This is a genomic window from Acinetobacter sp. ME22 (assembly GCF_022012315.1).
Taxonomy (GTDB): domain Bacteria; phylum Pseudomonadota; class Gammaproteobacteria; order Pseudomonadales; family Moraxellaceae; genus Acinetobacter; species Acinetobacter brisouii_A.
Window position 1 is genome coordinate 346,030 of sequence record NZ_JAKLTL010000003.1, and the last position, 83,496, is coordinate 429,525.

Sequence of the window (83,496 nt, forward strand, 5' to 3'; positions counted from 1 at the left end):
AGAATGATTTAAATATAACATGAGTTGTTTAATTCTTCAGCGAAGTTAATTTTTTTGAATTTTTTTTGCTTTTTTTCATTTTTCTTGTCAACCATTGCCAAACTGATGACGTTATATAGGGTACAAGGTCAGTAGCAACCGAAGTTTTTTGCACGGCATCCGCAAAAGTTAAACTTCGGTGACCTTAAACTCCAACATTTGTTCCTCGGGTAAATTAAAACAAAAACCCGTTGTACGAAGTACTTTAGACCAACGATTTATCATCACTCGAATCGTTGGTCTTATTTTTTTCTAGATCTCTTTTTTTCATCATATTCCATCTCTGATGTATTGTATATGGAGATCAGTCGCACAAAAAACAATATACGTGATTATATAAAATATCTGATTTCTTATGGCTTAAATCAGGAAAATTCTTCTTTAAAATAAACCTTTGAAACATACTTACAATAAAGATTTAAACACAAGTTTGATGCTTTAATGAACGGAGCATCATTCAAAAAATATATCTCCGATCTGATTTTAACTCAGCATATCTAGCGGATAAAAATTTTCAAATTAAGACCCTATGATGCCGATTTCTTCGTTCTCCTATAAAGGCTTTATGCTACCTTAGGAACATTCATCGGCAGGACTTTTCACTTTATGAGCGTGCATTTTCTTCATACCTCAGACTGGCATTTGGGACAGTTTTTTTATAACCACTCGCGCCACTATGAACATGAACAATTTCTGGTATGGCTCATTCAGCAGATCAAAATTAAACAACCACATGCCCTACTGATCGCAGGCGATATTTTCGATGTCATCAACCCCAGCTCTCAGGCACAAAAGCAGCTTTATCAATTCCTTGCCGATGCACATGACGCTGCACCACACATGCAAACCCTGATGATTGCAGGTAACCATGACTCAGGCTATCGGATTGAACAGGTTGAGCCGCTGCTCGAAAAATACAATGCCAAAGCGGTCGGTGTCATTCGATGGAATGATGATAAAAGCCTGAATACCGAACGGCTAATTTTGCCAATTTACGATGCTCAGCAAAACATTGTGGCGTGGTGTGTAGCACTGCCGTTTTTACGTTCTGCAGAAATTACAGGGTTCAATGATCAGACCAGTACCAGCCAATCCGCAATTGAATATCTGCACCACACCTTAATTGAAGAAGCCAAACGTAAAAAAACACCTGAACAAGCGCTGATTTTAATGTCACATGCCCACATGCAAGGCGCAGAAACTTCAGATTCAGAACGCCCGATTATTATTGGCAATGAAGAAGCCTTATCGACCACATTATTTGACGATGCGATTGATTATGTCGCACTGGGACATTTGCACAAACCGCAAAAAGTCGGGCAAGCGCATATCCGCTATAGTGGTTCACCGATTCCCCTGTCCTTTAGTGAAATTCGCTATAAACACCAGATTGTCGAAGTACAGCTTGACCCACAAAATACCGAGCAGTCGTATCAATTTGATGCCGTTGCCGTACCGCGCAGCATTCAACTGATCGCCATTCGTGGCAGTCTGGAAGATGTCTTTGCTCAGTTACAGGCACTGCCACACGGCGAAATTGACGAAATCGAACAACGCGAATATGTCGATATTGAATACCACACTACTCAGCCGCCTGCCCTGAATTTACGCCAGCAGTTTGAAGATGCTTTACCGAAAAACCGCTACCGACTGGTGCGGATTTCACGCCAGTATTTGCCTAATGAGCAGCAACCTGAGCAGGCAGCACATTTAAGTTTAGAACCGCCAACGCCTGAAAAACTGTTTCAAACCTTGTGGCAAAAACAGGGCTATGAAGCGGATGACAGTGTCCTCAAAGATTTTCAGCTTCTCATTGAACAAGCCCAACATGCCCTCGACGATGAACCCTCTGCTTAAGGATTGACCATGAAAATTTTATCTATTCGTATAAAAAATCTGGCATCTCTTGCAGGCGAACAGTGCATTGATTTTGAATCTCAACCGTTGGCCAATGCAGGGCTGATCGCGATTACAGGCAAAACAGGCGCAGGAAAATCTACCATTTTAGATGCGATGTGCCTTGCCCTGTTTAATAAAATACCACGTCTCAAAGAAAGCGATGGCAAACTGCAAGATGTCGATGGTTCAGAGTTACTCACCAACTCTCCACTCACCGTATTAAGACGTGGAACGGGACACGGTTTTGCCGAAGTCAGTTTTATTGCACCCAACCAAAAGCGTTATCTGGCACGTTGGGAACTGAAACGCGCCCGTGAAAACCCGACTGCGAAACTGCAAAGTGTGCAACGCTCTCTAACTTGCCTAACCGATGGGGTGGTGATTGCCGATAAAACCAAAGCAGTCGATGAAAATATTAAAAATATTACCCAGTTATCCTTTGAACAATTTACTCGTGCAGTTCTCCTTGCACAGTCAGAAGTCACGGCATTTTTAAAAGCGCGTGACAGTGAACGAGGTGAACTACTGGAGTACCTGACCAACTCAGCAATTTTTGCAAAAATCGGGCAACTGGCATTTGAAAAAACCCGTGAAATCAGCAAACAGCGCAAAGAACTGGAAAATGTGCTCGGACATATTGAAATTTTGTCCGATGAAGCCGTGGCTGAACTCAACGAGCAACTGCAACAGCGCAATGAAAAGCTAAGAACACTGGACACTGAAAAAACCTTACTTGAGCAATATCAACGCTGGTTTACCCAGCAGCAAAAATTGGAAAATGATGTTCAGCAACGTCAGCAACATCAGCTTGAGCAGCAACAGAAAGTCGAGCAACTCAGCACTGAACGTGAGCAACTCAAGCAACTTGAAACTTTTGCGTCCATCCGCTCAAGCGTGATTCAACAGCAAAAAACGCAGGCAGAACTGAATCAGTTACAACCCAAAATTCAATCTGCTGAATTGTTATTTTCTGAGGTTGAAAAAAGTTTTAGCCAAGAAAAAAATACGTTTCAAACCGTTGATGCTCAGCTTAAAACTCAACTACATTTTGAGCAAATGTATAAAGTACAACTGGATCAGGTACGCGACTGTATTCGAGATCGTAAGCTGATAGGTGAACAATTTAAAAAGGCTGAAGCAAAGTTTAATCAATTAAAACAAGATTTGGAGCCTCTCTTACAACAGCAGAACCAATTACAAACGGAATGCGATCAACTCAATAACCAACAAGAAAAAATCACGCAACAGCTTGAACAAACTGCACAATTCACCCGTTTAGACCAAGGGATTGCAGCACATCTTTCGCCGCTGCAACGCTTTATTCAGCAACTCACCAACTTCGAACAGCAGTACGGTGAGTTCAAAACGGCGCAAATGCAGTTAAGTGACAAACAGCAACAACTTGCTCTGCTAAAACAGCACGCTGGCGATGAACAAAGCATTGATCAGCAGTTGATACAACTCCGCGAAAAACATGGGGAAAATGTAGATAAAAACTATCGACTCAATGCAATCACAACCCAATTTCAACAGTATCTACAGCTTGATTTAGAGACCGACAAGGTTCAAGCAACGTACGAGGAACTGACGCAAAAGATTCAGCATAGCATCCAACAACTTGAGAAAAGTGAGCAACAATATCACACCCAGAAACAACAACGTGAGCAGTTGCAACAGATGTTGCAGCAACAACGTTTACTACATACTGAACATATTGAAAAGCTACGTGAACAATTGATCGATGGTGAAGCCTGTTTAGTCTGTGGCAGTACCCATCATCCTTTTAAAACGGATCATTCTGCGCTCTCAAATGAACTGTTTAACTTACATCAACAGCAAGAACAACATGCATTGCAACTTGAGCAAGAACTCTTTCAAACGTGGCAACAGACACAGCAAACGCATACCCAAGACAGCGCGGCACTTACTCAACAGCAAGCACAACTGAATCGCTTAACGACTGAACGAGAAAAGCAAGAACAAGCCATTCGGCATGCCTGTACCGAAGCGCAGATCCAACTCGATCTTGCTCAATCACCTGAGTCAAATCAGCAACGACTTGCGCAAACAGTACAAAATCTTCAGCTCGACCAACAAAAAATTGAGCAAACGATTCAACAACTGAATGATATTCAAAAACAGCAACGCACCCTTGCTCAAAGCATTCAACAGCTCTCGCAACAGATGTCTGTCATTCAACAGTCCGAGCAAGCCCTTGATGATCTGCTTGAGTTACTCAATGATGAACAACGTGAGACTTGGCAAAAATACACGTTAACAACTGCTCAAAACATCATGCAACTGCTCCATCAGCGTCATCAGCATTTACAGTACATTGACTCACTGATGCAGCAGCTCAATGCAAAAGTGCAGGATCTAAAGCAAAAGTCGTTGGAACTGCAACATCAACAGGCAAAAATTCAGCAAGCAGAAACCGAACAAGCGGAATGGAAACGAAAAGGCAAAGAAAATAGTGATGCTGCGATTCAACTGATTTTGGACATGACACAAACACAGGTTGAAAAGCCACATGAATGGCTGATTCAATATGATGAGCAACGTCAAAAGTTACAGCTTGAATTTAATCAAGTGCGTGAACGATTTGAACAGGCGCGTGATCATTTTGATGTACAGCAACGCCTACTCGATCAGCTCAAAACACAACAGCAACAAGTCACTGCACAACATCAAAATGCTGCCCTTGAAATTGAACAGTGGCTCAAACAGCATTCCGATTTTGACTCATCACAGCTTGTGCAATTACAAAGCATTGCACCTGAACAGATTCAGCAGATGCGCCAACACGTACAGATGGCTGAACGAGAGTTAGCAGATGCATTCGCTGCACTCAAAGCTATTCGGGAGCAATTACAGCAACATTTAACCCAACAACCTGCCATCGAGTTTGCACAACTCCAAACCGAACTCACCGCTCTGCTTGAAACACTGCAACGCACTCAAGTACAACGAGATGAGGTCAGACTCAAACTGGAATTGCATCAGCGCAATCTGGAAAAGCAGCAGCAATTTGCCAAACAGATTCAAAACATCCAGCAGGAGGAACATCGCTGGGGCAAAATTTCAAATTTGATAGGAACTAGAGAAGGTAAAAAATTCCGCGACTTTGCCCAGCAGTACAATCTAGACATTCTCCTCGAATATGCCAATCAGCAACTGGCTATGCTTTCGCAGCGCTATACCCTGAAACGCCTAGACAACTCGCTGAGCCTTGCGATTATCGACCATGACATGGATGGTGAAGTCCGTTCAGTTGCTTCGCTGTCGGGTGGTGAATCTTTCCTAACTGCCCTCGCCTTGTCACTGGCAATTGCCAACATGGCATCGGGTTCCATGAAAATTGAGTCACTGTTTATTGATGAAGGCTTTGGCACGCTCGATGCTTCGTCACTGCACATGGTGATGAATGCACTCGATCAATTGCAAAATCAGGGACGTAAAGTGGTGCTAATCTCGCATATTCAAGACATGCATGAACGCATTCCTGTTCAGATTCAGGTACAACCACTGGGTTCAGGTGCTAGTCAGATCGAAATTGTGGGATAAATGATCTGAAATTTGCAATATTTTTATATTAGGCTTCTTCCATTCGTCCTTTTTATTTATCCCTATGGGATAAAAATAAATAGGGTGTAAATAATTATGAAAGAAGTCTATTAAAAAATGAACATAAATACCATTTCAAAGAACAATATAGAACAGCTGAGGTAAAACATAAAACTATGCTATTTATAGTTAAATAGCTCAAAAACATTATCAAATTAAATACAAATTCAGGAACATAAAATAAAAGATTGATCAATTAGACATATAGAGTTTTTAGAGCGTCATTTACTTACTATTATTTTATATAATTAAAAATTAATTTATAAAAAATAAATACTTATTTTTACTTTAACTCAAAAAACAAAATCCATAGATTTTTTTGTTTATAAGTAAATGTTTTTATTAAAAAAATCTATTTTTAATCAAAATAAAATCTACCTATCATGTGCAGCATATTGCGTTTGATTATGAAGTACTTATCATGAAAAATTTATTTCTCGCTGCTATCACTCTCACTATGAGTAGTTTAGTTTTAGCAGGTGAGGCAACCACTATCCACTGGGGCTATGATCAAGAGATTGGCGCGGCACATTGGGGAGAATTAAGCGAGCAATATAAAACCTGTAGCACAGGTAAAAATCAAACACCGATTAATATTCATCATACCTACCGTATTCGTGACCAGCATCCTATTGAAATTAATTATCAGGCTGCACCAAAAACAATTATTTTTAATGGGCATACGGTTCAAGTCAACACTGAAAGTGAGCGTGATTACCTCCAAATTGAACATGAAAAATTTAATCTAAAGCAATTTCATTTTCACACGCCAAGTGAAAATCAAATCAACGGTAAAAACTTCCCCCTAGAACTCCACTTTGTGAACCAAAATGCACAAGGTGAATTAACCGTTTTAGCTGTCATGTTTAAACTTGGCAAAGAAAATTCTGAAATTTCAAAAATGTGGGCAGACATTTCTACTGAAGAAAATCATCCTCAACCGTTACGCACTCAAGTTAATCTGACTAAACTTTTACCGACTCAGCGTAACTATTATCGTTTTTCAGGCTCACTTACTACACCGCCATGCTCTGAAGGTGTTACTTGGATTGTACTCAAACAGCCGCTGACATTATCAGAAAAACAGCTTGAGCAATTTAAAGACGTTCTAAAACAACACTCAAATAATCGTCCAATTCAGCCATTAAATGGACGCCTTATTATTGAAGACTAAAAAGTAATTTTAATTAAATCTTTTAAAATCCTCGGGCTATCCTCGAGGATTTCTATATCAATACCAAAGAAGATTCAATCTAAATAGACGATTGTCGGTCGCCATAATCCCGCGCTCCAAACAGTGCCGTACCGATGCGTACCATAGTTGAACCTGCGGCAATAGCAGCTTCAAGATCTCCCGACATGCCCATGCTTAAGGTATCCCAATCTTCAGGATGTGTATGTTGTACTTTAACTTTTTCAAACAAGGCTTGGGCATCGCTAAAAGCTTGCTGATTATTTGGTGCGGGAATCACCATCAAGCCACGCAAACGTAAATTTGCAAGCTGACTGATCTGTTCGACTAAACTTGCGACTTCTTCAGGCGCACAGCCGTCTTTCGTATCCTGTCCATCAATATTGACCTGTAAGCAGATATTAAGCGGCTGAGCCGTCTCTGCTCGCTGGCTCGACAAGCGCTCAGCAATAATTAAACGGTCAACCCCATGAACCCAGTCAAATTTCTCAGCCAAATGCTTGGTTTTATTGCGCTGTACATGCCCAATAAAATGCCACTCGATTGCGAGGTCTTGTAATGCTTCAATTTTATCAAGCGCTTCTTGTAAATAGTTTTCCCCAAATGCGCGTTGCCCCGTTGCATACATGGCACGCAACGCTTCACTCGGATGGGTTTTCGACACCGCAAGCAACTGGACTTGATCAGCAGAACGACCAGATTGTGTACATGCATGCTGGATTTGATGCAATACAGCATCACGCGATTCTTGGTAATGATTCATAAACAGGCATCTCTCAAGATTTTTCATGATTTGCAGTGGAAAGTATTGGTTAGATGTTTTGAAAGTCGTTATTATTTTACAAAAATAACGAACACTTTGGGGCAAGAATGGATATTACAGAATTACTGGCTTTTTCTGCAAAAAATGGGGCGTCAGATTTACACCTTTCAGCAGGTCTCCCACCCATGATTCGTATCGACGGTGAAGTACGTCGCATCAATCTTCCTGCACTAGAGCATAAAGATGTCCATCGTCTCATTTACGATATCATGAACGATAAACAACGCCACGATTATGAAGAAAAGCTCGAAACTGACTTTTCTTTTGAAGTCCCTGGAGTTGCACGTTTCCGTGTCAACGCATTTAACCAAAACCGTGGCGCAGGCGCTGTATTTCGTACCATTCCATCTAAAATTTTGACGATGGATGATTTGGGTTTGGGCAATATTTTTAAAGAAATTTGCGAATTCCCTCGGGGTATTGTGTTAGTAACAGGACCAACAGGTTCGGGGAAATCTACAACGCTCGCAGCCATGCTCGATTATATTAATGACAATCGTTATGACCACATCCTAACCGTCGAAGACCCAATCGAATTTGTACATCCTTCTAAAAAATGTCTGATCAATCAGCGTGAAGTTCACCGTGACACGCATGGCTTTAACGAAGCACTGCGTTCGGCACTGCGTGAAGACCCTGACATTATTTTGGTGGGTGAGATGCGTGACTTGGAAACCATTCGTTTGGCACTGACTGCGGCAGAAACAGGTCACTTGGTCTTTGGAACACTACATACCACCTCAGCCGCAAAAACCATTGACCGTGTGATTGACGTGTTCCCTGCTGAAGAAAAAGACATGGTTCGTGCGATGTTGTCTGAGTCTTTACAAGCTGTAATTTCACAAACCCTGCTGAAAAAGACAGGTGGTGGTCGTGTCGCAGCCCATGAAATCATGCTGGGTGTGCCTGCAATTCGTAACCTGATTCGTGAAAACAAAGTCGCGCAAATGTACTCAGCCATTCAAACAGGTGCAAACCAAGGTATGACCACACTCGATCAAAGTTTAAAAACATTGGTGAGCAAAGGTGTGATTACCAAAGATGTCGCACGGACTGCTGCAAAACAACCAGAAACATTTATGTAGTTTAAGGAATAAGAATTTTTCATGGCTATGGATTTTAATGACTTACTCAACTTAATGAGTGAGAAAAAAGCATCGGACTTATTTATTACTGCCGATGTTGAACCATCAATGAAAATTAATGGGCAACTCACGCCCATTTCATCGACCAAACTCACAGGCGAAATTGTTGACCAACTCATTTACTCGATCATGAGTGAAAAACAGCGTCAGGAATTTCGTGAAACCCGTGAATGCAACTTTGCCATTACCAACCGCGAACAAAGCCGCCGTTACCGTGTAAGTGCCTTTTACCAACGTGATTTACCAGGCATGGTATTACGTCGTATTGAACATCACATCCCAACGGTAGATGATCTACGACTTCCGCCTGTACTCAAAGATCTCGTGATGTCTAAACGCGGTATTATTATCTTTGTCGGGGCAACAGGTACAGGTAAATCGACCTCTTTGGCTGCACTTTTGGGTTATCGAAACCACAACTCAAAAGGGCATATTATTACCATTGAAGACCCAATTGAGTTCGTGCATCAGCATGCAGGTTGTATCATGACTCAACGTGAAGTCGGAATTGATACCAACTCATTTGAAGTCGCACTGAAAAATACTTTACGTCAAGCACCTGATGTCATCTTGATTGGTGAGATTCGTACCAAAGAAGTGATGGACTATGCTGTTGCCTTTGCGGAAACAGGTCACTTGGTATTGGCAACCTTGCACGCCAACAACGCCAACCAAGCCTTAGAGCGGATTATTCACTTCTTTGAAACAGAACGTCATGAGCAGATTTATCTGGATTTATCGCTCAACTTACGTGCTGTGGTTGCCCAGCAACTAGTACCAACTGTTGATGGTAATTCACGTCGTGCAGCGATTGAAGTCATGATCAATAGTCCATTGATGTCCGATTACATTCGTAAAGGTGAAACACACGAATTAAAAGCACTAATGACTCGTTCACGGGAACTGGGAATGCAGACCTTTGACCAAGCCTTGTTTGACCTTTATAAAGCCAAAGAGATTACTTACAAAGATGCACTTCGCCATGCTGACTCACCAAATGATCTACGCTTACAGATCAAACTATCGGAAGATGGTGCTGATGAACTGATGAATGCAACCAGTAAAATCACCTTTGACGGTCAGTAAGCCATCAATAAAAAAGGCATTTCTTCAAGAAATGCCTTTTTTATTTGTTATATTTATGTAGGAATTACTTCTTACGTGAAGCCTCTTGGCATTCTGTCGCATCGCAATAACCATATAAATTTAACGAGTGACCTGTTAAGGTAAACCCATATTTTTTTGCAACTTCATGTTGCTCGTGTTCAATCACTTCGTTTGTAAATTCAAGCACTTTGTTGCAGTTTTGGCACACAAGATGATCATGATGATCTTCTTGCATAATTTCAAAAACTGAGTGATTATTTTCAAAATGATGACGCTGAATAATACCTGCCGCTTCAAATTGTGTTAACACGCGATATACGGTTGCTAGGCCAACATCTTCACCTTGATCAAGTAATGTTTTATAAATGTCTTCAGCGCTCAAATGATGTTGTTTTGAGTTTTCAAGTAATTCCAATATCTTAATTCTTGGAAGGGTTACTTTAAGTCCTGCTTTACGTAAATCTTGATTCGAAATGGGCATGAAAAAGTCTCTCAACAATTTTTAAGTTGGAATATGCAACAGAGTTTAGATGCAGTATGATCTATCCCTAGATTAAATGCATCACAATTGATTTGGATAGTGTAGCAAAAATGCAAAAAATTATGTTGACGACCTTACTCGTCAGTTCATTGCTTGCCGGCTGTGTCTATAAAATAGATATTCCTCAAGGGACACCTTTAACTAAAGCCCAAGCTTCACAAGTACACGTTGGAATGAATTACCAACAGGTTCGTTTCTTGCTTGGCAGTCCGACCATTACTGATCCACTGAATCCAGAACGTTGGGATTATGTTTACAATTATATCCCAGGAACTTATGCGAAAAAAGCCAAGATTCCTGCCGCACATGGACAGCATTTAAGTATCTATTTTGACAAAGCTGGTGTGGTCAACAAAATTGAAGGTTTAGACAGCTTGCCAGATGCTCAGCCAGGATTACCCCCTTCTAAAGATGCAATCCTTTCAGCGCAGCCATTATAATCGATCTATGGCATGCTTAAAAGAAAACCTCAATCAAATGATTGAGGTTTTCTTTAATTATGAAGATCGTTTAAACCGATTTCCTTTGCCATAACGCCCGACTGGATGATTTGCAGCTCGATTTCGCCGAATCTCTTTGGGATTAATGGTTAATGCCCGATAAATCTCAACCCGATCACCCACCTGTAATAAATGATCCTGACTAATTTTAGTCCCAAAAATTCCCAGTTGTAGTGGTGTTTCAAATACTTCTCGCTCTGCCAAACCACTTTTTGCAATCGCATCTTGTGCTGTCATGCCTTCTTCAAATTCAACAGCCAAATAATATTGCTGCTGTGCAGTTGCATAAGCCACCCAAACCTGCTGCATTAAATTGCTCCTAATACAACCGCCACCATCGCAATAACAATCGCAAGAGGCGAAAGAATGCGTACTGCAATCCGCCACAGGTTATATGTTGTTTCTTGAGCAAAGTTTAAAGATTTACGTAAATGACTGATTTTCATCAACCAACCGACAAAAATGGCATACAACAAACAGATCAACAATCCCCAAAGCATCAAAACTGTGTTGAGCACCAGTACGATTGCCATACATGCCCATGTGAAAAGTGGTAATAGTAAAATAACCCACTGCATAACTACGGCAATTTGGCGCTGTTGTAATTGTTCGCGTGCCAGTTGCAACAAACTTGCAGCAGCAGCCACACTACCTAGCAATACGGTTATCGCAGGGATCTGTGCTTGTACCGCAAAAAATCCAAATAAAACCACCGCCAGCACTTGTGCTATCCATACGGGCACGGCGCTTGGAGTCGCTTGTTCTGTATTTTTAATCTGCAATAAACTCGTTTGGGCATAAATACCCAAACCTAAACCTGTTGAAACAAGTGCTAAAACAACGGCATATCCCCATTCTGAGAACTGAAATGCGGTCATGTGCCATGCGGATAAACTGATCGGAAAGATATGACTGCAGACCAATGAGATCAATACCATCACAACTGCAACCACAGCTAAAATCAAACGCGGTAAAAATGAAGCAGCAACCGCAATAACAGCCACAGCAGCCACTAAAATATTATCAGGCATCGGCAAGGCAAGATAATGTGCAGCCGTATAACCTGCATTTGCAACTAATGCACCTGCCAAAAATGGCATAAACACCACAGCCAGCCAACCCGCAATACGCCAACGTGCAGATACATCAGCTTCACGCGTTAAACTCATTAAAGCCTGTAAAGCTGTCGTTTTGGCACGCTTCACCAAAGCCACTTCCAAATAGGCAAATGGCAATGCCAAAACCACCATTAATACGAGCCATAATGCCCAAAAATCGAGCTGGCGATCCTTTTGGATCCCCACCACTGGCGCAAGCGTGGTGATCAACAAAAATGATAAACAAAACGCCATCAGTGGCGACAACCATCGTGACATAGGTCTGTCCTGCATCCGAAGTTTAAAAATAATGAGCTATTTTGCCTTTGTCATGGCTGAAAATCAAAGTTTGTAGAAAAAAGAAATCATTGCCGAAGCAATGATTTGTGGCGTAAGTTTCAAGCTATAGTTTTTTATGATTATTCTTTTTTATTATTTTCAATTTTTATGAGAAGAATCGAGAAAACCAGTTCTTGCCTTTTTTCTTTTCATGCTCACGAATGATGCCTTTCATGTTTTCTTTGACTGCACCAACATAGTCAGCATCATCGTGTTGAATGTGATTAATCAACCATTTTGTTAGAATTTGATGTAACTCATCTTCAATGGCTTGTCCCATCACAAAACGATCACGATAGTCTTCGATTTTTTTAATAAACAAGTCATGTACACGCTTATGAGGCACACGGTACTTATAACCCGCTTCATCTTGAAGGCTTTCTTCAAAGGTGAAGTGTGACTGGGTGTAATCAATAATATTGTCTAATACTTCTTTGATTTGATTACGATCACGAGTAAAACGCACATCTTCGATTTGATTGATATAATCGAGAATACGTTTATGTTGATCGTCAATCACGTCAATACCCGTATTGTATTCAGAGCGCCAATTCATTTTCATAGTGGGGGCTGCCTAATGCATCTATGTTTCATTTTTGCGGCATAATAAACAAAAAATGATCAATAAAAAACCAAGTAAAACCCTCAGAATTAAAGTAATTTTCACTAATTATTTGATAAAAATAAGAAAACACTTTATAACCAACCAAAAGAGTCAAGTATTTTTTAATCAATTCAATTACTTATATATTGATTCTTTACCAAATATAAAAATATTGTCTATATTTTTAATATAAATCTGCTTTGGTGACACGGCGTAAAGAGGGATCTTGAGCCTCACGAATCAAGCGCTGAACTTCAGTCATGGCATGTAAAACTGGACGTCCATGCTGAAACAAAATCATTTCCCCTGCCTGAAAAGCTGTCCACTGTTCATTTTGAGTCAAAGGCTCTGTGGTAATGACTGCAACACGGTCATCAGGCGTGGTGACTTCACTAAAATCAACTTCAACATCCAGATCAATCAGATGCGCATGCTGAAACGGATATTCACGTACAATCCAATGCAGCTTGGTTGTCGCATAACTCCATAAGGCTTGACCATTGGATAAGCAAAAGTTGAATGTACCATGCTCAGCAATTTGTGGCGCAATTTCTTGTAAAACCTGAAAAATATCTTGAATCGATGGCTCTTGATAACCAAAACGCTCAACCAATTGATCAAGCAAGAAACAAAAGGCATATTCGCTGTCGGTATTACCCACAGGCGTAAAACGCCCGCTCAGCTCAGGCTGAAAACCATGCAAGTCACCATTATGTGCAAAAATCCAGTGACGCCCCCACAATTCCCGTAAAAATGGATGTGAGTTTTCAAGGGTAATTTTGCCTTGTGTGGCTTTGCGAATATGCGCAATCACATTGCGGGATTTAATTGGATAATTGCGGATTAAGTCAGCAATCGGTGACTCAACCGCAGACTGATTATCGACAAATAAACGGCAAGCTTTGTCTTCGAAAAAAGCAATGCCAAAACCATCGCAGTGATCAGAGGTAATTCCCGCACGTTGTGAAAATCCTCGGAACGAGAAGGTAATATCGGTCGGTGTTGCACAATTCATTCCGAGTAGTTGGCACATGCTGAAATCTTCTTACAATCAAATACATCTCTAAAGAATGTAACGGATGCCGTGCAGATCTGCAAATGCGTTTTTTCGCAGTCTTTATGAAAAATAATGCTAAAAGGAATCTAATAACCACATTTATCGAATAATAATTTTTTGAGTCAAAAAAAACCGCATTACTGCGGTTTCTTGAATTTAAGCTTACAGATGTGCAGCTTTAGCACGGTTGGTAATCAGTGTTCCCACCCCATGATCGGTAAAGATCTCAAGTAAAGTCGCATGTGGTACACGTCCATCAACAATATGTGCACTCACCACACCGCCTTTCACTGCATCGAGCGCACAACTCACTTTCGGAATCATACCACCATAAATCACGCCTGTTTCGATCAGTTGATCAACTTCATGCGTAGTTAAACCAGTCAGCAGATTTTTATTTTCATCCAGTACACCACTAATGTTGGTCAACAAAATCAGTTTTTCTGCACCCAATGCTTCAGCGACTTTACCTGCCACCAAGTCTGCATTGATGTTATAGGTATTGCCCTGCTCATCGACACCGAGTGGTGCAATCACAGGAATAAAATCGCTTTGGGTAAACATTTGCAAAACGTCAGTTTTCACACCAACCACTTCACCGACCATACCCAAATCAATTTCTTTGACAGAACCATCTTCATTCTGTTTTTTCATCAAGAGTTTACGGGCGCGAAGTAAGTTACCGTCTTTACCTGTCAAACCGATGGCACGACCACCATGTTTGTTAATCAGATTGACGATCGATTTGTTGACGCTACCGCCAAGTACCATTTCCACCACTTCCATAGTGGCTTCATCGGTCACACGCATCCCATCAATACGGTCAGACTCTTGCCCTAAGCGTTTGAGTAATGAATCGACTTGAGGGCCGCCACCATGTACCACGATCGGGTTAAGACCTACGGTTTTGAGCAACACAATGTCTCGCGCAAAAGAACTTTCAAGTTCAGGATCGGTCATGGCATTGCCGCCGTATTTCACCACAAGGGTTTTTCCTGAGAAACGTTGAATGTACGGCAAAGCTTCTGTTAAAACCTGTGCTTTGTCGAGGCCAGTGTGTTGGTGTGGCATGTGCCTCTCCTTATTGCGCGTTACAAATATCGTGCGCGATTTCTGGATATTTTTCGCTGAGCAGATATGCAAAGTTTTGGCGAATTTCATTTAAACGCGATGCACTACTGGCATCGAAACGTACTGTTAAATATTCGCCAGTATTGGATGCTCGAATAATGCCAAAACCGTCATCAAAATCAAGCCTAACCCCGTCAATTTTGGTTAAATGCGCTGCAATTTTATGACTTTGTTGCTCAATATCTTGCAATACCTGAGCGGGATGATGCTGATAAGTTCGAATATAGGTGTCTTCTGTCGCGTAGCGTTCAGGAATTTGTCGCATTAATCCTGAAAAATGAGCTTCGGAACTTTGCGAAAAATATTCAATGGCACGCAGCGCAGCATATAAACCATCGTCATAGCCTTTACCGCGCCCATCATTAAAGACATAGTGCCCTGCGTATTCACCACCAAAAACCGCCTGCCCTTTTGAATGGGCGATATATTTACGTAAAAAAGTACTGCCTGTGCGAAGCATGTGAGGAATGCCAGCATACTGCTTGATCTGCTGAGTGACTAAATTGGAGCATTTCACATCAAAGACCACTTCACGCTGTGGCTGTTGTTCAAGACACATTTTGGCAAATAAACACAGTAAACGGTCGGCACGTAAAATCTCACCCATTTCATCGACCATCACCACACGGTCACCATCTCCATCGAGGGCAAAACCAACATCTGCCTGTTGTTCACGTACCGTTTGGCAGAGTTTGAGCAAATGCTGTGCGGTTGAAGGATCGGGGGCATGCTCAGGAAATTCGCCATTGGCTTCACAGCGCAGTGCAATCACCTGACAACCCAGACGCTGCAAAATCGCCACAGCGTATTGACCTGCCGAGCCATATAAACCATCCACCACCACCTTGAGCGGTCGTGCCAAATGAATATCCTGTTGTAAGTGCTGTAAATATTCAGCTTTAAACGATTCAATAAATTGATGTTTTTGCTCTGTAGATCGAATCGGTTCAGGATGTTGCGCGGCAAAGTGTTGTGCTGCTACAGCAACTTGCTGAATTTGCTCAGGAGATGATGGCTCACCCTGACACATCCATTTAATGCCATTATCACTTTTCGGGTTGTGACTGGCAGTGACCATCACACCATTGCCACCATGTTGCATGGCAAAGAAATATAGACATGGCGTGGAGCAGCAACCCAGTTCAATCACCTCTAAACCATTTTTTTTAAAAATTTGCTGCAAAATCGTCGTGTAGCTCGGACTGGTTAAGCGAGCATCATAACCAAGAACCACCGTAGCGACCTGATGTTGTAAGAATTGTTGAGAGAGCGCTTCAGCAATCGCTTGAATCACGTTTGGCGTCAAATTATTCAACTTGCCCCGAATATCGTAGGCACGGAAGATATGCGCAGGAAAATCATTTTTGTTTAACTGCATAAAATACTTTTTTCAGATCAATCATGAATAAATTGTGGGTGACAACGCTAGGCTTTGTAAATATGGCACTCAGGCTATTTTGTAAGAAATAGCCCAGTTTTAGACTAAAAAATCAAAAAAACTCCAACAGTGTGGAGTTTTTTTAGTCAGCATAAATCAGTCGATTTTAGTGTTGACCAGTATGACCAAAGCCACCTGTACCACGTTCAGTTGCAGCAAACTCATCGACCTGTTCAAATTCTGCCTGAATCACAGGCACTAATACGTACTGTGCCAAACGCTCGCCTGGTTCAAGCGTAAATGTTTGCTGTCCACGGTTCCACACTGAAATCATCAACTCACCTTGATAATCCGAGTCAATTAAACCGACCAAGTTCCCCAAAACGATGCCATGTTTATGACCTAAACCTGAACGCGGCAAAATCAGACCTGCAAAGTTAGTATCTTCGATATAAATCGCCAAACCTGTTTTTACCAATACAGTTTGACCTGGTTCAATCTGGATGGCTTCATCTAGACAGGCACGTAAATCAAGACCTGCCGAACCCGCTGTCGCATAGCTTGGCATTGCCCACTGTTGGCCTAAACGTTTGTCTAAAACTTTAACCTGAACTTTCATACACTTTCCTAAACAATTAAAACATTAGTGCTTATGCTTGAGCATGGCACGTAAATTTTCCAAATACACTTTTGCCTGTTCTTTCGGGTCGACATGAACCTGTTGCGTTTTTTTCTTACGCCCAAGCCAGTCGAGTTCGTCTTGTGGCAGTTCATCCAAGAAACGGCTCGGGGTCATCTGCTTCATTTGCCCACCCGCTTTACGTTGCTCAGCCAAAGTGAGCGTTAAACCCTGGCGCGCACGGGTAATGCCCACGTACATTAAGCGGCGTTCTTCTTCAACCGTTTCAGCCGCAATCGAGTTTTTATGCGGCAGCAATTCTTCTTCTAGACCCATCATATACACAAATGGGAACTCCAGACCTTTGGCGGCGTGTAGCGTTAACAGATTGACCTTGTCCGTGTCTTCTTCTTCCTGCTGTTGCTCAAGCATATCCAGCAACACCATTTTCCGAATCACACTTTCAATATTTTTTTCATCAACATCTTCAGCACGATTAATCAGACTTTGAATACTGCTATATAAAGTTTCGATGTTATCGAGCTTGGTTTTTTCCTGTGCAGGCGTTGCCGATTGCTCGCGAATATAGTCGATATAACCTGTTTCGGTGATCATCTGACGGACAATTGGTACAGGCTGATCATCATCGAGCAATTCACGGGTGTAATCTGCCATAAACTGGGCAAATTCATGCAATTGTGAACAGACTTTTTTACTTAGCACCATGCCCAAACGCTGATCTGCCGCCGCCATCAATAGCGACAAATGATTTTCTTGGGCAAATAGACCGAGCTTTTCCAAAGTCACAGGGCCAATCGCACGTTTCGGGGTATTAATGATACGTAAGAACGCGCTGTCATCTTCAGGGTTAATAATCAGGCGCAAATAACTCATGATGTCTTTGATTTCACTGCGCGCAAAGAATGAAGTCCCGCCTGAGAGTTTATACGGAATCTGCATTTGGCGAAGCTGGGTTTCCAGTACCCGCGCCTGAAAGTTACCACGATACAGTACCGCGTAATCTTTCCAGTTTTTACCGTTCATGAGCTTATGGGTCATGATGTCCTTGACCACGCGCTCAGCTTCATCATCATCATTACGGCAAGTAATAATCCGAATGACTTCGCCATGCCCTTTATCGCTCCACAATTTTTTGTCAAAAATATGCGGATTATTTTCAATAACAGCATTGGCTGCTTTAAGGATGCGACTGGTGGAACGGTAATTTTGTTCCAGTTTAATCACTTTTAAATTCGGGAAATCTTCTTTGAGCAGTGCCATATTTTCAGGCTTTGCCCCACGCCATGCATAGATCGACTGGTCATCATCGCCCACAGCGGTAAACTGCCCCATTACCCCAACCAATAATTTCACCAAAATATACTGTGCAGTGTTGGTGTCCTGATATTCATCGACCAGCAAATAGCGCACGCGGTTTTGCCATTTGTCGCGCACTTCAGCATTTTCTTGTAATAGGCGGGTTGGCAACACAATCAGGTCATCGAAATCAACCGCATTGTAGGCACGTAAGTTGCGCTCATACAGTTGGTATAAATAGGCAAAACGCACATCGTCTTCGGTTTCACAGGTACTTGGCGCTTGTTCAGGCAAAATCAGATCATTTTTCCAGTCGGAAATTTTCTTCATGGCTTTCGCCACCAATTCTTTACTTTCCGCCCCTGATAAATTGTCCTGATGCATCAAGTCAATCAGAATGCGTTTACAGTCGTCGGCATCTAAGATTGAGAAATTGGCTTTGAGTGGTAAATGTTTGAGTTCGAGTCGTAGCAGATTCAAACCAAAAGTATGGAAAGTCGAGACTGACAAGCCCTTGGCTTCTTCACGGCTGAGCAATTTACCGACACGTTCTTTCATTTCACGTGCAGCTTTATTGGTAAAGGTCATAGCGGTAATGCGATGCGCGGGAATGCGGCATTGCTGTACCAAGTAGGCAATTTTTCGGGTAATCACCGAAGTTTTGCCTGAGCCTGCACCTGCAAGTACTAACAAGGGCCCTTGAGTGTATTTCATGGCTTCAAGTTGCTTGTCATTGAGTTGACTTGCTGATGACATCTGTTGACCTCCTATGCTTGGAGCATGATTATAGTCATCTCGGTTTTAGATTCCCAATAGAACTTGCGCTGAACGCTAGAATTTTGTGTGATTAGGCGACAGGGTGTGTCGCTATAAGAAAACCAAAGCAATGGCAGATCAACTGATTGCAGAAGGGCAAAACCCCAATGCCCCTCTTTCTGCTTCTGTCCTTTAATTTTTAGACTGTAATTTTTGTTTGGCTGGCCATGTCATGATAAAACGCGCACCGCCAAGCTCAGGGCTACGGTCAACTTCAACTTTCCCGCGAAACCAAAACGCGATACGACTGACTATTGAAAGACCCAAACCATACCCCCCTGAAGCACGAGTTCGGCTGTCATCTAAACGAGCAAAGGCTTCAAAGACACGTTCACGGTCTTGTTCAGGAATCCCCTGACCATCATCTTCAACACAAACATAGGCTTGACCATCAGGGCGAACGCCACCGCTAATCCGCACACGTTCATTACAATAACGTACCGCATTACCCACCAAGTTTTGTACCACACGATGCAAATAACGGCGCTCGGCATCAGCGACTACATTAATTTCAGGAGCATTCAATTCAATAATTTTTTGAGTTTTTAAGGCTTCGGTTTCTTTTGCCACCTGTGCCAAAACATCTGCAATCGGAATACTTTGAATATCCAGAGATGGTGTACCCTGCTCCAGCTTGGCATAAGTCATGATTTCATCAATCAAGGTATTGAGTGCTTCAATATCTTTATCAATCATATCGACCTGACTGAGTCGCGAATCATAATCATCGTCTTCCGCCAGCATTTCCATACCAAAACGAATCCGTGCCACTGGAGTACGCAGTTCATGTGAAACTGCGCGCATCAGTTCACGTTGAGCTTCAATCAAACGTTGGATATGGCTCGCCATATCGTTATAGCTTGATGCCAAACTCGACATTTCATCCGTCCCTTCAACATTGAGTCGCGTAGACAGATTCCCTGTTTTCATTTGATCCAAAGCTTTAATGGTTTGTTTGGTTTTACGCTGTAACGGTAAAATTAATCCATACACACCCAAGCTCAGCAGAAACAAACTCAGTAAAGTAATTCCCGCAGCAAGCTGAAATGGCATCCAGTTAAACATCGGTACAGGGCCAATCACCAACACTTCAGCAGGGTTATTCGGCATTGGCGAAACAATCGAAATGGTTGTACCGCGAATAGTTGCACTGTCTCGATACAATAAAACACTTTGATCCTGACGTAAGCGCCCAATCTGCTCCGAATCTAATCCTAAGTTTAAAATAGAATCAATTTCAATCGGATAAGAAAAATGCTGACGAATTTTTTCCAGATATTCTTTTTCTTGTCCAGGGTAATAAATCAGATAATCTAAAATAAATATTGGCAAGGCGCGCATTTGTCGCTCACCAATTTTATTCACTTTAATATATAGATAATGTTGTTGATCGTGTGGCAAACCCAAAAATAAGGTCGCAACCATGCTTTGTGCGTCATAGCGCACCACAGCTTGCTGATTTTCAATACGTTTACTTTCAGAGCGTGATAACTCAACTTTAGAACGGTCAACCAAAGAAATCGGTAATTCCAGCAAATCTGCTGCATCGGAAATCCAGTCTTTCTTTTGCTGAGCAGTCTGTTGACGCTCAACGCCCTGACTAATCACATAAGAAATCCCATCGGTTAAGGATTCACGATATTCTTGCGCGCGCTGGTAGTTAATAATCTGTACCAACAAATAACAAAACACCGCCACCAACGCCACAAGGATGATGACACCTGCGTAAATTCGCAAAAATATACTGTGCTTAAACACGAATGATTACCCTTTGTTCAGGATGTCGAATAAAGCAAACAACCTCTTTCAGTCACTGAAAGAGGTTGTCATGAAGAAATGCTCAAATCGGATTTTATAATCCATTGGTTTCTTTAACGAATAAATAACCTTTACTACGAACGGTTTTAATACGTTTCGGGTTTTCAGGGTCATCACCGATTTTTGGACGAATACGTGAGATACGCACATCGATTGAACGGTCTTGACCATCGTATTCGATACCACGTAAACGCTCAAAAATATCTTCACGAGACAAAATGCGTCCAGCGTTTGAAGCCAACAACCAAAGCAAGTCATATTCCGCACTGGTGAAATCAACCAATTCACCATTTAAAGTCACTGAACGACCACCATTGTCGATGACGAGATCATCAAATTCGATGCGCTGTGCCACTTCATCTTCAACAGTTTTGTCAGTACGACGCAACAAAGCACGGATACGAGCCAATAGAACACGTGGTTGAACAGGTTTAGCGACATAGTCATCTGCACCCATTTCAAGACCCAAAACTTGATCCATATCTTCAGTACGGGCAGTCAGCATCAAAATCGGTTGATGGTAGTGAGGACGCACTTCACGACATACGGTTAAACCATCTGCACCTGGGAGCATGACATCTAAGACCACAAGATCTGGTTGCTCACTGATGATACGGCGAATCGCACGGTTACCATCTGGTTCTACCCCAACTTCAAGCCCATTACGAATCAAATATTCCTGAGTTAAGCGCGCCAGACGCTCATCATCTTCAACAATCAAAATCTTTGGTAACTTTTCTTCTTGGCTCATCATCTTGCCCCTTAAATTCCGTCAATATTAGCTATTGGTTATTCAAACAGATACGCTAATTCATATCCTGCAATATACACATGTTTACATTGTAAACAAGATGCCGTTCACCAAACTGATACATGTAACTGCTAAATTGTAATAAATTAGTTAATTATTGAAAAAATTAATGTTTTTCTTTTCGTAATTGCAACATTCGTGTAGCAAAGGTAAACCCTCTTTGCCAGATCACAGGCAATGCGGGGGAGTGTCTGACGTTATTTTCTGATCAATTAATTGTTTTACTGCGTTCTGTATAAGTAATTTGGAATGGACTTTGTTATGCTATGCGCCTTGAGCAAAATCACCTATGTTGTTGTATCTAAAACAGCTCAAATCCAGCCTGAAAGATTTAAAAAAAATTAAAAAAATGTCAATATTGATCTTCAAAAATTTTTCCCGTATCTTGTGCCCTAATTCTTTTTAAACCACTAAATATTGTGTTTATCCCTCAAATATCGAGGTTCATTTACCCGATTCAAATGGTCCATAGACATAACAATGACATGAGAAATGGAGCTAAGCTGACATGAGCGTAATCTCATCAACACCGGGTCAACTGCAAGTGATTAAACGCACTGGCGATGTTGTCCATTTTGATGCAGAAAAAATTTCTGTTGCGATTGGGAAAGCCTTCTTAGCTGTAGAGGGTCAACAAAGCGCAGCGTCAAGCCGCATTCATGACCGTATCGAACAGTTAACAGAAATGGTGATGAATACTTTTCAACGCCGTTTACCTTCGGGCGGTACGATTCATATTGAAGAGATTCAAGATCAGGTTGAACTTGCCTTGATGCGTACGGGTGAGCAAAAAGTTGCTCGCGCTTATGTTATTTATCGTGAACAGCGCGCTTCTGCACGTCAGCAAACCAATGCGAACCACCATCCAACACTTCAAATCACAGATGCTCAAGGTCAGTTACAGCCTCTTGATTTAGCCGAACTTACTGCCAGCATTAGCACTGCGGCGGAAGGTCTTGAAGGCATTGACGTTCAGGCAATTGTTGAAGAAACCGTTAAAAACCTCTATAACGGCGTCAAAGCAAGCGACATCGCGACCACCATGATGATGGCAACGCGTACCCGTATTGAACAAGAACCAAACTATACTTATGTGACTGCACGTTTGTTGCGTAATGAACTGGTTGCAAAGGGCTTAGAGTTCCTCGGTCTTGCGGCAGATACGCTTGAAAATGATGCGCTTGAGACTTTCCTGAAAAAAGGGATTGAGCTTGAACTGCTTGACCCTGAACTATTGAACTTTGACTTGGCAAAATTGGCTGCGGCAATTCAGCCTGAGCGTTCAAACCAGTTTACTTATTTAGGTCTACAAACATTATTTGACCGTTACTTCATTCACTCTGACGGCATCCGTTACGAACTTCCTCAATTGTTCTTCATGCGTGTGTCGATGGGTCTTGCACTCAATGAAGACAACCGTGAAGACCGTGCGATTGAATTCTATAACCTGTTGTCAAGCTTCGATTACATGGCGTCAACACCGACGTTATTTAATGCAGGAACTTTACGTCCACAGTTGTCGAGCTGCTACTTGACCACGATTTCTGATGACCTATACAGCATTTACGGTGCAATCCGTGACAATGCGATGTTGTCTAAATGGGCTGGTGGTCTAGGAAATGACTGGACACCTGTACGTGCCTTGAACTCATACATCAAAGGTACAAACGGTAAATCACAAGGTGTTGTCCCGTTCCTGAAAGTTGCGAACGATACAGCGGTTGCAGTGAACCAAGGTGGTAAGCGTAAAGGTGCAGTCTGTGCCTACCTTGAAACTTGGCACTTGGACATCGAAGAATTCCTAGAGCTTCGTAAAAACACAGGTGATGACCGTCGCCGTACTCATGACATGAACACTGCAAACTGGGTTCCTGACCTATTTATGCAACGTGTGATTGAAGATGCTGAATGGACGATGTTCACGCCATCTGATGTACCCGACTTGCATGACTTAACAGGTACAGCATTTGCTGAGCGTTATACGCACTACGAAAACATTGCCAAAGAACAAAACTTGTTGCACAAAAAAATCCGTGCAAAAGACTTGTGGCGCAAAATGTTGTCAATGTTGTTTGAAACAGGCCATCCGTGGATTACGTTCAAGGACGTATGTAACTTGCGTTCACCACAACAACACGTCGGTGTCGTGCATTCATCAAACTTGTGTACCGAAATTACGTTGAACACCAGTGAAGATGAAATTGCAGTTTGTAACTTGGGTTCAATCAACCTTGTACAACACGTTCAAGGCGGTGTATTGAATCGCGAGAAACTGGCACGTACCATCAAAACTGCCGTTCGTATGCTCGACAACGTGATCGACATCAACTACTACGCAGTACCACAAGCGAAAAACTCAAACATGAAACACCGCCCAGTGGGTATGGGAATCATGGGCTTCCAAGACGCGCTTTATGAAATGGGCATGGCTTACGGTTCACAAGAAGCGGTTGATTTTGCTGATGAATCAATGGAAGTGATCAGCTACTACGCGATTCAAACCTCAAGTGATCTTGCAGTTGAACGTGGCGTGTACTCAACCTTTAAAGGTTCGCTATGGGATCAAGGCATTTTGCCAATCGACTCTTTAGAGATCGTGGCGAAATCACGTCCTGAGCGTATGTTTGAAGTCGACCGTACTCAACGTCTGGACTGGGACAGCTTACGTGCCAAAGTTCAAAAAGACGGTATGCGTAACTCAAATGTGATGGCGATTGCACCAACCGCAACTATTTCAAACATTTGTGGCGTGTCTCAATCGATTGAACCGACCTTCCAGAACTTGTATGTGAAATCAAACTTGTCTGGTGAATTCACTGTGATCAACCCTTACCTTGTTCGTGCATTAAAAGTACGCGGTTTGTGGGATAGCGTGATGGTGAACGACCTGAAACATTTTGAAGGTTCTGTACAAAAGATTGCACGTATTCCTGAAGACTTGAAAGCGATGTTCTCAACTGCGTTTGAAGTTGAACCACGCTGGATTGTAGATGCTGCATCACGTCGTCAGAAGTGGATTGACCAAGCGCAATCATTGAACCTGTACATTGCAGGTGCAAATGGTAAAAAACTGGACATCACTTACAAAATGGCATGGTTACGTGGCTTAAAAACCACTTATTACCTCCGTGCATTGGGTGCGACTTCGGCTGAGAAATCAACCATCAATACTGGTGCGTTGAATGCAGTGAAACCAACCACTGTTGCAGCGGCTGTAGCTGCGCCTGCTCCAGTTGTAGCGGAGAAAAAAGCACAAGTAGTTGCTGAAGAAGAAGGTTTTTCTCAAGCAGCACCAGTGCCACAAGCCTGTTCAATCGACAATCCAGATTGTGAAGCTTGTCAATAATCACCTCCTCTAACCCCTCCTCAAAGGAGGGGGAAAGTCCCTCTTTTTAAAGAGGGACTTAGGGAGATTAGGCATTTAAACCACAAAGGTAGAGACAATGTTTGAACATTTATCTAAAAACTATGAATTAGGTTTGCTCGCATACGTCTTAACCTACGTGGTGTTTTGCATTCCGATTGCATACGTGATTTACAAGGTTCGTAAAGAACAGCGTAATCAAAACAAGTGATATTTTAAGCGTATTACTTCTTTTGATTGTGTAGAAATACAAAATCAAACTTAAATTGAAAGTTATGTATGTGACTGAATATTTAAGATTTTGAGAAAAAAATGTTGGGGATATTGGCGTATCCCCTACATCAATCTCAGATAACCGAGAACACGGTTGACTGAAAGCTTTCCACTAAGAAAGTAAGCGAATCTTCGTTCACTTTGGGCTATGAGTCAACCGTTAGTTTTGATTTACCAACTAACCGTATGTTTTTAGGAGCATTAAAAATGCAATCAAAAAACCCTCTCAAACAGACCAAAGTTACAGGAGATTACTATGAGCCTATTGTGCTTAAGCTACGATCTTAGAAATAAATCAAGCTCTCATTATTCCAATATATATCAAAAACTTGGAAAGTATGATTGTGAAAGATTACAGCAATCTATTTGGATAATTAGAACATCCAAATCTATTGATGAAATCGTAAGTGATTTTAGGGATTGTGTTGATCAGAATGACCGCTTAGCAGTTTTTCCAGTTGACCAAAATTTGTTAAACATTCTAAAAGAATAAACACCCCGACTATTTATTAGCCATAATAAATGGTTTTGAAATAGTGAGAGGACTATAATCTTCTCACTATTTCTGGGGTTCATTACTTTAAGGTAGGAGAATCCCATGTCTATCCTTAGTTGGGACGATTTTGAAGATGATTCACAAAAACCGACTACACCAGAGTCCAAGTCTGCGCCCGTCCAACCGCAAGAAGCGCCTGATTCGCAAGTGGTATCTGATCCACAGCCATCGTCGCCGAGTTTGGCAGCTGCTGAACCCGTTGGAACCTATTCCTCAAGCACAACAGATTCAACCGATTCGTTGGCTCGAGCATCTGAATCCCTAAAAAATCTGGATGCATCAGCAGGCGTAGAAGAACTGGAAACAGGTGCAAGCCGCGTTCAAGTTGATGATAAAGCCATGATCAACTGCCGCGCTGACTTGAATCAGCTTGTTCCATTCAAATACGAATGGGCTTGGCAAAAATACCTAGATGGTTGTGCTAACCACTGGATGCCTCAAGAAATCAACATGACGCATGACGTTTCTCTTTGGAAGTCTGAAAATGGCTTAACTGAAGATGAGCGTATTATTGTCAAACGTAATCTTGGCTTCTTCTCGACTGCGGACTCATTGGTTGCAAACAACTTGGTCTTGGCGATTTACCGTCTGATTACCAACCCTGAATGCCGCCAGTACATTTTGCGTCAAGCCTTTGAAGAAGCGATTCATACCCATGCTTATCAATACTGTATTGAATCTTTGGGTATGGATGAAGGCGAAATCTTCAACATGTATCACGAGATTCCAAGTGTGGCGCGTAAAGCTGCTTGGGGCTTGAAATATACCCAGTCTTTAAGTGATCCAACATTCCAAACAGGTACACCTGAAACTGATCAGCAATTGCTACGCAACTTGATCGCATTTTACTGTGTCCTTGAAGGAATTTTCTTCTACTGTGGCTTTACTCAAATCTTGAGTATGGGTCGCCGTAACAAAATGAACGGTGTTGCTGAGCAGTTCCAGTACATTTTGCGTGATGAATCTATGCACGTGAACTTCGGTATCGACATGATCAACCAGATCAAGATCGAAAACCCACAATTGTGGACAGCCGAGTTCCAGCAAGAAGTGACTCAAATGTTGCTTGAAGGCACGATGCTTGAAATCGAATATGCACGTGACACTATGCCACGCGGTGTATTGGGTATGAACGCAGCGATGATGGAAGAATACTTGAAATTCATCTGTAACCGCCGTTTAACTCAGCTTGGTTTATCTGAACAATTCGTTGGTGTGACTAACCCATTCCAGTGGATGTCTGAAATGATGGACTTGCGTAAAGAGAAGAATTTCTTTGAAACGCGTGTGACTGATTACCAAACTGGCGGTGCGCTAAACTGGTAAGATATTGATTATATTGACTTATTTTTAATTTTAAACATATTCTTTTAAATAAGTCAATTAATGATCAGAAATAGAGCCTCAAAGGCTCTATTTTTTTATTTCAGAAGACCACAATTTTCAATAAAAATCGGATAAATCAAACTGCTTAAATCCAGTTGATGTTCTCGCACCAACTGGCGAATGACAGGGTTTTGTCTCAAGCGTCTAGGTCTTTGCATAACGAGTTCCCAAAGGTCGATCTTTAAAATTGGCGAGAATAAAAATGCCGATGGCGATCAGCACACCACCCAACAGTTCTTGGCTGCTCGGCTGAATGTCATACAGCACAAAGGAAATCAGCCCCGAAAAAAATGGACATAAAAACAGATAGCCACTGGTATGTACTGAGCCGCCCAGTTTTAGTGCCAAAAACCATAACCCGATAGCGCCTGTTGAGGCAGGAATCACCAACCACAACAACACCCACCAGTCCTGTGCAGTCACAGGCAAGGTCAGTGGCACATGTCGACACAACGCCACAAGCGCAATCATCAAGCTGCCGATCAGCATTTGATAAAAGGTCACCAGCCAATGAGAAATGTGCAGATTAAATTTCTTACTGAGAATAGTCGACAGCGCCCAACAGGTCGATGCTAGCATCACCAGAACTTCGCCTTTACCGAGTTGTAGATGCTGAAAATTCAATCCCAGACAAATCACCACCCCGACAAACGCAAGCAATAATCCGAATAAACCCAGTGCCGAGGTTTTCTCCCGAAACAGTACAAAGACCAGAATCACCACCAGTACAGGGTTACTGGCCATGATGATGGCGGACATGGAGGCTGAGCTATAAACCAGTCCCAAATTCAGAAAGATCATCACACCTGCGGTTTGCAGTGCCCCAATCATGCTGAGCGCTTTCCACGGCAGATCTCGCAGGCGAATCTGTTGCCGATGCTGCAAATACAGTACCCACGGCAATAAGCTCAAGGCAGCGAGAAAAAAACGGATGCTGGCTAACCATAACGGTTGCATACTGTGTAGCAAGATTTTGCTACTGACGAAGGATGACCCTTGCAGCAGGGTCGATGCCAGAATAATGGCAAAATATTTGAAATCAACTTTGCTAGACATGCTCAAGACTCTGGTGATATTGAATATTCACAGCCAGTAAATGGTCGTGATCATGCACCTAAGCATAGTGATTTGAGCAATCTGGTGTTTTGTGAAACAGTCAGCTTCTATTGCAAAAGTGACATCTTGCTATACTGGGTTGGGGTCATGCCCGTAACCCGTTTAAACATGACCGAAAAAGCGGACTGGGTGGCATAACCCAAATGACTGGCGATATAACTTAAGGATTTCCCCTCCACCAGCAATTGTACTGCATGCATGACTTTGAGCTGTTCTTTCCACAAGCTAAAACCAATCCCCAACTCTTTTTTAAACAGACGCATTAAAGTACGTGGGGATGCACCGACCTGTTCACTCCATTTTTCCAGTGAGCGTTCATCTTGCGGATGTTGCAGCAAGTATTGGCAAAGCTGCTGAATCCTTGGGTCTTGTCCGATTGGCAAATTCAGTACAGGTTTTTGGCAATGTAAAATTTCTTCCAACGTCAGTTGTAACAGACGCTGTTCAAACGAATTGTCGACATAGTTCAGTGGAATACTGGCAGCCCGAATCAATAGCTCTTTGAGTAAGGGTGAAACGGCGATGCCTGTCACCTGCTGCGGCAGTGGTAACGACTGAGGTTCGACATGAATATAGAGCGTTTTTAAATGTACATCGGTTTTTGCCAACATCTGATGCTGACAATAGGCAGGAATCCATAGCCCTTTCAGGGGTGGCAACAGCCAGTAACGCCCTTGCAGATACAGTTCCATCACCCCGACATCGGCATAGACCAGTTGCGCACGGCTATGCACATGGGTGTCGACCACATGTCCTGCTGTAAAAAAGCGGGGAATCGATACAATCGCCTGCTCTGCAAAGTATTGTTCATTACTATGCAAATCGGCTTCGGATCGTGTTGTTAAGCGAGCATTTAAACTCATGCCACACCTTGTGATTTCAACTCTTGCAAAAACAGATCCAAAATAAAATTAGCACGCCGTCCCTTGCGTGTTGCAATACAAATTTTGGAAAAATAATACATTTCCTCAGGCAGCACTGCACGCATCATACCTCGTTCAACCCAGTGCTTGGCATAGTGTTCGGGCAAAAACCCAATAAACTTGCCTGTTAAAATCAGAAAGGCAATGCCTTCACGGTCACTGGCATTGGCTTTGGCATTTAAGGCTTGCTGCATCTCGATTGCATTTTGAGAGAGTCGATAATTCGGCACGACCGCATCCCAGTTTTTCAGTTGCTCAGCACTATTCACCTGCCCCACATGATGAAACAAAGCATGCCCATGACTACAGTACAAATAACTGGCTTCTTCGTATAAATCGTTATATTCCAGACCTGAAAGCGGGCTGATCATCGGCAACGCCCCGACATGTAACTGTCCGTCCATCAACCCTTTTTCAATCTCAATCGGAGTACTCATGCTCAGATGAATTTGGATATTTGGCCCTTTTTGATACAGGCGCGATAAGGCATGGGTAATCTGCATTTGTGGCAAAGTTACAAGATTATTGATGATGCCAATTTTCAGCTCACCTTTGATTTCATGATGCAAACGATTGACATGCTGGCGAAAATCTTCAATCGAGGTCAGCAAGGCTTCGCTATAACTCAAGATATGTTTACCTTCATCGGTCAAGGCAAAACCTGAACGCCCACGCTGACACAAACGCATCCCCAAACGGTTTTCCAAGGTACTCATGTGCAAGCTAATCGCTGAACGGGTAATGCCCAAAGCACTTTCAGCCGCAGAGAAACTGCCACTTTCTGCGACTGCCCGAAAAACCTTTAACAATTTGATGTCGGAGTCCGTGACTTGATTCAGGATTTTGCTTTTCATTTAGGTGAGTATTTTTGAATCTAAACGTGAGTTAGCTTAAATTTATCTCATCTATTTACTCAATGTAAGCTGTATTTCTCACGAATTTTCAAGGAAGCTCACATGTCCGACGCTCACCACACTCAAGCTCAATATTCCGACGCGCACTGGATGCCATTCAGTGCCAACCGTAATTTCAAACAAGACCCGCGTTTTGTGGTGGCAGCCGAAGGTAATTACCTGATTGATGATCAAGGTCGTCGTATTTATGACTCATTGTCAGGTTTATGGACATGTGGTGCTGGGCATACCCGCAGCCAAATTCAGGATGCCGTTGCAAAACAGCTCGGCACACTGGACTATGCGCCTGCATTCCAGTTTGCGCATCCGCTATCATTCCAACTGGCTGAGCAAATTACTGCATTAACCCCAGATCCACTCAACCATGTATTTTTTACAGGTTCAGGTTCGGAGTCTGCCGATACGGCGGTCAAAATGGCCAAAGCCTACTGGCGCATTAAAGGTCAGCCAGCCAAAACCAAATTTATTGGTCGTGCCAAAGGCTATCACGGGGTGAACATTGCAGGCACAAGCTTGGGCGGCATTGGTGGTAACCGTAAAATGTTCGGACAGTTCATGGATGTCGACCATTTGCCACACACCTTGCAAACTGACTTGCCATTTACCCAAGGCATGGCAGAAACAGGTGGCGTGGCGCTTGCCAATGAAATGCTGAAACTGATTGAACTGCATGATGCATCGAATATTGCAGCGGTGATTGTTGAACCTGTATCGGGTTCAGCAGGTGCAATTATTCCTCCACAAGGTTATTTACAACGTCTGCGTGAAATCTGTGATCAACACAATATCCTATTGATTTTTGATGAAGTGATTACAGGTTTTGGTCGTATGGGCAAATGGACTGCTGCAGAATACTTTGGCGTTACCCCAGACATTCTGAACTTTGCTAAACAAGTCACCAACGGCGCTGTACCTTTGGGTGGTGTCATTGCTTCAGATGAAATTTTCAACACCTTCATGCAACAAGGCACACCTGAGCATTTTGTGGAATTTGCCCATGGTTATACCTATTCGGGTCATCCAGTCGCATGTGCCGCAGGTTTGGCAACGTTGGAACTGTTAAAACAAGAGCAACTGATTGAGCAATCGGCTGCGCTAGCACCACATTTCCAAAGCGTGATTCATGACCTGAAAACTGCAAAACACGTGGTTGATATCCGTAACTGCGGTTTAATTGGCGCGATCCAGTTGGCAGCGCGTGATGGCGACCCAAGCATTCGTCCATTTGAAGTGGGTACTGCGCTGTGGAAAGCGGGTTTCTATGTACGTTTCGGCGGTGACTGCTTACAGTTTGGGCCAATGTTCAACAGCAAACCTGAAGACTTAAGCCGTTTATTTGCAGCAATTGGCGATCATTTACAGAAAATTGACTAAAGCCTTTCGCCTTTGAACTAGCGTGATGAATCCACTTGCGATTATGCTGTGAGGACATCACGCTTTTTTCTGTCTAGGCGAATAATAATGATTGATAAAAATATCCCGCTCACCGATTTACACCGCCACCTCGATGGCAACATCCGCCCACAAACCATTTTAGAACTCGGGCAACAATTTCAAATTCAACTGCCTGCCAATACTTTGCCCGAACTGCTGCCGCATGTTCAGGTCATGGACAATCAGCCCGACCTGCTTAGTTTCTTAAGCAAACTGGACTGGGGCGTGAAAGTCTTGGGTGATTTGGAAGCCTGCCGCCGTGTGGCTTGGGAAAATATGCAGGATGCAGCGCAGCAAGGTTTGGACTATGTCGAACTGCGTTTCTCACCATTTTATATGGCGATGACCCATCAGCTCCCACTGGCGGGCGTGGTCGAAGCCGTGATTGATGGTGTTCGGCAAGGCAGCCGCGACTTTGACCTTCCTACCAAGCTGATTGGCATTATGAGTCGTACTTTTGGTCAGGTACGTTGCCAGCAAGAACTGGATGCCTTACTGACGCATCGTGACCAGATTACTGCACTGGATTTGGCGGGTGATGAACTGGGATTTCCAGGGGAACTGTTTATCGAACACTTCAAACAAGCTCGTGATGCAGGCTGGCAGATCAGCGTGCATGCAGGTGAAGCTGCGGGTGCAAGTAGTATCTGGCAGGCGATTCAAACCCTCGGTGCAACCCGTATTGGGCATGGCGTGAAAGCCGTGGAGGATGTGAAGTTACTGGATTATTTGGCTGAGCATCAGATCGGAATTGAGTCTTGCATTACCTCAAATCTGCAAACCAGTACGGTTGCCGATATTCGTCAGCATCCACTGAAAACCTTTCTCGAACATGGCATTTTAGCCACTATTAACAGCGACGACCCTGCGGTTGAAGGAATTGATATTCAACATGAATATTTACAGGCTGCGCCACAAGTAGGCTTGTCCGAAGCACAAATCCGACAAGCACAGCAAAATGGTTTAAGCATCGCTTTTTTATCGGCACAAGAAAAACAACAACTTCAACATAAAGTAGCACAGCGCAATGCTGCAATCACTACAAATTAAGTCACGCACTCGGCTGACTCAAAATTTATTCAGCCGAGTGCTTTTTTATTTTTGACCAAGACAATCATCATCGCCCCATTCACTCATTTTTACCCTCAGACCATTTAATTCACAGTACATTGCTGTCGAATATACGGCAGCACATAGTGCTCAGTTAGCGGCGCTAAAGCCAAGTGAATTGGTTCAAAGACATTGACCCATTGAATTTCTGCTAGCTCAGCAGACACTTGAGCTTTACCTAGCAATTCAACATGAAATAAATGAGCAAACAGACGATGATTGGCTTCATTCGCTGCAACGGTTTCCACTGTACCCAAATCTTTGATAATTCGTGCAGCTACACCAATTTCTTCCTGAATTTCACGCAGTAAGCCCTGCTCAGCCGATTCGTTGGCTTCAAGCTTCCCACCAACCTGCATAAAAAATTCGGTTTGACGTTTACGTGCTAAAAGCGCCTGTCCTTGAGCGTTAAAAATAATCGCGGCGGCAACAGTAATGATGGGCTGTAGAGATGAAGACATAAGACCTAAACGAGATAGATGACGAGAAAAGATAAGTGTAATTCATTCTATTCCCCTTGTGGACAGACCAATTACCCAAGCGTGAATACTACTTGGGCAAATGCATAAATCAAAGTAAAAGTCGAGTTCCCCCATTTCTACTCATGTACTTATTCTTACTCCAATGATTCTTCCACTTCCTGTATTTTTTCGCGCATCATACTCAATAATTTTAAATCTTCCTCCGAAACCACCACATGCTTTACAGGCAATTTTCCTGTATCTGCGACATATTGTAAGACCGATTTAAATAACTCAGATGGTGTAATTCCCAACTCTTTTAATACACTATATGACTTCTTTTTTAATGCATCATCAACACGGAAGTTTACATTCGACATTCATTTTTCTCCTAGTATTTCTTTCAATCATATTTAGAAAGTTCGATAAGATTACACTTCACTGAGCATTGAATAACATTAAATGTCGATTAAATTATCAATTTTTTTATAATAAACCACATAAAAACCAATATTAATTTATACTTGCTTTACACATTAATATACAAGTGCAAAACAAAATGCTTTACATTTATCAATATTTTATAAAGATTATTTTTAACTATTTTTTTATTTTAAAAAAATACATATTATTCAAAATATTACATCAAATATTTATTAAAAAAATCAAAAAAATCATATGCTATTGCATCAAAAAAATCTGATGCTTATAATAAAAATAGAGCATAAATGAGATTTTTTATTTTTAAGATTATTGCAAATTAAATTGAAAAATATGGTTGTTTATATATGATTTTACAAAAATATAAAATTGTTTTTGGTGGTTCTATGGGTTCAGGTAAATCATCTGCAATTCAGAGCCTATCGGATATTCCTGTGATTTCTACAGAAGCAATTAACACTGATCTTAAATCTCATCAGAAAGCTTTAACCACTGTAGGTATTGATTATGGTGAAGTGATTTTAGAAGATGAATCTACCATTGGTTTATATGGAACGCCTGGACAAGAACGCTTTAATTTTATGTGGCCTATTTTATGTCGTGGCGCAATCGGTAGTATAATTTTAATTGATCACTCAAAGCCTGATCGTTTAAAAGACTTAGAATTTTATATTCAAAACTTTAAAAACTATACTAATAATTTAGTCATTGGAATTAGTCATACAGATTTATATCAAGAGCAATTACTTAAAATTTATCGTGATTATATGCAACTTCATCATTGTTACTACCCTATTTTTATTGTAGATGCTCGTGAAAAAACAGATATTCTCATGCTTGTTGAAACACTGATTGCGAATATTGAAATAGAATTAATTGCATAAGGTTGTCACACTATGAATTTCAATCAATCGACTATTTCTTCTGATTTTATTGATTTTTCTCAAAAAGAAATTTCTAATTTGTTAAACCGAGTCAATCATATTCAGTTTTGTATGCTCTGCACAACAGATGGTCTAGAAATTGCTACAGCCAGTAAAACTAACTGGAATAACATGAGTAAAATTGCAGCAGTCAGTAGTTCAATTATGGCACTAATTTCTGCCTTTATTACTGAAATGCATTTAGATGAATGTCAAACGATTATGCTCGATACTGCAAATGGAAAAGCACTATTAACTACAATTACACATCAACAATTTCCAAGTGTTCTTGTTGTTCTCACTCAGAAACAAGTATTACTGGGTGAAATGTTCTATGAATTGAAAAATACATGTGAGCACTTCCTCTCCTTTAGATCAGTGGCTGCCTGATGAAGAAGGTATTATATGAATAAAGTTCTACATGCAAGTATGGTCGGTCTCAACAATGATGCATCTATTGCACTCAAACAAGCCATTGAAAACAGTTTACCCAATGGCATTGAGTTAAAGTGGAATAGTGCTATTCAAGCTCATATTGATATTTTATTTATTAACCATTATTTCTTAGATACAAATACAATTCAAAACTATTTATTAGAACACCCAACAACACAATACTTATGTATTGAATATAATGCTGCATATTCGGGTAAAATGGTCAGCAACAAACTATTTTATCCTTTTGAAAAGTCCTATGATCTTCAACACTGGTTTAGTCTAAATTTTACACAAATAGTATTACCAACCATAGTAGCCGATAAATCAAAATTTTTGACTAAAAATATTCAAGAGATGTTTATTGCAAGAAATGGTTTTTTACGTATTTGTCATAATCATGACGATATTGCAATTATTGATACTCGTACTGAGCGTGTCTATATTAATCCTAATACAACTGATATTAACTTTTTTACACATGCTTGGTTACAGACATATGCAAAAAATTCATTAGTGAATATGATCCAAGATCAATTTAAAATTGAAGATCTGAAAATTTGGCTATGGAATCATTTATATCCTTATTATCAATATATTTCTATTGATCATATTTCTGCTCAATCATGCTATCGTTTATTGCAGTGGCCTCAAATTCAAAATAATGAGCAACAAAAAATAATGCTTAAAATTTCTGCGTTATTTTCACGTGGTGCTGAGGTGAATTATGTTGCAAATTATCTAAATTGCTCATTACAACAAATTCAGGCTTTTATTGTTTTAACGCAGTTATTAGGTATGAGTGAAGAAATATCATCTCAATCTGCACATTTTTCTGCCAAACATCAAATTATATCTTCGAAATCTACAGGGGTATTTCAAGGTTTTATTCGTAAATTACGCAATAAACTTGGGATTTAAAGCAAAGAGCATTTTGCTCATTTTTATGTATATTGGGAGTACGCCATGGCGCGTTTACAACTTGATCCTTTAGCAAGTATTGATGGCTTTTTTGCAGCGGCATTGGTCGATAGCGAAAGTGGTTTAGCCTTAGCAACACTTGGAAATGGTTTAGATTTAGAATTGGCGGCAGCAGGGAATACCGAAGTATTTCGTGCCAAACGTAAAATCGCTAAAGCACTCAATCTAAATGATACGATTGAAGATATGTTGATTACTTTGGGACGCCAATACCATTTAATTCGTCCTTTAGAAAAAAATCCAAATCTGTTCTTATATTTGGTACTTGAACGTAGTAAATCAAACTTGGCAATGGCACGTCATGAATTGCGTAGCTTTGAAAAAGAGCTTGATTTCTCATAAGGGGTTCAATGCATATTGCTCGCTGGGGGGTGGGCAATATGCATTGTCTTAAATTTAGCAATCCCAGCTTAACGCTGATCTTGTGAAACTCGTGTATAACGATCCACCACCACACTCACCATCATATCGCCCTGCACATTGACCACCGTTCTGACGGTATCCAAAATACGGTCTATGGGGAGCAAAATCGCAATCGCTTCGGCAGGCAGTCCCACCGACTGTAACACCATAATCATAGTCACCATGCCCGCACTTGGAATACCAGGCGCACCCAAAGATGCGATCATCGCGGTTAGACAGACAATAATCTGTTGCCCTAAATGCAAGTCCAAACCCATTAAATTGGCAACAAACAAGGCAGCAGCCGCTTCATACAACGCTGTACCATCCATATTCAGATGCGAACCAAGCGGAATGACAAAACCTGCGATTTGTGGACGTACCCCTAAATTTTCCTGCGCGCATTTCATACTCAGTGGCATGGTTGCAGAACTGGAACTGGTCGCAAAGGCGGTCACTAAGGCTAAACGTGTGCCCTTAAAAAATTTCCACGGTGACATTTTGCCAAAAATCCACAACAGCAAAGGTAAAACCACAATTCCATGAAATAAAGTCGTTCCTGTCACCACTGCGGCAAACTCTGCCAAACGACTGAGAACCGATAAATCTTCTTTAGCAATTAGTTTGGCAAGCAGCGCTAAAATTCCAATGGGTGCAAGTTTCATGACCCAAGTCACCAACAGCATAACCAACTCAAAGAATTCCTGACTAAGACGGCGAATACCCGAAAAGCGCTCTCCGCCATAAACCAGTGCCAGACCAATCAGCATTGAGAAAATCACCACAGACAGCACATTGCCATCACTAAAGGCTTTAAATGGATTGATCAGGGTATTTTGCACAAAGTTCATCAGGAATGATGAGGCATCTAAATTTTGTGCTGCGGGTTGATGTTGCTGCATGGCACTTTGGAACATCGCAACATCTAGACCTTTACCCACTTCAAAAAGATGTGCACCCAACAGCCCTAAAAATAATGACAGGCTCATGGTGGTTAGGCTACACAACAAAGTAACTTTCCAAACCTTACCCAATTGATGACCCGATTCCAAACTGGCAACCCCAATCACAATCGAGGAAAAAACCAAAGGCACCAGTAACATTTTTAAAAAACCAATAAAAATGCCACTTACAATACTCAGTACATACAGGCTGTCATTAAAAAAAGAGGTATTCGGATAAAGTCGCAGCAATAAGCCGTAGGCAATGCCAATCAGTGCTGCAATAAAGATTTTGGTATTTAAGCTCATCTGATCTCGATTTGTTGTTTTATGCAGTTTGCATACTATGGCATGGCAAACCAACTGAATCGAGCGCTATTTTGAATATACAAATTCAGTTAATGGCAAAAGGCTAAGACCTGCATTTGTCTTAGCCCAATCCGTTTTATTGCGCTTCAATTTCGCGTAAACGCATTAAGCCTTCTTGCACGGTGCTACACACCAACTCGCCATTTTGCCACATATAGCCATAGTTTAAACCACGTGAACCTGCACTTACGGTTGCTTCCATGTCATACAACATCCAGTCATCAGCACGCAGCGGCTTATGGAAATAAATCGCATGGTCAATGCTGGCACATTGCAAACTTGGTGATAAATAGTTCAGACCATGCGGGCGTAATGCCGTGGTCATGAGCGTAAAGTCCGAATAAAACGCCACAATCGATTGATGCAAGGCAATACTGTCCTGCTCTGCCTGAATCTGCTCATGCGTTCTAACATAGTGCGCATAATAAGGCGGCTCAGGTTGCGGGCGAAACGGATTTTGAATTTCAGCTACAGGACGCAGTTCAACATGTCGGTCACGCATAAAACTGGTGCGGACATTTTCAGGCACAAATTCGAGTAAACCTTCTTTGATCTGTTTTTCATTTTTGAGGTTTTCAGGAGCTGGGACATCTGGAGCATGACGCTGATAATTTAGCCCTTCTTCTGCTGCTGCAAAAGATACCATCGCTGTGAAAATCGTTCGCCCATGTTGAATCGCACGCACTTGACGGCTCACAAAACTTTTGCCATCTCGCAGACGATCGACTTCATAAATGATGGGTGCTGAAATATCCCCCCCAAATAAAAAGTAAGCATGTAAGGAGTGTGCAGGACGATCTGTAGTATACGATGCTGCACGCAGTGCTTGCCCTAAGACTTGCCCACCAAAAACACGCTTGCCCACTAAATTGCGGCTTTGTCCACGGTAAATATTTTCTTCCAGTTTTTCCAAACTGAGCAAGTCGATTAATTCTTGGGTGAGTGTCATCATCAATTACCTAATCTAAACGGTTTTCAAGACCATAAAACAGAAGCTTTATTGTGCCACAACATCTGATCTGGACAAAAAACCCGATGTGATTTCAAGGTTTTTTATGCCAAATGGATCAGCTAAAAACCTGTAAGATCTGATTTTTCTGATTTCAATGACTTGAAACTACGTTTTTTCAACGCAATTTGTGCGCAAAGCCCCACATTTTGGTTAAAATTGGCAAAAGCTTGGGTCTGTCATCTCTCACCTAGCTTTATCCTGTTTGTTTTTATCACTTTGCCATTGTGTTGAAGTAGGAGTTTTTATGTCCAAGAATAGTTTTGGTCAAATGTACCGTAGACTATCAAGCAAAATTCTTGACCTTGTGGTGACTCCACACGTTCTTGGCGATGTTCCACCTACTTCTGCACCCAGCACAGAAAACAGCGAAGTGGCACATCCATCACAAAAAATGATTTGTTATGTACTGCAAAATTATTCACGCAGTAATGCCTTGGTGGTCGATGGTGAAACTCGCCGTCTTAAATTGCCACCAGCATTGGAGCCTTTACAGCTCGGCAATCGCAGTGAAAAAAGTTCGGTGTTTTTTTTACAACAACCCGACCATAACTATTTATTGAATGCCAGTGCACCAACCTTACCCCCGCGTCTATTACGTTTAATCGAAATTTTACAGCAACAACCCGAACTTGACATTCAGCTTGTGCCTGTCACCATCTTGTGGGGACGTTCGCCAGACAAAGAAGATTCTTTATTTAAACTGTTGTTTACGGACACTTGGGCAACCCCAAGCACACTCAAACAGCTCATTAATATCGGGATGCATGGTCGTCAGTCATTTATTGAATTCCATCCTGAGCAGTCGTTACGTGAGTTAGTGAATTTTGCCAAAGAGCAACATCCAAACTTATCGCCTGCCACCTATATTATTAATCAGCTCAATCAATATCTGGATCGTCAGCGTGAAGCCGTCTTAGGCCCCGATTTATCGGATCGCCGTAACGTGATGCAGTCTTTGGTGAAAGCACCCGATGTGCAAGAAGCCATTCGCCGTGAAAGTATCCGTAGCAAAATCAGCCTGTTTGAAGCTGAACGCCGCGCAGTTGGCTATGTCAATGAAATCGTATCAGACTATTCTTACTCGACTGTACGCTTTGCCGATATGGCACTGACCCGCTTATGGACACAACTGTATGACGGCGTTGAAGTACATAACTTCAATACGGTTCGTGAATTGGCGAAAGACTACGAAGTGGTGTATACCCCATGTCACCGCAGTCATATCGACTATCTATTGTTGTCTTATATTATTCACCGTCGTGGTTTAATGGTGCCGTATATTGCTGCGGGCGATAACCTGAATTTGCCATTTGTCGGGCAAATGCTACGCGGTGGCGGTGCGTTCTTTATTCGCCGTTCATTCCGTGGAAATGGTTTATATACAACAGTTTTTAAAGAATATTTATACAGCATCGTGTCACGTAACACGCCATTAGAATACTTCATTGAGGGTGGTCGTTCGCGTACAGGACGCTTGCTCCCACCGAAAACAGGCATGCTTGCTATGACTGTACATAGTCATTTGCGTAGCGCCAACAACAAGCCGATTGTGTTTATTCCAACCTATATTGGTTATGAACGTCTGATGGAAGGTTCAACCTATATTGGTGAAATGCAAGGCAATCCAAAAGAAGCCGAGTCATTGTTTGGCATTGCCAAAACTTTGCGTAAAATCGAGCGTATTTTTGGCAAAGTACACGTCAACTTTGGCGAGCCTGTTTTCCTCAATGACCTGCTTAAAGCGCACCATGCTGACAACATTCGCATTGAAAAGAATGATGATCCAATTCCTTCAGTGGTTTCCGATGCAGTGACCAGCTCAGCACATGCCATCTTGGAAAAAATTAATAATGCAGTAGTCATCAACCCTGTTTCATTATTGTCACTGATCTTGTTGGCTACGGATAAACACACACTCGATGAAGAACTGTTTATTAAACAGCTCGATACCTATCGCAATTTAGCCACTTTCCTGCCATATGATACCCGTAGTGAAGTGACGGCGCTTTCAGGCAAGGAAATGATCAGCTATGGCTTGAAGCTTAAACTGCTAAAACGTGTACAACATGCACTTGGCGACATTATCACGGTTGAGGACAACCAAGCGGTATTGCTCACTTACTTCCGTAATAACATTTTACATGCGTTTGTTTTGCCATCTTTGATCGCATCTTTGGTTGAGTTAAATGGCAAAATTAGCCGTGAAGACTTGGGCAATGTGATTTGTACCCTGTACCCATTCTTAAAAGCAGAATTGTTTATGAAATGGGGTGTGTCTGAGTTGAATCAGCCGATTCAAGCCTATACCGATGCCATGATTCAAGCAGGTCTGATTTCAAGCGACAATCAAGGTGACTTACATAGCCCAACGCCAAATTCAGAAGCACATAATCAGCTCGTGCTGATGATGGCACCTGTCAAACAAAGTCTGGAACGCTATTACATCACGTTGGCGCTCATTACTCAGCGTGGTTCTGGCAATATTTCAGCCAAACAGGTGGAAGACTTGAGCCATTTACTCGGTCAGCGTTTGTCTGTGTTGTATGAATTTAATTCACCAGAATTCTTTGATAAAGCCTTGTTCCAAAGCTTCCTGAAAGTCTTAACACAGCAAAACTACATTAAGACCAACGAACATGGCTTCTTGGAATATGACGAAAACTTTAGCCGTGTTGCTCAATATGCCAACTTAGTTCTAGACGACACCACGCGTCAAATGCTGCGTCATATCACCACTTTTAGCGATGATGAGTTACAACAAGCCTTGGCAGCAATGGCAGAACACAATGCCAAACGCCGTTCAAAACGTAAGAAAAAATAAGTGATCTAAATATAAAAAACCGCATCTTTGAATGCGGTTTTTTATTTCATATCTTAAATCGACCACTTTAATCTGACTGCTGCGCCAATAACGCTACATAATCCTGAAAACAATCGGTATGCTGCAACTGGAAACCACTTTGCTGTAAATGCGTCGCATACAGACGTTTTCCCGAAACCTGTTCAGGATGTGCCACCGTTAACTGTGGTAAAGCCAATTGCTGCTGAAACCACTCAAGCACTTCATGCAGCAAGGTCGGCTGAGCATTGCTCACAATATAACTAGGCTGATGTTGTGGTAACGCTGTTAAATACGCCAGAAAACCTGCCAGATCATCGACATGAATACGGTTACTCCAGTGCGTATTGGGATAAATACTGGTGTTTTTTGCTAGCTTGCACATTCTCGCGACACTGTCGCCATAAATCCCGCTTGGACGAATGATGATACTTTGTTCAGGATAAGCCTGCTGCCAAAGTCGCTCCATTTCCCACAGCAAATGCCCCTGCTCGTCTATCGGTTGCACGGGGTGATCATCATCAATCTTCTGTCCTGCATTTTCGCCATACACCCGTGTTGACGACACGACGACGACCTTTTTCACAGGATGTGAAGCCAATGCCGCCACAATCGGGGCAACCGAATCCACATAAGTCTGCTGATAACCTTCGACACTGCTCTGATCTGGACTGAGCAAAACATAGACCCAATCAATCGGTGCAAGTTGGCTTAAATCCAAAGCATGAATATCTTGCGTATAATGCTGGGCGAAGCGATCTGTTTTCGGGCTGCGACTAATTGTGCTAATCTGGTGTCCTTGTGCAAATAGCTGTTTTGCAACACGTTGAGATGTTTTACCATAACCAATAAATACAATATGCATGACATGACCTAAGCTGGAGGGACATGGCTTTAATTCATCAATTACAAGGCGTGGGTCAAGCAACTGCCGCGCTCTTAGAAAAACTGAATCTTTTCACCACCGATGATTTGCTATTTCACTTACCACGTGACTATGAAGATCGTAGCAGCATTATTGCTATGAACCAACTGCAAGTTGGGCGCAGTTATTTGCTCGAAGGTATGGTGCAATCGGTCGATTTTCCTGCGGGAAAACGTAAATCGATGGCGGTGGCGCTGCAAGATGATTTTGGCAAAGTCACCTTGCGTTTTTACCATATCTATAAAAACCTGACCAATACCTTACAGGTCGGACATCGGGTGCGCGTGTTTGGGGAAATTCGTGTCGGTGCACGCGGCTTAGAGTTATATCACCCTGAAATTCAGGCAATTCATGCCCATACGCCCTTACCCAAAACCCAGCTGACCGCGATTTACCCCAGTACCGAGGGCTTAACCCAAGCCAAACTGCGTGAATATGTCAAGCAAGCCTTACAGCAACACAGTGATGACTTGCCTGAACTGATACCAAGCCAGTTTTGTAATGGCTATGCCCTTAAAGATGCACTGTTTTATATTCACGAGCCACCGCTCAGTGCCAACATGCTACAACTGGCACAAGGTTCACATCCTGCACAGCAACGCCTGATTTTTGAAGAACTGGTGGCGCATCAACTCAGTTTACTCACCCGTCGTGCCTATATTCAGCAAATCCAAGCTCCTGTTTTGTCCAGTAGCAAAGTGCTCGCCAAACAGCTTTTGGCTGGACTCCCCTTTAAAATGACCAACGCACAAAAACGGGTGTCCAAAGAAATCGCAGATGACCTGAAGCAGAACAAACCCATGCTGCGCTTAGTTCAGGGTGATGTCGGCGCAGGAAAAACTTTGGTTGCAGGCATTGCAGCCTGTCATGCCCTAGAAGCCGACTGGCAAGTCGCCCTGATGGCACCGACCGAGATTTTGGCAGAGCAGCATTATCTGAACTTTAAACGCTGGTTTGAGCCTTTGGGTTTAAGCGTGGCATGGCTCTCAGGCAAACAAAAAGGTAAAGCGCGTGCCGCAGCCGAGAACCTAATTGCAACAGGCGCAGCACAACTGGTGATTGGCACACATGCCTTGTTTCAGGAAAATGTGAAATTCGCCAAACTCGGTTTAGTCATCATTGATGAACAGCACCGCTTCGGGGTCGATCAACGCTTGGCACTACGCAATAAAGGTGATGCCCAATACACACCGCATCAACTGGTGATGACCGCCACCCCGATCCCTCGTACCCTCGCCATGAGTGCCTATGGGGATTTGGATACCTCAATTATTGACGAACTTCCCCCTGGACGTACACCCATTCAAACCGTTGCCATTCCGATTGACCGCCGTGAAGAAGTGCTGCAACGCATTGCCAATAACTGTACCGAAGGCAAGCAAGCCTACTGGGTCTGCACACTGGTCGAACAATCCGAAACCCTTGACGCTCAAGCCGCTGAAGCCACTTATCAGGAAATTCAACAGCGTTTCCCTGAGCTAAAAATCGGTCTAGTCCACGGTAAAATGAAAGCCGAAGACAAGCAACGTGTCATGCAGCAATTTAAAGACAATCAACTACAACTATTGATCGCCACTACGGTAATCGAGGTCGGAGTCGATGTTCCCAATGCCAGCCTGATGATTATTGAAAATGCTGAACGGCTCGGTTTATCTCAGTTACACCAGTTACGTGGGCGAGTTGGACGTGGCGCTCTCGCCAGTTTTTGCGTGTTGCTGTATAAAACCCCACTATCGCAAAATGGACATGAGCGCCTATCGATTTTAAGAGAAAGTAATGATGGCTTTGTGATTGCCGAAAAAGATTTGGAACTGCGTGGTCCTGGTGAGCTGCTCGGCACTAAACAAACGGGGGATTTGGGTTTTCGGGTGGCTAAACTGGAACGTGACGATCACTTGCTAAATCAAGCGCATTATGTGGCACAGCAAATCATGCAAAAGCATCCGCAACTGGTTGAACCGCTACTCAAACGATGGCTTCCCGAGGCACCTCGCTATGCTTATGTCTAGATTTTCGCAACTGCTACAGCCCTTACTGAGTTGTAGCCTATGCCAAAGTGATCGGGCAACCCAAGCGTCTGTGTGTCAGGATTGCTGGCAGCAATTGCCGTGGCTCAAGCAAACCATTTACCGTCAGGAAATTCCGATTCAGGTGGCGGCTTATTATCAATATCCTCTGGATCGAATGATTCAACAGTTTAAATATGAGCAGCAACTGCATTATTTGCCGCTATTTTCTCACATGCTGAACCAGTTAAAATTTCCAAAAGTTCAAGCGATTGTGCCGATGCCGATCTCACAGCAACGCCTAATTGAGCGAGGTTATAACCAAGCTCTGCTGTTGGCAGAACATTTAGCCAAACAACTCAATGTCCCGATTTGGCAGCCGATCCTTCGGCAAGAGCAACAGCATCAAAAGGGTCTGAATCGACTAGAACGCCTCAGTAATATTGAACAGCAATTTGTGGTGCAAGCGCCAAGTAAAGTGCGTTATCGACGCGTGCTGATTGTGGATGATGTGGTCACAACAGGCAGCTCCATTCAGGCGCTTTCACTCAAATTACAACAGCTTGGTTGTCAGCAGATTTATGCTGCCTGTTTAGCAAGTCCGAAAGCTTAAGGTGTAATATCGCTTGCACCCCATTTTGGCTGTGGTGGCTGATACTGTTCAAATTGCTCCAATAAAGTTTCAATCTGATCAGATACAAGCAGCGTATCGGCAAAACGAGAATGCGTAAATCCTTGACGTACAGTCATATCAATCATGCTGAGCAAGGCATCATAAAAACCTGAAACATTTAAAAAAGCACACGGTTTTAAATGAATGCCCAATTGTGCCCATGTCCACTGTTCAAAAATTTCTTCTAAAGTCCCCGCACCACCCGGTAGAGCAATAAAACCATCTGCCAGCTCAGACATTTTGGTTTTACGTTCATGCATATTTTTCACAACATATAATTCTGTCAAATTCGGATGTGCCAATTCACGGTTAACCAAAGCTTCAGGAATCACGCCTATCACTTTTCCTCCTGCCTGCAATGCACTATCGGCAACCACACCCATCAGACCTGAACGTCCACCACCATAAACCAAGGTCTTACCCTGTCGTGCGATTTTCTCACCCACCTGTTGCGCAGTATGCACAAAAATCGTGTCATTTCCTGCTTTAGAACCACAGAAGATTGCAATTGAATTCATAAAATTGGCCTGTTATTGATCTGTCATGTATTAAAAATAAACTAAAGCAACTTTTTTTGAGCAAAATAACAAAGTGATCAGTGTTTTTCCCTAAGTCCTTGTCTAAAATACACCCACCATTTCACCCCCAGTCCAACCCAAGGGAGAATGACGCCTATGCTTGAAGCTTTTTACGCCACAGAGCGTGGTAGTCTCGAAGATGCGACCATTAATGGTGGATTCGACTTACACCCAGAATTAGTGTGGATTGATCTGATTGCGCCTTCACAAGAGGAGCAACAATGGGTTACTGATGCCTATGAGCAAAATCTACCAACACTGAAATCACTAGAAGACATTTCATCCTCTGCCCGATTCTATCGCGATGACGATGGCGTTTTACATATCAGCACCTATTTTTTAACGAAAAATAAAAACTATCAGGTCGATAATGAAAATGACGAGTCAGCCAATATGCTGGCAACGGTACAAACGGTTGCATTCATTTTAAATAAAGAGCGCTTACTGACCCTGCGCGGTGAAAAACTGGTGGCGTTTCGTGCCTTTCGGGCACGTGCCCGTCGTAATGACTATGATGTCGAGTATAAAGATCCAATCTGGATTTTATTGGGTTTATTTGAAGCCAAACTTGATGAGCTTGCCGACATTTTGGAAGATATTCATAAAGATTTGGAAAAATACTCAACCGAAGTACTCAATAACCATCATCGAGAACAAGTGCTTGATTTAGATGACATGATTACGCGCTTGGCTCAGCAAGAAGATATGCTCGGAAAAGCACAATTGTGTCTGATTGATTTACGCCGTATTTTGACCTTTCTATCGCGCCCACGCGCCCTAGGGAGTCATATTTATGATGGTGAAATTCGAGAAATGAGTGAAGATGTCCGTTCCTTGGTTGAACATAATGCCTTTTTATTTCAAAAAGTCCGCTTCTTACTCGACACCACCTCTGGATTTATTAACGCCGAACAAAACGATACCATTCGTCGATTCTCGATTTTACCGAGTATGCTCACTCCCCCAATGCTCGTGACCAGCTTATATGGAATGAACACCACAGTGCTGCCTTTTGCACATGGCAGTTTTAGCTTTACTGCGGTCTCAATTATTATTGTTGGTTCATTTATTGGGCCAATTTTATTCTTCCGCTGGAAAAAATGGATATAAAAAAAGCATCCCTATGGATGCTTTCTTTATGCTGCAATTAACTCAAAAAGATCAGGTCATCTTGCAAATGGCAGGCTTCAATAATTTTCAGCATTTTAGCGGGAACAGCCTGAAAGTGCAGACCTTTTTGCTCAGGTGTCTGACGTAACCACTGTACCAAAACAGCAAGTGCCAAGGTATTACCATGTTGCAACTCTGCCAAATTCACCACAAGTGGTAAAGGCTGCTGTCGAATCAATGCCAAACCTTGTTGGTAAACTTGCTCTGCATTTTGAAAATTAATCGTTCCTGATAAGCACAATTGCTGATCTTTAAGTTCAATCACAGTACACCTATGTTATTTCTTCACTGCATTGTCAGCATCAGGTTTAAAGGTTGCAATCGCTTTATCGATATTGCCACCATTACGTTTTACTGTCGCAGCAAACTGATTACGGAATTGTAGACCTAAGTCAATCCCTGCCACATTAATGTTGCGGATTTTCCATTGGCTGTTGTTATCCGTCAACTGGAAAGAAACAGGGGTTTTCTGACCTTGGTTAATAAAGTCAATGGTTACTACAGGGAAAGCACCGCCTGTTGGTTTGTAAGGACGAAGGCTATAGCTTTGGTTACTATATTTTGCCAAAGCTGAGCCATAATTCTGAATAAGGCTTTGACGCAAGTTATGCTCAAATGCTGCACGTTGCTGTGGGGTACTGCTTTGCGGTGTCGCATATGTACCCATCACAATACGAGTAAATGATTGAGCATCAACATACGGTTCAAGGTTCTGTTTTACAATGGCATTCACTGCCGCAGGATTACCTTGTAATTTCGCATGGTCTGCTTTTAAACGACCAATTAAATTATCAGCAATACGTTTAACAAATGCAGGCGGTGCTTCAGCAGGCGCTGCAAAGGCTGTACCGACAATCATGCTTGATAAAATGCTTGCTGTAAGGGTTTGTTTAATTAAAGTATTCAACGTCTTACTCCTCTAAATTCTATTATTCAGCAAAAGATGTTTGTGGATCGGCAGTTTTACTTGGCTCAGAAGCTGCTTTTTCTTTACTGTCAGCAGTATCTGATGATTTACCTGACATGCCTGTCACAAATTTGCTGATCAGATCTTCAAGATCCATCGTACCTTGTGTATTACCAATCACACCATCACGTTTGATATAGTTCAAACCACCGCCTGGAACAATTTTGAGATATTTCTCGCCGAGTAGACCATTGGTTGCCACCATAATATAAGCATCTTCATCAATATTGGTGATGGACTTCATGTTACCCAATAGTTGTTGTTCCATTGCTTTTTGTTTGGTAGGGTTAGCTTGTTGATAGTCATCACTATAACGCAACTCTTCAAGCGCATTTTTTTCAACGGTTTGCAATTGCGCTGCATTAAAGGTGGTTTTATCTGCTTCTAGATCAAAAGTGACTTTAGCAAGACGTGTCACTGGATCAAGCTCAATCCGCTCAACTCGTCCAATCGTGACACCACTCATCGTCACTTTTGCACGGGTTTTCAAACCATTCACGTTGTCAAAAGTTGCAGACATTTCATAGCTATTACCCAAGCTACCTGTAGATAAACCACTGACTTTCATTGCCAAGAAGAATAATGCTAAGCCGAACAGAATAACAAATACACCTACGGCCAGCTCACTTGAACGGGACTTCATTACACTCCTCCAAACATGACCGCAGTCAACACAAAGTCACAACCTAAAATACATAAAGATGAGTACACCACAGTACGCGTGGTCGCAGTCGAAATACCTTCCGATGTCGGGGCACAGAAATAACCTTGATAGACAGCAATCCATGTACAAATCACAGCAAAGACCACACTTTTGATGATGCCATTAACAATATCATGTTGAAATTGCACAGAACTTTGCATACCACTCCAAAAGGAACCTTCATCTACACCTAAAAAATCGACTCCAACCATCTTGCCACCAAAGATCCCGATGGCAGAAAAAATAACGGTCAACATCGGTAGACTCACGATACCTGCCCAAAGACGTGGTGAAACAATACGTTTCAGTGGATCAACCCCGATCATCTCCATGCTAGATAGCTGCTCAGTGGCTTTCATGAGACCAATTTCAGCTGTCAATGCAGAACCTGCTCGACCTGCAAAAAGCAGAGCCGCAACAACAGGAGATAATTCACGAAGTAAGGTCAAAGCCACCATTGTGCCCAACATCGACTCACTGCCGACATTGACCAAAATATTGTAGCCTTGTAAGCCAAGAACCAAACCAATGAATAGACCTGAAACGGAAATAATCAGTAAAGACATGACCCCGACACGGTACATTTGATATATAAACAAACGTATGCCAAGTAACGTTGGCATCGATATGATGATCTGCAATAGCATCAATGTCGCAACACCAATGCCATGTATACGTTCAATCACGCGCCGACCCAATAAGGCTATAGCATTCATGAACCCACCTCTTGGCTTAAATATGCCTGATGACTAAACTGAAAATCGACAGGACCTTCAGCCTGTCCATTAAGAAACTGTTGTACAAAAGCAGAAGGATGCTGGCGTAACTCATCTGGCGTACCTTCACCCTGAATTTTGCCTTCAGCAACAATATAGATATAGTCTGCAATCGACATGGTTTCATCCACATCGTGCGACACAATAATTGTCGTTAAATCCAATGCTTCACGCAGCGAACGAATCAAACGCGTCAACACCCCCATGACAATTGGGTCTTGTCCAGCAAATGGTTCGTCATACATGATGAGTTCAGGGTCTAATGCAATTGCACGTGCCAAAGCAACACGACGATTCATCCCACCCGAAAGTTCAGATGGCATTAATTTTTCTGTACCACGCAGACCCACAGACTCAAGCTTCAGTGCAACTAGCTCTGCAATTAAATGTTCTGCTAATCGGGTATGTGCACGAATAGGAAAAGCCACATTCTCATACACGGTCATATCTGTGAACAACGCACCACTTTGAAACAGCATTCCCATACGGGCACGTGCTGCAAATAACTCTTGGCGTGACATGTTCGCTAGATCTTTACCATCAAGCAGTACATGCCCTTGATCTGGAGTTAATTGTCCACCAATCAGACGGAGTAAGGTGGTTTTACCTGTGCCCGAAGGACCCATAATGGCAGTAATTTGCCCACGGCGAATGCAAAGACTCACATTGTCATAAATGACACGCTCGCCTCGCTTAAAGCTCAGATTCTTGATCTCAATCAATGACTGCGCAGGCATAGCTAATGTATTTTTCATAATAGACCAAATTCCTGCTCGGTTTTCGCAGCAAGTGAACTCTTCCTAGAATAGAAGATTTTACAAATTTACCTATAGATTTTACGTGACGTAGCTTACCATTTTCAGGACGAAAAAAGTTGAAGATTTTATCAACGAAATATATGAAACTTGTACAAAACGCATATCTTTGTGGTGTTTATGTAGATTTTAAAAAAACATAAATACATGATAAAAAATAGTTTTATAAGAAATAAAGCAAGATCACTTCAGTTTTTTTGAATTTAAAATATTTATATCTATAGATAAAAAAAGCCAGTTAAAAAACTGGCTTTTTACAGTAAAGTTTAACGAGAATTAGTCGTTAAATTTACGGCGACGGTCACCATCTTCACGACGTGGACGGTCTGAATTGAACTCGCGGCGTGGACGGTCTTCACCACCAAAAGAACGTTTTGGACGATCATCGAAAGAACGTTGTGGACGATCACCAAAGCCACCTTCACGACGTGGGCGGTCTGAGTTGAACTCACGACGTGGACGGTCTGAATTGAACTCACGACGTGGACGATCAGCACCTTCACGAGCTGGTTTATAATCTACACGATTACCACGGTTGTCATCGTTAGAACGCGGTTTATCACCAAAGCTACGTTGCGGACGATCACCGAAATCACGTTTTGGACGATCACCAAAGCCACCTTCACGACGTGGGCGATCTGAATTAAACTCGCGACGTGGACGATCTTCACCACCAAATGCTGGACGCTCGCCACGTGGTTTATCATCAAAGCTACGGCGTGGACGGTCAGCGTTAAACTCGCGACGTGGACGGTCTTCACCACCAAATGCAGGGCGTTCACCACGTGGTTTGTCATCGAAGCTACGACGTGGACGATCTTCACTACGACCACCTTCACGACGTTTGAAGTTGCTTTCGCCTTCAAAACGACGACCACCACCAAAACCACCGCGACCACCGTCACGACGACCATTACCACCGCGACCACCACCATCACGACGACCAGTACGTGCAGGAGGTGGAGATGGCTCTAGACCTTCAATTTCAGATACGTCTAAACGCGCTTCCAAATAGTCTTCCAACGCACGGATTTTACCGCGTTCACGGTAAGTCGCTAATGTGATTGCTTGACCTGTACGACCCGCACGACCTGTACGACCAATACGGTGTACATAATCTTCGTGTTTCATTGGCAAGCCAAAGTTAATCACGTGAGAAATGGTTGGGACGTCTAGACCACGTGCTGCAACGTCAGTTGCAACCAAGATTTTTGCACGACCTTCACGGATGCTACGTAAACGACGGTTACGCACGGTTTGTGGCATCGCACCGTGTAATGCAACAACAGAATGACCTGCTTCTGCTAGCTCTTCAGCCAACATGTCAGTATCTTCTTGAGTTGAAGCAAATACAACTGCTTGGTCTAAAGACTCATCTGCTAACCAGTGGCTAAGCAATTTTTTCTTGTGCTCGAAACCATCAGTCCAGTGTAAAGTCTGAGTAATGTCTGTATTGGTTGAATGACCAGTTTCGATCGCAATACGCTCAGGGTCATTCATCATACGTTCAGCAAGGCTGATAATACGATCTGCAAATGTTGCAGAGAACATCAATGTTTGTTCGCGGTTTGCAGCCAAATCGCTGATTGCTTCTAGATCTTCAGAGAAACCTAAGTCAAGCATACGGTCAGCTTCGTCAACAATTAACGCTTCAACTTTGTCGAGTTTAATTTGACGACGGTTCACAAGGTCAAGTAAACGACCTGGAGTCGCCACAACCACTTGTGCACCTTTAAGCTGTTGAATTTGTTTACCAAAAGGCATACCACCCATGATTGCAGCAATACGAACACCTTTCATGTGACGTACAAATGCAATTGCGTCTTGGCTCACTTGTTGTGCCAATTCACGTGTTGGACATAACACTAAAATACGTGGTTGTGTAATCGCACGCATACGTTCTTTAAATGGAACGAAAACATCATTTTCTGCAAGTTTATGCAAAGTTGGCAATAAAAATGCAGCAGTCTTACCAGAACCTGTTTGGCTTGAAACCAACAAGTCTTTACCTTCCAAAGCAGCAGGAACAGCTTGCTCTTGAACAGGTGTAGGGCTTGTGAAGCCTAAATCTTCTAACGCTTGTTGAAGAGATGCGTGTAAAGAAAAATCAGCAAAAGTTTTGCTCATAGAGAGATTCACCCTGATTTGGGTGCTCCAAATAATAAAGTCTATTGGACATCGGCAAAAAGCGGCACAGCAATAATCGCTGAAAATATAGAATCAGCGGCGATCCGAAAACGACGATGCGTATGTGACGCACACATGTTTATAGCCGCAACCTGAAAGAATCGCTTAAGCGATTGGGTGGGGCGCGAAGTATTGTCCTCTCATTGGACCGAACGCGCATACACAATAATAGAAGAGAAATGTTCAGGTAATGAACGGAATGAAGTGCGTTCGGCGATTATAGCAGAAAGTTTTAGAAAGTCACCCTTTTTCATTGGTTTTTATCTTTTTTAATAAAAGTATCTGAATTTACTTAGTTTTTATTCAAAATTTAATGTCTTAAACAACAATATTCTAAGCAGAAGAATATAGCTCAATGCACATTTAAATCACTTAAGCCCATCATAATTCAAAATAATTATCCAAATTTAGTCAATACTTTCTATCCAAAGTACATCACATTTTTATACACAACATGACAAATTAAAGCTTTGTAAAGCGCTTAAACTTCTGTGCATTCAAAAAATCAACAGATATTTCTACAATAACAACGTGACCTTTTATGAACAACTCTAACAAGCAGCATTTTATGATTTGAAACATGATCAATAAAAAAGTGACTCCGAAGAGTCACTTTTCAAATTTGAATCAGAGCGAAAAGAATTATTTAGCAGCATCTGCCCAAGCAGGAACAACCGCTTGCATCAATGGTTTCAACATTTTCATTGAACATGCCAACACTTGACCATTGTCCATAGATTCTGTGCCACCACGAGCATCAACCACTGTACCGCCAGCTTCTTTCACAATCAGTTCGCCTGCAGCGATATCCCATGGTTTTAAACCAAGTTCAAAGAAACCATCAAAACGACCTGCAGCAACATAAGCTAAGTCAAGTGCAGCTGAACCTGTACGGCGGAATTGAGCGCCTGCTTCAGTCACTGCAAGCAAAGCATCAAAGTGTTGTTTTGCATAAGAAATAACTTGACCGTTACGTTTTGCACGGTAAGCATGACCAACTGAAATAAAAGTATTTTCAAGGCTATCGCGAACATTCACACGAATACGGCGTTGGTTCATCATTGCACCACGACCACGGCTTGCAGAGAATAATTCATCACGCACTGGATCGTAAATTACACCGTGTTGAGTCACGCCTTTGTGCTGTACTGCAATCGAGATACAGAAATGTGGAACACCATTAACGAAGTTTAATGTGCCATCGAGAGGATCAATCACCCAGCACCAGTCAGCATCGTGACCTTTGCCTTCTTGCATGCCAAACTCTTCGCCAAGGAAGCTGTGGTTTTTATAGCTTTTACGCAGGGTATCAATCGTGAGTTGTTCGAGGTAACGGTCAACACGTGTTACAGGACCGTCGATGCCTTTTTCTTCAACTTGTAAATCGAGTTTATGACGATTTTGATGCGCTTTTAAAAGCTCTTGACCAACTGTTTGAGCCGCACGCGCAGCCATCACCACCATAGGTTCCATTGAACACCCACTACAAATACAAATTAAAGATTTTGACAAAGAATAATGCATAAAAGCGCAGGCATTTTAACAAATCTCTGCGCTTTTTGCTAAAAAATATTTCGAAATGTGTAACCAGACAAAACTATGCGATTTGCAAGGCTTTTTTCCATGCTTGTACAATTGACTGCTCAATGCCTTCTGCATCGAGTCCACAATCATGCAACATTTGTGCGTGATCTGCCTGATGCAAGAAGCTGTCTGGCAAACCTAAATTGAGTACAGGTTTCACGATCTGTGCTTGCGCCAAATATTCATTGACTGCACTCCCCGCACCCGCCATCACCGCATGTTCTTCCACAGTCACGAATAAGCTGGTCGTTGCTGCTAACTGCTGAATGATATTTTCATCAAGCGGTTTAACAAAGCGCATGTTGACCACAGTCACGGCAACCTCAAGCTGTTTGGCTAGACTTTCAGCGACCTGCAACGCAGGCATCACACGGCTGCCAAATGCCAAAATACTGATTTTATCTTCATACTGACTATTGAGTTCCGCCACAATTTCCGCCTGACCCATCGGTAAAGCTGTAAATTGTTGTTCGATTTCAACGCCCACACCCGCGCCACGTGGATAACGTACCGCAGCAGGCCCGTTATAAGCATAAGCTGTGTGCAACATTTGACGGCATTCATTTTCGTCTTTTGGTGCCATAATCACCAAATTCGGAATGGTTCGCATATAGGCATAATCGTATGCGCCCGCATGGGTTGGGCCATCTTCACCCACCAAACCTGCACGATCGATCCCAAAAGTCACATCTAGATTTTGCAAAGCGACATCATGAACCAATTGGTCATAACCCCGTTGCAAGAATGTCGAGTAAATCGCAACCACAGGTTTTAAACCTTCACAGGCCATACCTGCGGCAAGGGTCACCGCATGTTGTTCAGCAATGGCAACATCAAAGAAACGCTCAGGATACTGTTTGGCAAATTTTACCATACCTGAGCCTTCGCACATCGCTGGGGTAATCGCAAGCAAACGTGAATCTTGTGCCGCTTGGTCACAGAGCCATTGACCAAAAACATCGGAATATTTCGGTGCTGATTTTTTCTTGACTGGTGTAGGCGCAACCATCACCGCTTGTTTTGCAATTGCATGATAGCCAATCGGATCGGCTTCCGCAGGTTTAAAACCTTTGCCTTTTTTAGTATAGACATGAATCAGACGTGGCCCTTTGCGCTGTTTGATCGCATTCAGCACATGAACGAGCTGTTTAACATCATGCCCATCGAATGGGCCAAAATATTCAAATCCAATCGCTTTAAATAAGTTATCAGCTTCTTGAGTCGCGGATTGATGCAAACGTGAGGTATACGCCCACTCAGGATGCGGTTCAATCACGGCATCGCCATCCGCATTAATATTGACGGACTGCCCTTGCTCCCAAATTGCTGCCAAATGTTTAGCAAAGCCACCTGTACTGCAAGAAATCGACATGTCATTGTCATTTAAAATGACGATTAAATCGGCCTGATGTGCCACCGCATCATTCATGGCTTCAAACGCCATCCCCGCAGTCATGGCACCATCACCAACAATCGCAACGACATCACACGGATCATTTTGATAGCGACGTGCCAAAGACATGCCTAAGCCCGCAGAAATCGCAGTTGATGAATGTCCCACACCAAAGGTATCAAACTCTGATTCTTCACGTGTCGGGAATGCTGCTAAACCATCTTTAGAGCGAATGGTTGTCAGTTGTTCACGACGACCTGTTAAGACTTTATGCGGATAAGCCTGATGACCTACATCCCAAATCAGGCGATCATGTGGCGTGTTAAAGCAATAATGTAGTGCAACGGTGAGTTCAATCACTCCAAGATTTGCACCAAAATGTCCACCACTTTGTCCTGCGGCATACAAGATATATTGACGTAACTCATCCGCCACTTGTTCGAGCTGGCTTTGATCTAGCTGACGTAATTGCTGTGGATGGTCAATCGCATCCAACAATGGCGTAACAGGACGCTGAGTTGGTATTTCTGTATACAACATATGTGGCAAAGCCTTCTAGAGCCTGGCAAATCCTAAGCTAGGTATATTGCGTTAAATCGATAATTCTACCTTATCGAACGTTGTTTTCAATGAGCCACATATCTTTTGATGTAGTCTTGCACATTGCTTTTGTCCTAGACAAGGCTGTGATTATCCTGAAAAATGATAGCGATATTCAACTATTATTATTTGCTTTCTACAAAAAAATAAATTGATTGGCGTAATTTTTGTATGCGCAAGCTATCAATAGTTGAGCATTGCGCTATACTTTGGTCGACTATTCATGACGAAAGAGCTGAACTGTGCCGATTGCTTTTGTTGCTACCTCCAAACTTCCGACCGCCTTTGGCGATTTTCATATTAGTGTTTTTCAAGATCCTGAAACAGGTGAAGAACATGTGGCCTTATGGAAAGGTTTGGACATGCCAGCAACTGCACCCGTTTTAGTGCGCATTCACTCTGAGTGCCTCACTGGCGATGCATTTTCATCCTTAAAATGTGACTGTGGCCCGCAGCTTAAAGCCACTCAAAAAATGATTAATGACGCAGGTCAAGGCGTGATTTTATACTTACGCCAAGAAGGTCGCGGCATTGGTTTAACCAATAAAATCCGTGCCTATGCCTTACAAGATCAAGGACATGATACGGTCGATGCCAATTTAATGCTCAACTTGCCTGCCGATGCACGTCGCTATGACATGTGTAAAATCATGCTCGATCATTTACAAGTTCATCAAGTTAAACTGATCACCAACAATCCACTTAAGCTGATTGCCCTGCGTGATTTAGGCATTGATGTGGTGGATCGTGTTCCTTTGACGGTCGGATTAAATCCGTTTAATCAACAATACCTAAAAACCAAACATGACCGCATGTCGCACATGTATAAGGAAGATGATTTTTAAGTCATCGTCTTCTTAATCAACCAGTTCAGGCAAATAAAAAGGGCATTTAAAATGCCCTTTTCGTTTTTTAGCAAATTAAATGTTAAATGGTCATTGAGAAAATTCGGGTTTGAGGCATTTTTCGTTTTAGATGCAAATCGAACGCCATACAGATATTGCGAATAAACGGCTTGCCCTGTTCAGTAATCTGAATGCCTTGTGGCTGAAGCACGAGTAACCCATCTTGCTGCATTTCCTCTAACTGACTCAGCACTTCAGGCAACTCAGGAAATGCCATACTTGGCTCTGCCCACGAGGTTTTAAAGGTACACATTAAGTTCAAGATATGCTGACGAATGATTAAATCTTCCTGTGACAGGATATGCCCTTTAAACACAGGAATTTCATTCTGCTCTAAGCGTGCGTAGTAATCTTCTAAAGTCTTTTCATTTTGGGCAAAGCTGTACCAGCTATCACTGATTGAAGAGAGTCCCAAACCGATCATGACTTTGGTTTTGGATGAGGTATAACCCATAAAATTACGGTGCAAACTGCCCTGCTGAAAGGACTGATACATGCTGTCATGTTCGAGCGCAAAATGATCCATGCCAATTTCATGATAACCATGTGCCAGCAAACGTTTTTTACCTTCTTCATATAAGGTGCGTTTCACATCGTCTTTCGGCACATCCTGATCTTTAAAACCACGCTGACCATTGCCCTTAATCCAAGGCACATGCGCATAACTATAAAATGCCAAACGGTCAGGACTGAGGCTGTTGGTTTTTTCAATCGTGTTCAGCACATCTTCCAGACTTTGAAATGGCAGACCAAATACTAAGTCATGCGAAATGGATTCATAGCCAATTTCACGCGCCCAACGTGTGACCTGTTCAACATGCTCAAAGGGTTGAATACGGTGAATGGCTTTTTGCACGGTTAAATTATAATCCTGCACCCCATAGCTGACACGGCGAAAGCCCACGTCATACAACGCCTGTAACTGCTCACGCGTGGTGTTGTTCGGATGCCCTTCAAAACTAAATTCGTGCTGTGGTGCAATCTCGGCTTTGGCTAAAATACCGTGAATCAACTCCACCAAATGTTCTGCCGAGAAAAAAGTTGGCGTCCCGCCACCCAAATGAATTTCTTTAATCATCGGGCGATCTTGCAAAAGCTGACAATACAATGCCCACTCTTTCAGAACCGCCTGAATATAAGGCTGCTCCATCTCATGGCGTTTGGTCACACGTTTGTGGCAACCGCAAAACGTACATAAACTTTCACAAAATGGCAGATGAATATATAAGCTAATCCCTTCACTGTGATTCGTTTCATCAAAAGCACGTTTTAAAGTCTGCTGCCAAAGCTCAACTGAAAAATGCTGACTTTCCCAATACGGTACCGTTGGATAACTGGTATAGCGTGGTCCTGGAACATTATATTTTTGAATTAGCGAGGTTGTACGCATAGTGACTCAACTCTGGATGATGTTGCTGACCACAACAGGCAAAACGTGTAAAGATTGATCTCAAATACAGCTTCATTTTGATGGGCGATGCAGAATATTTCAAGCCATAAACGCCCCATAGTTATGTAATTTCCTCAAGAAAACACCCAAATTATCCCGAGTGAAAAGCTTTGATTTTTATCAATAAAATTAAAAACTCTTAATTTTTCAAGATTTCTATGTTTTGATGTAGCCCATCTTTGCTTTTTTGATCTGAGTCAATCCATGCAACACCCAATCTCTGCCGACATCCAACGTGTCCGAGAATTCCTCCTCGACTTGCAAGCCAGAATCTGTGAACGTCTTGAGCAACAGGAACATACAGGTGGCGGAACTACCGAGTTTGTGATCGATGACTGGCAACGTCCTGAAGGTGGTGGGGGACGCTCTCGTGTCTTGCAAAACGGCACGGTGATTGAAAAAGGTGGGGTGATGTTTTCCCACATCAATATCAGCAAGCTGCCCGAATCTGCCACAGCACGCCATCCTGAAATTGCAGGGGCAAAAGCGCAAGCACTGGGTGTTTCACTGGTGATTCATCCCAAAAATCCACACATTCCCACTTCACATGCCAATGTTCGCCTGTTTGTGGCAGAACCTGAAGGTCGTGATCCTGTATGGTGGTTTGGTGGCGGCTATGACCTGACGCCATTTTACCCAGATGATACTGACATTAAAGCATGGCATCAGGCTGCACATGACCTGTGTCAGCCTTTTGGTGAAGATGTCTATGCCAAACACAAACAATGGTGCGACGACTATTTCTATTTAAAACATCGTGACGAACAGCGCGGTGTCGGTGGTTTATTTTTTGATGATCTGAATTGCTGGGACTTTGAAACCTGCTTTGAATATATGCAGGCGGTGGGCAATGGCTACCTAAATGCGATTTTACCGATGTTTGAAAAGCATCGTGATCAGCCCTATAGCGAAGCTCAGCGTGAATTTCAACTCTACCGTCGTGGGCGTTATGTCGAATTTAATTTGGTCTATGACCGCGGTACGCTGTTCGGTTTACAAACGGGCGGACGGATTGAATCAATTTTGGTTAGCCTACCCAATTTGGTGGCGTGGTCATATCGCCCAGAATGGGAGCAAGACTCTCCTGAACGGCGTTTAACCGAATATTATTTAAAACCGCATGACTGGCTGAATGAGCTTTAACCCAAATATTGACAGATATTTTTGAATCTTTAGGTCTGCATGAATATATCTCAAGTGAAGATCAAAAGAAAAAATAATGCGTTATCAATATGCTAGTCGTCAACAATCGCGACTAGCATAAATGATAATTATTCTTACAAAACATTTGGGACTTTTCTGTCATATCGGTTTAAAATTTTGCTGTTGTAATACACGCTCATCGAGGAATGAGATCACTCATGTTTAATTTACTCCACAATCATAAAGGCAGTTTTTTCGCGCTGACTTGTGCGCTACTGATTTGCTCAGTCAGCACTACTTTAGCCTTTAACAACAACATCTCCGACAGTATTTCAATTGTATTTAGTATTTTGCTGAGCTTGGTTTTATTCGGCTTAGTGCTCGCGTTGTTATGGGAAAAAATTGAGGATATCTGCAATCCTTAAGTGTACTGTACTGGTTTTTTCAGACTGAAAATTCACGTATATTGAGGGCAATTTTTTCACCGCATAGATACATGACATGAGCAAACAATTTGCTGTGGTTGGCAATCCAATAGAACACTCTCGCTCTCCTGAATTACATCATGCATTCGCACAAAAACTCGGTATCGATTTAACCTATAGCAAACGTCTTGCTCCTCTCGATGGTTTTGAAACCAATATTGAAGAATTTTTCCAAGCAGGTGGTATTGGACTCAACGTGACCGTTCCCTTTAAAGAACAAGCTTTTGCTCGCTGTAACCAACTGACTGAACGTGCCAAAATTGCCAAAGCCGTCAACACTTTATGGATGCAAGATGGACAACTGTTTGGGGACAACACCGATGGTCAAGGTCTGGTGAATGCGATTTTGGCACTCGGATGGTCACTCGAAAACAGTAAAATCCTGATCTTAGGTGCAGGTGGAGCAACGCGTGGCGTGATTTATCCACTGGCTCAGGCAGGCGCAAAACACATCGTGATTGCCAACCGTACCCTCGCTCGTGCGGAACAATTGGTTGCCGATTTAAAACAAGCTGTGCCTGACACCGAACTTTCTGCAACAGGTCTAGATGACTTAAGTGGTGAATTTGATTTGGTCATCAATGCCACATCGGCCAGTTTATCAGGCGATGCCTTGCAACTTCCTGAGCAGCTTCAATTCAGCCATGCCTATGAAATGGCTTATGGCAAAGCTTCTAGTTTTCTGGATCAGGCAGCACAGCGCCAAGTACCCTATAGCGATGGTTTTGGCATGTTGGTCAGTCAAGCTGTGGAAGCCTTTGAAATTTGGAATGGCGTAAAACCTGAACTCCGTGATTTTCTATAAAATAATCATCTGATGAAAGCAGTCTAATAAAAACAGGCAACCCGAAAGTTGCCTGTTCATTTTTAGATTTGAAAAACTACTCTATTTGGCTTGAGTGCTTTTTAGCATCTGTAAATATGTCGATTTAAATGTATCTGCATCAAGATATTCATGTTCAGGTGAGCTTGCCTGTTCAATCACTTTGAAATTCGGTGATTTTTTGCGAGATTCAACATAGAACTGTCCCAAACGATTAGACAAATGAGTTAAATCAGAATTTGCCTGATCATCACGATGCTCAGCCAAATACGTGACTTCATACAAACGCGCAAAACGTGTCGCTGGGTTGGTTGAGGATTTCTGAATCGCAGCCCATTGGGTTTGAGTGCTGACATGTGCTTGGGCTTTTTTCACCACGGATGCCGCATCTACTTTATAAAACATCGATGAACTCAATTGACGCTTCTCAATCAATTGTTTGATTTTCACCAATTGCTGCCCTTTCGGCACAAAACTCTGATCATCACGCCCATCATAATATGCCATCACCAAGGCAATCTCTTGAATGTCCTGTGCCGAGTAATGCTGCATAATTTGTGGGTAATTCAATGACAGTAATAAACCATAAACCAACTGATAAGTTTTTAGATAAGAATGGTTTTGGGCATAGGACTGATTCGCCAACGCCTGAATCTGCTCATCCCAATTGGCTTGTCCAAATAGACGCTTAAACTTCAGCACTTTGTCTTGTAGCACTGTTCCTTGAGCAGCTTCATCAAAAGATTTAGCTTTACGCATGCCTTCACGGTCAATATTTTTTGGATGACCGTAGTTACTCCACTGGTTATCTGAATGGATCACCAATTTCTTTCCGACAGAATCTGCTGTTAATTCCAACTGATAATTGGTGGTAATGGCATTTCCCTGACGGTCAATCCCAATTTCAACAATCAATGGATTGCGCTCAGCAGGTTTGGCTAACAATTGCTGAATTTGAGGCTGTTTGGCTTGCCAAAGAGTTTTAAATTCATCGGCCGTTTTAAATTGTGGACTTGAATCTGCTTTAAACAGCTCGACGACTTTAAAAATCCCTTGGGATTTCTCAACCATCTGCTTTTCTAGTTGAGCATCACTACCTTGAGACTGCACTGCGAACAGATCAACTTTTTCATCTAAACACGCTTTGTATTGCCCAATACTGGCCGTTTTCGGCTGTTTTTGCAGGTCTTGGCATTGCGCTTCTGATAGCTCAGGGGCACTTGGACTCAATAATTCGTCCTGCTCAGAACTTTCTTCATCATCTTCAGAATTTGCCGCTGACAACGCATCGCTATCTTCAGCAGATTCAGTATTTTCATCTTCAGATGCAGCCAGTTCGTCTTCTGCACTCACTTCTGTTGCATCAGCTTTCGTTGTATCTTCTGGGTCTGCTGCTTCTTGCTCTTCATCCTCAATCGTATCGGATGCAATATGGTCTTTGACCAGATCATAAGCCCAGTCTGCCTGCTGTTCAGGGCTCATACTTTTCAAATCGACCGTTTCAGTTTTGGCTTGCTCTGCTTTTTTCATGTGCTCAGCCAAATACGGCAGGTTCACTGTGTTATAGCTAAAACTTTGAGCTAGATATTCCTCAAGAGAGTTTTTTAACTGAATCTTTTCAACAATGCCCTGCTGACGATCTGCTGCGGTGAGGCTGGCATGGGTTAACTGTTCAGGTGTCGCCAAAATATAAGGTAAGGCATTATTTTGCTTGATATAAGCGATGAGTGTCTTGAGGTCTAATTCACCCAGCTGTTTTTTATATTTGGAAAAATCAAGATACATCAACTGATCACGCTGCTCAGTCGGGGCAAGAAATGGAAACAAGGCAAAGCCATTGCTATAAAATTTGGCTTGCTTCAAGTCGACCAACATCGGGTAGGTCATTTGCATTTGCAATGTTGGGGTATGGTATGCCGCTGTTAGATTGATCGCTCCCACCTGATCACGATAATCCACCCCGCCCTGATATTTCACCTGAAAATCTTGTAAGAAATTGAAACCTGTTGTAAGCATACGTGACCATTTTTGCTCACCATTTTCAACCTGTTGTTGCAATAAAGCGTGTTCAAGTTGCTGACGTTGCTCAGTCGACAAGCTGATTTTCTGTGAACTGAGGTAACGATTGAGTTTATCCTTTAGATCTTGATTTAATTCAGGATTTTTCTTACTGAGCTGATGCTGCTTCTGCACATCAAATTTGATATTTCCTTGAAAGTCAAAACCCGTATTTTCATAGATTGCATTGACTGCATGTACAGTACGCTGCTGTATTTGTTCTGATTTTTGAGGAGACTGAACAAAATGTTGCGAACAACCTGCTGCACTTAACCCCAATAAACAACAGGTTAAATAGTGTAATTTCATCATCATGTTTTCCGTTTTGTTATTTCAATTTATCGCTATAGTGCGATTTAGCGGGCATACCTTAACAAAAAAAACAATATACAAATAATCAATTTATGTAATTTAAACTGGCGGATTGACCTTATTGACAGCACTTGCAAGTCACGTTATCAATGTAATTCGTACACGGTTATGAATAATGAAATCCATCAGAACGCAATAAAAATTAGGATATTTGCCTTATGACCACTTATAAAGCGCCCCTACGTGATATACGTTTCCTCATGAACGAGGTGTTTAACTATCCTGAGCACTATAAAACCCTCTCCAACGCTGAAAATATTGACCAAGACACGGTGGATATGATTTTGGAAGGGGCGGCAGATTATTGTGAAAATGTCCTCGCGCCACTGTATCAAAGTGGTGATGATGAAGGCTGTCATTTTAAAGATGGTGTCGTCACCACGCCTAAAGGTTATAAAGAAGCTTACGATCAGTTCGTACAAGGTGGTTGGCAAGGTCTGTCTTATCCAGAAGAATTTGGCGGACAAGATCTGCCGATGTCACTCAACCTGATTAAATCGGAAATGATGGGAACCGCTAACTGGTCATTTACCATGTATCCCGGTTTAAGTATGGGCTGTATGAACACCATTATGCAGTTTGGTACGCCTGAACAAAAAAATAGTTATATGCCCCATCTGGTTGCAGGCACATGGAGTGGCACAATGTGTCTCACCGAACCGCAATGTGGTACCGACTTGGGGCAGGTAAAAACCAAAGCTGAACCCAATGCCGATGGCAGCTATGACATTACAGGTACCAAAATCTTTATTTCGGCAGGCGAACATGACCTGACCGAAAATATTATTCATATTGTCTTGGCACGTTTGCCGAATGCCCCTCTTGGCACCAAAGGCATTTCACTGTTTATCGTGCCGAAATTCTTGCCAACCGATGATGGTAGCATTGGTGAACGCAATGCGGTGAACTGTGGCTCGATTGAACATAAAATGGGGATTAAATCCTCGGCTACAGCCGTGCTGAATTTTGACCAAGCCAAAGGTTTCTTGATCGGTGAACCGAATAAAGGTTTACACGCCATGTTTACCTTTATGAACACGGCACGTATTGGTACAGCGGTACAAGGCATTGCCCATGCAGAATTGTCTTATCAAGGTTCACTGCCTTATGCCAAACAACGTATGTCAATGCGTGCGCTATCAGGTAAAAAAGACCCTGATAAACCAGCCGATGCGATTATTCACCATGCCGATGTCCGTCGCATGTTGCTGACTCAAAAAGCCATTGCTGAAGGGGGTCGTGCCATGATTTACCATGCAGCACAACTTGCCGATAAAATGAATGATGCCTTGAAACGTGGCGATCAGGCAGAGTTTGAAGCTTATGATGACAAACTTGGTTTTTACACCCCGATTCTCAAAGGCTTCTTAACCGAACTTGGCTTGGAAGCCGCCAACCACGGGATGCAAGTCTTTGGTGGACATGGCTATATTAAAGAATGGGGTATGGAACAAATCGTGCGTGATGCCCGTATTGCCACCTTATATGAAGGGACGACAGGCGTTCAAGCTCTCGACTTGATTGGTCGTAAAGTCCTGCTCTCTTCCAAAGGTAAAATCATTCGGGATTACACTGCGGAAATTTTAAAATTCTGTGGTCGTCATGCGCGTAATAAATACTTACGTCGCTTTGTTTGGGACCTAACTAAGCTTTGCGCCCAGTGGAATGCGATTACAGTACGGATTTTCTTGGCAGCACGTAAAGACCGTGACGTGGTTTCCTCCGCTTCTGTCGATTTCTTGATGTTCTCAGGTTATGTGATGATGGCGTATTTCTGGGCACAACAGGCAGCAATCGCGTCTGAGAAAATTGAAGCAGGCGATGGCAAAGAAACCATTGAGTTTTATAAAGCAAAAATCAAAGTCGCAGATTTCTACTTCGACCGTATTTTGCCACGTACTCAAGGACATGCCGAATCAGCAGTCACGCCATCTAAAACCCTGATTGGCTTACCTGCTGAGCACTTTAGTTTCGATTACTAATACATTTTCCAGCATAAAAAAGAGCGCATCATGCGCTCTTTTTTATTGGACTAAAGCAATACGCTTAATCATCAAGATCAAGGACGTGTTCAAGTAGACGTTCTGACGGTGCAAAATAATACGCGCCATCCACCGCAGTCACGAAGTGCAGTAAGCGGTCATGAATTCCATCGCCACTGGTACCAAACATACGTTGCAACATGCGGTCAATACGGGTCAAATCTTTGGTGTAAGCAATAAAGAATAGCCCTTGATCGCCATGTCCATCGCCATAAGGTAGGCTATGACGCAAGATTTCCAGTTCTTCACCTTCTTCATCTTCAACTACTGTACGGGCAATATGTGCATTTTCAGGTTTGACATCATCATCCAGTTCAATTGACTCAAGCTTGGTGCGTCCAATCACATGCTCTTGAGCATCGACTTTTAAACGGCGCCATTTGTCCAAGTCATGCACATAACGCTGCGCAAACACAAAACTGCCCCCAGCAAACTCGCCTGCTTCAGCGCCTAAAAGTGCAGTTTCTTCACGATCATCTTTAAATTGCGGATTTTCCGTGCCATCAATAAAGCCTGTGAGATCTCGTCCATCCAAATAACGGAAGCATGCACGTTCATCAAGAACTTCAACTTTGTCCTGAATGCCGTTAAAGAAGGTCTGACTGAGTGCAAAGCAAATGTCGGTACGCTGGCTGGCAATATGAATCAACACATCGGCAGGCTGTACAGGCATGTCAAATGCCCCTGCTTGTGGATCGAGTTGCTTAAATCCTGCTGGCGTCGTGCTATACAGTTGACTCCACAAATCAGGACCAAAAGCCACAGCGGTTTTGATTTGTTCATTGGGATGCTGAGTGATCAGACGGTCTCGTTCCGAGAAAAACTTCTCAAGCTGTTTTTTTAAATCATGAAGACTGAGCTGATTCAAACGAACTACAAGAAAACGCGCATGATCTGAGGGTAATGGCAAAATCACAGATTGAGCAGTCATGAAAAGCTCCTAAACATTGTTATCATTTATCGCTCGAACCATTCTGCCTCAAGCCAACCCTGCTTAATAGCCTATTTTTGATAATATTTTTGTTTCAGTTTGATGATTTTATAGATGATATAAACTGATTGTGATTTGTCCACTTCAAGTTAAAATCAAAGCGCCTGCGATTTTTCTCTAAAGGATACACCCTTGTGACAACCCTCATGATTTCCTATTTGATTGCCATTGCTTTACTGACCATTACACCTGGCTTAGATACCACGCTGATTTTGCGTACAGCAACGGTGGAAGGTCGTCAAAAAGCCTTACAAGCAGCCATTGGCATTAATCTGGGGTGTTTGGTCTGGGGACTGATTGTGGCCTGTGGACTCGGGGCATTACTGAGTAGTTCGGTGTTTGCCTTTACTCTGCTGAAATGGACAGGCGCAATCTATCTGGCTTGGCTCGGTCTGCAAATGTTGCGCCATCCACGTCAGCACTTGGGCAATTTAGAGCAAGACACAACCACTCAGCAAAACTGGTTATTGAAAGGCTGTTTGAGTAATTTGCTGAATCCTAAAGTCGGGATTTTCTATATTTCGTTTTTGCCTCAGTTTGTCCCTGATCAACAGGCAGCAACCGCTTGGATTATGTTGCTGGTGCTGATTCATATTGTACTGACACTGATCTGGTCAGCTTTCCTGATTATCGGTTCACAGCCGTTTGCCAAATATCTGAAACAGCCGAAAATCGTGCAAAGTATCGACCGTATTACAGGTGCTGTTTTTGTGTTGTTTGCACTGAAATTGGCATTCAGTAAACGCTAAAAACTAGATGATGATCAAATTGAAGGTCATCATCTTCACCTTGGACTTATACAGAAAAATAATTTCAAAGATTGAGGATGAAAGAATGATTACTTATGGTATCTACGGATATGAAATTACAAAAATTGCTGAATTAGAAGGCTTCAAACTGATTCCACGTTCTCAAAACGATAACGAAATTCGACAATTAGCATCAGATCAGAATTATTATCATTTAACAGGGTTTCTTGAAATAGATGAAAATCAGATTCCAATTCCAAATCAACGTGGTCTAATATTTGATTTGCAAGGAATCTTATCTTTTATTGAGCAAAAGAATGTGATTATTACCCATCCTTTACGCCCGCATGAAACTTATCAAAAATTAAATCAAGATTACCCCTTAAAAATTACATTTCTCAGACGACTCAATGGTGGTGGCTCTTTCATCTTAAGTGATACATATAGCACTGAATCTAGAAAAATTTGTATAGAAAAAGCACTCCATAAATTAAAAGAATCCGACCAAAACCAAGGAGTATTTCGCAGCGCCTTTTTTAAATCGATAGAACCGTTTAAAGGCAGTGAAAGCTTTAGGGATGTAAATTATTATCTGCTGTTCTCTGCATTAGAATCCTTGAGTCGATACCACTTAAATCATTATTCAAGAGGAGCTGTCAAACCTATAGCAAAATTTCTTCAACTATATGAATTCGATATAAAAGATGGAAATAATTTAGATCAATACCAAATATCTGACTTCATAAAAGCTGTTGCCACCTATACCAATTTACGCAATGCCCTCTTTCATAATGGACAGCTAGAGTGGACGAATAAAGAAAAGACGATAACTCTCAAACTTGCAGATTATTACCCTAACTTTAGACTACTCATTCCACTGGTAATGTTGAAATATATCGGCTTCGATGACGGTCATATCAACTGGAATTCTTGGTTGGATCTAACACCATTTAAATAGTTATCTAATAAGTAAAATGTTTGGCTTGGGAGATTCACTCAAGCCAAAATATCAATTGACAGCAGCAATGCATAATCGCTCTTTCAGGGCTATGCAAATCTATAAAAACTCTTCCAACACACTATTTAAAAATAAATGCCCTTTCTCGGTACACGCCAGTCGCTCAGGATCTTCGATCAAAAGTTGCTGTTGCTGTAACTTTTCAACCGTTGCAGCAATACTGGACAATGGTAGACCTGTACGCTGCTGATAAAACTCACTTGGTACACCTTCATTTAAACGCAGTGCATTCATCATAAATTCAAAAGGCATATCTTCATCGTCAATGCGTTGCCACTGCAAGGCAGGCGCAGGTACTTTAGCAAGATAATCCTTCGGCATACGGCTTTTCTGGAAACGGTAAATGCCATCAGACTGGCTGACTTTACCGTGTGCCCCTGCTCCAATCGCCAAATAATCACCAAACTGCCAGTAATTCAGGTTATGTCGTGAAGGCAATTCTTTACGCCATGCCGACACTTCATAATTGATAAAACCCTGTGCTTTTAAATACGCTTCACCTTGTTGCTGAATCTCAAGCAGCAAATCTTCCTCAGGTAGAATCGGCTGAGTACGGAAAAATACCGTATTTGGTTCGATAGTGAGTTGATACCAAGACACATGCGTTGCGCCACATTCCACCGCCAAACGTAAATCTAACAAAGCTTGTTCAAGAGTTTGCTGTGGCAAGCCATGCATCAGGTCGACATTGACCCGTTCAAAACCTGCCTGCCGTGCCTGTTGAATGGCTTTTTTGGCATTGTCACTGCTATGAATCCGCCCTAAACGCTGCAAATGTTCGTTGTCAAAACTCTGTACACCAATCGACAGACGGTTAATCCCTGCCTGTAAGTAATCGGCAAATGGCTGATGTTCCAATGTGCCGGGATTGGCTTCCAAGGTAATTTCACAATCCGCAGTAAAATTCAGACGCTGTTTTAATTCAGTAAATAACCACTGATAGCCTGCTGCCGAAATCAGGGACGGCGTTCCGCCACCAATAAACACACTCTGAATTTCACGCCCCTGCGCCCATTCAATCTGCGTATCAAAATCTGCAACCAGCGCCTGTAAATATTCCTGTTCCAAATCCAGTGACAATTTGCCATCGGGGACAGCATGCGAATTGAAGTCACAATATGGACATTTACGCACACACCACGGCATATGAATGTAAAGCGACAACGGAATATTTTGCGGATTAAACAAGCTCAAGAACTCAGCCTAAAATGAGAAAAACCATCGCGGATTTTAGCATGTCTGACGCATAAAAGCCGCTCGGCAATGCTACACTGAACTGAAAATAACAACAGTAAGGATCAACCATGAAACTTACAGTCCACCTGTTATGGTTGTGTCCGCTCGCCTTTGGCATTGGCATTGCTATGACCTTTCAAACAGCAATTAACAGCGCCTTACGCGAACACTTGGAGTCAGCGCTACATGCCGCACTGATTTCATTTAGTGTTGGTACACTGACTTTATTACTGTTGGTTCTATTTTTTACCAAAAGTTTTCCGCACTGGCAGACCTTGAGCCTGTTGCCGTGGTATTTGTGGTTCGGTGGCTGTTTGGGGGTTTATGCGATCAGCATGAGCATTTATACTGCCCCCAAACTGGGATTTTTGACCTTCTCGGGTTTGGTACTGTTTGGTCAAATCAGTATGTCGATCTTACTGGATCACTTTGCATGGTTTGGTAATGAACGTGTCCCGATCTCTTGGCAACGTGTTTGCGGAGCCGTCGCAATTTTTGTCGGTGTATTACTTACTCTACAACGCTAATTTATTTGAGTATTTTCAGTGCTAAAAACTCCATCAACAGGCGTGGAACTCAAACGCCTGTTTAGTCTTATGATTCCGATTCTGATTACCCAGTTTGCCCAAGCGGGTTTAGGGCTGATTGACACCATTATGGCGGGGCATTTGTCCGCCAGTGATCTGGCTGCCATTGCCGTCGGTGTCGGAATCTGGATTCCTGTGATGCTGATGTTTACAGGCATTGTACTGGCAACCACGCCTTTGGTGGCTGAAGCACTGGGCGCACGTCAAGAGAAGCAAATTCCGCATATTGTGCGTCAATCGTTATGGGTCGCAGGACTACTCGGCATTTTAGCTTTGCTACTGCTCCAGTTTATGCCGCTGCTATTACCGTTATTTAAAGTTCCCGTGGACTTGATGCCCAAAGCCAGTCTGTTCTTGCATGCGGTGGGTTTTGGTATGCCTGCAATCACCTTATATACGGCGCTGCGTTGTTATTCGGAAGCACTGGGTTATCCGCGCCCTGTCACAGTAATTAGTTTGCTGTCTTTGGTGGTTCTTGTTCCACTTGACTATATTTTTATGTACGGCATTGGCCCGATTCCGCATTTGGGCAGTGCAGGCTGTGGTTTCGCGACTGCAATTTTACAATGGCTGATGCTCGCCACTTTGGCAGTCTATATTTGGAAAGCTAAAAAATATCAAACACATAAAATTTTCAGTCACTGGGAAGCATTCGACAAAGCCATTGCCAAACGAATTTGGAATCTAGGTCTTCCGATTGGTTTAGCCGTGTTTTTTGAAGTCAGTATTTTCTCAACAGGCGCGATTATTCTTAGCCCACTGGGTGATACCATTATTGCCGCACATCAAATTGCCATCTCGGTCACTTCACAACTGTTTATGATTCCGATGTCACTGGCGATTGCCCTGACCATTCGGGTGGGGACGTACTATGGAGAAAAAAACTGGGAAGGTCTGCGTAAGGTGCAAAAACTGGGTTTAATGACAGCGACGGGAACAGCATGTCTGACCATGAGTTTTATTGCGCTATTTCACAACCAAATTGCTGCGTTATATACCAGTGACCCTGCCGTGACTCAAGTCACGGTGTATTTACTGTTTTTCTGTATTGCCTACCAAATGATGGACGCATGGCAAGTCAGTGCTGCAGGCTGTTTGCGTGGAATGCAGGACACTCAAGCACCAATGTGGATTACGTTACTGGCATATTGGGTGGTCGCGCTACCACTGAGTATTTACTGGATTCGTTATCAACAGATGGGGCCGCAAGGGATTTGGATTGGTCTGATTGTAGGACTAAGTGTGGCGTGTGTGCTACTTCTTGGGCGTTTGTATCGCATGAATCAGCGATTAAAATTACAAGCTTAAATTATTGTGCTGCCATAAAATAAAAAACCGCATCAATTTCAGATGCGGTTTTTCAGTTTACCTATTCAATTCAAACTTAACGATGCAGCGCATCCGCAATGGCTTCAACCAACTGCTGGGCAATTTCCTGCTTACTGGCTTTAGCTAGATCACGTTTTGGTAAGGCGTGATTTTGTGCAAAAAACACGGTCATGGCATTTTCATCGGATGCAAAACCAATGTCACTGCGCGACACGTCATTGCAGGCGATCATATCCAGTTTTTTCGCCACCAGTTTACCCGCGGCATATTCTTCGACATTGCGGGTTTCTGCAGCAAAACCGACCATAAACGGACGTTTCTGCTGCTGAGCAATCGTCGCGACAATATCGGGGTTTTTAACCAGTGCAACATCCAGTTCATCACCCGATTTTTTAATTTTATGCTCAGCGACCTGTGCCACTCGGTAATCTGCCACCGCGGCTGTCGCAATAAAAATATCACAGCCATATTCAAGCTGTTGCATGCTTTGATCGAGCATTTCTAAAGCTGAATGCACATTCACCCGATCCACACCGTTGGGTGTATCGAGGCTGACAGGGCCTGCGATCAAAGTGACTTTTGCACCCGCCGCATAGCAGGCACTGGCTAAGGCAAAGCCCATTTTCCCTGTACTGTGGTTAGAAATATAACGCACAGGATCAATCGCTTCACGGGTCGGCCCTGCGGTAATCACCACACGTTTACCTGCCAGCAAACCAAATTTTTCAGCAATTGCACGCTGGGTCTGATGGAAATACAGTTTGACCTGTTCTGCCAAATGCTCAGGCTCAGGCATACGCCCCAAACCGACATCGCCACAGGCTTGCGAACCTGCTTCTGGCATCACCACATGCACACCATCTTCAACCAAAATCTGTAAATTGCGCTGCGTGGCTTTGGCTGCCCACATTTGCTGATTCATGGCAGGAGCCACCCAAACAGGCGCTTTAGTTGCCAAATATAAGGTACTCAACAAATCATCTGCCAAACCATGTGCAAACTTGGCCAGCGTGTCACAACTGGCAGGTGCAACCAGTAACAGGTCTGCCCAACGTGCCAGTTCAATATGCCCCATGCCTGCTTCTGCTTCAGGATTCAGCAATTCGGTATGCACAGGATTGCCTGAAAGTGCCTGAAAAGTGAGTGGGGTAATAAACGCCTGTGCGCCATGTGTCATCACCACACGGACATTAAAACCGTAGTCTTTTAGACGGCGAACCAGAATGGCACTTTTGTACGCAGCGATACCGCCAGTCACAGCCAACAGAATGTTTTTGCTTGAAATTACGCTTACATCAAAGCTCACGAGGGGCTACCTTTGTGTTGCAGTGGCGCTCACAATAGCATTAAATATAGCGAATCCCAAGTCATGGGAAAAACAACAACGATTTATTTAGAATTAGAAAATATGAGTTTATCCAGCATTAAATCGTGGCCCGAACAGGAACGTCCACGCGAACGATTATTAAACCAAGGCGCAAGCAGTTTATCCGATGCCGAATTACTGGCAATTTTCCTGCGTTCAGGTTCACAGCAATATTCTGCGGTAGAACTTGCCCGAGTACTGATTCAGCATTTTCAAGGGCTTGCGCCTGTATTTGATGCCTCTCTGGATGATTTATCCAATTTTCATGGCATTGGCCCAAGCAAATACGCTCAACTGATGGCGGTCAAAGAACTGGGACGGCGCTATTTAAGCCAAAGTTACACATCCCTGCGCCAAGCGCTCGATTCTTCCAGTCTAGTCATGGACTATTTGCGTTATGAACTGCAAGGCGAAAAACAGGAAGTCTTTGCTGTACTGTGCCTAGATGCCGAGCTGCACAAACTCGATTTTAAAAAATTATTCTTTGGTTCACTGCAACACTGCGCCATTTCCATCAACCAACTGCTGCGTTATGCCATTTCCCAACATGCCGTACATATCGTGATTGCCCACACCCATCCGTTTGGTGTGGCACAGCCCTCCGCTGCCGATGATGAACTGACAAAACAGATTGATGCTGCATGCCAACTGCTTGAAATCAAATTACTTGACCATTGCATTATTTCACCAACAGGTTCATTCTCTTTCGCGGAGCAACAGCGCTTGCCCTCTCCTTCAGATCTGAACAAGTGATAGAAGCCTTATGATTGTCCGCGATAAAAGTAATATTTTTAATCTGTTATTTTCTTGGAGAGGCACGATTTTACCCAAAGTCCTGCCATCTTTGGCGGTGGTGATGTTGGCTTCCGCAGCGATTGCGACATTGACCTATTATGGCGTTTTGCATGTGCCTCAAGTCCCTGCGATTGGCTTCACAATTTTCGGGGTGATTCTGTCGATTTTCTTGGGTTTTCGTAACAATGCCTGTTATGACCGTTGGTGGGAAGGTCGCAAACTTTGGGGTGCACTAATTGCCAATGCCCGACATATGGATCGCGATACGCGCGTCTTATCCCATGCGCGCCGAGAACGGGTGATTCACCATGTGATTGTCTTTTCCAACATGCTGCGTGACCGCCTTCGCCACCAAACTGCCAATCCGGCCCAACTGCTGGAAACAGGTCGTTTAAATGAACATGCGGTAGAAAAACTCAACCATCATCTGAATGCGCCACAATACACTTTAGGACTAATTCAATGGGAATTGATGCAAGCGCTCAAAGAGGGTGAAATTAGCGATATTTTGTATCAACAGGTCAACCAACATGTCGTAGAAATGGGCAATGTCCAAGCAGGTTGTGACCGTATTGCCAGCACACCGCTGCCTTTTTCTTATTCTGTCTTGCTGAATCGTACTGTGTACTGTTTCTGCTTCTTGCTGCCTTTTAGTCTGGAATCGATTTTAGGCTTGTGGACACCGCTATTTGTCGGGATTTTGGCATATTTGTTTTTGGGTCTAGACATGCTCAGTGCCGAACTTGAAGAACCCTTTGGCACACAAGACAATGACTTGCCACTGGATTCAATTGTCCGTCTGATTGAACGTGAATTACTGAGTTCACTCGGTAAACCTGTTCCTGCACCGATTCAGGTCGATAATCATAATTTGCTATAAAACCCCAATCAATGCTCACGCTGTTGAGCATTTATTTTTTCAGTCAAATAATCGTCAGGGAATGATGCGATGATAAAAATTTTAGGTCGAAGCGACTCAATCAATGTGCGTAAAGTGCTTTGGCTTTGCGATGAATTAAAGATTCGCTATGATCGTGAGGATTGGGGACGTGGTTTCCAATCTCCGCAAGCGCCCGAGTTTGTCAAACTCAATCCGAATGCCACCATTCCCGTCATCATGGATGGTGATTTTGTGCTGTGGCAGTCTAATTCAATTATTCGCTATTTAGCCAATGCTTATGCGGGGCAAAATCTTTACCCTACGGATGCCAAACAACGCGCCATCATTGACCAATGGATTGACTGGCAAGGTATTGAACTGAATAACAGCTGGACGTATGCGCTGATGAATTTGTTTCGTCATTCCCCTGAGCATCAAGATCCAAAGCTGGTTGAAAAAAGTATTCAGGCATGGAGCAAAATGATGCTCATCGTGGAACAGCAACTTGAAAAAACAGGGGCTTATATTGCAGGTGAACAATTTTCTTTAGCCGATATTGTGATTGGGCTATCGGTTCAACGTTGGTATTTAACCCCGTTTGACAAACCTGATTACCCGCAGGTGAAACGCTATTATGAATTGCTCAGTCAGCGTGAAGCTTATCTGCGTTGGGGCAATAACGGGCAGAATTAATTCGGCTGAAAATGCTCAATAAAGAATACCTTTTTGAAATTTAAGATTGATCCCAATTAACCCAATTTGGATCAGTCGAATCATCTTTTAACGAAAACTCTCCCAGATCCCCACCTGTTCAGGTCGTGGACGTGGAGCTTGCCCAAGCTTGAGCCACGGCATATGCTCCCCGTGAAAATCACTACCGATCGACACTTTTAAATTGTTTTGGGCAATCATCCGATCCACCATCTGCCGCGTCGAAAGCGGATCACTTTCAGGTGCAAGTTCAACCGCATCACCGCCACTTTGAGCAAATAACTCAATCAAATAACGAGTATTGGTTGCAGACAAATCATAACGGGTCGGATGCGCCAAGACTGCAAAACCTTGTGCTTCATGAATTGCCTGTACGGTATCTTCTAAACTCAGTCCGTCAAATTTGACATAGGCGGGTTTACCTTCTTTGAGGAATCGGTCAAAGGCTTGCTGTAAACGGCTGACAATACCATTCTTCAGTAAGGCTTTGGCAATATGACTGCGAGTAATCCGATCGGGCTGTTGTTCAACTTCAAGTAAAATTTCAGGATAAAGATCAACTTTTACCAGTTGTTGCAACTTCTGACAAATCCGCTCGGCACGTTCCGCACGAATCTGTTGCTGCTGTTCGAGAACGATTTGTAAAGCTTCAGGATTTTGCATATTCAGTGCCACAATATGCACGCTATAACTTTTTTTAGTGGCAGGTCGTGACCATTGACTGGAAATCTCAACTCCTGAAATCAATGAGATACCATGTTGTTCCGCAGCCTGTCTTGCCCGCTCTATGCCTTGCATCGAGTCATGGTCAGTCAACGCCAATACATCCACACCGCGCTCGGCAGCCAACGCCAAAAGTGCCTCTGGTGACAAAGTCCCATCAGAAATGTTGCTATGTGTATGTAAATCTATGACCTGCATCTTTTATACTATGCCATTCTCGAAACTGGATTAGATACTCTAACATGAAAGCACTTTTAGACTTTGTGCCGCTCATTATTTTCTTTTATTTATATAAAACTGTTGATCCGACCGATAAACATCACCCGCTACTGACGCTGATTGGTTCACCAGGTGGGGTCGACAACAATAATATTTTGGCAGCAACCACAGGTCTAATCATTTCCATGTTAGTGGTCTATGGCATCTTGTTTATCTTCCAGAAATTTCATTTAGAAAAACAGCAGTGGATTGTGCTGTTTATGACCGTGATTTTTGGGGGTGTCACCCTCATGCTCAGTGACGACTTTTACATCCGTTTAAAAGCGGCTTTATTGAATTTAGTCTTTGCAGGCGCATTTGCACTTTCTCCATTTTTTACCAAAGACCGTAGTCCACTGATTAAACGCATGTTCGGCCCAATCCTAGAACTCAGTGTTACAGGGTGGAAAAAACTCAACTATGCATGGGCTATCATGTTTGTGGTGATGTCAGGTTTGCATGTTTTCTTCGCATTTTTATTTGCTCACGGCAAATATTGGGGAGAATTTACTGCATTTGGTGACATGATCGTGATGTTTTCTTTTATCATTATCCAGTTTGTCGTATTACGAAAACATTTCAAATCTCCAGAAGAGTAAATCAGAGAAGATTATGGCTTTATTTGTAGTATCCTGTACCGATCAAGAAGGTACGCTTGAACAACGTCTTGCATCTCGTCCCGCACATCTTGCCCGTCTTGAGCAACTCAATGCTGAGGGTCGTCTTATTCTTGCAGGCCCAATGCCAAAACAACCAGGCAATCCACAAGCAGGATTTTATGGTAGTACACTGGTCGTAAACTTCGATTCTCGTGAAGATCTCGATGACTGGTTGGCAGAAGAACCTTATCTCAAAGCAGGGGTTTATAGTCAGGTTGACGTTAAACCTTTTATTCAAGTTTTCCCTAAAGGATAAAAATCATGCGTGTTGTTGTACCAAGCTTACTCAGCTTGTTTTTGCTGAGTTCTTCAGCATGGGCTGTTGAAAACACAGCAACTCAGCCGCAAGCTGCTGCACCCACGGGTACAACAGCACCAGCGACAACACAAAAACCCACGACTTCACAACCTGCTGCAAAACCTGCACCTGTAAACCTCAACCAACCTGCCCCGATTATGGAGCTGACACCTGCGCAAATTGCACAGAAGAAAGCTGAAGAAGATGCTCGTATTAAAGCCTTGGTAAAAAACCAATTGACGCGTATGCAACAACTGGAAAAAGCCAATCTCGATGCACTGGCACAAAACCAAGCTTTACAACTTAAAAATGATAATCTGAATGTACAAGTTCAAGTTTTACAAAGCGAACGTAGTGCGCAGATCTTCATGTATGGTGCAGCTACAATGGGTGTCGGGGTGCTGATTGGTTTTCTGATTTCCAGTTATATCTATACCAAACGTCGTCGTCAGTGGTAAATCTAAGGTAAATTCACGTGTTTAGCGCAATTGAAACGGCTGAGTTAGACTGGCAACAGGTCGATGGCATTGATGTGCCCATTTCCAAGCAATTTGGTGATGTCTATTTTTCCAAAGACAATGGTTTACTCGAAACCCGCCATGTTTTTTTAAATGGCAATGATTTAACAGAACGTCTGGCACAACTCGATGATTATGCCTATTTCTGTGTCGGTGAAACGGGTTTTGGAACAGGATTAAATATTCTGGCGCTTTGGCAACTGTGGCAACAGGTTCGCCCTGACAATCATAGCCATTTACATGCGGTGAGCGTAGAAAAATTTCCACTGTCCAAAGCCGATCTAATTCGTGCACTGAATGCTTGGCCTGAACTGTCTGACTTGTCTGAGCAGTTGATCGCTCAATACCCTTTCGCCATTTCGGGCTGCCATCGCCTAACGTTTCCAAATGAACGTTTTAGCCTCGATCTATGGCTTGGCGATGCTGAAGATGTATTTCCAATCATCCCGAAAACTCATCAGGTCAATGCGTGGTTCCTCGATGGCTTCGCGCCCTCTTGCAACCCTGAGTTGTGGCAGCAGAATGTGCTGGATCAAATCATCCGTCTTTCAGATGTAGGAACCACTTTCGCATCGTTTAGCGTCGCAGGCATTTTAAAGCGCGGACTCAAACAGCATGGCATCCAAATTTCCCGTCCACGCGGTTTTATGCATAAACGGGAAATGCTCAAAGGTATTTGGGCTGCCGATGAACAAACTCCACAGCCATCTTTAAAACCATCGCAAAAAACCATCGCCGTCTTAGGTGCAGGCATTGCAGGTTTATCGACTGCATGGGCTTTTGCCCAACGTGGACACCATGTGCATGTGTTTGATGGCAATGGCGCGCTCTCAGGTGGCTCTGGCAACCCTTTGGCGTTGCTCAATCCCAAGCTCTGCCCAATTTCGCAAAGCCATGAACATTTGATGTTGGTGAGCTGGCAATATGCGCTACGTCACTACGCCCAATTTCAAGCGTTTCGTTCGTTACAGGTCAGCCAATTTGACTTAAAAAATAATGGTGAACTCACTAAGTTGCCTGATCAATATCCTGAAGGTTTGCTTGTCGCAGAAGCGAATGCTGATTTTGCTGCCACGCTACAAGGGATCTGTTTAACGCAAGCAGGGGCTGTTTCCCCTCATCAATTACGTGATGAAATTTTGGCACATCCACAGATTGCATTTCATCAGCAACAGGTTACCCAACTCAGTGATACGTCCCCGATTCAACTATTTGATCAGGAGCAAGCTGTTTTACTTGAAGCAGATCATGTGATTGTCTGCTGTGCGCTCAACAGTGCGGCATTTTTTGAAAACTATCCTGTCCTCAAACCGATTCGTGGGCAAGTCAGTTGGGTGGACAATTCAGCTCAGCCTTTATCAACCAACCATGCCTATAGTTATGGTGGCTACTGCATGCAGCTCAATGCGCAACAACTGATTTTAGGTGCATCATTCCACCCCAATCGGGAGGATGTTGAAATCCTTGAAGCAGACCATCAGCATAATTTGGAACTACTACAGCAACTCAGCCCTGACTATGCTGCAACACTTCCAGATATTACGACTTGGCAAGGTCGTGCCTCATTACGTGCACAAAGTCAGGATTATTTTCCATTACTCGGTCAAGCCAATGCAGAACGTGAAGTGTATAGCTTTGCAGGCTTAGGCTCGAAAGGCTTTTTATTTGCACCACTGTGTAGTGAGATTTTAGCTGCGGAGATTTTGGGAGAGGCTTGTCCTGTGCCCATCAGTCTACGGCAAAAATTACAGATGCAACGCTTTAACAAAAAGCAGAAAGTGAAGAAGCCATATTTTATAAAAGAAGTGAAGTTTGAACAGATACAGAATAATTAGAATTTATTTTGATTATTTTTTTAAACCGCACCTTTTTTATAAGGTGCGGTTTTTATTTGCTTTAATTTTGTTCGATTGGTAAGCCCGCCTCTTTTGCAGCGCGAGTTCCACCCATCAACACAACATATTCACGAGAACTATCAAAATCTTCCAGTTTTTCAGCCGCACGCGGAGCTTTACTACCGCCACCACATAGAATATAAATTGGCTGATCCGTATTCACCTGAGTTAATACATTGATATCTAAGTCATTAATAGGCTGATTAATCGCACCTTTGAGATGACCCTCTGCATATGCAGCAGCATCACGAACATCCCAAATAACCGCATTATCTGGGAACTCAAATGTTGTAATTTCTTGTTTACGGATCATTGCGCACTCCTTTGATATAAACAACACTTGGCAAATGAAGAAAACCCTCTTAGCATCTCAAATATTTCATCTATTTGTAAAGGTCTCAACATGCCATCATTTGATATTGTATCTGAACTTGAGCTATTTGAAGTCAATCACGCGGTACAAAATACACAAAAAGAGATTGCAACACGCTTCGACTTTCGTGGTCAGGACGTTTCAATTGAAATCAATGAAAAAGCGAAAGAAATTAAAATTTCAACTGAAAGTGATTTCCAGTGTGAGCAAGTTTATAACATGCTCGAAAATCATTTTTACAAACGTAAAATTGATACCCAAGCGCTAGACCCACAAAAAGCCACTGCTTCTGGCAAAAATGTCATTCAAGTCATTAAACTCAAAGATGGCCTAGATTCAGATACCGCGAAAAAAATTAACAAATCGATTAAAGAAAGTGGCATCAAAGCTCAGTCCTCTATTCAAGGGGACAAAATCCGCGTAACAGACAAAAAACGCGATACATTACAACAAGTAATGAACCACTTACGTGAACAGCAATTTGGTGTTCCTTTACAGTTTAATAACTTTAAAGACTAAATCTGAATAAAAAAATCCCCGTTCAATACGGGGATTTTTTGCAACAAAATTTAAGCAGATACTTGGCTCAAGAACTTTTGCTTGGCTTCTTCTGGAATCTGACGTTTATGCCCTTCAGCATCAACAGCAACAAAAGTGAAAATCCCTTGAGTAATGCGCTTAGGCTCACGTGAAGTATCGTGACTGTCCCACACTTCAATTTGCATTTGAATTGAAGTATTTCCCACTTTCAGAATTTTGGTATAACAGCTCACCACATCGCCCACTTTCACAGGAACTAGAAAAGTCATTTCATGAATCGAAATGGTCGCACAACGCCCTTTACTAAAACGCTCCGCATGGATTGCACCAGCCAAATCCATCTGTGACACAATCCAGCCACCAAACACATCACCGCTCCAGTTGGTATCTGCTGGCATCGCGATGGTTTGTAAAGATAAGATTCCTTCAGGTATTTTGCTTGATTCAGTCACGTCAGTTCCCTATTTGATCAGTTGTTGGTCTAGCCATTGTTTTAATTCGCTAGCGCGTAATGCACCGCTTATTCTAGCAATTTCGTTGGTTTTATTCATCAACACTAAGGTTGGAATACTTCGTACATGAAATGCCTGACTTAAACGAGGGTTTTCTTCCGTGTTAATTTTGGCAAAAATAACCTGAGGATATTGTTTCGCCACTTCTACAAAATGCGGTGCCATCATCTTACAAGGGCCACACCAATCCGCCCATAAATCAACAAAAATAGGCAAATCGCTATGCTGCACAATCGCGGCAAAATTTTGCTCATTTAACTCAATCGGAGCCAACGGCAACAAAACTTGATGACACTGACCACAGTGTGGTTGTGCTGCCAGTTTTTCTTCAGGTACACGATTTTTAGCTAAACAGTCCGGACAAACGACGATCATTGGTCATCTCCTCAATCATTTTATGATGATAACAATGAGGGTAAAACCAAAAAAATAAAGCATTTATTCTTAGAAAAATCATCCCATTTGCAACACACTTTACGCTTTCACTATGAAATTCAAATCAGAGTGTGCGCTTTGACAATCAGGTTAATGCTATGATAAGCCTATCAAAATCATATCTTGCTGGAGTTAAGCATGTCTGAGAATGTCGGTTTTGCAGGTCAGATCGCCCCTGAACATGTTGCGCAAATTGTAGAAAAAGGCTTTAAATCTATCGTCAATAACCGTCCAGATTTAGAAGGTGGCGCAGAGCAACCAACAAGCGCTCAAATTGAAGAAGCTGCACGTCAAGCAGGCTTGGACTATGTCTATCAACCTGTTATTCCAGGACAAATCACAGAACTTGATGTTCGTACTTTTGCCAATCATTACAATGAATTGCCAAAACCAATTCTCATGTTCTGCCGTACAGGTAACCGTTCAAATAACCTGTATCAACTGGCAAAACAAATGGATTTATTGGACGACTAAGTCATGCCGACCTGTATCAGTTTCACTGATACAGGTTATATTGATATATTTGGGGAAGTAAATCATGAAATTCATCATTTTAAGCTTAAGTTGCCTGATTGTTTTAAATGCCTGTAGCACTATGGATATCAAACCACGAGCAAGTATTAGCGTAGGAACAACACTTTAATTTTTTTGATTGTTACAAAATGCGATCAAATGCAAAGAATCGCAGAATATCCTTTATAGTTTGGATAGGTCATTTTTCGTAAAGAATAAGAATATGTACGATATTATTATTATTGGTGCTGGAACAGCAGGCATCAGTGCTTATAAAGAAGCCCTTAAATTTACAAAAAATATCTTAATTATCAATGCTGGACCATGGGATACCACTTGTGCAAGAGTGGGTTGTATGCCTAGTAAAGCTCTCATTTCTGCTGCAAATCAACTCTATGCTGCACAGCATCTTGAGCGGTTTTCAATCCAAGCAACATTAAAAGCTCAAACGGAACAGGTCATGACCCATGTCAGACAACTACGTGACCGTTTCAGTCAGGCAACTTTAAAAGATGTCGAGCAATGGGACTCTGAGCACAAAGTATCAGGCGAAGCACATTTTGTAGACGAACAAACCATTAGCGTTCATGGCGAATATTATCAGGCAAAAAGCTTCATTCTCGCTGTGGGTTCAAGCCCCAACATCAATGCAACATGGCAAGCCACCTTAGGCAGTCGTTATCTAAGCTCAGATCAATTTTTTGAGTTAGAACAGTTGCCAAAGTCAATTGCTGTGATCGGTAGTGGTGTGATTGCGATTGAACTGGCACAAGCACTGCATCGTTTAGGTGTCAAGACAACCATTTTTGCACGAAGCCGACGAATTGGTCAATTAACAAGTACAGCACTACAAAATCTTGCACAACAACAGCTTAGCCAAGAATTAAATATTTTATTTGAAACATTACCTGATGAAATTACACTTACTCAAGATCATCAAGTTGAAATTCATTATACGCAACAACAGCAGCCCCAAATATTGCATGTAGAGTACTTACTCAATGCAACAGGTCGACATTCTCTTTTGCCTAGCTTGCAGTTACAGAACCTAGAACCACATTTCCAAGATAATCAAAATCTTCCAGTTGATCCACAAACACGTCAACTCGGACATTACCCTATTTTTATTGTTGGAGATGCAGCAACTGCAACACCCGTACAACATGAAGCTGCACATGAAGGAAAATTGGCTGTACATAACTGTCTGAGTTATCCACATGTACAGCCGATTAAGCACACTGCAGCTTTATCAATTGTATTTTCAAGCCCTGAAATGGCAACTGTCGGTCAAAATTACCAGCAGTTAATTACACAACATACCCCATTTATTATTGGTACCGCATCTTATCAGAAACAAGGTCGTGCAATTGTACTCGCACAAAACCATGGTGCAATAGAAGTATATGTTCACCCACATACACGTCAGCTACTTGGAGCCGAATTATTTGTTGAAGAAGCTGAGCATTTAGCTCATTTAATTAACTGGATGATCTCAGGCGAGCTTATGATTGATGAAATTTTAGAAAAACCCTTCTATCATCCCACATTAGAAGAAGGTCTAAGAACTGCTTTAAAGCATGCGCGTCGGAAACTTGTCCCATAAACATATAGAACAATCAAAACTATAATCATGCACTGCTATTTTTTCGGAACGCATATTCAGATTAAACGAATGACGTCTAAATCTTAAATTTAATTTTTACACTAATGCCCAAAAA

Annotated in this window: 77 protein-coding genes; 38 read left to right on the plus strand and 39 right to left on the minus strand. The window is 42.6% G+C overall.

The window, feature by feature from the left end:
• Positions 1-645: 645 nt before the first annotated feature.
• From LVY74_RS06595 to LVY74_RS06605, 3 genes are all read left to right on the plus strand, one after another.
• Complete coding sequence (locus tag LVY74_RS06595; protein WP_237814412.1) at positions 646-1,896, plus strand: exonuclease SbcCD subunit D C-terminal domain-containing protein; 1,251 nt, start codon at positions 646-648, stop codon at positions 1,894-1,896.
• A gap of 9 nt (positions 1,897-1,905) precedes the next feature.
• Positions 1,906-5,502 carry an AAA family ATPase gene (locus LVY74_RS06600; protein ID WP_237814413.1) on the plus strand — a complete coding sequence of 1,199 codons (3,597 nt, stop codon included), beginning with the start codon at positions 1,906-1,908 and terminating at the stop codon, positions 5,500-5,502.
• Positions 5,503-5,983: 481 nt separating this feature from the next.
• The gene (locus LVY74_RS06605; protein ID WP_237814414.1) at positions 5,984-6,736 is read left to right on the plus strand and encodes a carbonic anhydrase; all 753 of its coding nucleotides are present in this window, start codon (positions 5,984-5,986) and stop codon (positions 6,734-6,736) included.
• Positions 6,737-6,815: 79 nt separating this feature from the next.
• Here the strand turns inward: LVY74_RS06605 and LVY74_RS06610 are convergent, their stop codons facing one another.
• The gene (locus LVY74_RS06610; protein WP_237814415.1) at positions 6,816-7,517 is read right to left on the minus strand and encodes a YggS family pyridoxal phosphate-dependent enzyme; all 702 of its coding nucleotides are present in this window, start codon (positions 7,515-7,517) and stop codon (positions 6,816-6,818) included.
• Between the two features lie 107 nt (positions 7,518-7,624).
• On the opposite strand from LVY74_RS06610, the gene LVY74_RS06615 reads away from it, so the two are divergent.
• Together LVY74_RS06615 and LVY74_RS06620 are read left to right on the plus strand one after the other, a co-directional pair.
• Complete coding sequence (locus LVY74_RS06615; RefSeq protein ID WP_151777218.1) at positions 7,625-8,662, plus strand: type IV pilus twitching motility protein PilT; 1,038 nt, start codon at positions 7,625-7,627, stop codon at positions 8,660-8,662.
• A 27-nt stretch (positions 8,663-8,689) separates the two neighbouring features.
• A complete protein-coding gene (locus LVY74_RS06620; RefSeq protein ID WP_237814487.1) occupies positions 8,690-9,808 on the plus strand; it encodes a PilT/PilU family type 4a pilus ATPase in 1,119 nt (372 codons plus the stop codon).
• Between the two features lie 64 nt (positions 9,809-9,872).
• On the opposite strand, the gene fur is transcribed toward LVY74_RS06620, so the two are convergent.
• Positions 9,873-10,310, minus strand: a complete 438-nt coding sequence (gene fur / locus LVY74_RS06625; protein ID WP_151709412.1) for a ferric iron uptake transcriptional regulator — start codon at positions 10,308-10,310, stop codon at positions 9,873-9,875.
• Positions 10,311-10,420: 110 nt separating this feature from the next.
• Between fur and LVY74_RS06630 the strand changes: the two genes are divergently transcribed.
• Positions 10,421-10,810, plus strand: a complete 390-nt coding sequence (locus LVY74_RS06630) for an outer membrane protein assembly factor BamE (RefSeq protein WP_151709411.1) — start codon at positions 10,421-10,423, stop codon at positions 10,808-10,810.
• 57 nt (positions 10,811-10,867) lie between these two features.
• Here LVY74_RS06630 and LVY74_RS06635 read toward each other — a convergent pair whose 3' ends face one another.
• The 10 genes from LVY74_RS06635 to bfmR form a co-directional block, all read right to left on the minus strand.
• Positions 10,868-11,179 (minus strand): RnfH family protein, encoded by a 312-nt coding sequence (locus LVY74_RS06635; protein ID WP_237814416.1) that lies wholly within the window; start codon positions 11,177-11,179, stop codon positions 10,868-10,870.
• Positions 11,179-12,246, minus strand: a complete 1,068-nt coding sequence (locus tag LVY74_RS06640) for a hypothetical protein (RefSeq protein WP_237814417.1) — start codon at positions 12,244-12,246, stop codon at positions 11,179-11,181. The genes LVY74_RS06635 and LVY74_RS06640 overlap by 1 nt, the downstream gene beginning before the upstream one ends.
• Before the next feature lie 166 nt (positions 12,247-12,412).
• Positions 12,413-12,868 carry a bacteriohemerythrin gene (locus LVY74_RS06645; protein WP_237814418.1) on the minus strand — a complete coding sequence of 152 codons (456 nt, stop codon included), beginning with the start codon at positions 12,866-12,868 and terminating at the stop codon, positions 12,413-12,415.
• 226 nt (positions 12,869-13,094) lie between these two features.
• Positions 13,095-13,943, minus strand: a complete 849-nt coding sequence (locus LVY74_RS06650) for a class II glutamine amidotransferase (RefSeq protein WP_237814419.1) — start codon at positions 13,941-13,943, stop codon at positions 13,095-13,097.
• A 186-nt stretch (positions 13,944-14,129) separates the two neighbouring features.
• Positions 14,130-15,038, minus strand: coding sequence for an acetylglutamate kinase (gene argB, locus LVY74_RS06655; RefSeq protein ID WP_151709406.1), 909 nt, complete (start codon positions 15,036-15,038; stop codon positions 14,130-14,132).
• A gap of 10 nt (positions 15,039-15,048) precedes the next feature.
• Positions 15,049-16,476, minus strand: a complete 1,428-nt coding sequence (locus tag LVY74_RS06660; protein ID WP_237814420.1) for a phosphomannomutase/phosphoglucomutase — start codon at positions 16,474-16,476, stop codon at positions 15,049-15,051.
• Positions 16,477-16,642: 166 nt separating this feature from the next.
• Positions 16,643-17,095: a dUTP diphosphatase gene (gene dut / locus LVY74_RS06665; protein ID WP_237814421.1), complete on the minus strand. Its 453-nt coding sequence runs from the start codon at positions 17,093-17,095 to the stop codon at positions 16,643-16,645.
• A 24-nt stretch (positions 17,096-17,119) separates the two neighbouring features.
• Positions 17,120-19,168: a UvrD-helicase domain-containing protein gene (locus tag LVY74_RS06670; RefSeq protein ID WP_151709404.1), complete on the minus strand. Its 2,049-nt coding sequence runs from the start codon at positions 19,166-19,168 to the stop codon at positions 17,120-17,122.
• A 192-nt stretch (positions 19,169-19,360) separates the two neighbouring features.
• Entirely contained in the window at positions 19,361-20,986 is a 1,626-nt protein-coding gene (gene bfmS / locus LVY74_RS06675; RefSeq protein WP_237814422.1) for a sensor histidine kinase BfmS, read from the minus strand.
• Between the two features lie 94 nt (positions 20,987-21,080).
• Positions 21,081-21,797, minus strand: coding sequence for a response regulator transcription factor BfmR (bfmR, locus tag LVY74_RS06680; RefSeq protein ID WP_034426050.1), 717 nt, complete (start codon positions 21,795-21,797; stop codon positions 21,081-21,083).
• 568 nt (positions 21,798-22,365) lie between these two features.
• Between bfmR and LVY74_RS06685 the strand changes: the two genes are divergently transcribed.
• The 3 genes from LVY74_RS06685 to LVY74_RS06695 all read left to right on the plus strand — a co-directional run bounded on the left by LVY74_RS06685 (position 22,366) and on the right by LVY74_RS06695 (position 27,376).
• Complete coding sequence (locus LVY74_RS06685) at positions 22,366-25,203, plus strand: ribonucleoside-diphosphate reductase subunit alpha (protein WP_237814423.1); 2,838 nt, start codon at positions 22,366-22,368, stop codon at positions 25,201-25,203.
• A 97-nt stretch (positions 25,204-25,300) separates the two neighbouring features.
• Positions 25,301-25,432: a preprotein translocase subunit YajC gene (locus LVY74_RS06690; protein WP_215899818.1), complete on the plus strand. Its 132-nt coding sequence runs from the start codon at positions 25,301-25,303 to the stop codon at positions 25,430-25,432.
• A gap of 660 nt (positions 25,433-26,092) precedes the next feature.
• Positions 26,093-27,376, plus strand: coding sequence for a ribonucleotide-diphosphate reductase subunit beta (locus LVY74_RS06695; protein ID WP_237814424.1), 1,284 nt, complete (start codon positions 26,093-26,095; stop codon positions 27,374-27,376).
• A 95-nt stretch (positions 27,377-27,471) separates the two neighbouring features.
• On the opposite strand, the gene LVY74_RS06700 is transcribed toward LVY74_RS06695, so the two are convergent.
• The 4 genes from LVY74_RS06700 to LVY74_RS06715 all read right to left on the minus strand — a co-directional run bounded on the left by LVY74_RS06700 (position 27,472) and on the right by LVY74_RS06715 (position 30,329).
• A complete protein-coding gene (locus LVY74_RS06700) occupies positions 27,472-27,594 on the minus strand; it encodes a hypothetical protein (RefSeq protein WP_237814425.1) in 123 nt (40 codons plus the stop codon).
• The gene (locus LVY74_RS06705) at positions 27,581-28,492 is read right to left on the minus strand and encodes a DMT family transporter (RefSeq protein WP_237814426.1); all 912 of its coding nucleotides are present in this window, start codon (positions 28,490-28,492) and stop codon (positions 27,581-27,583) included. Before LVY74_RS06705 ends, LVY74_RS06700 begins: the two co-directional genes overlap by 14 nt.
• 107 nt (positions 28,493-28,599) lie before the next feature.
• Positions 28,600-29,415: an AraC family transcriptional regulator gene (locus tag LVY74_RS06710; protein ID WP_237814427.1), complete on the minus strand. Its 816-nt coding sequence runs from the start codon at positions 29,413-29,415 to the stop codon at positions 28,600-28,602.
• On the minus strand, positions 29,412-30,329 hold the full coding sequence (locus tag LVY74_RS06715) for a LysR family transcriptional regulator (protein WP_237814428.1): 918 nt from the start codon (positions 30,327-30,329) through the stop codon (positions 29,412-29,414). Before LVY74_RS06715 ends, LVY74_RS06710 begins: the two co-directional genes overlap by 4 nt.
• A 102-nt stretch (positions 30,330-30,431) precedes the next feature.
• Here LVY74_RS06715 and LVY74_RS06720 point away from each other — a divergent pair, with 102 nt between their 5' ends.
• Both LVY74_RS06720 and add read left to right on the plus strand, forming a co-directional pair.
• On the plus strand, positions 30,432-31,763 hold the full coding sequence (locus LVY74_RS06720; RefSeq protein WP_111893547.1) for an aspartate aminotransferase family protein: 1,332 nt from the start codon (positions 30,432-30,434) through the stop codon (positions 31,761-31,763).
• An 87-nt stretch (positions 31,764-31,850) separates the two neighbouring features.
• Complete coding sequence (add, locus tag LVY74_RS06725) at positions 31,851-32,873, plus strand: adenosine deaminase (protein ID WP_237814429.1); 1,023 nt, start codon at positions 31,851-31,853, stop codon at positions 32,871-32,873.
• A 104-nt stretch (positions 32,874-32,977) separates the two neighbouring features.
• Here the strand turns inward: add and LVY74_RS06730 are convergent, their stop codons facing one another.
• On the minus strand, positions 32,978-33,394 hold the full coding sequence (locus LVY74_RS06730; RefSeq protein ID WP_237814431.1) for an NUDIX hydrolase: 417 nt from the start codon (positions 33,392-33,394) through the stop codon (positions 32,978-32,980).
• A 155-nt stretch (positions 33,395-33,549) separates the two neighbouring features.
• A complete protein-coding gene (locus tag LVY74_RS06735) occupies positions 33,550-33,774 on the minus strand; it encodes a type II toxin-antitoxin system RelB/DinJ family antitoxin (protein ID WP_237814432.1) in 225 nt (74 codons plus the stop codon).
• Positions 33,775-34,182: 408 nt separating this feature from the next.
• On the opposite strand from LVY74_RS06735, the gene LVY74_RS06740 reads away from it, so the two are divergent.
• Genes LVY74_RS06740 through LVY74_RS06755 form a run of 4 tightly spaced genes read left to right on the plus strand, consistent with a single transcriptional unit; the run spans position 34,183 to position 36,516 of the window.
• Complete coding sequence (locus LVY74_RS06740) at positions 34,183-34,719, plus strand: GTP-binding protein (RefSeq protein ID WP_237814433.1); 537 nt, start codon at positions 34,183-34,185, stop codon at positions 34,717-34,719.
• Positions 34,720-34,731: 12 nt separating this feature from the next.
• Positions 34,732-35,148: a roadblock/LC7 domain-containing protein gene (locus LVY74_RS06745; protein ID WP_237814435.1), complete on the plus strand. Its 417-nt coding sequence runs from the start codon at positions 34,732-34,734 to the stop codon at positions 35,146-35,148.
• 15 nt (positions 35,149-35,163) lie between these two features.
• Positions 35,164-36,114, plus strand: coding sequence for a hypothetical protein (locus tag LVY74_RS06750; protein WP_237814436.1), 951 nt, complete (start codon positions 35,164-35,166; stop codon positions 36,112-36,114).
• 45 nt (positions 36,115-36,159) lie between these two features.
• Entirely contained in the window at positions 36,160-36,516 is a 357-nt protein-coding gene (locus LVY74_RS06755; protein ID WP_237814437.1) for a roadblock/LC7 domain-containing protein, read from the plus strand.
• Between the two features lie 68 nt (positions 36,517-36,584).
• Here the strand turns inward: LVY74_RS06755 and LVY74_RS06760 are convergent, their stop codons facing one another.
• A complete protein-coding gene (locus LVY74_RS06760; protein ID WP_237814439.1) occupies positions 36,585-37,826 on the minus strand; it encodes a dicarboxylate/amino acid:cation symporter in 1,242 nt (413 codons plus the stop codon).
• A gap of 136 nt (positions 37,827-37,962) precedes the next feature.
• A complete protein-coding gene (locus LVY74_RS06765) occupies positions 37,963-38,838 on the minus strand; it encodes an acyl-CoA thioesterase (RefSeq protein ID WP_151777204.1) in 876 nt (291 codons plus the stop codon).
• 304 nt (positions 38,839-39,142) lie between these two features.
• On the opposite strand from LVY74_RS06765, the gene plsB reads away from it, so the two are divergent.
• Positions 39,143-41,719, plus strand: coding sequence for a glycerol-3-phosphate 1-O-acyltransferase PlsB (gene plsB / locus LVY74_RS06770; RefSeq protein ID WP_237814440.1), 2,577 nt, complete (start codon positions 39,143-39,145; stop codon positions 41,717-41,719).
• 67 nt (positions 41,720-41,786) lie between these two features.
• On the opposite strand, the gene LVY74_RS06775 is transcribed toward plsB, so the two are convergent.
• Positions 41,787-42,602, minus strand: a complete 816-nt coding sequence (locus tag LVY74_RS06775) for an NAD-dependent epimerase/dehydratase family protein (protein ID WP_237814441.1) — start codon at positions 42,600-42,602, stop codon at positions 41,787-41,789.
• Positions 42,603-42,625: 23 nt separating this feature from the next.
• Here LVY74_RS06775 and recG point away from each other — a divergent pair, with 23 nt between their 5' ends.
• Positions 42,626-44,671, plus strand: coding sequence for an ATP-dependent DNA helicase RecG (gene recG, locus LVY74_RS06780; RefSeq protein WP_237814442.1), 2,046 nt, complete (start codon positions 42,626-42,628; stop codon positions 44,669-44,671).
• The gene (locus LVY74_RS06785) at positions 44,658-45,281 is read left to right on the plus strand and encodes a ComF family protein (RefSeq protein ID WP_237814443.1); all 624 of its coding nucleotides are present in this window, start codon (positions 44,658-44,660) and stop codon (positions 45,279-45,281) included. The genes recG and LVY74_RS06785 overlap by 14 nt, the downstream gene beginning before the upstream one ends.
• Here the strand turns inward: LVY74_RS06785 and LVY74_RS06790 are convergent.
• The gene (locus LVY74_RS06790; RefSeq protein WP_237814444.1) at positions 45,278-45,859 is read right to left on the minus strand and encodes a TIGR00730 family Rossman fold protein; all 582 of its coding nucleotides are present in this window, start codon (positions 45,857-45,859) and stop codon (positions 45,278-45,280) included. The genes LVY74_RS06785 and LVY74_RS06790 overlap by 4 nt on opposite strands.
• Before the next feature lie 156 nt (positions 45,860-46,015).
• On the opposite strand from LVY74_RS06790, the gene LVY74_RS06795 reads away from it, so the two are divergent.
• A complete protein-coding gene (locus tag LVY74_RS06795) occupies positions 46,016-47,029 on the plus strand; it encodes a CorA family divalent cation transporter (RefSeq protein ID WP_237814445.1) in 1,014 nt (337 codons plus the stop codon).
• A gap of 37 nt (positions 47,030-47,066) precedes the next feature.
• On the opposite strand, the gene LVY74_RS06800 is transcribed toward LVY74_RS06795, so the two are convergent.
• From LVY74_RS06800 to dxs, 8 genes are all read right to left on the minus strand, one after another.
• The gene (locus LVY74_RS06800; RefSeq protein ID WP_151777198.1) at positions 47,067-47,354 is read right to left on the minus strand and encodes an STAS domain-containing protein; all 288 of its coding nucleotides are present in this window, start codon (positions 47,352-47,354) and stop codon (positions 47,067-47,069) included.
• A gap of 12 nt (positions 47,355-47,366) precedes the next feature.
• Positions 47,367-47,996, minus strand: coding sequence for an MlaC/ttg2D family ABC transporter substrate-binding protein (locus tag LVY74_RS06805; protein ID WP_237814446.1), 630 nt, complete (start codon positions 47,994-47,996; stop codon positions 47,367-47,369).
• Positions 47,997-48,018: 22 nt separating this feature from the next.
• A complete protein-coding gene (gene mlaD / locus LVY74_RS06810; RefSeq protein WP_237814447.1) occupies positions 48,019-48,699 on the minus strand; it encodes an outer membrane lipid asymmetry maintenance protein MlaD in 681 nt (226 codons plus the stop codon).
• Positions 48,699-49,475: a lipid asymmetry maintenance ABC transporter permease subunit MlaE gene (gene mlaE, locus LVY74_RS06815; protein ID WP_237814448.1), complete on the minus strand. Its 777-nt coding sequence runs from the start codon at positions 49,473-49,475 to the stop codon at positions 48,699-48,701. Before mlaE ends, mlaD begins: the two co-directional genes overlap by 1 nt.
• A complete protein-coding gene (locus tag LVY74_RS06820) occupies positions 49,472-50,290 on the minus strand; it encodes an ABC transporter ATP-binding protein (RefSeq protein ID WP_237814449.1) in 819 nt (272 codons plus the stop codon). Before LVY74_RS06820 ends, mlaE begins: the two co-directional genes overlap by 4 nt.
• 336 nt (positions 50,291-50,626) lie before the next feature.
• Positions 50,627-52,477: a DEAD/DEAH box helicase gene (locus LVY74_RS06825; RefSeq protein WP_237814450.1), complete on the minus strand. Its 1,851-nt coding sequence runs from the start codon at positions 52,475-52,477 to the stop codon at positions 50,627-50,629.
• Between the two features lie 702 nt (positions 52,478-53,179).
• Positions 53,180-54,010, minus strand: coding sequence for an inositol monophosphatase family protein (locus LVY74_RS06830; protein ID WP_151710392.1), 831 nt, complete (start codon positions 54,008-54,010; stop codon positions 53,180-53,182).
• Positions 54,011-54,134: 124 nt separating this feature from the next.
• Positions 54,135-56,054 carry a 1-deoxy-D-xylulose-5-phosphate synthase gene (dxs, locus tag LVY74_RS06835; RefSeq protein ID WP_237814451.1) on the minus strand — a complete coding sequence of 640 codons (1,920 nt, stop codon included), beginning with the start codon at positions 56,052-56,054 and terminating at the stop codon, positions 54,135-54,137.
• Positions 56,055-56,356: 302 nt separating this feature from the next.
• Here dxs and ribA point away from each other — a divergent pair, with 302 nt between their 5' ends.
• Positions 56,357-56,959 (plus strand): GTP cyclohydrolase II, encoded by a 603-nt coding sequence (gene ribA / locus LVY74_RS06840; protein ID WP_237814453.1) that lies wholly within the window; start codon positions 56,357-56,359, stop codon positions 56,957-56,959.
• Positions 56,960-57,041: 82 nt separating this feature from the next.
• On the opposite strand, the gene hemN is transcribed toward ribA, so the two are convergent.
• Positions 57,042-58,409, minus strand: coding sequence for an oxygen-independent coproporphyrinogen III oxidase (hemN, locus tag LVY74_RS06845; protein ID WP_237814454.1), 1,368 nt, complete (start codon positions 58,407-58,409; stop codon positions 57,042-57,044).
• 264 nt (positions 58,410-58,673) lie between these two features.
• Here hemN and hemF point away from each other — a divergent pair, with 264 nt between their 5' ends.
• The 3 genes from hemF (at position 58,674) to aroE (ending at position 60,902) form a co-directional block, all read left to right on the plus strand.
• Positions 58,674-59,612 carry an oxygen-dependent coproporphyrinogen oxidase gene (gene hemF / locus LVY74_RS06850; RefSeq protein ID WP_237814455.1) on the plus strand — a complete coding sequence of 313 codons (939 nt, stop codon included), beginning with the start codon at positions 58,674-58,676 and terminating at the stop codon, positions 59,610-59,612.
• Between the two features lie 218 nt (positions 59,613-59,830).
• On the plus strand, positions 59,831-60,037 hold the full coding sequence (locus LVY74_RS06855) for a hypothetical protein (protein ID WP_151710397.1): 207 nt from the start codon (positions 59,831-59,833) through the stop codon (positions 60,035-60,037).
• A 76-nt stretch (positions 60,038-60,113) separates the two neighbouring features.
• Positions 60,114-60,902, plus strand: a complete 789-nt coding sequence (gene aroE / locus LVY74_RS06860; protein ID WP_237814456.1) for a shikimate dehydrogenase — start codon at positions 60,114-60,116, stop codon at positions 60,900-60,902.
• 81 nt (positions 60,903-60,983) lie between these two features.
• Here aroE and LVY74_RS06865 read toward each other — a convergent pair whose 3' ends face one another.
• A complete protein-coding gene (locus LVY74_RS06865) occupies positions 60,984-63,290 on the minus strand; it encodes a hypothetical protein (protein WP_237814457.1) in 2,307 nt (768 codons plus the stop codon).
• 218 nt (positions 63,291-63,508) lie between these two features.
• Between LVY74_RS06865 and LVY74_RS06870 the strand changes: the two genes are divergently transcribed.
• Positions 63,509-65,332, plus strand: coding sequence for an acyl-CoA dehydrogenase C-terminal domain-containing protein (locus LVY74_RS06870; RefSeq protein ID WP_237814458.1), 1,824 nt, complete (start codon positions 63,509-63,511; stop codon positions 65,330-65,332).
• 64 nt (positions 65,333-65,396) lie between these two features.
• Here LVY74_RS06870 and LVY74_RS06875 read toward each other — a convergent pair whose 3' ends face one another.
• Positions 65,397-66,323, minus strand: coding sequence for a Dyp-type peroxidase (locus LVY74_RS06875; RefSeq protein WP_237814459.1), 927 nt, complete (start codon positions 66,321-66,323; stop codon positions 65,397-65,399).
• Positions 66,324-66,517: 194 nt separating this feature from the next.
• On the opposite strand from LVY74_RS06875, the gene LVY74_RS06880 reads away from it, so the two are divergent.
• Both LVY74_RS06880 and LVY74_RS06885 read left to right on the plus strand, forming a co-directional pair.
• Complete coding sequence (locus tag LVY74_RS06880) at positions 66,518-67,132, plus strand: LysE family translocator (protein ID WP_237814460.1); 615 nt, start codon at positions 66,518-66,520, stop codon at positions 67,130-67,132.
• 85 nt (positions 67,133-67,217) lie between these two features.
• Complete coding sequence (locus LVY74_RS06885; protein WP_237814461.1) at positions 67,218-68,090, plus strand: hypothetical protein; 873 nt, start codon at positions 67,218-67,220, stop codon at positions 68,088-68,090.
• Between the two features lie 99 nt (positions 68,091-68,189).
• On the opposite strand, the gene hemW is transcribed toward LVY74_RS06885, so the two are convergent.
• Positions 68,190-69,344, minus strand: a complete 1,155-nt coding sequence (hemW, locus tag LVY74_RS06890) for a radical SAM family heme chaperone HemW (RefSeq protein ID WP_237814463.1) — start codon at positions 69,342-69,344, stop codon at positions 68,190-68,192.
• A 110-nt stretch (positions 69,345-69,454) separates the two neighbouring features.
• Here hemW and LVY74_RS06895 point away from each other — a divergent pair, with 110 nt between their 5' ends.
• Positions 69,455-69,913 carry a DMT family transporter gene (locus tag LVY74_RS06895; protein WP_111896114.1) on the plus strand — a complete coding sequence of 153 codons (459 nt, stop codon included), beginning with the start codon at positions 69,455-69,457 and terminating at the stop codon, positions 69,911-69,913.
• Between the two features lie 69 nt (positions 69,914-69,982).
• Positions 69,983-71,281: an MATE family efflux transporter gene (locus LVY74_RS06900; RefSeq protein ID WP_237814488.1), complete on the plus strand. Its 1,299-nt coding sequence runs from the start codon at positions 69,983-69,985 to the stop codon at positions 71,279-71,281.
• A gap of 76 nt (positions 71,282-71,357) precedes the next feature.
• Here the strand turns inward: LVY74_RS06900 and coaBC are convergent, their stop codons facing one another.
• The gene (coaBC, locus tag LVY74_RS06905) at positions 71,358-72,608 is read right to left on the minus strand and encodes a bifunctional phosphopantothenoylcysteine decarboxylase/phosphopantothenate--cysteine ligase CoaBC (RefSeq protein ID WP_237814464.1); all 1,251 of its coding nucleotides are present in this window, start codon (positions 72,606-72,608) and stop codon (positions 71,358-71,360) included.
• A 63-nt stretch (positions 72,609-72,671) separates the two neighbouring features.
• On the opposite strand from coaBC, the gene radC reads away from it, so the two are divergent.
• The 3 genes from radC (at position 72,672) to LVY74_RS06920 (ending at position 75,036) form a co-directional block, all read left to right on the plus strand.
• Positions 72,672-73,421 (plus strand): RadC family protein, encoded by a 750-nt coding sequence (gene radC, locus LVY74_RS06910; RefSeq protein WP_237814465.1) that lies wholly within the window; start codon positions 72,672-72,674, stop codon positions 73,419-73,421.
• A gap of 10 nt (positions 73,422-73,431) precedes the next feature.
• Positions 73,432-74,343 carry a bestrophin family protein gene (locus tag LVY74_RS06915; protein WP_237814466.1) on the plus strand — a complete coding sequence of 304 codons (912 nt, stop codon included), beginning with the start codon at positions 73,432-73,434 and terminating at the stop codon, positions 74,341-74,343.
• A 69-nt stretch (positions 74,344-74,412) separates the two neighbouring features.
• Positions 74,413-75,036 (plus strand): glutathione S-transferase family protein, encoded by a 624-nt coding sequence (locus LVY74_RS06920; RefSeq protein ID WP_237814467.1) that lies wholly within the window; start codon positions 74,413-74,415, stop codon positions 75,034-75,036.
• 87 nt (positions 75,037-75,123) lie between these two features.
• Here the strand turns inward: LVY74_RS06920 and LVY74_RS06925 are convergent, their stop codons facing one another.
• On the minus strand, positions 75,124-75,975 hold the full coding sequence (locus tag LVY74_RS06925) for a PHP domain-containing protein (RefSeq protein WP_237814468.1): 852 nt from the start codon (positions 75,973-75,975) through the stop codon (positions 75,124-75,126).
• Positions 75,976-76,019: 44 nt separating this feature from the next.
• Between LVY74_RS06925 and LVY74_RS06930 the strand changes: the two genes are divergently transcribed.
• The 4 genes from LVY74_RS06930 to mnmC are packed head-to-tail and all read left to right on the plus strand — an operon-like array spanning position 76,020 to position 79,345.
• Positions 76,020-76,634, plus strand: a complete 615-nt coding sequence (locus LVY74_RS06930; RefSeq protein WP_237814469.1) for a septation protein IspZ — start codon at positions 76,020-76,022, stop codon at positions 76,632-76,634.
• 13 nt (positions 76,635-76,647) lie between these two features.
• Entirely contained in the window at positions 76,648-76,950 is a 303-nt protein-coding gene (locus LVY74_RS06935; protein WP_111896107.1) for a YciI family protein, read from the plus strand.
• 5 nt (positions 76,951-76,955) lie between these two features.
• Complete coding sequence (locus LVY74_RS06940) at positions 76,956-77,450, plus strand: hypothetical protein (RefSeq protein WP_237814470.1); 495 nt, start codon at positions 76,956-76,958, stop codon at positions 77,448-77,450.
• Positions 77,451-77,467: 17 nt separating this feature from the next.
• On the plus strand, positions 77,468-79,345 hold the full coding sequence (gene mnmC, locus LVY74_RS06945) for an FAD-dependent 5-carboxymethylaminomethyl-2-thiouridine(34) oxidoreductase MnmC (protein WP_237814472.1): 1,878 nt from the start codon (positions 77,468-77,470) through the stop codon (positions 79,343-79,345).
• A gap of 61 nt (positions 79,346-79,406) precedes the next feature.
• Here the strand turns inward: mnmC and LVY74_RS06950 are convergent, their stop codons facing one another.
• Complete coding sequence (locus LVY74_RS06950) at positions 79,407-79,718, minus strand: rhodanese-like domain-containing protein (protein WP_151710412.1); 312 nt, start codon at positions 79,716-79,718, stop codon at positions 79,407-79,409.
• A gap of 90 nt (positions 79,719-79,808) precedes the next feature.
• Between LVY74_RS06950 and LVY74_RS06955 the strand changes: the two genes are divergently transcribed.
• Positions 79,809-80,297, plus strand: coding sequence for a YajQ family cyclic di-GMP-binding protein (locus LVY74_RS06955; protein WP_151710413.1), 489 nt, complete (start codon positions 79,809-79,811; stop codon positions 80,295-80,297).
• A 50-nt stretch (positions 80,298-80,347) separates the two neighbouring features.
• On the opposite strand, the gene LVY74_RS06960 is transcribed toward LVY74_RS06955, so the two are convergent.
• Together LVY74_RS06960 and trxC are read right to left on the minus strand one after the other, a co-directional pair.
• Positions 80,348-80,716, minus strand: coding sequence for an acyl-CoA thioesterase (locus LVY74_RS06960; protein WP_269090979.1), 369 nt, complete (start codon positions 80,714-80,716; stop codon positions 80,348-80,350).
• A 63-nt stretch (positions 80,717-80,779) separates the two neighbouring features.
• Positions 80,780-81,205, minus strand: coding sequence for a thioredoxin TrxC (gene trxC / locus LVY74_RS06965; RefSeq protein ID WP_237814475.1), 426 nt, complete (start codon positions 81,203-81,205; stop codon positions 80,780-80,782).
• Between the two features lie 198 nt (positions 81,206-81,403).
• Between trxC and LVY74_RS06970 the strand changes: the two genes are divergently transcribed.
• Together LVY74_RS06970 and LVY74_RS06975 are read left to right on the plus strand one after the other, a co-directional pair.
• Positions 81,404-81,739: a TIGR01244 family sulfur transferase gene (locus LVY74_RS06970; RefSeq protein WP_111896100.1), complete on the plus strand. Its 336-nt coding sequence runs from the start codon at positions 81,404-81,406 to the stop codon at positions 81,737-81,739.
• A 262-nt stretch (positions 81,740-82,001) separates the two neighbouring features.
• Positions 82,002-83,381, plus strand: a complete 1,380-nt coding sequence (locus LVY74_RS06975; protein WP_237814476.1) for a dihydrolipoyl dehydrogenase — start codon at positions 82,002-82,004, stop codon at positions 83,379-83,381.
• Positions 83,382-83,496: the final 115 nt, after the last annotated feature.

Bases quoted from the DNA above. Each gene is read 5' to 3' on its own strand.
- LVY74_RS06790 (WP_237814444.1), bottom strand. From the start codon at position 45,859: ATGAATTCAATTGCAATCTTCTGTGGTTCTAAAGCAGGAAATGACACG.
- LVY74_RS06885 (WP_237814461.1), top strand. From the start codon at position 67,218: ATGATTACTTATGGTATCTACGGATATGAAATTACAAAAATTGCTGAA.
- LVY74_RS06700 (WP_237814425.1), bottom strand. From the start codon at position 27,594: ATGCAAAGACCTAGACGCTTGAGACAAAACCCTGTCATTCGCCAGTTG.
- LVY74_RS06685 (WP_237814423.1), top strand. From the start codon at position 22,366: ATGAGCGTAATCTCATCAACACCGGGTCAACTGCAAGTGATTAAACGC.
- LVY74_RS06620 (WP_237814487.1), top strand. From the start codon at position 8,690: ATGGATTTTAATGACTTACTCAACTTAATGAGTGAGAAAAAAGCATCG.
- LVY74_RS06605 (WP_237814414.1), top strand. From the start codon at position 5,984: ATGAAAAATTTATTTCTCGCTGCTATCACTCTCACTATGAGTAGTTTA.
- LVY74_RS06950 (WP_151710412.1), bottom strand. From the start codon at position 79,718: ATGATCCGTAAACAAGAAATTACAACATTTGAGTTCCCAGATAATGCG.
- LVY74_RS06785 (WP_237814443.1), top strand. From the start codon at position 44,658: ATGCTTATGTCTAGATTTTCGCAACTGCTACAGCCCTTACTGAGTTGT.
- LVY74_RS06645 (WP_237814418.1), bottom strand. From the start codon at position 12,868: ATGAAAATGAATTGGCGCTCTGAATACAATACGGGTATTGACGTGATT.
- LVY74_RS06925 (WP_237814468.1), bottom strand. From the start codon at position 75,975: ATGCAGGTCATAGATTTACATACACATAGCAACATTTCTGATGGGACT.
- LVY74_RS06975 (WP_237814476.1), top strand. From the start codon at position 82,002: ATGTACGATATTATTATTATTGGTGCTGGAACAGCAGGCATCAGTGCT.
- LVY74_RS06870 (WP_237814458.1), top strand. From the start codon at position 63,509: ATGACCACTTATAAAGCGCCCCTACGTGATATACGTTTCCTCATGAAC.
- LVY74_RS06635 (WP_237814416.1), bottom strand. From the start codon at position 11,179: ATGCAGCAGGTTTGGGTGGCTTATGCAACTGCACAGCAGCAATATTAT.
- LVY74_RS06735 (WP_237814432.1), bottom strand. From the start codon at position 33,774: ATGTCGAATGTAAACTTCCGTGTTGATGATGCATTAAAAAAGAAGTCA.
- LVY74_RS06760 (WP_237814439.1), bottom strand. From the start codon at position 37,826: ATGAGCTTAAATACCAAAATCTTTATTGCAGCACTGATTGGCATTGCC.
- LVY74_RS06765 (WP_151777204.1), bottom strand. From the start codon at position 38,838: ATGATGACACTCACCCAAGAATTAATCGACTTGCTCAGTTTGGAAAAA.
- LVY74_RS06630 (WP_151709411.1), top strand. From the start codon at position 10,421: ATGCAAAAAATTATGTTGACGACCTTACTCGTCAGTTCATTGCTTGCC.
- LVY74_RS06795 (WP_237814445.1), top strand. From the start codon at position 46,016: ATGCTTGAAGCTTTTTACGCCACAGAGCGTGGTAGTCTCGAAGATGCG.
- dut (WP_237814421.1), bottom strand. From the start codon at position 17,095: ATGAAAGTTCAGGTTAAAGTTTTAGACAAACGTTTAGGCCAACAGTGG.
- LVY74_RS06745 (WP_237814435.1), top strand. From the start codon at position 34,732: ATGAATTTCAATCAATCGACTATTTCTTCTGATTTTATTGATTTTTCT.
- LVY74_RS06650 (WP_237814419.1), bottom strand. From the start codon at position 13,943: ATGTGCCAACTACTCGGAATGAATTGTGCAACACCGACCGATATTACC.
- LVY74_RS06720 (WP_111893547.1), top strand. From the start codon at position 30,432: ATGTCCGACGCTCACCACACTCAAGCTCAATATTCCGACGCGCACTGG.
- LVY74_RS06865 (WP_237814457.1), bottom strand. From the start codon at position 63,290: ATGATGAAATTACACTATTTAACCTGTTGTTTATTGGGGTTAAGTGCA.
- LVY74_RS06955 (WP_151710413.1), top strand. From the start codon at position 79,809: ATGCCATCATTTGATATTGTATCTGAACTTGAGCTATTTGAAGTCAAT.
- LVY74_RS06895 (WP_111896114.1), top strand. From the start codon at position 69,455: ATGAAACTTACAGTCCACCTGTTATGGTTGTGTCCGCTCGCCTTTGGC.
- LVY74_RS06935 (WP_111896107.1), top strand. From the start codon at position 76,648: ATGGCTTTATTTGTAGTATCCTGTACCGATCAAGAAGGTACGCTTGAA.
- LVY74_RS06660 (WP_237814420.1), bottom strand. From the start codon at position 16,476: ATGCAGTTAAACAAAAATGATTTTCCTGCGCATATCTTCCGTGCCTAC.
- LVY74_RS06705 (WP_237814426.1), bottom strand. From the start codon at position 28,492: ATGTCTAGCAAAGTTGATTTCAAATATTTTGCCATTATTCTGGCATCG.
- LVY74_RS06820 (WP_237814449.1), bottom strand. From the start codon at position 50,290: ATGAAAAATACATTAGCTATGCCTGCGCAGTCATTGATTGAGATCAAG.
- LVY74_RS06920 (WP_237814467.1), top strand. From the start codon at position 74,413: ATGATAAAAATTTTAGGTCGAAGCGACTCAATCAATGTGCGTAAAGTG.
- dxs (WP_237814451.1), bottom strand. From the start codon at position 56,054: ATGTTGTATACAGAAATACCAACTCAGCGTCCTGTTACGCCATTGTTG.
- aroE (WP_237814456.1), top strand. From the start codon at position 60,114: ATGAGCAAACAATTTGCTGTGGTTGGCAATCCAATAGAACACTCTCGC.
- LVY74_RS06830 (WP_151710392.1), bottom strand. From the start codon at position 54,010: ATGGAACCTATGGTGGTGATGGCTGCGCGTGCGGCTCAAACAGTTGGT.
- LVY74_RS06710 (WP_237814427.1), bottom strand. From the start codon at position 29,415: ATGAGTTTAAATGCTCGCTTAACAACACGATCCGAAGCCGATTTGCAT.
- LVY74_RS06930 (WP_237814469.1), top strand. From the start codon at position 76,020: ATGAAAGCACTTTTAGACTTTGTGCCGCTCATTATTTTCTTTTATTTA.
- add (WP_237814429.1), top strand. From the start codon at position 31,851: ATGATTGATAAAAATATCCCGCTCACCGATTTACACCGCCACCTCGAT.
- LVY74_RS06915 (WP_237814466.1), top strand. From the start codon at position 73,432: ATGATTGTCCGCGATAAAAGTAATATTTTTAATCTGTTATTTTCTTGG.
- fur (WP_151709412.1), bottom strand. From the start codon at position 10,310: ATGCCCATTTCGAATCAAGATTTACGTAAAGCAGGACTTAAAGTAACC.
- hemF (WP_237814455.1), top strand. From the start codon at position 58,674: ATGCAACACCCAATCTCTGCCGACATCCAACGTGTCCGAGAATTCCTC.
- LVY74_RS06940 (WP_237814470.1), top strand. From the start codon at position 76,956: ATGCGTGTTGTTGTACCAAGCTTACTCAGCTTGTTTTTGCTGAGTTCT.
- LVY74_RS06730 (WP_237814431.1), bottom strand. From the start codon at position 33,394: ATGTCTTCATCTCTACAGCCCATCATTACTGTTGCCGCCGCGATTATT.
- LVY74_RS06855 (WP_151710397.1), top strand. From the start codon at position 59,831: ATGTTTAATTTACTCCACAATCATAAAGGCAGTTTTTTCGCGCTGACT.
- LVY74_RS06715 (WP_237814428.1), bottom strand. From the start codon at position 30,329: ATGAAAAGCAAAATCCTGAATCAAGTCACGGACTCCGACATCAAATTG.
- recG (WP_237814442.1), top strand. From the start codon at position 42,626: ATGGCTTTAATTCATCAATTACAAGGCGTGGGTCAAGCAACTGCCGCG.
- hemN (WP_237814454.1), bottom strand. From the start codon at position 58,409: ATGCGTACAACCTCGCTAATTCAAAAATATAATGTTCCAGGACCACGC.
- LVY74_RS06615 (WP_151777218.1), top strand. From the start codon at position 7,625: ATGGATATTACAGAATTACTGGCTTTTTCTGCAAAAAATGGGGCGTCA.
- LVY74_RS06695 (WP_237814424.1), top strand. From the start codon at position 26,093: ATGTCTATCCTTAGTTGGGACGATTTTGAAGATGATTCACAAAAACCG.
- LVY74_RS06690 (WP_215899818.1), top strand. From the start codon at position 25,301: ATGTTTGAACATTTATCTAAAAACTATGAATTAGGTTTGCTCGCATAC.
- bfmR (WP_034426050.1), bottom strand. From the start codon at position 21,797: ATGAGCCAAGAAGAAAAGTTACCAAAGATTTTGATTGTTGAAGATGAT.
- LVY74_RS06610 (WP_237814415.1), bottom strand. From the start codon at position 7,517: ATGAATCATTACCAAGAATCGCGTGATGCTGTATTGCATCAAATCCAG.
- LVY74_RS06825 (WP_237814450.1), bottom strand. From the start codon at position 52,477: ATGAGCAAAACTTTTGCTGATTTTTCTTTACACGCATCTCTTCAACAA.
- LVY74_RS06640 (WP_237814417.1), bottom strand. From the start codon at position 12,246: ATGTCACGATGGTTGTCGCCACTGATGGCGTTTTGTTTATCATTTTTG.
- LVY74_RS06875 (WP_237814459.1), bottom strand. From the start codon at position 66,323: ATGACTGCTCAATCTGTGATTTTGCCATTACCCTCAGATCATGCGCGT.
- mlaE (WP_237814448.1), bottom strand. From the start codon at position 49,475: ATGAATGCTATAGCCTTATTGGGTCGGCGCGTGATTGAACGTATACAT.
- radC (WP_237814465.1), top strand. From the start codon at position 72,672: ATGGGAAAAACAACAACGATTTATTTAGAATTAGAAAATATGAGTTTA.
- LVY74_RS06740 (WP_237814433.1), top strand. From the start codon at position 34,183: ATGATTTTACAAAAATATAAAATTGTTTTTGGTGGTTCTATGGGTTCA.
- LVY74_RS06600 (WP_237814413.1), top strand. From the start codon at position 1,906: ATGAAAATTTTATCTATTCGTATAAAAAATCTGGCATCTCTTGCAGGC.
- LVY74_RS06670 (WP_151709404.1), bottom strand. From the start codon at position 19,168: ATGTCATCAGCAAGTCAACTCAATGACAAGCAACTTGAAGCCATGAAA.
- trxC (WP_237814475.1), bottom strand. From the start codon at position 81,205: ATGATCGTCGTTTGTCCGGACTGTTTAGCTAAAAATCGTGTACCTGAA.
- LVY74_RS06900 (WP_237814488.1), top strand. From the start codon at position 69,983: ATGATTCCGATTCTGATTACCCAGTTTGCCCAAGCGGGTTTAGGGCTG.
- LVY74_RS06755 (WP_237814437.1), top strand. From the start codon at position 36,160: ATGGCGCGTTTACAACTTGATCCTTTAGCAAGTATTGATGGCTTTTTT.
- plsB (WP_237814440.1), top strand. From the start codon at position 39,143: ATGTCCAAGAATAGTTTTGGTCAAATGTACCGTAGACTATCAAGCAAA.
- LVY74_RS06960 (WP_269090979.1), bottom strand. From the start codon at position 80,716: ATGCCAGCAGATACCAACTGGAGCGGTGATGTGTTTGGTGGCTGGATT.
- mlaD (WP_237814447.1), bottom strand. From the start codon at position 48,699: ATGAAGTCCCGTTCAAGTGAGCTGGCCGTAGGTGTATTTGTTATTCTG.
- LVY74_RS06595 (WP_237814412.1), top strand. From the start codon at position 646: ATGAGCGTGCATTTTCTTCATACCTCAGACTGGCATTTGGGACAGTTT.
- LVY74_RS06775 (WP_237814441.1), bottom strand. From the start codon at position 42,602: ATGCATATTGTATTTATTGGTTATGGTAAAACATCTCAACGTGTTGCA.
- argB (WP_151709406.1), bottom strand. From the start codon at position 15,038: ATGCCACACCAACACACTGGCCTCGACAAAGCACAGGTTTTAACAGAA.
- LVY74_RS06750 (WP_237814436.1), top strand. From the start codon at position 35,164: ATGAATAAAGTTCTACATGCAAGTATGGTCGGTCTCAACAATGATGCA.
- LVY74_RS06970 (WP_111896100.1), top strand. From the start codon at position 81,404: ATGTCTGAGAATGTCGGTTTTGCAGGTCAGATCGCCCCTGAACATGTT.